Genomic DNA, 91,371 nt, shown 5'->3' on the forward strand with positions numbered 1-91,371 from the left:
CACCGCCGCCGGCACGACCCTCGGCGCCGCCACCGCGGCGGGAGCCGCAGCGGGCGCGGCCGCCGGATCCCGCGGGGGCCCCGGCATGATGAGCGGCCCCGCCGGCGCCCCGGGGCGCGGCGCGCCCATGGACGACAAGGAACGCGAACCCGACGTCGACCTGGTCGAGGACGCGAACATGTGGGGCTACGTCGACGAAGACGACGACCCCTACGCTTAGACAAGGAGCCCCCCGCATGGCCATGCGCGCCTTCGACCCCGCCGCGCTCGAGCGCTACCGGCAGTTCCTCGGCGACCTCATCGACGAGCTCGAGAACGAGATCATCCCGTCGCTGCGCGAAGGCGCCCTGAAGAAGGCCCCCGCCTTCGGCTCTGCGCCCGGCGCCGCCGAGCACGCCGCCGTCGAGTACGCCGACTTCCACGCCACCACCTGGCGCAACCTCCAGTACCTCCGCGGCACCCTCCACGGCCTCCGCGCGGGGCTCCAATCCGCGATCGACAACGGCGGCGTCGTCGACCAGCAGACCGCCACCGACCTCCTCCGACTAACCGGCGGAGACGACCTCTACGCGTGATCCGCGGGCATCGTGAACTGCGGTCACACTCCGTGAGGGGCAGGTTGTTCGAAGGCGCACGGTTTGCACACCCCTGCTAACCTGAACCGTGAACTTACCGCCGAGACCCGCGTAATCCCCCCGAAGGACGCAAGGCAGCGCGCAGACTCCGCACCGGCCCGTTCGCGTCCTCGCGCGATGGAGTCTGACCGCACGTCGGGGGACCGTACCGCAGGTACTGAACTCACAGACAGGAAATGCGATGCCGAAGGTCGACCCAGAAGCGCTGCGTACGTACCAGCGGACGGTGCAGGCGCAGCTCGACAAACTCGAGGACGAGATCATCTCGCAACTGCGCAACGGCCAGCCCCTCGGGAAGCTGCCCGCCTTCGGGCTGCTGCAGGGCTCGGATGCGGCGCGGCAGACGTACACGCAGTTCCACGAGACGACGTGGAACAACTTCCAGGCGCTGCGCGAATCCCTCGACGGCATCATCACCACCCTCGAAGACTCCGCCAAGAACCACGAGGACTCCGACGAGGTCAGCGGCCAGAACTTCGACAACCAGCTGTGACAGTGGTCAGCCGGCAACCGGGCGACCGACAGAGAGGATCTACCCACGTGACCCGAAACCTGACCCTGATCAAGGGCCTCGCCGCGGCGGGGGCGGCCGGTCTGCTGCTGACCGGCTGCGGCGGCAACGACCCCACCATGCCCCCCGACGGCGGCGCGACCGGCGACTCCGACGGCGGCGGCTCCGGTTCCAGCTCGTACAGCGTGATGGCCGAGTGGGAAGGCTGCGAAGCGCTCGACGACATCCAGCCCATCCAGGAGTTCATGGGAATCCAGGACTGGGGCACGAACGGGCTCAAGTCCAGTGACATCCCCAGCGGTCTGGACGGCGAGGCGTTCAACTGCGGTGCCGACATGGCCACCGTCGCGGTGTACACCTCCGAAAGCGAAGTCACCGGCAATAGGGACTACCCCGGAACTTCGACCATCGACATCGGTGTGGCTCCGTGGGAATCCGATGCGGAGGCCACCGAGAATTTCCAGAGCCGTGTCGATCAGCTGACCGAAGCTCTCGAGACCGGTGGCACCGAGTACTCGAATGTGCAGGAAGGCGAGATCGAAGGCGACTGGGACGAGAGCTTCTACTTTGCGGGCAACTCGGCGACCGGCTACAGCTTGAGCGCCATCGTCCGCAAGGCGGACATCGTCTTCTACGCCTTCATCGACTACACGACCGACCCTGCAGTCGAACACGATTCGGAACCGATCTACCCCTTCACCGATGAGGAGTTCCGGACCTGGGTCATCGGCGAATACATGCCGACGACATACGCGGACCTACTCGCCAAGAAAGAGAGCGGCCTGTAACCATGGCTGAAGAATTCGAAAAGGAAGAGTACGGCGACGCAGCCGAGGGGATGTCCAATTCGGCGATCCAGGCCCGGATCAACGAGTTGATGACGACTCCGTACTGCGAACTGGGCGAATGCACCGCGAAGACGGTGGACCCGGCAGAAGAGGCATGGCTCAAGCTGATGTCGGCGGTCCCGAAGGGCGATCGGGCGACGGCGAACATCCGTCCTTCACGGGAAATCCAGGGCTACGCGCTGCCCAGCGGCCAATCGGTGCAGTCGCTGGTCGCATCGCTGCGCCCAAGCAACCCGGACGATTACGCGATCCTCACGATCAGCGAGCTCTGGTCGAACCTCGCCACCACCTTCGAGGCCATTCCCCAGGACCTCGACGCGGGTCTGACCGCTCTTGCCGCTGAGTGGGAGGGCGCTGACTACGACGCCTTCGAGGAGCAGGTCCAGACGGTCATCAAGAACTGCACCAAGGTGCTCGACGACATCATCGGCGCGGACGGCAACGGCGGTGCGGTCAAGAACCTCACCGACAAGGCCAACGAGATCCTCAACCAGCAGGGCGGCGACGAGTGCCCCTACCCGTCGCCGAAGTTCCACCTCGAGGACGCCGCCGCCTGCTCGCACAAGATCCACATCCGGCCGCCGTACTTCCCGTCGTGCGAGGTCTTCCCCGACGACGAGACCAAGACCGCGTTCGAGTGGGCCGGGTTCGACACGAGCATCATCGACGAGGTCGAGAGCGAGCGCCAGCGCGTCTACGACAGCTGGATCGAGTACACGAACGCGTACCCCGACTACGAGGTCGACGGCATGCGCGGCGCTGAACTCGCGAAGCACTACTCCGACGAGTACGCCAAGACGGCGACGGACAACCTCGGCACCGACGGTCAGGACCAGCTTCAGGAGCAGGCCGCGATCGTCAACGAGGACATCACGGACCGCAGCAGCAACACGAACATGGCGGTCTCCGAGATCAGGCCCGAAGCGGTGCAGTCGGAACCGACGACGTTCAACAACGGGAACACCGAACCTCCCGGCGGGCTCGACGGCGGGTCCCCGCCCGGCGGCGGCGCGCCTCCGGGGCTCGGCGACATGACCCCTCCCGGGGGCGCCAAGCCGGTGAGCCCGCCGAAACCGGACCTTCCGGATGGACCGGGCAACCCCGATTATCCCGGCGGCAACGACCTGCCGGGCGGCAACGACCTGCCCGGGGACCCGGGTGGTCTCGACGACAGCCCGTGGAAGCCCACAACTCCTGACCCGGACGACCTGCCTTCGGGTGGTCTGGCCGGCGGCGGTGGTGGCGGCGGTCTGGGGGGCGGCGTCGGCGGTCTTCCGGGCGGCGGTGCCGGTGGCGGCATGGGCGGTGGCGCAGGCGGTATCGGCGCCGGCGCCGGCAGCCTGCCTCCGGGCATGGGCGGCGCCATGGGCGGCATGATGGGCGCCGGCGGCGGTGCGGGCCGTGGTGCCGGTGCCGGTGGTGCCGGCGGCGGGCGCGGCGCCGGCCGTGGACCCGGTGGCATGGGCCGTGGCGCCGGTGCCATGGGCGGCATGATGGGCGCCGGTGGCGCACGCCCGGGCGGCCCGGGTGAGGACGGTGGCGAGACCGGCACCTGGCTCACCGAGGACGACGACGTGTGGGGCATCGGCAACGAGAACGAGGACCCGTACGCGTAGGCGAACCTGAACCTGAATCGGGCCCGCGGCTTCGGCCGCGGGCCCGGTCGTTCGTATCGCGACCTGGTGTCTCGGTTCGCGACCTGGTTCGCCGATACGCGGCCCGGTCGTTCAGCTCTCGGTGAACGATCCCTGGTATCGGGCGAGTTCCCATCCTTCGGCGTCCGGTGTCATCTCGATCGAGGCCAGGGCTTCGATTGCGGCCGTGCCGTTCTCGTCGAGCCGGAGCGTCCGCTCGAAGCGGGCGTCCTCGCCGAGTCGGATCTCGGTCTTGTCTCCCGCAAGGACCTCCGGAGGCGGCGGGACTTCGACCATCACCTGGTGCCCGCCGGGCGGGAGCCGGTATTCGTTGACGCCCCAGATCGCCGGGACCGGTTCGCCGTCGATGCGGACGACCGGTGGCGCCGCCCAGGGGCGGGCCTCGGGCGGGTACGACTCGCCGAACCGGTTGCGGCGCTTGCCCGCCGCCTTCGCCTCCCCGGCTTCGTCGACCGGACGCCTCGGGTCGTAGCGGTGCGGGCCGACGATCCGGTGCGGCGGGTCCTCGCCGAGGCGCCAGCGGCGGCGAAGCGGGGGACGTGAGCCGCGGCCGGGGTCGTCGGTGTGCGGTGCCTGGACGTAGGCGAGGGTGAGCCGCAGGGCGGCCATGCCGTCGCCGGTCAGCGGGGACGCGGTGTCGCGCGGGTCGACCGGCCGCCATGAGCCGCCGGGGAACGCGGTCGGGCGGTGAACGGCGGACCGCACGCCTCCTGCCAGGCGCTGCTCGGCGAGGGCGAGGACGATCCGCTCGATCCCCCTTGCGGCCCAGTAGCCTCCGGTCGCGCCCGCGATCGCGGCTCCCGCGGCGAGCAGCAGTCCCGGTGTCCGGTCGATCGGCAGGCCGGCGAGTGGCAGTGCCGGCGCCGCGAATCCGAGGACGGCGCCGATCAGCGAGAGGTACATGGGGAACCGCCGCCCGAGGCGGGGCGGGGCCGACGCGGTCGGGATGAGGAACTGTTCTCGCAGCTGGTCCGCAGCGGTGCCGACGGCGAGGCGCTGGCGCGTGAATCCGGTCAGGCGCACTGTCCCGCCCGGGCGCATCTCGATCGGCCAGTAGCCCGCCGAGCCGCCGGACCGGAGTTCGACGAGGTGCGGACCGGGTTCGAGCATGATGTCGGCGCGGCCGAAGCCGGTGGCCGCGGGTTCACCGTTGACCAGGAGGACCGGGGTGAACGGACGCGTTCGGGCCGCTTCGGTGATCGGGCCGAGGAGGTCCGATTCGAAGACCAGGAAGCCGCTCCCGGTCTCGGCCGGGCCGGAGGCGAACAGGGCCGGCGCGTCGCGCAGGCGCAGGCGCGTGCGGCGGAGGTTGCGGCCCGCCGCGTAGTACTCGTGCGGGTGGACTGTGCGCTCGCCCAGTGGATGCCGCGCGATCTCGTACGGCGCCGCATGGGCGGTGCCGAGCGCGCGGAGCCAGGCCCAGTTCATTGCAGTGCCTGCTGCGCCGTTCTGGTGGTGTTGACGATGGTGTTCTTGTGGTTCTTGAGGAAGTCGAGGACCGGGCGGATCAGTTGGAGGACTTCGGCGACGGCCGCGACGACCTTCGCTGCGGCGGTGGAGATGCGCAGGACCTGCGCGATGGACCGCAAGGCGCTCATGATCATCGAGGCGACCTTGGCGACGCCGGTGGCGACCGCCGTGGCGAGCGACGCGCCGAAGGTGGCGATGCTGGCCGCGACCTGGGGGAGCAGCGTCGAGAGCATCCAGGAGACGCCCTTCGCCATGAGGTCGACGATGTCCTGCCGGAGCATCTTCGCGAGGTCGCCCATCTTGGTGAGGAGCGCGTTCATGCCGATTGCGACGAAGCCCATAGTGGACACGGCGCGGCCCGTCTCGGCGACGCTGCCGCGGGCGGCGTCCCCGTCGGTGCCGGTCCAGTCGGCGAGCGCCGCTTCGCCCGTCTGCGTGATGTAGTCGCCGACCTGCTGGCAGCCTTCGGCGACCTTCACCCACATCTCGGCTGACTTGCGCATCCGGCCCTCGTTGCCGGAGACGAGGCCGACGAGGTCCTCCAGGGGCTGGAAGAGCTGGATGAGGAAGTCGAGGAGCGTCCCGGCGAGCCACTGGACGGGGTCGAACTTCGGGTCGGTGATGCACTCGACGAACGCCTCGTACTGCGCCGCCATGTCCATCACCGAGGTGATGTCGCCGGCGAGGCCGGTGACGGCGTTGGCGATGCCGTCCCAGTCGTTGAGGCCCTCGATCTTCGAGAAGTTGCCGTACGTGTTCAGTCCGGCCGAGATCGGGGCGGTCGCGCTGTGGAGCATGTTCATACCCGAGTTCGAGTGCTGCGACCGGGCGTTGTACAGCAGGTTCCCGTCGGTGTCGCGGCCGCTGACGCGCGTGTCGGTGCCGACGGCGTCGCCGGCCCGGTTGCGGTAGGTGTCGTTCCCGCTGCCCGAGAGCATCGAGTTCGCCCACTGGTGGAGCCCGGTGTGCGCGTCGTCGGAGGTGACGGACCGGGAGCCCTTGCCGGACACGGCGTCGTAGACGTCCTTGCCGCCGGGCGTCCAGTCGTTCGTCGCAGCCTGCTCGGGCAGCGCCCCGTCGTTCCAGGTGGGTTCGGAGACGTCGGTCATTTCCCGCGTCCCATCTCCGAGGCGATCCGCTGCAGTTCGGCGGCGATGCCGGCGTCGTTGTCCTGGTGGGCGTCGGCGCATTCCTCGAGCCGGGAGCACAGGCCCTCGATCGCCGCCTTGGCGTCCTCAAGGGACGGATGGAAGACCGTCTCCGAGACGCCGAAGTACAGTCCCGCGAACGGGATCCCGCCCAGGCCCCACGTCCACCAGTCGGGGTCGGACTCGCGGGCGTAATCGGCGACGGCCTCCACCTCGCCCGCGCTCTGCTTGATCTGGGAGGCCGCATCGCGCAGCTTCTGCGGGTCGACGTCGATCCATGGCATGAGGCATCACTCCGAGGGGCCGGAACTGATCGGGCACGGAGACGGCACCCCGGACCGGGCGCGGGTCCGAACCGTCCGATTCCCGATCATAGTGACTCCCCGCAACCCCGTGTGCGCGTCCGGTCCGGTGAACCTGCGATAGCGTGGAGCGACGGACGCCGCACGCCCCGGTCGGCGCCACGCTCGAAGGAACGCACCATGTCGGTCACTGAACGGTCCGGTCCGGGCATCGCGGTCAGCGGGAGGCGGCCGCCGAAACTCGACCTGAAACGCGACGCCAAACGCGTCCTCGAAGCGAACTGGCTCCGCCCGGACGAGCGCCTCATCGAAGCCACCCCCGTGTGGGGGCTCCCCGCACTGGACGGGATCCCGAAACCGCCCTGGAGAGCCGGCCAGTTCGCGAAGGCGGCCTTGAGGATCACCGGATCGACGCTGATGTGGATCGCAGGTTCGGTGATCGTGCTGGTCGCGCTCGCGGCCGTCGCCGACGGGCTCGGCAGCGGCGGCGGAGGCGGAAACGGCAAGCGCCTCAAGGGACCCGCGATGATCCTGCACGGCGACGGCCGCGACTCGCTCGCCGGGCGGCTCGTCACCCCGGACCTGCGGCGCCGGGGCTGGTGGGTGTTCACGAACCGGCGGGTCGCGTTCGTCGCGCCGAGGCGGAGTCACGCGAAGATCTGGAGCGGGGCCGGGCCCGAGACGAAGATCAGCGGCCCGGTGCCGCTCGAGACGGTCGTCGAGGTCCCCGAGGACCGGTACACGTACGAAGGCGACCTCCACCGGATGCGCCGCACCAGGATCCTGCGGCGCGTCAAACCCGCCGGCCTCTACAAGCGGGTGCGGCTGGCCGACGGCTCCGGGATCGACTTCCGCCGCCGCCACCAGTGACCGCGGGCCGCGGTCGGAACGGGCCGCCGCGGGCCCCGGCGGATCCGTTGACGGCCCGCAACTCGCAGTAGCGGCGTGCCGTTAGCATCGGGTGATGTCGCGGTCGACGACCGGCCGCGCGTGCCCGGGAGGAGAGCGGTATGCCGGAGGATCCGGCCGAGGACATGCGGCGGAAGGCGAAGGAGATCGAGCGTCTCGCCGTCGAACTCGAAGGCGAGGCCGTCAGCGAGGACGGCGCGGTGCGCGTCGTGACCGGCGCTGCCGGCAACATCAAAGAGCTCGACCTGCGCATGAGCGCGTACCAGATGTCCGGCGTCGAGCTCGGCGAGCTTATCGTCGAGACCATCCGCGCCGCCGACCGCAGGACGCAGGCCGACCTCGCGCAGCGCGTCGGCGCCATCATGGGCGTCGCCGTGGCCCCCGACGACCTCCGCGGCACCGTGCCGGCCCCCGCACAGGCGGAGGAGTCCCGATGAGCGATCGCCGATCGATGGACCCCGCGGCGATGATGCGCCGCCTCGAGCAGATGCAGGCCGAGGCCGAGGCGATGCTCGCCAAGTACAGCGAGCTCAGGGCGGAGTTCGGCGCCGACACCGTCGAAGTCGTCTCCGAGGACGGCCGCATCCGCGTCAAGCTCGACGCCGACGGCAAGGTCGCCGAGATCGGCATCGACGAGCACGCGATGCGGCTGCGCCAGTCCTTGGCGCCCACCATCATCGCGCTCATCGAGGAGGCCACCGCCACCCACGCCGTGAAGACGGCGCAGATGGCGCAGGCCCTCATCGGCGACAAGATCGACGTCATGGCACTGGTCGATCGGGACATGCCCGAGCACCTGCGCGACCGCGCCCGCGACAACCTGGACCGCTAGCGGCCCTGCGGCACCGCTGCCCTCGGGCCGCTGCCGCAGGGTCACCGCCCGGTTGCCCGCAGCCGGTATCTTGCTCGCATGGGAATGAAAGACCGCCTCGAGCACCTCAAGCAGCGAGCGCAGGACGCCGGCAAGATGGTCGTCGACGTCGGCGTCGAGAGCGCCCGCGAGAAGCGCGACGCCGCGACCGGATTCGCCAAGAGCAAAGTGGACGCCGCGACCGGCTTCGCCGTCGACAAGCGCGACGCCGCCAAGGACCTCGCTGTCAACACGAAGACCGCCTTCAAGGAGGGCGACTTCGAGGAGCTGCTCGCCCGCCTCCCCCTGCCCGCCCAGCCCGTCCAGGACGAATGGCAGTGGAGCCTCGGGAAGCTCATCACCGCCGGCAACAAGCCCCCGCTCGGCACCGGGATGCTCCTGGGCCTCCTCGACAACTTCGGGACCATCGACATCGGCCCCAAGGAGGTCGGCTTCGACGGCGGCACCGCCAAGTGGCACAAGGTGAAGGCCGTCCGGACCCGGTCCCTCGACGGGATCCTCCAGAAGCTCTCCACCGACACGTTCACCGAGACCATCGAGAACCTGCTGCCGCCCGTCCCCGGCCGCGGCTGGGTCTCCGAGAAGGCCACCTCCGCGATCTTCACCCTGTGGGCGATGGTCGCCGACCTCGCCATCCGCGACCCCGAGGCCGGACGCCGCCAGGTCGTCTGCGAGATCGAGTACAAGGGCTGGATCTTCACGAAGGAGGCCGCGACCGGCTTCTTCACCGGCCCGGCCATGGCGCTCCTGCCGAACCTCGACCGGATCTTCCGCGACGAGGCCGCGAGCCGCGGCATCCCCGTGGAGCAGGCCGAGGACACCGCGATCGAGAACGCCGAAGCGCGCGTCGCGTGGCTGCGCGAGAAGCACGCCGCGATCGTCGCCAAGCGCGAAGCCGCGCAGAAGGCGATCGAGTACTAGGACTGCTGCGGGTGGGTCTCGCCGGGGTAGCGGAGCCCGATCTGGGACCGCACCTCGTCGAGGATCGCCATCACCTCGAGCGTGCTCTGCGGCGGCACCAGGGTCGACTCCAGCCGGCCCTGGCGCAGCGCGCGGTGCACCTCGAGCGCCTCGTGCACGTAGCCGTGGCCGACGTAGGGCGCCTCGACCTCGCGGGGCGCCTCGTTGTACCGCACCAGCGTGTACCCGCTCGGCCGGTACGCGTACTCCTTCAGCTCGATCCGGCCCTCGGTGCCCGCGATGGTGACCTCGTTGCCGGGCCCGCCGCGGTAGGAGCACGAGAGCTGCGCGATCGCGTTCGGGTACGTGAGGGTGATCGCCGTCTGCGCGTCGACGCCGGTCACCGGGTCCATGACGGCCACGGCCGACACCGATTCGGGCGCGCCGAGCGCCAGATGCGCCAGCGTCACCGGGTACACGCCGAGGTCGAGCAGCGCGCCTCCGGCGAGTTCGGGGTTCCGGAGCCGGTGCGAGGGCGGCATGTCGCCGGCGATCGAGAAGTTCCCGTTGACGGACACGACCTCGCCGATCATGCCCTCCTTGATGGCCCGCCGCATCTCCCGGATCGCCGGGTTGCAGCGGGTCCACATGGCCTCCATGAGGAACCGCTGGTGCTCGCGGGCGACGTCGAACATCGTCCGGGCCTGCGCCGCGTTGTACGCGAACGCCTTCTCGCACAGGACGTGCTTGCCGGCCTCCAGCAGCCGGAGGGTCGGCAGGTAGTGATGGGAATGCGGGGTCGCGACGTAGACGATGTCCACTTCGTCGTCGGCCGCAAGCGCCTGGACGGAGTCCCAGGCGTGAGGGATGTCGTACTTCTTGGCGAACGCGGCGGCGCGCTCCGCCGATCGAGAGGCCACAGCGGTGACGCGGCAATCGTCGAGGAGGGCAAGATCTTCCACAAAGGTCGATGCGATTCCGCCGGTCGCCAGGATTCCCCATCGGATCGGTTCAACCATGGACGTAAGCACACCACAACTTCCGGCGATCGTCAACACGAGGGTCAGCGGTACTATCTCCGCTAACCGGGCCATACTCGCGCCCGTCGGTGACCGTGCGTGATCGCTCCTGCTCTCCCTGGTGGGCGGTGTGACGATTCCCCCACTGGGGAACCGAGCGGGCCGTGGCAATATGGCGAAATGCAGACGACCCGAATCAAACGCGCCGTCGCGTCCGCGCTGGCCGCCGCGGCCGGCCTCGGCTGCGTCCTGGCGACCGCCGCCCCCGCTTCGGCGCACGCCGCGCTCACCGGCACCGACCCCGAGGACGGCGCGGTCCTCGCGGAGGCCCCGGCCGAGGTGTCGGCGACGTTCTCGGAGATCCTGGACGGGCCCTCGACCGAGATCGCGGTGACCGACCCGTCCGGCGCGCTCGTCGACGTGGCCGACCCGGTGTTCGACGGCGACACGTTCACCCAGCCGATGCTGTACACCGAGCCCGGCGAGTACACGGTCGCGTTCCGGGTGATCTCCGAGGACGGCCACCGCGTCGACGATTCGCTCGAGTTCACCGTCGAGTCGATCCCCGAGGGCCTGTACGCGCCCGGTGCGGCGCCGCAGGAGACCGCCGGCGCGGCAACGGAGTCGCAGTCGGAGTCGTCCCCGGCCGCCGAGACGTCCGAAGAGGCCGCTGCGGCCGCGGAAGAAGAGGACTCGAACGCCGGCGCGGCGCTCGCCGCGATCCTGCTGGGCCTGCTCGTCATCGTCGGCATCGGCGTGGTCCTCGTGAAGACCTTGGGCCGCAAGAAGCACGACGCCGGCGGCGAGGCCTGACGCAAGATTTTGTCCATTGAGGGCAGTCGCACTCGGCGGCGCCGATCTTCCACGCGGGCGGTGGGCCCGAACGCCGGCGAGCAGTCCACAAGGGCCTATACGGGCGTCAGGGGCAGTTGACCCATTCGTCGGTGCCGTCGTCGAAGTGCTGGTGCTTCCAGATCGGCAGGCGCGCCTTCACTTCGTCGACCAGGTCGGCGCAGGCGTCGAACGCCTCCTTGCGGTGCTCGGCGGCGACCGCCGCGACCAGCGCCGGGTCGCCGATCGCCAGATCGCCGACCCGGTGCGAGACGACGATGCCGCGCACGCCGGGCCTGGCGGCGATCTCCTCGGCGATCCGCCGCAGCTCCTCGCCCGCCGACGGGTGGCCCTCGTAGGAGAGCGAGAGGACACCGCGGCCGTGGTCGTGGTTGCGGACCACGCCGGCGAACGAGACGACCGCGCCGGCCTCGGCGACGGCGACCGCCCGCTCGTGCTCGGCGACGTCGAGCGGCGCGTCCAGGACGCGGGCGCGGATCATTGCTGCACTGCTCATTGGGAAACCCCCGGGACGGTGGCGAGGTCGACGACGCTTCCGGCGGCCGCGCCGTCGGGAGCGCCGGGCGGGATCACGGCGAACCCGGCGGCGCCCGCGAGACCGCGGAGCATCGCCGAACCGTGGTGGGCGAGCCGGCGCCCGGCCGGGTCGACCAGCGCGAGGTGCGTGAACGAGCCGCGGCCCGGCACGTCCTCGGCCAGTTCGACCGTGCGCAGCGGCGGCAGCGGCAGGCCGCGCAGGCCCGCGAGCAGCGGCGCGACGACGGTGACGGCCGCGATCACGGCCGACTGCGGATTGCCGGGGAGCCCGGCGACGAACTTCCCGTCCCCGGTGCGCGCCAAGAGCATCGGAAACCCCGGCCGCACGGCGACGGTGTTGAGCACGTATTCGGCGCCGATCTCGGCGAGCGCGGCGTGCAGGTGGTCGACCGGGCCGACCATGGTGCCGCCGGTGGTGCACACCAGGTCGGCTTCGGCGAGGGCGTCGCGCAGGGCCGCGACGTGCGCTTCGAGGGTGTCCTCGACCGGTCCGATGCTCGGCCCGGCGTCGGCGCCCGCGGCGGCGAGGAGGTGGGGGACCATCGGGCCGAGCGCGTCGCGGATCCGGCCCTTCCCGGAGACGCCGCTGGTGAGCAGTTCGTCGCCGAAGACGACGACGCGGGTCCTCGGCTTCCCGTGCGCGGGCAGCGTGAGGTGGCCGGCGGCCGCGGCGAGGCCGATCACGGGCGGGGTGACGGGGGTCCCGGCGGGCAGCAGCTCCTCGCCGTGGCGGGCCTCTTCGCCGGCTTCGCGCCATTCGCGGGCGCTCGGGCCGTCGACGAACCCGTCCTCGACCGCGGCGTGCTCGAGCCGGATGATGCCTTCGCAGCCGCCCGGGACCTGCGCGCCGGTCGCGATCTTCACGGCCGCGCCCGCGGCGAGGGCCTCGGGGACCTGCCCGGCGAGGACGTCGCCGCCGATGCGCCAGGGGCCCGGGCCGGCGACGGCCCAGCCGTCGACCGCGGAGGTCGGGAACGCCGGGAGGTCCGACACGGCGACCAGGGGCGCGGCCAGCGCCGACCCGGCGGCGTCGTCGAACGGCAGCTCGGCGGGGGCCGGTTTCGCGTCGTAGCCTGCGGCCCAGGCGGTCTCGCGGGCCTCGGTCCAGCTGATCGGGTCGGTCATGGCTTCCTCTCGTGGTCGCCGTCGTGGAGCTGGGAGACCGCGTGCTCCACGAACTTCGCGGTGAGCACACTGAGCCCGTCCTTCGCGGCGCCGCGCGAACCGGCGAGGTTCACGATCAGCGTCCGGCCGGCGACCCCGGCGATGCCGCGGGACAGCGCCGCGTGCGGGGTCTTCGCGAGCCCGGCCGCGCGGATCGCCTCGGCGATCCCCGGGACCTCGAAGTCGACGATCTCGCTGGTCTGATCCGGGGTCAGGTCGCGGGTCGTCAGCCCGGTCCCGCCGGAGGTGACCACCAGGTCGGCCCCGGCGGCGACCGCCGCGCGGAGCGCTTCGCCGACCTCGTCGCCGTCGTGGACGACGACCGGGCCGGACACGTCGAACCCGTGCGAGCGGAATCCCTCGGCGAGGAGGGGCCCCGACTCGTCCTCGTACACCCCGTCGGCCGCCCGGTTCGAGGCGACGACGACGGTGACCTTCACCGGTGCCATTCGCCCGTCTTCCCTCCGAGCTTCTCCTCGACCCTGATGTCGGTGATGACCGCGGCGGGGTCGACGGCCTTGACCATGTCCACCAAGGTGAGGCCGGCGACCGAGACGGCCGTGAGCGCCTCCATCTCGACGCCGGTGCGGTCGGCGGTCCTGACGCGCGCGGCGATGTCCACGCCGTCGTCGGTCACCGCCAGGTCCACCGCGACGCCGCTGATGGCGATCGGGTGGCACAGGGGCACCAGGTCCGGGGTGCGCTTCGCGGCCATGATGCCCGCGATCCGCGCGGTCGCGAGCGCGTCGCCCTTCGCGAGAGAGTTCTCGCGCAGCGCCGCGACCACCTCGGGCGTGGTGACCAGGCGCCCGGTGGCGAGCGCCGAGCGCTGGGACACGTCCTTGCCGGACACGTCCACCATGCGCGCGCTGCCGTGGGAGTCGACGTGGGTGAGCTCAGCCATGGAGCGAAGTCTAGTCGCGGCGGCCGACGCCGCCGAGCCGTCAGTCGCGGTCGCCCCACCAGAACCCGATGTTGATGAAGAACGAGGCGAGCAGCGGCGGGAACACCAGGATGAGCGGCAGGACCGCTTCGAAGCGGGAGAGCAGGCCGAGCCCCGGGAGCGGGCCGATGAGCATCGACGGCCGGTCCCCGGGCTCCCAGTCGCCGAGGACGGTGATCTCCTCGGTCCCCGACCCGGTCTCGAGGAGCGCGGGGGACCGCATCCAGGACCCGTCGGTGCACCAGGTGCCGACGCAGTTGGGATCCTCGCCGTCGTCGACGACGGTCACGGTCTGGTACTCGCCCCAGAACAGGTACGAGACGCACCAGACGGCGACGGCCGCGCACAGGCAGAACCAGAGGGCGAGGAGCAGACCGGTGAGGGCGCGCTTGACGGACACGGGGGACTCCAGGGGTCTCGGGCGACGGGAGGGCACTGCGGGGGCGAAGTCGAGAATACGCGGCGGCCACTTCGCGGTCCGGTCCCGGAAGCGGCTCCGCGGGCCTGTATTAGCGTCGGGTGCGTGATCGAATGGCTCTACCTCGCCGCCCAGGGCGTCGCGCTGGCGATGAGCGCCTGGTTCTTCGTCGACACCGCCCGCTCGCGGCAGGTGGGGCGCCGCCACTTCGTCGGCGTCGCCGTGCTCGTGGCCTTCCTGCTCGCGCAGCTCGTCGCCGGGATCGCGATCGTCCCCGGCGAGCCCGGCACCGGCAAGGGGCTGTTCTTCTCGTACCTGGTGACGGCCGTGCTCGTGCCGGTCGCGGCGAGCTTCTGGGGCTCGATCGACCGCAGCCGGTGGGGCATCGGCACCGTCGCGGCCTCGGGTGTCGTGGTGGCGGCGCTGATGCTGCGCATCCACCAGATCTGGGAGTTCCAGATCCATGTCGGCTGAGGTTCGGGCGCCGCGCTCGCTCGCGGACGGCTTCGGCCGGCTCATCGTGCTCGTGTACGTCGTCTTCGCGGTCTCGGCGGGCGCCCGCGCGGGCTACCAGGTCGCGACCAAGTTCGCCGAGGCCCCGCTGAGTTTCACGCTCAGCGCCGTCGCGGCCGCGATCTACCTGGTGGCGGCGGTTGCGATCATCCGCGGCGCACCGCGCACCGCCCTCGCGGCGGTCGGCGTGGAGCTCGTCGGCGTGCTCGCCGTCGGCGCGCTGAGCGTCGCGAACCCGGACTGGTTCCCCGAGCCGTCGGTCTGGTCCCACTTCGGGTCCGGCTACGGGTACGTCCCGCTGGTCCTCCCGGTCGCGGGCGTGGTCTATCTGCTGCGCCGCCGGGCCGCCTAGGGTTCCTGCGGATCAGGGCGGAGCCGGATCCGGGTCCGCGGGCTGGACGAGGACCGTTCCGGCGTCAGCGGCGGGCGGCCTCGACCGCTTCGGCGGCGGTCTCGAGGAACCGCAGCAGGCCGCCGTCCTCGGCCGGCTTGAGGTGCCCGCGGTGCCATGCGACGACCCAGTTCGACCGGACCATCCAGGACTGCGCGAGCGGTTCGGGGAGGACGTCGAGGAGGGCGCTCGCCGCGGCGGGGTCGGCCGCGGCCGCCGTCCGGGCCGCCCCGGCAGGGACCGGCACCGGCAGGCAGCGCGCGTCGGGCTGGAACCACTGCTTCGTGAGCCGCTCCGTGCCGGGCTCGGCGACCAGGAGGTCCGGCGCGGGCCGGGCGGTCGCGACCGCCGTGAACCAGTGCGCCACGTGCTTCCTGCGGTCCCAGACGCCGGGGTTGGCGAACGCGGCCACCCGTCGTCCGGCGCGGACGCCGACGGCCACGCGGGCGGGGTTCAGGTTCAGGCGCAGTCCCAGCGCCTCCAGTTCCGCGAGCGCGCCGGCGGCCTCCGGGTCTGCCGGCCCCGTGGACCGCAGCCCGAACGCCGCGGCGAACCGCTGTTCCCGGCGCCGCCGTGCTCCGCCGGTCGCCGAGCCGAGGACGGTCTCGAGGAAGAAGTGCGCGATCAGCTCGGACATGGCGGCTCAGACCTGGTTGTACAGGGCTTCGAACGCGGCCGCCGCGATCTCGTCGGCGCTGCAGTAGCCGTCCTTGGTGTCGCGCAGGCGCTGCGCGTGGCCGGTGCAGGCGCCGGAGATCTGCCCGGTGGTGCTGATCGCCTCCTGGCAGGAGCCGTTGTAGGAGTTCGCGAAGAAGACGCCGGTGAGTCCCCAGGTCATCTCCTCCGAGGCGGCCGCGGTCGCCACCGAGTTGATCGCGTCGCCGTTGCCGGAGAGCCGGTCGAGTTCGGCGGCGAGCGCGTCGAGTTCGTCGAGTTGGACGGTGAGGCCCTCGGCGCTGGCGGCGGAGGCCGGAGCGGACGGCGCGTCCCCGGCCGTGAGCTGCTGGTAGCCGGCCGAGGCCGTGCCGAGCCCGGCGGTGATGCCGCCGGTGACGAGCCCGCGCATGAGGACCGCCTTCCACAGCGGCTTGCCCGCGGGCAGGAAGAACTTCTCGAGCAGCGGGGCGATCTTCGCGAAGATCTTCCCGGCCGCCGCGAACTTGCTGAGCGCCCGCTGGATCGCCGTCATCGCCTTGACCATGCCGCTGAGGATGAACTCGGCGATGGCCGCGCCGAACGTGAACGAGCTGGCGGCGAGGGCGACGAGCCCGCGCATGATCAGCCACGACACCAGTTCGGACAGGATCGACTTGATGACGTCGTAGATGGTCTGGGCGACCACTTCGGCCCACGCCAGGAGCTGCTTGATGCCGCCGGCCTCGTGCCCCATCGCGCCGATCGCGGCCGACAGCCCGTAGAGCTGGTTGTAGGCGGCGTCGGCCGCCGAGCCCGACCAGTTCGGGATGCAGGTCCCGACGGCGGTGCCGACCTCCTCGCCGAGCGCGCCGAGCGCCTCCTGGACCTGGGCCCAGACCTCCTGCTGCTGCGCCATCTGCCCGGGGTCGCCAGAGACCATCTCGAGCAGGTCGTTGAGCGGGGTGACCAGTTCGAGGACGATGGTGAGGCCCGCGTTCGCGAGCGCGAACACGGGGTCCTTGATGGCCATGAGGCCGCCCGCCGCGAGCATGCCGAGGTCGGCGGTGATGCCGCCGGCGGCGTCGGCGAGGGAGCTGTCGCCGTTGACGGCGTCGTTGATCTCCTGGGCGATCCCGTAGACGGGCTTGGCCAGGGGGATGTCGTTCGCGATGCGTTCGCCCGCGCCGGGGCTCTCGACGGGGGCGTACTGGGTGATGTCGGACCCGTACCGGTCCGCGTTGCTCGGCTCTGCCATGGATTCGCCTCAAGGGGTGCGGTAGTGCTTCGGTCACCCGACTATAAGGGGCGGGTGCCGCTCAACTGAAGAACCCGAAGCACGCCACGAGCAGCGTCGACCCGCAGAGGACGAGGCCGAGCCGGAAGTTCCGCTCCAGCTTCGCGTGCTCGTCGCCGATGCGCGGCCGCGCGGCGACGCCGATCGTCAACCAGCCCAGGCAGAACGCCGCGAGCGGGGCGGCGATGAGGATCGCGGCCAGCAGGACCGCGCCGGTGAGGTCGTCGGCCCGGACGGTGCGCAGGACGACGAGCTGCACGATCAGGCACGCGAGCGCGAACGCCCCGTAGACGAGCCCGTTGCGCTCGTCGGCGCGCCACCGCGGCAGCCACGGCGCCCGGTGCGCGAGGAACCGGGCTTCTTCGAGTTCGGTCGCGGCCGTGTGGAGGTCGGATTCGGCGGCGGCGAGTTCGGCGTTCGGGTCGCCGAGGGGCGCGGGCGGGGCGGTGCGCGGCGGGGGCGCGGTGCGGGCGGCGCGGGCGAGTTCGTCGACGGCGGCGCGATGGGCGGCGGCCTCGTCGGCGAGCCGCCGGGTGCGCTGGCCGAGGGTCTCGGCGGCGGTGGCGGTGCGGGCGGCGGCTTCGTCGGCGGTGCGGCGGGCCTCGTCGAGGCGGCGCAGCTGGGCGAGGTAGTCGTCGAAGGCGCTCACTGGCGGGTCCTCTCGATCGCGGTGCCGTCGCCGCTGCGCTGCGGGCCGGGCGCGTGGGCTTCGGGGCGGGTGAACGGGACGACGAGCCGTCCGCCCGCGGTGTCGGCGTGCCGGTCGACCAGGAGCGCGCGGCCCGGCCGGGGGTTCCAGTGCTGGAACTGGGGTCCGAAGTGGCCCATGAGTTCGCTGCCGGGGAGGTTGAGGACGAGTGCGCAGGCGACGTCTTCGCGTCCGGCGCTGCCGCCGATGTCGTCGGTGAAGCGGCGGAGGCTGCGCCACCAGCCGAGGACGTGGACGCCGCGGGCGGGCCCGGTGCGCAGGAGGTCGCGGAGGGCCTTCTGGCCCTTGGCGTCGAGGGCGGCGGCGTCGAGGCCCCACGCGGCGAGGACGGTGTCGTCGGGGACCTCCGCGAGTGCGGCGCCGAACCCGTCGGGGGTGACCTGGGCGGCGGTGTGCCGCAGGTCGGCGTTGCCGGTGAAGTCGGCGCCCCAGAGGCGGGTGCCGTTGCCGGCCAGGGCTTCGACGGCCGCTTCGAGGGCTTCGCCGCCGGCCGGGTCGGAGCCGAGGACGGCGAGGTTGCGGCCGGGCCGGCGGTCGAGGTCGACGCCGGCGGCCGCGAGGTGGAGCGAGACCTCGCGGCCGAGGAGCGCCCGGCCCGGCCGCCGCTCCCCGGGCAGGGTCTCGGCGAGGTGGACGGGCCGGTAGCCGTAGAAGACGCGGGGCGCGCCGACGCCGCTGTGGGCCCGCCCGAGCTGCTCGCGCAGCCGCAGCATGACCTCGGCGTCGGTGTCGGGGAAGCGGGCGATCCGGTCGGCGCCGGCGGTGCCGCCCTCGGGGTTGACGACGACCTGCCCGAGCGAGATCCGCGCGGCCGCATCGTTGTTCGGTTCCAGGACGGTGCGGGCGCCGGGGAGGGCGATGCGCATCGGGAACTGCCCGAAGATCGAGTCCTTCTTGGCCCACAGCGCCTCGATGCCGGAGATCGTCTGCGACGCGAGCACGAGGTGGACGCCGTACGAGCGGCCCTTGCGGGCCAGGTTCTCCAGGAGCGCGACCGCTTCCGAGGCGACCCGGTCGTTCCCGGCGAGGAGCACCTGGAACTCGTCGGCGACGCAGACGATCCGCGGGTACGCCTCGTGCTGCCGCAGCCCCGAGAACGACGCGCTGCCGTAGCGCTTCATGACGGTGGAGCGGCGCGTCATCTCCTCGTTGAGCGTCTTGAGGACCGCGAGCCCGTACTCGCGGTCGGACTCGACGCCGACGGCGCGCGCGTGCGGGATGAAGCTCGGGTCGCGCTCGGTCGGGATGAACTCGGTGAACGACACGCCCTCTTTGAAGTCGAGGAGGAACAGCGCCAGATCCGAAGGGGCGTACCGGGACGCGAGCCCGTAGAGCACGTCGAGGAGGAACACGGTCTTGCCGCCGCCGGTGCGTCCGCCGACGAGCCAGTGCGGGGTCGCGTCGTCGAACCGCAGCCGCACCTCCCCGGCCGCGTCGCGTCCGATGAGGACTTCGAGGCCGCGGGCCGGGTCGCCCGATTCGGGGGCGGCGGGGATGAGGTCGCTGAACGAGAGGGTCGCGGCGGCCTTGGCGCGCTCGGCGAGCCGGACCGCCTCGCCGGCCACGAAGGACGGATCGGGCGCGTCGGGCCAGGCGACGGGCGCGGCCAGGCGGTCGCCGCGGCCGAACGGCGCCGCGGGCGGGTTCGCGATCTCGACGTGCTCGCCGACCGCGTGCATGACGGCGGCCCGCGGCAGCTCCGGCAGGCCGCAGCCGAGGACCGTGACGCCGTGCGCGAGACCGGATCTCGCGAGGGCGTCGATCCGCTCGACGAGGGTCCGCGGGGCGTCGCCGAGCGATGCGACGACGAGGAGCATCCGGTCGGTGCGCCGACCCGCGATGTGCTCGGCCACTTGGGATTCGGCGAGGGCGACCGCGTCGGCGGCGGCGCGCGCGTCCGTCGCGACCGCCTCGATCACGCCCGCGTCGGCGAGCGGCCGCAGCGGCGCGAACGAGGCGCCGAGCGTCGCCGTGTCGATCCCGACGACGCGCAGCCCGCCGGGTTCGCGGGTCGCGACCGCGTGCAGGACCGCGGTCCGCACCAGCGCCGCGACGCCGTCGACGCGCGCGTCGACCGAGGTCGCGAGGTGCCCGCGGGCGCCGAAGGGCACCAGCAGCGGCACCGACCGGCCCTCGTGCAGGACGACGCGGCCCGCTTGGAGCAGTTCGGGATCGGTGCGCAGCTGCTGTGCGGAAGCGGCGGCCGCGTCGGCGATCTGGCGTTCGGCGGCCAGGAGCGCGGGGTCCACAGGGGTCTGGAAGGCGGCGTCGCCGAGGCGCTGGGCCGCGAGCCCGGCCCGGGCGGCGGCCGCGTCGCAGGCCGCGGCCGCGTTCGCCAGTGCAGTCTGGAAACCGGGCACCGGGCCTCCCCTTCAAGCGGGATCGGGACCGCACCGGGCGCGCCCGGACGGCGACTGTACAACCGGTCACACCTTATCGCGGACCGGCTCGGCGCGGCCGCTCGCGCGGCGCGGCCGGCGGCCCCCTGCGTCTGAGTGCGGCGGCGCCGACGCCCGCTTCGCGCAGCCTTCCCCCGATGGGGCGCGTGCACTACCCTAGAGGCAAGGCCCTAGAAGCAAGCCCGAACTCGCTGACCCGAGTGCCCTGACCCGACATCCCGCGTGCGAGGACCGCCCAGCGCGCGACACACAGAACCGAGACGCGACCGCGCGCCGCCCCGGCGAGCGGACCCTCGGATTCGCCAAGAAGGACCCGTGCCCCATGAGTGAGTTCCTGGATATCGCCCTATCCTTCCCTCCGGTCGTCTTCTCCTTCGGCCTCATCGTCGTGGTCCTGTACTGGCTCTCGGTCATCGTCGGCGCCCTCGACGTGGACGTCGTCGACGTCGGGGCCGACCCCGAGATCGAGGCCGGCGGGTTCTGGGGCGCGTTCGGGTTCGGCGCCGTCCCGGTCACCGTCGTCCTGTCCCTGTGGATCACCCTGGGCTGGATCGTCACCGTCCTCGGCGCCACCTGGGTGCGCAGCGCCGACGTGTTCATCCCGGCCGCAGCCTCCGGCGCGGCCGTGCTCGTCGCCGGCCTCGGCGTCGGCATGCTCGGCGCGAAGCTCCTCACCCGGCCGCTGTCGCGGCTCTTCGACGACGCGCCCGCCACCAAGCACGCCGACCTCGTCGGCAAGGTCGGCGTCGTCCGCACCGGCACCGTCACCCTCGACTCCGGGCAGGCCGAGATCGTCGACGAGGAGGGCGCGGTGATCCTCATCAACGTCCGCCGCTCCCCGCACGAGCCCGAAGGACTCGACGACAGCCTCTTCTCGCGCCATTCGAAAGTGGTCGTATTCGACTACGACGAGCTCGACCGCGTATTCCTCGTCGTCCCCGTCGCACTGCCTCCGGACATCGCCGTCCTGGACGCATAGCCCCCGAATTCGTGCCGGGGCCGCATTCGCGGACCCCGGAAGCGGCACGCCTTGGATATCGTGGCGTCACGCCCGCGACCATGCGCCCGCAACCGCGCACTCGCGACCGTGCGCCCGCAACACCACGCCCATGACTCCCGAACCCCCATTGAAGTCTCGTTAGGAACCACCGAATGGACGCCTCCAACTCGGCAACGCTGATCACGCTCGTGGTCGCCGCGCTCATCTTCCTGGGCCTGCTGCTCATGATCATCCGGCTCTACCGGAAGGTCGCCCCGGGCCAGGCGCTCGTCGTCACCAAGCTCCGCACCCGGAAGGTCTCGTTCACGTCCGCGCTGGTCCTGCCGATCATCCACCGCGCCGAGTACATGGACATCTCGGTCAAGACGATCGAGATCAACCGCGCCGGCAAGGACGGGCTGATCTGCCAGGACAACATCCGCGCCGACATCTCCATCACGTTCTTCGTGCGGGTGAACGCGACCGCCGACGACGTCATCAACGTCGCCGGCGCCATCGGCACCAAGCGCGCCTCCGACCAGGACACGCTGCAGGAGCTGTTCAACGCCAAGTTCTCCGAGGCCGTCAAGACCGTCGGCAAGCAGCTCGACTTCACCGACCTCTACACGAACCGCGACGAGTTCCGCGACCGCATCCTCAACGTCATCGGCACCGACCTCAACGGCTACTCGCTCGAGGACGCCGCGATCGACTACCTCGAGCAGACCCCGCTCGAGCACCTCGACCCGCAGAACATCCTCGACGCCCAGGGCATTCGCAAGATCACCGAGCTGACGGCGATCGAAGCGGTGACCACGAACGAGCACCGCCGCCACGAGGAGAAGGAGATCAAGCGCCAGAACGTCGAGGCCCGCGAGGCCGTGCTCGAACTCGAGCGCCGCCAGACCGAGGCCGAGATCCGCCAGCAGCGCGAGATCGACACCCTCCGCGCCCGCGAGGCCGCCGAGGTCGCGAAGGTCCAAGCCGAGGAGCGCCTCAAGTCCGAGACCGCCCGGATCAGGACCGAGGAGGCCACGGGCATCCAGCACGAGAACCGCCTCCGCGAGATCGCCGTCGCCGAGAAGAACCGTGAGCGCGTCATCGCCGTCGAGACCGAGCGCATCGAGAAGGACCGCATCCTCGAGGTCGTCGCCCGCGAACGCGAGGAAGAACTCGCCCGCATCGCCGCCAACAAGGAGCTCGAGGCGCAGAAGCGCGACATCGCCGACGTCATCCGCGAGCGCATCGCCGTCGAGAAGACCGTCGCCGAGCAGGAAGAGGGCATCAAGCGCCTGCGCGCCACCGAGGAGGCCGAGCGCGAGCGCCAGCGCGTCATCATCCTCGCCGAGGCCGAAGCCCAGGAGAGCCTGGTCAAGGACATCAAGCGCGCCGAAGCCGCCGAGGTCGCCTCCAAGCACCTCGCGCGCCAGCGCCTCACCGAGGCCGAGGCCGCCCAGCAGGCCGCCGAGCTGGAGGCCCGCGCGAAGATCCGCCAGGCCGAAGGGGACCAGGCCATCGCGGCCGCCCCGGGCCTCGCCGAGGTCCAGGTCCGCGAGGCCGAGGCCGACGCGATCGAGAAGGGCGGGCTCGCCGAGGCGAAGGCCGCCGAGGCGAAGGGCCTGGCCGAAGCCGAGGCCCAGGCCGCCATCGGCAAGGCCGAGGCGACCGCGACCGCCGCGAAGGGCACCGCCGAGGCGAACGCCCTGCGCGAGAAGCTCGTCGCCGAGTCCGCCGGCCTCACCGAGAAGGCCGCCGCCATGGACGCGCTGTCCGAGGCGTCCCGCGGCCACGAGGAGTACCGCCTGCGCCTGGAGATGGAGAAGGAGCTGCGTGCCGCCGAGATCGAGGCCCGCCGGTCCATCGCCGAACAGCAGGCGAACGTCATCGCCACCGGCCTGTCGAAGGCCGACATCTCCCTGGTCGGCGGCGACGCCCAGTTCTTCGACCGGGTCGTCGGCGCGATCGGCTACGGCAAGGCCGTCGACGGGTTCGTCGCCCACTCCGAGGTCGCGCAGACCGCGGTCGCGGCCTGGGGCAACGGGTCCACGTCGTTCGCCGAGGACCTCAAGGGCGTCCTCGCCGGCATCGGCACCGAGGACGTCAAGAACCTCACCGTCTCCGCCGCGCTCCTGAAGCTCATCCAGGGCGGCGGCGACGAGGGCTCCTTGAACGGCCTGCTCGCCAAGGCCCGCGAGCTCGGCGTCGCCGAGAAGCCGGCGCTCGAGATCGCCACCGCCAGATAGCGGACCGCCCGCAGGCGGAGCCGGACCGGCTCCGCCTGCGGACACGGCCCTGTGCGAACAGGGCCCTGCGGACACGGCACCGCGGAACCGGACCCCTCAGGGGCCCTTCGGATTCCGCAACCGGTCCGCCCGGCGGCCCGCGTCCGGACCGCCACCGCCCCGACCTCGCTTCCGGTCGCGGGCCGCCCGCCGCTTCGACCGAACCCAGGGGAGCCCATGGCCGAGAACGCCGCCACCTCCGCGACCGCCGCCGCTGCGCCCGCCGCCGCCGCTGACGCCCCGTCCCCCGACGCCTCCCTGGACGGCGGTACCTACGAGGTCCTCTCGGGGCGCCTCGCCGGGTACGCCGCCGAGCTCGCCGAGCGGGCCGAGGCCCTCAACGCCGCCCGCACCGAGGCGTTCGGGTCCACCGAGCTCACCCTCCTCGGCACCACCCGCATCCGGACCGCGAACAACTGCGTCCCCCGCGACATCGCCCGCGTCGGCAACCGCCTCCTCTTCGGCTACAACGTCCACATGGGACTCAAGTCGCAGACCGGGGTCGCCGACGTCTTCGCCCTCCACGATTTCGCACGCGAGAACGGGAACTTCGCGTTCACCGAGGTCACCGAGCCCGGCCACCTCCTCGACGAGCCCCGCTTCACCACCGACTTCACCGAGATCTACCGGTACTACCGCTCCGCCGAACTCCTCCAGGTCCGCGAGGTCGACACCCGCCTCCTCGCCGTCTTCAAGATCGGCGAGCAGCTCACCGACCAGCGCGTCCTGCGCTGGCAGCTCCAGAGCGACGGCACCGCCGCGTACATCGACGCGCGCGGCGACGCCGACGCGGTCTGGCCCGAGCCGTACGACTTCGAGTGGACCCAGACCACGCGCGAGCACCACGTCACCGGCCGCCACCCGCACGTGTCTATCGAGGACGAGATCTTCGTCGAATGCCTGAACGGCGACCTCACCGTCAAGATCGAGGACAACACCGAGACCGGCGAGGGCGTCTACTCCGAGCCCGTCGCCGAGCCCCTCCAGTCCCTCGCCGACGCCGAGATCGCCTACGCCCGCGTCGGGCCCCTCATCCTGTTGCGGATCCTCCCGTACAAGGAGACCATCGCCCGCCACCTGATCTACAACACCCGCACCGCCACCGTGGTCCGCGCCGACGCGATCGGCGCCGCCTGCCGGCGCCTCCCCGAGGACCACGGCATCATCTTCCCCGGCGGGTACTACCTCAACGAGGGCCGGCTCAAGACCTTCGACCACGACAGCGCCGGGCTGCGGTTCAAGAAGGTCGTCCGCTCGCCCAACGGCGAGGACGTCCTCTACGTCTTCTACGAAGAGGCCGAGGGCCGCTCGCTCCTGCTGCCGTACAACGTGATCCGCAAGGAGGTCGCGGCGCCGATGAGCGTCCACGGCCACGCGGTCTTCGACGACGGCACCCTCGTCGCGTTCCGCGCCACCGGCGACGAGGCCACCCGCGTCCACCCGATGCAGGTGTGGGCCACCCCGTTCTGCTCCGAGGCGTACGCCGCCGCGGCCGAGACCGGCGACACGCCCGTCCACCGCATCGGCAACGCCGAAGCCGTCCGCGCCGTCTCGGACGCGCTCTCGGTGGCCCGCATGGTCCGCGAGATGCAGCCGGCCCAGGCGGTCTTCGAGGCGCTCATCGCCGCCGCCGTCCGCTGCCTCGACGACTACCCGTGGCTCGGCGACGAGGGCCTCCACGGCCTCGACGAGACCCTCCGGCACGTCCGCGACACCGCCGAGGCCGTCCTCGACGAGTACGCCACCGTCGCCGAACTCACCGCCGAGGCCGAGAAGGCCCTCGAAGAGGCCCAGACCGGCACCGTCAAGCTCCTGCGCCGCGCCCGCGGCGAGACGCCCAAGACCGCCGAGGAATGGGTCGGGCTCCTCACCGAGCTGCGCGGCGCCTCCGGGCACCTCGTGACCCTCCGCGAGACCCGCTACATCGACCTCGCCGGGATCGACGCGCTCGCCGCCGAGGTCGCCGAGTCCCTCGCGACGACCGGCCGCCGCGCCGTCGCGTTCCTCGAACGGGACGACGCGTTCACCGCCTACCACGAGCAGATCGCCGAACTCGAACGCAAAGCCGAGGCCATCGAGACCGTCGCCGAGGCGAACCCGGTCCTCGAGGACCTCGACGCCCGCCAGCAGGGTCTCGAGACGCTCACCGAGGTCGTCGCCAACCTCGACATCGGCGACGCCGTCGTGCGCACCGCGATCCTCGGCCGCGTCTCCGAAGTGCTCGCCGCCGTCAACCGCGCCCGCGCCGCGCTCGCCGCGCGCCGCCGCGAACTCGCCGTCGGCGAGGGCCGCGCCGAGTTCGCCGCCGAGTTCGCGCTCCTCGGCCAGTCCGTGACCGCCGCGATCAGCGCCGCCGGCACGCCCGCCGCATGCGACGACCAGCTCGGCCGGCTCCTGCTCACCATCGAGAACCTCGAGACCCGCTTCGCCGACTTCGACGAGTTCCTAGCGCAGCTCGCCGACAAGCGCACCGACGTCTACGAGGCGTTCTCCTCCCGCAAGCAGCACCTCCTCGACGAGGCCGCCCGCCGCGCCGAGCAGCTCGCCCAGTCCGCCGACCGCATCCTCGATGCCGTCGCCCGCCGCACCGTGACACTGTCCTCGCTGGACGAGGTCAACACGTACTTCGCGACCGACCCGATGGTCGAGCGCCTCCGCAAGGTCGTCGGCGAACTCCGCGGCCTCGACGACACCGTCCGCGCCGAGGAGATCGAGGGCCGCATCGCCGCCGCCCGCGCCGAGGCCGGCCGCGCCCTCACCGACCGCATCGACCTGTTCGACGGCGACGCCGTCAAGTTCGGCGAGCACCGCATCCCCGTCAACACCCAGCCGCTCGACCTCACCCTCGTGCCCACCGGCGACGGGCTCGCGTTCTCGCTCACCGGCACCGACTACCGGCACGTCGTCGACGACCCCGGCTTCGCGGACACGAGACCGTACTGGAGCCAGTTCCTGCCCTCGGAGAACGCCGAGGTCTACCGGTCCGAGCACCTCGCCTCCGCGCTCCTCGAGGAACGGGGCGCGGCCGCGCTCGCACTCGAGGCCGACCTGCCGAGGCTCGTCGCCGCCGCGGCCGCCGAACGCTACGACGAGGGCTACGAGCGCGGCGTCCACGACGCCGACGCCGCCGCGATCCTCGCCGAGGTCCTCCGCCTCCACGGCCCCGCCGGGACGCTCCGCTACCCCGGCGCCGAACGCGCCCTCGCCCAGCTGTTCTGGAGCGAGGCCGCCGTCGACGGCAAGGCGCAGCAGGAGACCTGGACCGCCCAGGCCCGGTCCCTCGCCCGAGTCCGGGAGACCTTCGGCAGGACCGACGTCATGGCCGGCCTCATCGACGACATCCGCGTGCGGCTCGCCCGGTTCACCGGCGACGCGCTCCTGCACGCCCACTTCCAGTTCCCGCTCCGGGCCGACGAGCGCCTCGCCGTCGAGTACCTCGTCGAAGAGCTCGCCGCGACCGGCGCGTTCGCGGCCTCCGCGCGCGCCCGCGCGCTCCTGGCGGCGTTCGCGAACCACATCGGACCGGCCGCGAAGTCCGGCCTCGACGAGGACCTCCGCGGCCTCGAACCCGACGACCCCGCCGACCGGCCGCGCGCCCTGTCCCGCAGATGGGGCCTGGCGTGGACGTGGCTCGACGCGTTCCTCGCCCAGGACGAGAGCGACCGGTACGACCGCACCGACCTCCCCGAGGCGATCGCGCTCCTCATCGGCGGCGCCGACACGTACGACGCCGACGCCGAGCTCACCGCGCAGGCCACCGGCCTGCTCGGGACCCACCCGCGCGTCGAGAACCGCGTCCTCGCATTCCGCCTCGACGAGTTCCTCGCCCGCACCGGCCGCTTCCGCCGCGAAGTCCTCCCCGGCTACCGCGCCTACCAGCGCCGCCGCGCCGAGATCATCGAGGAGCACCGCCGCACCCTCCGCATCGAGGAGTTCAAGCCCAAGACGATGGCCGGGTTCGTCCGCAACCAGCTGATCGACGACGTGTACCTGCCGCTCATCGGCGCGAACCTCGCCAAGCAGATCGGCGCCGGCGGCGGCGAGGGCCGCCGCACCGACCAGTCCGGGATGCTCATGCTCATCTCGCCGCCCGGCTACGGCAAGACGACCCTCATGGAGTACGTCGCCGACCGGCTCGGGATGCTCCTGGTCAAGGTCAACGGGCCCGCGCTCGGGCACGACACCGTCTCGGTCGACCCGGCCGACGCGCCGAACGCGACCGCCCGCGCCGAGGTCCAGAAGATCAACTTCGCGCTCGAATGCGGCTCGAACGTCCTGCTCTACCTCGACGACATCCAGCACACCAACCCCGAGCTGCTCCAGAAGTTCATCTCGCTGTGCGACGCCCAGCGGAAGATGGAGGGCGTCTGGAACGGCCGCACCCGCACCTACGACCTGCGCGGGAAGCGGTTCGCGGTGTGCATGGCCGGCAACCCGTACACTGAGGCCGGCCAGAAGTTCCGCATCCCCGACATGCTCGCCAACCGCGCCGACGTGTGGAACCTCGGCGACGTCCTGTCCGGGCGCGACCGGGTCTTCGCCCAGTCGTACATCGAGAACGCGCTCACCTCGAACCAGGTGACCGCGCCGCTCGCCGCCCGCGGCCGCGCCGACGTGCAGCTCCTCATCCGGCTCGCCGCCGGCGACCCGACCGCCGCCCCGGAGGGCCTCGCCCACCCGTACTCGGCGGGCGAGCTCGACCAGGTCCTGTCGGTCCTGCGCAAGCTCCTGCGGATCCAGGAGACCGTGCTGCGCAACAACCTCGCGTACATCGCCTCGGCCGCCCAGGACGACGCCTCGCGCACCGAGCCGCCGTTCCTGCTCCAGGGCTCGTACCGGAACATGAACCGGCTCGCCGAGCGGGTCGTCCCGGTCATGAACGACGAGGAGCTCGAAGCGGTCATCGACGACCACTATGCGGGCGAGGCGCAGACGCTCGCGTCCGGCGCGGAGGCCAACCTGCTCAAACTCGCCGAGCTCCGGGGGCGCCTGACGCCCGAGCGCGAGACCCGCTGGGAGGCGGTCAAGGACGCGTTCCGCCGGGAGCAGACCCTCGGCGGCGCGAGCGACGATCCAATGTCGAGGGCCGTCGGCGCGATCACCCTGCTGTCCGACCGCGTCGCCGGAATCGAGACCGCCCTGAAGGAAAGAAGCAGCGTCCGCGGGGAATAAAGGCTCGGCGCTGGGCCGCACCGCACCGGACACCCGGTACGCTTTCGAACAAGAGCCTGGCGCCTGGCTCGCCGTGCCCCTGAAGCCGCTGATTATCAATAAAGGGAGGTCCCCGTGCCGACAAAGACGGGAGAAAAGGTCCGGATCATTGTCTTGGGCACCGGCCCCGACGCCGACACCGCCCGCGCGATCGCCGAGTCCGACGCCGACGTCGCACTCGCCAAACAGTTCACCAAGACCGTGACCCACCTGGTCGCCGACGACACCGTCAAGCCCACCGAAGCGCGCCTGAAGAAGGCCGAGGAGGCCGGCGTCCCCGTCCTCACCGTCGCCGAGTTCCGCGCGCTGCTGGTCGCCGGGGCCGAGGACGAGGAGGAGACCGAAGCGGTCGAGACCCCCGCGGCCGAGACCGAGGAGGCACCCGCCGCCGAGGTCGAGGAGGCGCCCGCCGCCGGGGGGACCGCCGACGTCGCCGAAGCCGAGACCGCCGCCGCGACCGCGGACGTCGAGCCCGAGCCGGTCGCCGAAGCCCCTGAGCCCGAGCCCGTCACCGCCCCCGCCGCCGAGCCCGTCGAGGAGCTCGAGCCGGTCGACGAGTCCGAGAAGCCCTCGGAGGCGGCGCCGACCGAGACCGCGGCCGCGACCACGTCGTCCACCGAGCCCGAGCCGGTCGCCGAGGCGATCGACGAGCCGGAGGAGGCCAAGGCCGACCCGGAGCAGGCCGTCCCCGCCCAGACCAAGGCGCCCGCGATCGAGACCACCGACGCCGGATCCGAGAAGGCCAAGCCCGGCCTCCTCGCCAAGATCAAGTCGATCTTCGGCCTCACCGGCGCCCGCAAGTAGCGCACCGAAAGCCCCGAGCCCACCGGGCTCGGGGCTTTAGGCTGCCCGGGAGGGGCCGCGTCCGGGGCGACGCGGACCGGGTTCGCTGAGGGCGAACGCGCGAGCGATCGCCGTTAAAACTTGAGTCGTCTAGACTCAACTTGGCACCCGACGAGAGGAAGGCAGAACCGCAGTGGACGTCAACCGCCTGACCACCAAGAGCCGCGAAGTCATCTCCCAGGCCGCGCGCACCGCCGCCGCGAACGGGAACCCCGCCGTCGAGCCCTGGCATCTGCTCGACGCGCTGCTCACCGTCGACGGATCCACCGCGCCCGGCCTCCTCCAGCTCGTCGGCGTCACCCCCGGCGCCGTCTCCGCCGAGACCGAGCGGCGCATCGACGAGCTCCCGTCGGCCTCCGGGCCGTCGGTCTCCGAGCCGTCCATGGCCCGCGACTCCCTGCGCGCCATCAACGCCGCCGACAAGATCGCCTCCGACTACGGCGACGAGTACGTCTCCACCGAGCACCTCCTCGCCGGCCTCGCCCAGGCCGGCGGCGGCGTCGGCACCCTCCTCGACGAGCAGGGCGCCACCGAGAAGAAGCTCATCAGCGCCTTCCCGACCCTGCGCGGCGGCGACCGCAAGATCTCCTCCGCCGACCCCGAGCAGGGCTACAAGGCCCTCGAGAAGTACGCCGTCGACCTTACCGAGACGGCCCGCTCGGGCAAAGTGGACCCCGTCATCGGCCGCGACACCGAGATCCGCCGCGTCGTCCAGGTCCTGTCGCGCCGCACCAAGAACAACCCGGTCCTCATCGGCGAGCCCGGCGTCGGCAAGACCGCCATCGTCGAGGGCCTCGCCCAGCGCATCGTCGCCGGCGACGTCCCCGAGTCGCTGCGCGACCGCCGCGTCATGCTCCTCGACCTCGCCAGCATGATCGCCGGCGCCCAGTACCGCGGTCAGTTCGAGGAGCGCTTCAAGTCCGTCCTGGAGGAGATCAAGTCCTCCGACGGCGAGATCATCCCGTTCATCGACGAGCTCCACACCATGGTCGGCGCCGGCAAGTCCGAGGGCTCCCTCGACGCCGGCAACATGCTCAAGCCCGCCCTCGCCCGCGGCGAGCTCCACATGATCGGCGCCACCACCCTCAACGAGTACCGCGAGCACATCGAGAAGGACGCCGCCCTGGAGCGCCGCTTCCAGCAGGTGTACGTCGGCGAGCCGTCCATCGAGGACACCGTTGCGATCCTGCGCGGCCTCAAGGAGCGGTACGAGGTCCACCACGGCGTGCGCATCACCGACTCCGCGCTGGTCGCCGCCGCGCAGCTCTCGGCCCGGTACATCCCCGACCGCCAGCTCCCCGACAAGGCCATCGACCTCGTCGACGAGGCCGCCTCGCGCCTGCGCATCGAGATCGACTCCCGCCCGGAGGAGATCGACCAAGTCGAGCGCGCCGTCCGCCGACTCGAGATCGAGGAGACCGCCCTCCAGAACGAGACCGACGACCCGGCCTCGGCCGAGCGCCTCGCGCACCTCCAGCGCGAACTCGCCGACCAGCGCGAGCGCCTCGCCGCCCTCTCCCGCCAGTGGGAGTCCGAGAAGGGCCGCATCTCCAAGGTCTCCGACATCAAGGAAGAGCTCGACGACCTCAAGACCCAGGCCGAGCGCGCCGAACGCGAGTACGACCTCGAGAAGGCCGCGCAGCTGCGCTACGGCCGCATCCCCGAACTCGAGCAGCAGCTCCGGGACGCCGAGGCCGAGCTCGCCTCCGCCGACACCGACCCGGCCCACCAGCCGATGCTCAAAGAGGAGATCGACGCCGAGGAGATCGCCGACGTCGTCTCGGCCTGGACCGGCATCCCCGCCGGACGCCTCCAGGAGTCCGAGACCCACAAGCTCCTCCACGCCGAGGAGGCCCTCGGCGAGCGCGTCGTCGGCCAGCTCGAGGCGGTCACCGTCGTGTCGGACGCGCTCCGCCGCGCCCGCGCCGGCCTCTCGGACCCGAACCGCCCGACCGGGTCCTTCATCTTCGCCGGCCCGACCGGCGTCGGCAAGACCGAGCTGGCGAAGGCCCTGGCCGAGTTCATGTTCGACGACGACCGCGCGATGATCCGCATCGACATGGGCGAGTACACCGAGCAGCACTCCGTGGCCCGCCTCATCGGCGCCCCGCCCGGCTACGTCGGCTACGAGGAGGGCGGCCAGCTCACCGAGCCGGTCCGCCGCCGCCCGTACTCGGTCGTGCTCCTCGACGAGGTCGAGAAGGCCCACCCGCGGGTCTTCGACACGCTGCTCCAGGTCCTCGACGACGGCCGCCTGACCGACGGCCAGGGACGCACCGTGGACTTCCGCAACGTCATCCTCATCATGACCTCGAACCTCGGCTCGTCGGCCCTGATGGACCCGATCCTGGAGGAGACGGCCAAGCGCGACCAGGTCCTCGCGGCGATCCGGAGCCACTTCAAGCCCGAGTTCCTCAACCGCCTCGACGAGATCGTCATCTTCCACGCGCTCGAGCACGAGCACCTGAAGGCGATCGTCTCGGTGCAGCTCCGCCACCTGGAGCGCCGCATGGAGACCCGGCGCCTGCGCCTCGACGTCAACGACGCCGCCAAGTCCTGGCTCGCCGACCGCGGCTTCGACCCGGTCTACGGCGCCCGGCCGCTGCGCCGCCTCATCCAGTCCTCCATCGGCGACCCGCTCTCCCGGGACCTCCTGGAAGGCAAGATCACCGACGGCGACACGGTCAAGGTCGGCACCTCCGACCAGGGCGACAAGCTCACGGTCACCAAGGGCTGATCCGGGGCCGCCCGACGGGCGACCCACCCGAGAGGAGCCCCGGCCGAGCCGCCCCGGGGCTCCCTCGCGAACCGCGTGCCGTCAGGTCCGCTCCCTGCGCGGTACCACCCCGCACCACCGGCGTGCGTCGCCGGTGAGGAGCAGTCCGAACATCACCCAGAACAGCGGGATCGAGAGCAGATAGGCGACGCTGGTGGCCATGAGCGAGAACGAGCAGAGCCCGCCGGTGACTCCGAGAGCGATCCCGGTGATCCGCGCCCCGTTCCGCCCGCTGCGGAACCGCGTCGCCACCAGGGCGACCCCGGCGGCGAGGAGCGGCCCGGAGAGCATCTGCACCGGGTAGTGGTAGAGGAAGTCGCCCAGCCTGCCGGCGTTGTCGAGGATGATCCACTCCCCGGCGGTTCCCAGCGCGACGATCGTCACGGTGCACCACATGACGATGATGGCGGCGGTGACCTTCCTCGGCATCGTTCCGGGCCCGGACGGCTCTTCGATCTCCATGTGCGGAGGCTAAAGCCCGCGGCGCGGGAGGGGTCCCGGCGAGCAGCCCGCGGAACGCGGCGGTGGCGCAGTGCGGGTGAGAAGTCCGGGCGTGCCGGCCCGCAGCGGTCCCACTATGGAATGAAACTTCGTTGTTCACCCGAATAGCTGAGCATCATTGGCCATAGTGCACCCATGGCCATCACTGGTAGCTCAGGCGCCACACCACGCCTGTCCCGCCGCACCGTCCTCACCGGCGCAGCAGCCCTCATCGCCGGAGCCGCGGGCGTTCCGGCCCGCCCCGCCCGCGCGGCGCAGGCGCCGCGGATCCGGGCGGCGGCCGCCGGGTGGAGCGGGCGCGACGGCGAACTCCTCGTCCTCACCGAGGAATCCGAACCCACCGGAGCCGCCGACTACGCGCTCCGCGTCCTCGAACCCGCAGGGGCCGCCGAGCCCGGCGCGGCCGTGACCGGCGCCCTCGGCCCGCCGCTCCCGCTGCCCCTGCCCGGCGACTTCGCGCCCCACTCGATGGCCGCGACCGGCCCGGTCCTGTGGGTCACCGGCGCCCGGGAACTCGCGCCCGACCGGGTCCGGCCCGCCCTCGTCCGCATCGAGAACGGCGTCGGCGGCTACGTCGACCTGCCCGTCCCCGAGGACGTCCGCTCCGGCGTCGCCACCGCCGCGAGCCCCCTCGGAAGCGGCCTCGCCGTCGCCATCGAAGGCGGCCCCGGCGAGCACCTGGCCGCACTTTCGCGCAGCCACCTCGCCGTCACCGCCGACGGTGCGCGCACCTGGACCGGCCGGCGCCTCGCCGACGACCTCGGCGAAGGCTACGGCACCGTCCTCACCGAGACCGACCGCGGCCTCTTCGCCGCCGTCGCCGACGGCGCCGGCACCCAGTTCGCCTTCACCGGCCGCCTCACCGAGGCCACGGCCCTGGTCCTCGCCCCGGCCGGGACCCTCCCCGGTGCGGGCCGGCCGATGGCCGCCGTCGCCGCCGCCGCCCACGTCAGCCTCTTCTCCGACCGGGACGGCGCGATCACCGAGACCCGCTTCGCCCCCGGGCGCACCGAATCGGGCACCGGCGGCACCGCCCGCGACTGCGCCTGCCTCGGCGAGGTCCTCGCCGTCCCCGGCCGGCGCGGCCTCCGGCTCGAGACCGACGGCACCACCATCCACATCAGGGGACTCGACTAGACGAGGAGGAACGATGCCATTCCCCAGCAGCGGCAAGGCGTTCGCGAGCTCGTCCTGCGAACTCCCCGACATCACCCGCGACTGGCTCCACGACACCGTCTGGAAGACCCGCTACCGCACCGCGTTCGGCGGTGACGGCCTCGGCGTCCACCCCTCCGTCACCTCCTTCACGATGCACGAGGAGGCGCACGTCCAGGCCGGGAAGCTCGTCCGCGACCTCCACGACCTCGGCCAGGCGTACGGCTACGCCGGCGTCCCGCGCGCGTACCAGTGGACCGGGCTCGCCGGCGCCAAGGTCTGCAAGCCCGGCTACCACCGCTACGGCGCCGCCCTCGACTTCACCCGCTTCGACTGGGGGCCGGACTGCTTCGTCGACACCGCCGTCCACGGCAGGGCGCGCCGCTACCTCCGCCGCCGCTACCTCGCGGTGATCGCCATGTGCCGCAAGCACTTCGGGACGGTCCTGCACCTCCACCACGATCCGGACGGCTCCCACTGGAACCACATCCACGTCGACCGGGGCCGCAAGGCCGTCGCCGCCGACTGGGACTACCAGACCGACACCACGATCATCCAGTGGGCCGCAAGGGATCTCGCGGGCATCACCGACATGGCCATCGACGGCGACTTCGGCCCGCAGACCGAGGAGGGCTTCAAAGCCCTCCGCGACGCCTTCCGGACGGGGGACGTCGACCCGGCCGCGTCATCGGCGAACTTCCGGATCTGGCTCGACCTCATCGGCCGCCACGGCATGGCCGACAAGGACGCGGGCGAGTACCGGGCCGACACGCGGGCGAAGGCCGCCGGCCGCGACGAGTAGCGATCGAACCGGGCGGCCGCCGCCCCGAAGGAGGACCACCGTATGACCCGAACCCGCCTCATGATCATCGCCGCCGCCCTCGCCCTCCTCGCCTCCTGCGACTCGGCCGCCACGCGGAACGAGGCCGCCGACGCCGGCGTCTTCTACGGCCTCGGCGACGACCACCGCCTCTACCGCTGGGACCCGGCCGAGACGACAGCGGAACCCGTCCTCGACCTCGGCGGCGCCTGGGACGCCGAGGGCGACGTCGGCACCGTCCTCCGCTCCTCCCTCAGCATCGACCCCCGCCAGCAGAGCGCCGCCTGGATCGAAGGCGCCTCACCGTCCGCGGCGCTGAAGTTCGGCGACCTCGAGACCGGCGAGATCACCACCGCCGCCGTGTACCCCGTCGACCACGCCTGCATCGACCCGACGTGGCTCGCCGACGGCTCCGCGCTCCTCGTCCACCGCGCCGCCGTCTGGGGCGCCGAATCCAGTACGGCCCTGGACGACACGACTCCGCTCCCGGTCCAGTCCTGGGGCGACACCGAGTGGCATTCACCGGAGTCGGGCGAGCTCCCCGCCACCGTCGACCTCGAGACCCGCGGCTGCCGCCTGCGCTGGTACACCGCCGAGGACGGCTCCGCCCAGGCGATCTACCACAACACCGACGTCACCGAGCTGTACCGTGTCGACACCGTAGGGAACGTCCTCGAGATCATCGAGATCCCCGAACTCGACGGCGTCGAGCCGCTCACGATCGGCCTCGTCGGCGTCGACCCCACCGGCCGATACGCGTGCATTGTGGATGGATACGGCCCATACGGGGCGTTCAAGGGCGGCTTCACGACCCGCGCCCAGTCGGGCACCCGCGTCATCGACCTCCAGACCGGCGAGGCCGCCGGCCACGACGGCCCGTGCACGTCCCTCCACGCCGACGGCTACATCGCTAGGGACGACGACGCGGCGGCCTTCGTCGACTACGACGGCCGCACCGAGTGGACCGTCGAACTCCCCGCCGCGATCAAGGAGTCGCCGGTCCTGTTCTACTACCCCGACGAGCGCGGATGACCGCCGCGACCGCGGCATAGAATGCGGCCGTGAACCGCGTCGCAGGCATCCGCCGGTACCCGCTCAAGTCCGCCGCCGCCGAACACCTCGATGAAGCCGAGATCGGCAAGCACGGCCTCGACGGCGACCGCACCTGGGCGTGCCTCGACGCCGACGACACGATCGGCAGCGCCAAGCAGCCGCGCCTGTGGGCCGGGCTCCTCGACATCGCCGCCGCATACGAACCGGCCCGAGGCGACGCGTCTGAACGCGTCGTCGTCACCGCCCCGAACGGCGCGGGCGGCGACGCCGGCGAGCCCGAGGCCGACGCCGCCGTCTCCGACTGGCTCGGCCGCCCGGTCCGCCTCACCCGCACCGCCCCGCAGCAGCTCAGACGCCACCACTGGTGGCCCGACGAGCCCGGCATGATCCCCGAATGGGCCGCCGACGCCGAACCCGGCGGCGACGCGCTCGTCGCGGCAGGGCACGACGCCGCCGGCGGCCGCTTCTTCGACTTCGGCGCCCTCCACCTCGTCACCACCGGCGCGATCCGGCGGCTCAGCGCCGAGCACGGCACCGACGTCGACCCGATCCGGTTCCGCCCCAACCTGGTCCTCGACCTCCCCGACGACCCCGAACCGGGCCGGCGCATCGCGATCGGCGACGCGGTCGTCCTCGAGGTCCTCGTCCCCACGCCCCGCTGCGTGATCCCCTCGATCGCCCACGGCCCCAACCCGAAAGACCCCGGACTGCTCAAGACCCTCGCCCGGCACCACCGGGTGGACGTCCCGGGCTTCGGCCGCGCCACCTGCTTCGGCTTCTACGCCGACGTCGTCTCCGGCGGCACCGTCCGGACCGGCGACCCGGTCGCGACCGGCTGACGCACAGAGGCCGGGCGCCGCAGCACCCGGCCTCCGGATCGGGCGCCTAGTTGTAGGCGGTGGTGTAGTAACGGGCCTTGTAGAACTCGGCCCCGGTCCGGGTCCGGTCGGTGGACTGCGAGAACACCACGGTCGGGCTGCCCCAGTCGCGCGAGCCGGCGTTGTCGCCGCGCACGTAGAAGTACTCGCCGGTCGCCATCTTCACGTACGCCTTGATCCGCGTCGTGGTGTGCAGCGTCGTCTTCGCGAGCGTCGACTTGTTGATCGAGTAGACCCCGTAGGAGTCCGAGACCTGCAGGAGCGACGAGTTCGAGAAGTCGGCCTGGAGATCGTGTCCCAGCCCCGACAGCGCGACCTTCTTGCTGTGGGTCTTCAGCCGGGTGTTCCGGTAGGTGCCGGTCACCGAGTACGCCTGGACGACCTTGTTCCCGCACGCCCACAGGAGGCTGTTGTTCGGGTCCCAGACGACGCCGTGCGCGCCGGCCAGCGAGACCGTCTGCACCTTCGCGAGCGTCGACGGGTCCGAGACCTTCGTGGGCGCGTAGACGGTGAGGAACCCCTCGGACGAGGCCGACACGAACGCGCCGATGTTCGGGATCCGCTCCAGCGCATGCGGGTTCCCGCCCGGCGTGGCGCTCCACAGGAGGTCGTTGAGCTCCTGGTCCTTCTCGTCGGTGATGTTCCAGATCCCGACCTTGCCACCCGAGGCGGCCGCGAGCCCGATCGCCCCGAACTGGGCGGTGTCCCGGATGCGGCAGTCGGAGAGGTTCGTCCAGCCGCCGGTGCCGGGGCTCCACGACTTGTAGCGGTTGGCGTCGCTGAAAGCCTTGTTCTTGTCGAACACGAACACCTTGTTGGTGACCTGCTCGGTCACCATGACCTTGAAGTTGGCGGTGTCCGCCGAGGCGACGCCGGCCCCGACGGCTCCGGCGGCCGCAAGCGGCGCGCCGACCGCGACCGCGCGAAGCAGGTTGCGTCTCTTCACGAATGGCTCCTCTAGGGGGTAGGAAGAGTCCCGACCCGATCCGGGCCGCGAACCGGTCCCAGTGTGCGCCATGCCGACCAACCGCCCGCGATCACCACTCACCGGCCCGCGCAGCGCGACCGTATCGCGACTCACCGCTCGCGTACGCACTGTCCAGCGTCGGCCCCGGCCGCCTCAAGTGCGATAGGGGTTGAAGCCCTCCGGCAGCTCGATCACGGGGATCTCCGGGGCTCCTTTGATCTCAGTGAGCCCACCGGTAATGGCGAACACGCCGTCGTCCAGGTCATCGACGTCGACGAGCACCTCACCGGAGGACCCGTCCTCCGCCACCAGGATCCACAGTGCGGCGGAAGCCGCATTCGGCGCCGCCAGTACGGCACGGGCCCGGAGCGCCGCGCACAACCGCGAAGCCACCGTTACCTCGGGGAGCCCGCCGACCGCTGACGCGAACTCCTCACCCGCATCGAAAGCGACATAGTCTCCATGCCGGTCAGGATCGCGTTGGATGAGGACCGCAGGCATTCCCTCGACTCTCGACCCGACCACGTGGGCCTTCCCCTGCCGCCATTCGAGCACTTCGATCGAACTCGCCGGCACGCCGAACACCGTACTCGTCGCGCTCGCAACCTCTTCGGGTCGCACTCCATTCACGAGCTGGAAGCTGTAACCGTTCATTCCTGCTCATCCTTCGCATCGGTTGCCGTGCCGTACACGTGGAGAGTGGCATGCCGACTCCCGGCCGGATCGGACAGGAATTCTCTGCGAGTCCTTCCCAATAGCAGCCGGCGCGGCGGAAGTCGCCGGCTGCCTCAGAACTGCTCGATCGGCGCGACCGGGAACCGCTGGAGCGCTGAGCGGAACACGTGCTGATCGTCCAGGTCGTCCGGGTCCACCAGCCGAGGGTCTACGACAATGCCTGATCCTTTGCGCTTCTCCAGCACGATGATCTCGTCGTAGAACTCAAGGAACCCCGATGTGTCAGGAGAGGCCGACAGCAAGCCGACCGCGGTTTCGATGATCCGCAGGAGTCCCGCGGTCTCCTGCTCCCAGGCGAGCGTCTTGCGCGGCTCGAAGGTGATCGAGGTGTAGGCGTCCGAAGCGCCGAGCCGGGCTCCTTCATCCTTGAACTCGTTGGAGTTCATTCTGGCCACCGACGCCCACCAGCTCGCGCTCGAGATCGGTGAGGGCGCCAGCGGCTTCGCCCGTTCCAGTCCGAGCGCCGCACAGAAGCGATCCGACACGTCTTCAACTGAATACGACGCCGTATTGAACTCGTAATTGGTAGCCAATGCATGCTCCTAGAACGGATAGAAATTCACGACTTGGCCGTTTTGGACAATCTTGATCTCTTGAAGATTGCCGATCGGCCTGCGTTCCAGTGTCGCTCTCAAGTCGGCGAGGTTGACTCCGGAGTCGTCGAGGTTGAGAACGATTCGATCCGCCTGGTCCTTCTTGACCTTGTTGGAGATGTCATCGCGAATTCGGCCTGGATCGTCCTTTTTCGGAGAGTAGCAGTCGAAGTACTCTCCCTCGATCTTGTAATCGGGGTTCTTCCCGTTCTCCTTGCCCGGCGGGTTCTGCTCGACGTCGTAGCCCTGCTCAGCGAGCGTCTTCGCCGCTTCGTTCTCGCGCCGCAGCGACCGCTTCGTCTCCGCGTTCCCCTTCACCTCGGTCGGTTCCCCACGCGGGGTGTTGTTGGGGTCGGCGGGCCGGGACGGGTTGATGCGGTTGTCGTCCGTCGTCTGGAGATCCGGCTGACCGTCCCCGTCCGAGTCACTTGGCCGACCTTGCTCCGCCTCCGCCTTCGCGGTGTCGTGGACTTCCGCCATCTCGGTGGAGGCGTTCTTGCCCTGGAAGTTCAGGCGCTCCTGGCGTTCTTCGGAGTCCTTGGGGCGGCCGGTGAGCGGGTCGACCTCGCCGCCGTCGCCGTCGGGTCCGTCCGGGCCGTCGCCGCCCTTGGGTTTGGCCATGAGCAGGCCCACGCCAAGGAGCATCAGCAGCTTCAAAGCTCGGCGCATCGCCTCACACCCCCAGGAGGGTCTTGAGGTTCGTGAACGACTGGACCAGCGCCATGCCGTACCCCATGATGATGCCCGCCCACTTGACCACCGCCGCGACGATCTGCGCGGCGATGACCGGGATCGTGACCACGAAGATCGCCTCGATCGCCCACACGATCACGTGCCCGACCAGCTCGGCGATCAGGTCGCGGACGATTTCGTGCGTGATCTGGACCAGCGCCCCGGCGCCCTCCGTCGCGGCCGCCATCGCTTCGGCGGTCGCCGCCAATGCCGAGGCCGAGGTGACGTTGTGGGCCATGAGCGACTTGTACGCGTCGGCCGCGTCCCCGGTCCAGCTCGGCATGTCCGCGTCGAGGTGCGCGGTCAGCTCCTCGACGATCGCCAGCAGCTCACCGGACATGTTGCTCCAGGTCTGCGCGTGCGCCATCACGACGTCCGCTTTCCCGGTGACCTCCTGGAGCATCTCCCGCAGCGGCTCGAAGTACTCCAGGGCCCATCCGATGCCCGCCGACAGCAGCGCGCTGAACGGGTCGAGCACCGAGCCGACCACTTCGAGGGCGAGTCCGCCCCCGGCGAGCAGGTCGTCGACCCAGCCTTCGGACTTGAACGCGTCGATCATGCCGTGGTACGAGTCCAGCGGCCCGGCCCCGGTGTACCACTGATTGGTCGACTGGACCGGCGCGACGAGCGAGTTGTCGGACATCTACATCCCCATCCGGTCGCGCAGCTCCGAGAACGCGGTCTGCGACTCCGAGTCGCTGGTCTCGTAACCGTCGGCCACCGCGCGAAGGGCGTTCGCGGCGATGGTGAAGTTCTCGGCCAGATATGACGTGATCTCGTCCTGGGTCCGGTGACGCTCCTCCAGACAACCGGAGATCCATCCGCAGAGCGTCCCGTACGCCTCGTCGTCCTGCTCGATGTACGCGCTCGCGTTCATGACCGCGTCGAACCGCTCCTTGAGCGTGTCCAGGAACCGGGCGTGCTCGCGCAGCTCTTCGGGTTCGACGGTGTATCCGCTTCCCATGGCGCTCAGTCCTCCTCGTCGGTCTTCGGCATGAGCTTCGAGCGGACCCGGTTCGCGATCGCCTGGCCTGCAGCGGAATCCGCGCCGAGGGTCTCGGAGATGATCTCCGCGGACCGGTCCGCGATCTTCGCCTTCGCGAGCTGAATCGCGCCGAGGACCGCCTGCGCGGTCTCCTCGGTCCCGATCCGCCGCGTCCGCTCGCTCAACACCAGGTCGACAAGGTTCCCGCTCGAGTCGACGGTGACCTGCACGAGCCCGTACGGATCGGCGGCCGTGACCTTCAACCCCTCGAACTGCTCGCTCATCGCCTGCGTGTCGGCCGCGAGCCGGTCGATTCGGCCCTTCCACGCCTCGAGATGCTGCCTGGACGCCTCCGGGTCGGGGATTCCCATGATGGTCGCGCTCCTCATTCACCGAGCGGCACAAGGGGTCATGTGCCGAACACGAAATGAGATCGTATCGGATCGCTGCCATTGAGGAGGGCCGGCGAATCCGCCGCTGCTCGCGCCCCGCGGTGGTCGTCGCGCCGATCCAAGCAGGCAGAGTCGGACTCCACCTCCCGGTGAACCGAGGCTATTCCGGTTGCCCACCTGCCCTTCGCCCGCGAGCATTCACCTATGCAGACACTCCGAGCCCCGACGCGGCAGATCCGAGCCGCGTACGACGCTGAAACGATCACCGTCTCCCAGGCGTACGACCCGCACATCGCCGAACCCGCGGTTGCCGCCCAGACCTTCGTCCCGCCTTTCAAACGCGGGCGCATGACCTGGATCAAGCCCTCGTTCCTCTGGATGATGTACCGATGCGGCTGGGCCGCCAAGCCGGGCCAGACCCGCGTTCTCGCCGTCGCCATCACCCGAGCCGGCTTCGAATGGGCTCTGGCGCACTCCTGCGGCAGCACTCCGGCCGCCGGCGAGGACTACAGCGCCTGGCAGCGCCGCATGGCCGCCTCGCCGGTCCGCATCCAATGGGACCCCGAACGCGACCTCCGCCTGAACCGCCTCGACCACCGATCGATCCAGATCGGCCTCGGCCCCGAAGCCGTGGACCGCTACGTGAACGACTGGATCACCGCGATCACCGACGTCACCGAGACGGCTCGGTCCATCGCGAAGCACCTGGCCCAAGGCGACATCGACGCAGCCCGAACGCTGCTTCCGGCAGAACGCCCGTATCCCCTGGAAGCAGCCGCGGCGGCCAACATCGGCGCCACAGCGCCGATGCCGTAGACGACACGCCAAGGCGAAATTCCTGAAGTTTGTAGGGTTCGGCGCGACAGGCTGTTAACGCATATGCGCGTGTCTCCTTACGAATCCGTCCTGTCCAACCGCCGCCAGTCGGGAGTCCACAATCGCCTCCGACCGGACCGGCTCATATCACTGTGCGTGCATTTGACTTGACCGCGCGTGCCCCATAAATTCCTCCCAAACCGGTATCCCACCGACTTATCGGAGGAAACATGCACTGCCGCAACGACATTCCGCCGCGCATATCCCCGCGTCAGGCCGTCTCCTACTCCTGCTTCTTCCTGCACGTCCTCACCGGCCGCAAGCCCGCCGCCGACGCCCGCCTCCTGGCCACCGACGCGGGCTGGGCCGCCTTCACCCGGCTCCGCCGCACCGTCCCCACCCGCTTCAGGCAAGTCCGAGTCCTCCGTACCGTATGCCCCACGCCCGACACCGCCGAAGTGGTCGCCATGGTCGAGAACGGCACCGCCCACCAGGCCATGACCCTGACATTCCGAGCCACTCCCCACGGCTGGCGCCTCGACCACTGCGCCCTGCTCCACGCCAACACCCGCCCACGACACCGCCGTTAAGAACCCGAGGGCCGCCGAGCCGAACGACTCGGCGGCCTCCGGTGTCCTCGAACCTGCCGGATTCCCGCCGGTCCACCGCCTTGGCATCACTGCCGATCCCGGTTGTAATGGCGGCGGACGGCCGGATCCCAGGCATGCCGGATCGCGGCACGCCGGCCGACGCCGGTGCAGCGCGCCGGCATCCGCGGTCTGCACCGGAACCGCCGACCCGCACCACGCCGATCCCCGGACTGTGCACACCCCACAGCTTCCAAGAAAGGTGTCGATCCCATGGTTGACAACAGGAACACCACCGCCCGCAACTCCTCCGGCGGCCTCGGCCGCCGCCGATTCTTCGCGCTCGCCGCAGGCGGCGCCGCTGCCGCCGCGGGGACGCTGATCCCGGCGTCCGCAGCCCAGGCGCACGGCGACCTCACCTCGTACCCCGGCATCTGGGGACAGCGGACCACCGACTGGAACACCAGCCAGCTCAAGTCGTACAAGTACCGGCCGGCGTTCCACGACCAGCTGAACGGCTGGCTGCGATTCTGGTTCGAGACCACGGAGTACTTCGAGAAGCCGATTCGAGTGGGACTCACCGCGGCCCACGACGACAACATGGGCACGGCGCACGAGCAGGGCAGGGCCATCGACCTGGCCGGCCTCACGGTCACGCAGAGCAGCGGCGGCACCGTGAGCGTCTTCCAGGCGAACTACTCGGTCTGGAAGGACCTGACCGGCTCGGTCCTCGCCCAGTTCCGCCGCAACTACTGGGCGACCTCGGCCTCCCTCCACTACCACTTCCGCTCGGTGCGCACCTACCCCATGGGCGGCCGCTACCGGGACAGCCTTCACGTCGACAATCTGCTGTCCGGCTCCAACACCCCGGCATTCAACTCCAGCGACAAGTCGCAGATCTTCCACGTCCAGGCCAGCTGCCGCTACATCTGGGGCAAGGGGACGACCATCGACGGCATGTGGAACACCGAGTCCCGCCGGCACGCGCACGAGGTCCTCGAGCGGATCGGCAAGGGCGGCTACATCGGCGACTCCAAGTCGCACTGGCAGGCGTTCAACCGCGCCACCCTCCGCAAGGGGTACTCCACCGAGGAGTACTGACACCGGACGAGCCGCCTCCGGTACGAATCCGGGCCGGGACCGCGGGCGCACTCCCGCAGTCCCGGCCCGGGCCATATCGGCCGCAGCCGCCGTGATCCGGGACGGTCATCGACACCGCGATGAGCGGCAGCACGAACGCGGCCACGTGAACCAGGCGATCATCGGGGATCTCCCGCGAAGGCGGCCAGCCGCCGTCCCCGCGGCGGGCACGGCCGCAGGGCCGCCGCGGCTCATAGAATGGGGTTGCCTCCCGACCCCAGGAGTCCCCATGACCGGCACCCGACTCGACCAGCGGCAGCTCCGCCGGCACGCGCGCTCGCAGGTCGCCCGCGCCCGTGACACCTTGCGGCAGTGGGAGCACCTCGCCTCCACCCCGGCGCGGCTGCGGAACGCGGTGCGCGGGCATGTCGCCGCGATCGCGCAGGAGGAGGTCGAGGGGCGGCTCGCGACCATGCGGGTCACGGAGTTGAAGAAGGTGGCCAAGGGGCTGCGGCTGGCGAAGCTCGAGGAGGCCGGAATCGCCACGGTCGCCGACGTGCTCGCGAACCCCCGGGAGCGGCTGCTGGAGATCCCCGGAGTCGGCGCCCAGACCGTCGACGAGGTGAAGGCCGCCGCCGAGCATTTCGCCGAGCGCTCCCGCGCCGACACCAGGCCCCGGTTCGACCCGCAACGGCGCGACCCGCGGCACACCCGCATCCTCGCGCACCTGCGGGCCGAGCAGACCGCTTCGGCCGCCGTCGATTCACTTCGGGAGACCGTGCACGGCTTCCGGGAACGCGCCCTGCCGTACTTCGCCGCGGCCGACCGGGTCGGCAGCAGGCTGGCGATGCTGTTCTCGACGCGCAAGCGCAGAGCAGAGGCGGTCGCCCGGCTCGAAGTCCTCACCGCGGTCAACGCCGATCCCGAAACGCGAGCGCTGGAACGGGAACTCGCCACCGCGCTCGACCGCGCCCGGCCGGAGCGGTACACATCGGACGAGCTGTGGCGCGACTACGAGCGCCGGGCGGCGAGCGTCAACACGCAGCTCGCCAAGCTCACCGGCTCTGACGTCGAGGACGCCGAGCGCGCCGAGGACTTCGTCGGCGCCGAACTGCGGCAGGAGATCGAGACGCTGCCGCTCGACCGGTCGCTCCTGCGCACCGATCTGCGCTTCTACCAGTTGTTCGGCGCGAAGTACGCCGTGCATCAGCGGAAAGTGGTCATCGGCGACGAGATGGGCCTCGGCAAGACCATCCAGGCCCTCGCCGTCGCCGCGCACCTGGCGGCGAAGGGGCAGCGGCGCTGCCTCGTCGTCTGCCCGGCCAGCGTGGTTCCCAACTGGCTCATGGAGATCCGCAAGCACACGCACCTTGACGCGTACAGTCTCCACGGCCCCGACCGGGAGGACGAGACCCGCCGGTGGCTGCGCCGCGGCGGCGTCGCGGTGACCACCTTCAACACCGTCGACCGGCTCGACGCGCTGCCGCAGCGGGCGAGGTTCGCGCTGGTGATCGTCGACGAGGCGCACTACATCAAGAACCCGAACGCGAAGCGCAGCAGGGCGGTCGGGGCCGTGATCGGCCGTTCGAAGCGGGCGGTGCTGCTGTCCGGCACGCCGATGGAGAATCGCGTCCAGGAGTTCAAGTCGCTCGTCGGGCACCTCCGCCCCGACATCGCGCAGCGGGTCGGCGAGGGCGACGACGTGGTCGGGGCCGCGGCGTTCCGGCAGGCGGTCGCGCCGGTCTACTTGCGGCGCAACCAGGAGGACGTGCTCAGCGAGCTCCCCGAGAAGATCGAGGTCGAGGAGTGGGTGCAGTTCAACGCGGACGACGAGGAGGAGTACCGCGAGCAGGTCCGGCGCCGCAACCTCATGGGCATGCGCCGCGCCTCCTCGGCCATGGCCGGTTCGGCGAAGCTGGAGCGGCTGGCCGAACTCGTCGACGACGCCGGCGCCGAGGGCCAGAAGGTCATCGTGTTCTCATACTTCCTCGACGTGCTCAAGGCGGTCGGCGAGCGGATCGGGGACCGTGCGATCGGTCCGATCACCGGGAAGGTCGCCGCGGCGAAGCGCCAGGCGATGGTCGACGAGTTCGCCCGGCGCGACGGCCCCGCGGTGATCCTCGCGCAGATCGAGGCGGGCGGCGTCGGCCTCAACATCCAGTCAGCGTCAGTCGTGGTCCTCGCCGAGCCGCAGTGGAAGCCGAGCATCGAGCAGCAGGCTGTCGCGCGGGCCCACCGCATGGGCCAGACCCGGCGCGTCCAGGTCCACCGCCTCCTCGCCAAGGACGGCGTCGACGACCGGATCAGGGAGGTCCAGGAGCACAAGGAGCTCCTGTTCGAGCACTACGCACGCCACAGCGACGCGAAGAACACCGGCGCCATGGCGACCGCGAACGCAGTGGCCACACTCGACGACGACTCGATCCCGCTGGAGCAGCGCATCATCACGGCCGAGCGGGCTCGGCTCGGTATCGGTTGAACCGGGCGCGGTGCGATCACGGTGCCCTCCTGCCGTTGGAAACGCGAGCACTCACCCGTGCAGGCGCCCCGGACGCCACATCCCCCGCGTCAGCGCGCGGGAACGGTGTCCCACACGGGATCTTGTCCATTGGCATACTGTCTGAGTGACCTTCCATCACGAACTCTCCTCCCGGGCTGAAGATTCCGAAGACCTGATATATCGAGAGGATCCGGCTGCGCCTGCTCTCACCCCCGCACGCCGGTTCACCTAGGGCGATGAACCGAAGAGACGCACGCTTCACCGCCGGTCCGTACGACGGCAAGTTCCTCGTTGCCGAGGAGGACGCGAGCGGGTCGATCGCCGCATTGGTCTGCGACGGCCGGCCCGGTGCGCTGGAGACAATCGCGGACTTCTGGTTCGCCGACCTGCGCGAGCTGGAAATCGGCGTGACCGAGGATGGCTGGAACGTCGAGTGGCTGCCGTCGGGAAGTCTTGGGACGCCGCGTTGACAAGGGCCGCTCGGCCGAACTCGCCGCCTTCGTCCGCGGACAGTGGGGATAGAAAACTCCTCCCACCACATCAGGGACGTCACGTTCCGAGAGGACGCCGCGACCGTTCACACCGGGACCGCGCCCCGCACCATGGCCGCCTTCCGCCGAGGCGCCCGCAAAACCCTCGGCGCCACCAATATCGCCAAGACCACCAAGGCAATCGGGGACGATCCAGCACGAGCCCTCCCGATCCCGGGCATCAACTTTCAACCGAACCCCAGGAACTTGATCAAGCCCTCGCGCCGCCGGTCCCGGTGTGCGTTCGCGGCGGCGCAGCGGTCGGTCCTACAGGTACCCCCAGCAGATCGTGAAGGAGAGTTCGGGGAAGTCGGGGACCTCTTCGTATGACCAGCCCCAGCCGTTGCACCAGCTTTCGCCGTCCACGAGCTCGTTCGTGCGGCCGGTGAGGTACACGTTGCCGTCGTCGCAGTCGGACACGAACTCGAAGTACGTGTAGTCGGAGTTCATCGACATGCAGTCGTCGACTTCCGCGTACCCGGCGTCGCCGCTGGCGTACAGCATCTGGAGGCACAGCACGGTATCCAAATAGGTCTGGCCGGTGGAGTAGCCGACGCCGTAGATGAAGTAGGTCGAGTCGGTGCAGGCGTCGTAGCTGGACTGCCCGTCGACCCGTTCGATCACCTTGAACGCGCCGTCCTGGCATTCGACGATGTTCCACGCGCTGCCGGCGGTAGAAGTGCCGTAGACGCATTCGCCGACCTGGGCGTGGTACGCGTCGTCGCCGCTGATCGCGGTGTAGCTCAAGCACAGCACGCGGGAGGCGCTGGTCGAGGAGACCGCGAGGTTCACGGTGGGCATCGCGTCGCACGCGGTGAGATCGGTGGTGCCCTCGACGATGTCGACCGTCGTGAAGGCCCCCGCTCCACAGACCGCCGTCTCAAGGTCAGGGGTGGTATCGGTGCCGTAGTTGTAGAAGCAGTCGCCGACCACGGCATCCGCGACCGGGTCCGCGACGGCGGTGTCGGTGGCGGCGTCGGTCGGGTCGGAGCCGGAGGCGCCCGAGTCGCCGCCGGAGTCGGCGGCCGTGACACCCGGCGGGTCAGCGGGGTCGAGAGCGATCACGAGGCCGGTGATGCCGAGGCCGACGAGCAGCACCACGCCGAGGGCGATGCCGATCCAGCCGGCGACCGGGATCCCCGAGGACGGCGGTGGCACGGGCGCGTACTGCGGCGGCATCCCGGGGTAGGCGGGCGGGTACGAAGGAGTCGCATAGGGGTTCGCGGTGGCGTAGGGCGCCGGACCGGGCGGGATCTGGGCTCCCGGCTGCGGGTACCCGATGCTGCGGCTCGTCTCCGGGCCGGGCGTGTAGCCCTGGCCGGGGCCGCTGGGTGCGCCGTAAGGACCCTGGTTCGCGGGCGGGCCGGCATTGGGGTCGTAGGAGGAGGGGTCCATGAAGCGATTCTGTCAGGCCGTCGCAACCCTTCCAGCGGGCGCAGCGGGCACTTTGCGACCGCTCACTCGGCGGTGCGGTGGGACTTCCGCCAAGCCGTCCAGGCGACCTGGAGCGTTATGGCGACGGCTGGTACGAGGATGAACACGACGAGTGCTCACTGGGAAGGCGAGGGCTAGTGCAGTGTACCGATCGAAGTTACCTAGGAGTAACGCCGATCGAGCGCGCCAAGCAATTATGACCACTTGGCTACTGGCCGGACCCCGACCGAACCACTCGGGCGCGGCAGGGATGGTGTCCCCTGCCGCGCCCGAGTCTCGCCCGAACGGGCGATGGACCTGCACTGCCGTGACGGCAGCGCGCCGATCGACGTCGGCCTACGCGACGAGTGACGGACTGTAGTTGTGCCACTTGGTGGAACCGCTGCGCGATGCCCAGACATGGACGCGGAATGTCTTGCCTTCGGCGATGTTGCGCTCGCAGGAGGTGCGGCCGCCGCCGTTGTTGCCGGTGCTGGTGTCGTCGAAGCAGACGCCTCCGGCAGCCGTCCAGTACCGGTACCCCTCGGGCGCAGTCTCGAGGGTCTGGAGCTGGGCGCGGATCCCCCAGCCGTCGGCGTGGAAGTCCTCTGCGACGATGTTCTCGCCGTAGCTCCAGGTCTCGGCGACACCGGCGTTGTACGTGCCTTCGGGGTTCTGGGCGAAGGCCCAGACATGGGTGGCGGCGTGCGCCGAGGCCGGGGACAAGGCGACGCCGACGAGGATCGCGGCGAGGACGATCAGGCCCTGCACCAGTGTCTTCAAGCGTTGTGCGCTCATGCGGTCTTCCTAACTCTGTTGAGTCGCTTACGCAACTTCGTTGCGGCGGAGGGGATCAGAGTTCGTCAGCGGTCTCAGCATAGCGGCGGACGGTCGACTTCGGCGAAATCCACATAGGCTTTCTTCGCCGCCGTCTCTCGGAGGCGAACCGGCGGCGGCATGGACGCGGATGTACGGCCGCAGACCTCGACGTGCCCCTACTGCTCTCCAACGGAGCGGGCTGGCCCCGGCGAGCTCGGCCGTGAGATCGAGTCCGCCGCTGGACCGCCTCGCGATCGAATCGGCCGAGAGAAGCAGAAAAGCCGGGTCACCGACCCGGCTCTTCTTGATGGCGCGCCCCGAGGGATTCGAACCCCCAACCTTCTGATCCGTAGTCAGATGCTCTATCCGTTGAGCTAGGGGCGCATGCCTGGCTTGATCTGTTCGATCAGGCCGGGCATAACCTTACCCGGCTCTGGATCGCGGCTGCAACCGGGTTCGATGGTGTGTTGTGGGTCATCAGGCCCGGTTTGCGGCGGTGGGATTTGAACCCACGACCCCCGGATTCGGCGTCAGCAGTTGTCCAGGACCACCTTCGCCAGGTTGCGCCAGGCTTCGGGGAGTTCCTCGGTGCGGTTCTCTGAGCGGGCGGCGGTCCAGACGGCGGCCTCGGCTTCGGGGACCTCGTCGCCGAGGAGGTAGCGGGCGACGAAGTCGGCGCGGTGGTCGCGGCCTGGGAAGAAGTAGCCGCCGGCGGCGAAGAGCGCGACGTAGGCCCGGTGGAGGCCGTTGGTGAGGGTCTCGGCCAGCTCCCACGGGTCGGTTGCGTCGCCGAGGCGCTTGGCGAGGGTCTCGGTCTCGGCGGCGACGGTCTCGCGAGAGGCGTCGGCGAGGGCCTGCGGGAACTCGGTCACCTCGGCGCGGGCCTTGGAGCCGAGCTCGGAGTCGTCGGCGAGGAGGGTGCCTTCGGAGAACGCGCCGATGACGCGGAGCGCCTCGTCGGCGGGCGTGCGCCAGCCCTCGCCGCGGCCGAGCTGGTCGAGGAGGTCCTGGAACCGCGCGACGGTGAGATGCGTCGCTTCGGCGCTGGCGTCGGCCGGGGCCTCGGCGGTCTCCCAGACGCACACGAGCTCGGCCTCCTCCCCGAACCCGGACAGGGCCGGCCCGTGCGCGTACGCGAACGCCAGGCGCTCGTCGTCGTTGATGTCGGCGAGGACGTCGGTGGAGAGCCTGAGGACCGCGTTCGGAAGGGACATGCCGCAATTGTGGCTGTTCCTCGCAAGCTCGTCCAGCGGTCTGCGCAGAGACACCCCTCCCGTTTCCGACACGAGTGGCGTGCGGTTCGGGGGAGCACTCATGTCGCCCCCTGGCGCTAGCATGAGCGCATGTCAACTCCTACCGGGGAACTCACGCCTGCGGCGATCGCGGCGTGGCGCGCCCGCTCCCAGCGGCTCTGGGGCGATCGCCTCGCGACGCCGCTCGACGCGTTCCGGCACTTGGGCGCGGTCCAGTCGCAGGAGTACCACCCTTCGAAGCTCACGCCCGCGATGCGGTCCGTCCCCGACGAGGAGGGGCTCGCGTTCGCCGGGCCGGCCGCCGTCGACGCGCTCCTGGAGAAGGGCGCGGTCGTGCGCACCCACGTGCTGCGCACCACCTGGCACACGGTCCCGGTGGAGGACCTGCGGATGATGCTGACCGCCACCACCCACCGCGTCCAGCAGGTCGCGGGCACCCAGTACCGCGCCCTCGGGCTCGACCAGGCGGTCCTCGACCGCGGGGACGACCTGCTCGAGGCGGCCACCGCCGGCGGGCGGCACCTGACGCGCGAGGAGGCCTCGGAGGCGCTCGCGGCCGGAGGGATCGCGGACCCGACCGGGCAGCGCCTGATCCACCTGCTGTTCCACGCCGAGCTCGAGGCGCGGATCTGCTCGGGGACGCCGAGCGACGGAAAGCAGACGTACGCGAACTTCGAGGAGCGGATCCCGGCAGGGGAGATCGGGCGGGACGAGGCGGTCCTCCAGCTCGCGCGCCGGTTCTTCACCTCGCGCGGACCCGCGACCGTGAAGGACTTCACCCGCTGGGGGACGCTGAAGGTGGCCGACGCGAAGGCCGCCGTCGACGAGCTCAAGACCGACGGAACGGGCCTGCGGGAGCTGCGGGTGGACGGCCGCGTCCTCTACTACACCGGTGAGCGGCCCGAACCGCAGGAGAGCGGGCCCGTGGTCGACTTCGTGCAGGGCTTCGACGAGATGCTGTGCTCCTACACCGACACTAAGGACTGGGTCCTGCACCACTCGGTGCCGCGGACCCTGTTCCCCGACCGGCCGCGGTTCAACTCGGCGATCCTGCTGGACGGCCAGGTCATCGGCAACTGGAAGGCGACCGTGAAGCGCGACAGGGTGGTCATCGAGACCTGGCGCGTCCGGGGCTTCACCGCCGCCGAGATCGCGGCCCTGCGCCGCGGCGCCGACCGCCTCCGCGCCTGGTACGGGAAGCCGGAGATGGAACTCGGCCTCGACCACGCCTGAAACGCCGAGCGGGTGCGGCACCGCCGAGCGGCACCGCACCCGCGATCATGCGGAGATCTAGAGGCGCCCGAGCGCCTCGCTGAACGGGGCGAGGCCCATCGAGCCGAGGTTCAGGGCGTCGGTGTGGAACTGCTTCAGGCTGAACTCGGTGCCCTTGCGGGCCCTGTAGTCCTCGCGGGCCTGCATCCACAGGCGTTCGCCGACCTTGTACGACGGGGCCTGGCCGGCCCAGCCGAGGTAGCGGTTGCGCTCGAAGGACAGCATGTCGTCCTCGATGGTCCGGGTGTGGGCCTTCATGAACTCGAACATCTTCTCGCCGTCCCACTCCTCGCCCGGCCGCCAGCCGAACGGGTTGTCCTCGGGGATGGCGAACTCGCAGTGGAGGCCGATGTCGACGATGACGCGGGCGGCGCGGAACGCCTGCGCGTCGAGCATGCCGAGGCGCCCGGCCGGGTCGTCGTCGTAGTAGCCGAGCTCGTCCATGAGCCGCTCCGAGTACAGCGCCCAGCCCTCGCCGTGGCCCGAGCACCACATCATCTGGCGCTGGAAGCGGTTGAGCAGCTCGGTGCGGGCCATGGTCTGGCCGACCTGGAGGTGGTGGCCGGGGACGCCCTCGTGGTACACGGTGGACTTCTCGCGCCACTTGCCGAACAGCTTCTGGCCCTCCGGCACGGACCACCACATCGCACCCGGACGCGAGAAGTCCTCGCTCGGGCCGGTGTAGTAGATCGCCCCGTCCTCGGTCGGCGCGATCTTGCAGTCGATCCTCCGGATCTGCTCGGGGATGTCGAAGTGCGTGCCCGCGAGGTCGGCGATCGTCGAGTCGGCGAGCTCCTGCATCCAGTCGCGGAAGACGTTCTTGTCGGTCAGGTTCTGCTCGGGGTCCTGGTCGAGGAACGCCACGGTCTCCTCGATCGTCGCACCCGGCTTGATCCGCTCGCAGGTCGCGCGCATGTCCGCCTCGATGCGGGCCAGCTCCTGCCAGCCCCACGCGTACGTCTCCTCGAGGTCGATCTCGGCGCCGATGAAGTAGCGAGACGCCCGCGAGTAGCGGTCGCGGCCGACCGCGTCCTTCTCGGGCGCCTGCGGGGCCAGCTCCTCGCGCAGGAACGTCGCGAACCGCATCGCGGCCGCCCGCGCCCACGCCGCGCCGTCGCTCAACGCGATGCGCAGCGGCCCGGTCTTGATCGGCTCCCCGTCGAGGGTCACGCCGTTCGCCAGGGCCGCCCAGAAGTCGGTGTCCTTGCCCTTGGCGCCGTTCCAGTTGTCGCAATGGGTGGCGACCTCGAGGACCTGCCGCCGCGCGGCGACCCGGCCCGCGGCGGCCTCGGCCCGCAGCGTCTCGGTGTACTGCTTGAACGCGTCCGGGACGGCGGCCAGGCGGGCCGCGATGTTCTCGGCCGCGGCCTTCCCGTCCTTCGGCATCAGGTCGAAGATCTGGCGGACGCTGTGGACCGGCGACGCGAGGACGTTCAGACCCAGGTAGGTGTCGTCGGCCTCGTACCGCTCGAGGCTCAGCTTCAGGCGCTCGAGGATGGCCTCCTTGGCGACGCGCTCGCGCTCGTCGACCGGCTCTGCGGCCTCCAGCGCGGCGATGGTGCGCCGCTCCAGGTCGGCGGCCTCGGCCAGCCCGGCGGGTGAGAGGTCATCGAGTTCGTGATCGTGCCCGGGCACGCCCATCGCGGTGGCGTTCATGGGGCTGAGGGCGATGGCGTCCTCGACGTACTGATCGGCAATCTGATCGATTTTTCTCATGGAGTGGACTTTACGCGAGGTCGGCGTCCGATCGCGACCTCCGTTTCGACCGCTTCGATCCACCCTCCGGCGGCGCCGAACCCGAGCAGCGCCTCCCGCGTGAGCTCGACCCGTTCGGGCTCGCCGGGCGCCGGCGGCCAGGCCGCGCGCTTGGCGCGGGCATGGTCGAACCAGTCGGCGAGCGCCCGGTCGTCGCCGTTCGACAGGTGCGCGTGCGCGGTGCCGAGCTCCTCGCCGAGGTCGTCCAGCGACGCGAGGAGCGCCGGCCCGTTGCCCTCGGCCATCCCGGCGAACAGCGCGGTCGGGCTGGCCGCGACCCGCGTGCCGTCCCGGTAGGACCCGGCCGCGAGGCTGCGCGACAGCGGGTCGTCGGCGACGAGGACCAGTGCGGCCGCGACCAGGTGCTCGAGGTGGGAGATCCGGGCGGCGGCGCGGTCGTGGTCGTCCGCGGTCGCCGGCACGACGCGCGCGCCGATCGACGTCCACAGGCGCGCCAGCAGCAGCCAGTCCTCCAGACCGGTATCGGCCTCGAGGCACAGCACCCAGACGCGGCCCTGGAAGAGCCCCGGTTCGGCGCTGGCGAACCCGGCGGTCTCCTTGCCGGCCATGGGGTGTCCGCCGACGAAGCGGGGGAGCGCGGCGAACGCGCGTGCGGCCGCGGTCTTGACGGAGGCGACGTCCGTGACCAGGCCGCGGTAGCCGCCGAGCGTCGCGGCGGCCGCGCCGAGGTGGCGGTAGGGGGCGGCGACGACGGCGACGTCGGTGTCGAGCAGCGCGGCCGGGTCGGCGGCGACGGGGAAGTGCGCGGCGGCGGCCTCGCGGGTCGCGGCGTCGGGGTCGTGGCCGACCACGTCGTGGCCGGCGCCGGCGAGCGCCAGGGCGGCGGACCCGCCGATGAGGCCGAGCCCGGTGACCGCGACGCGCATCAGAGGTAGAGCCCCGTGCCGTCGTTGTCGACGCGCTTGGCGGCGACGGCGTGGATGTCGCGCTCGCGCAGGAGGATGTAGGTGCGGCCCTGGATCTCGACCTCGGCCTTGTCCTCGGGGTCGAAGAGGACGCGGTCGCCGTTCTCGACAGAGCGGACGAGGGGCCCGACGCCGACGGCCTCGGCCCAGTGCAGTCGCCGTCCCATCTGGGCGGTCGCGGGGATCACGATCCCGGCGGCGGAGCGGCGCTCGGCGTCGGCGTCCTCGCGCACGAGGAGGCGGTCGTGCAGCAGCCGCACGGGGAGGCCGCTCGATTCCAACGGTGTCTCGGTCACAGCGGTCAACTCTATCGCCCGATCAGGCCCGTCCCGCATGGCGAGCGGCGGGGCTCACGTCCGGAACGTCCGGCCCCCGCGGGTTCGCGCGCCGCGCCGGCATCCGGTTCGAAGCCGTCCGATGCCGCCGGTGATTCCAAGACGAAGCTGCGCCCCGGCGGTGGGTGTGTCCGGACGCGGCGCCGCCCGGCGCAAGCGTGCCCTCGGCGGCCGGCTTCCGCGACCGCTCCGCATCCCGAGGGCTCGTGCGTCGCGCCGACGGCCCCCGGCACAAGGGTGCCGGAGGGGTGTGACAGGGCGCGCCGGTAGCGCCTGCGGGACCGGTCTCGGTGGTGCTGGCTGGATGTGGGACTTCGCACCGAACCGGTACCGTACGTGTTGACGTTGCACCCACCTCCGCTCTGCGGAGGAACCGTCCTTGGAGACACCGTGAGCCGATTCCGCCGCACCACCGCCCGAGCAAGACAGCTGTGGGTCGGCATGCGCCTCAACCCGGTCGCGGACCGGCACGGTCCGGGCGAGGACGTGCCCGAGGTCGACGCGGACGACGACCTCGCCGCCGAGGACGGCGCGGCGGCCGACCCCGAGCACCCCGAGCGCCGCTACGTCCCGACCGGACTGATCGTGGGCGCCGCCTGGTCGTGGCGGCTGCTCATCGTCGGCGCGCTCCTGGCCGTGGTCCTGTACCTGCTCAGCCAGGTCACCATGGTCGTCATCCCGGTCCTCATCTCGTTCCTGCTCGCCGCGATGCTCCAACCGCTCGCAGCCTGGCTGATCCGAGGCGGCTGGAACAAGTCCCTCGCCTCGATCGTCGTGCTCATCGCCGGCCTCGCCGCCGTCGCCGCGGTCCTCACCTTCGTCGTGCAGCAGTTCATCGCCGGCATCCCCGACTTCTACGACTCGATCGTCACGGGCCTGCGCGACGCCCAGACCTGGCTCGAGTCCGGCCCGTGGGGCCTCGACGGCGCGCAGGTCGCCGTGTTCCTCGCCGACATCCAGGACAACGTCACCAACTGGTACGGCGAGAACCAGCAGACGATCGTCCAGACCGGCCTCGACGTCGCCGGGTCCACCGCCTCCGGGCTCGGGAACTTCGTCACCGGCCTGTTCCTGGTCCTGTTCACCACCTACTTCTTCATCCGCGACGGCCGCCGCATCTGGACCTTCCTCACCGGCTGGCTCCCGCGCCCGGCCACCGAGTCGATGCGGTACGCCGGCGGCGCCGGCTGGGCGACGCTCGTCCAGTACATGCGGACCCTCGTCGTCGTCGCCGCGGTCGACGCGATCTTCATCGGCCTGGGCCTGTGGCTGCTCGACGTCCCGCTGTGGCTGCCCCTGACCGCGCTCGTGTTCCTCGGCGCGTTCATCCCGATCATCGGCGCCACCATCTCGGGCGCGGTCGCCGTCGTCGTCGCGCTCGTCGGCACCGAGAACGGGCTCATCAACGCGCTCATCGTCCTCGGCATCGTCCTCGCCGTGCAGCAGCTCGAGTCGAACCTGCTCCAGCCGTTCCTCATGAGCCGCGCCGTCAAGCTCCACCCGCTGGCGATCGTCCTGGCGGTCACCGCGGGCGGCTTCGTGTGGGGCATCATCGGCGCGCTCGTCGCCGTCCCGATCCTGGCGATCGTCAACGGCACCGTCCGGGCCCTCAACCGCTTCAAGATCGCCCGCCGCGAAGCGCAGGCGCGCGGCCTCGACGCGGGGGAGGCGACCATCGCGGCCGCCCGCGCCGCCGGCGACCCCATGGACACCGGCCGTCAGGCGGCCCAGGAGGCATGAGCGCCGACACCGAAGCCCTGAAGATCCTCGACGCCGCCGTCGCCGCCACGCCCGGCGGCGCCACCCGCGACGGGCAGCGCGAGATGTGCGCGGCCGTCGCGAACGCCGTCGACTCCGGCAAGCACCTGCTCGTGCAGGCCGGCACCGGCACCGGCAAGTCCCTCGCGTACCTGTGCGCGGCGCTCGCCACCGGCAAGACCGTCGTCGTCTCGACCGCGACGCTCGCGCTCCAGCACCAGCTCGTCGCCGTCGACCTGCCGCGCCTGGTCGAAGCGGTCGCGCCCGTCCTGGGCCGCAAGCCGTCCTTCGCGCTCCTCAAAGGACGGCACAACTACCTGTGCAAGCGCAAGATCGCCGGCGAGGAGGAAGACGACGACGGCATGCTCGAGGGCACCGAGGAGCTCCGCTGGGCCGGGCAGCAGGCGTCCTTCGCGAAGCAGGTGCAGCGCCTGTTCGACTGGGCGAACGACACCGAGACCGGCGACCGGGACGACCTCGACCCCGGCGTGAGCGACCGCGCCTGGAAGCAGGGCTCGACCACCTCCAGCGAATGCCCCGGCGCGAAGGACTGCGCGCAGGGCCCCGACTGCTTCGCCGAGCTCGCACGGGCGCGCGCCCACGAGGCCGACATCGTCGTCACCAACCACGCGCTCCTGTCGATCGACATGATGAACGAGCGGTCGGTCCTGCCCGAGCACCAGGTCCTCATCGTCGACGAGGCGCACGAACTGGTCGACCGGGTCACGAACGCGGCTCGCGCCGAACTGCACCCGGCGCGGCTGCGCTGGCTCGCGCAGCGCGGGCGCCGGCTCATCGACACCGATGTGTCCGACCAGATCCGCGAGGCCGCGGACGCGCTCGAGACCGCGCTCAACCTCACGGGGGAGCAGCGCTTCAGCGGCGACCTGCCCGCGGCGCTCACCGAGGCGCTCAACCTCGTCAACGGCGCGTGCGTGAAGGCGACGACCCACCTGGCCGCCCTCGACGCCGAGACGAAGAAGCAGCTCAGCGCCCAGCAGCTCAAGGCCGGCCTCGTGGAGGCCATCGAGACGGCCGGCCGGTGCGTCGGCCCCGCCGGCGACGACGTGATCTGGTCCGAGCCCAACGGCCCCACGCTGGTCGCCGCGCCCCTGTCGGTCGGCGGGCTCCTCTCCGCGATGCTCTACGAGGACCGGACCGTGATCGCGGCGTCGGCGACGCTGACGCTCGGCGGGAAGTTCGACACGGTCGCGCGCAGCATCGGCCTGCCCGCGGACGGGCACGGCTGGACCTCGCTCGACGTCGGCTCCCCGTTCGACTACCGCAAGCAGGGCATCCTCTACGTCGCGGCCGCGCTGCCGCGCCCGACCGCGTCGGGGCTCTCCGACGACGCCGGGAAGGAGCTGCTGCGCCTGGTCGAGGCCAGCCGCGGCGCGACCCTCGGCCTGTTCTCCTCGAAGAAGGCCGCCGAGGCCGCCGCCGAGCTGCTCCGCGCCAAGACCGACTTCAGCATCCTGCTCCAAGGCGAGGAGACCCTCGGGAGCCTCGTGAAGCGGTTCAAGGAGGAGGACTCGACCTGCCTCCTCGGGGTCATGAGCCTGTGGCAGGGCGTCGACGTGCCGGGCATGACGTGCCGGCTGGTCGTGGTGGACCGGATCCCGTTCCCGCGCCCCACCGAGCCGCTCACGGCGGCGCGGTCGGAGGCCGCCGACGCGGCGGGCCGCTCGGGGTTCGCCGAGGTCTCGGTGCCGGCCGCGGCGATCCGGCTCGCCCAGGGCGCCGGGCGGCTCATCCGCCGCACCACCGACCGCGGCGTCGTCGCGATCCTCGATTCGCGGCTCCAGACGAACCGCTCGTACGGGAAGTTCATGCGCGACTCGCTGCCGCCGTTCTGGTACACGACGAAGTCCGACGCGGCCGTCGGCGCGCTCGGGCGGCTCGCCGAAGCCGCCGCGGCCCCGGCGGAGTAGCGCCCGGGGGGCGGGAAACGGTTCCCCCGCGTCCGGGCCGTCCAGGTGGCGTGCGGTTGAACGCCTCGCGCGCATATCTCCCGCGTTTCTGGGAACCCGCACGATCCTGCCCGGAACCGGCGACGGTGTCCGCTTCCGGGATCGCCGAAGACATTGAAGGTGAACAGTAGATGAATTACAGTGAAACGTTTATGTAACCGCAGCTTAGAGCGGTTTCGTGGAGTCACACACAGCCGTCATCGCTAACTTGTCTCGCGTTCACCTGGATGTTAACTTCGGCGAGACGATTTCCAGCCGTCCCCTGGCCTGATCGGTACAGTGAGGACAGTCAAAGCGACCGAAAGCAGGGGTGCCCGGTGCGGTTCTCGCTGAAGCCTCAGGACGATACGTTCTACGCGTTCTTCAATGACGCCGCGGAGAACATCCGCCGCGGGGTCGGGATCCTCGCCGAGCTGGGCGACGACGCCCCCGACTTCCAGAAGATCTCCGAGCGCCTCGTCGACGTCGAGCACGACAACGACCAGCTCACCCACCGGCTGTTCAACAAGGTGAACTCCACGTTCGTGACCCCGATGGACCGCACGGACATGTACCACCTGGCCGGGAAGCTCGACGACATCCTCGACCACATCGAGGCCGCCGCGAACCTCGTCTACCTCTACGGCCTCTCCGACCTCCCGGCCCTGCCGCGCGAGATGATCGAGCAGATCACCGTCCTCACCCAGCAGGCCGAGCTGCTCGTCGAGTTCATGCCGAAGCTCAAGGGCCTCAACGCGTCCATGCAGGACTTCTGGGTCGAGTGCAACCGCCTCGAGAACGACGGCGACCGCGCCTACCGCATGCTCCTCGTCCGCCTCTACTCCGGCGAGTACCCGGCCCTCACGGTCATGAAGCTCAAAGAGGTCGGCGACGAGCTCGAGGCCGCCTGCGACTCCTTCGAGTCCGTCTCCAACGTGGTCGAGTCCGTCTACGTCAAGGAATCCTGAGCGTGGACAGCGTCCTCATCGCGGTGTTCGCCTGCATCGCCGCGGCACTGCTCTTCGGCTACACCAACGGCTTCCACGACTCCGCGAACGCCATCGCGACCTCCATCTCGACCCGGGCCCTCAAACCCCGGGTCGCGCTCGGCATGGCCGCGATCGGCAACTTCGTCGGCGCGCACCTCGGCGCGAAGGTCGCCAAGACCGTCGCCGAGGGCCTCGTGGTCCTCCCCACCGGCATCGACGGCCTCCTCATCGTCCTCGCCGGCCTCCTCGGCGCCATCACCTGGAACTTCATCACCTGGTACTACGGGCTGCCGACCTCGTCCTCGCACTCGCTGTTCGGCGGCATCGTCGGCGCGACCATGGCCGGCGGGCTGCTCATCGCCGGCAGCGCGAACGACTGGGTCCTGTGGAACGGCATCGTCGACAAGATCGTCCTGCCCACGGTCATCTCCCCGCTCGTCGGCTTCGCGCTCGGCTTCCTGGTCATGATCGCCGTGTACTGGATCTTCCGCAACGGCCGCCCCGACAAGCTCAACCGCGGCTTCCGCCACGCCCAGACCGTCTCGGCCGCGGCGATGGCCCTCGGCCACGGCATGCAGGACGCCGCCAAGATCATCGGCGTCATCGTCCTCGCCCTCTACGTCGGCGGCATCCAGGACGACGCCACCCACATCCCCCAGTGGGTCTACTGGATCTCCGCCGCCGTCATGGCCGCGGGCACCTACGCGGGCGGCTGGCGCATCATCAAGACCATGGGCCGGCGCATCATCGACCTCGGCCCGCCCCAGGGCTTCGCGGCCGAGACCGTCGCCTCCTCCGTGCTGTACGCGAACACGTGGCTGCTCGGCGCCCCGATCTCCACCACGCACACCATCACCTCCGCGATCATGGGCGTCGGCTCGACCGGCGGCAAGCGCGCGGTCCGCTGGGGCGTGGCCCGGTCGATCGTCATCGCCTGGCTCATCACGTTCCCCATCGCGGCGCTGGTGGGCGCCCTGTTCTACCTGCCCATCCAGTTCCTCGGGTAGCGACCCGCGACGCGGCCCGGCCCCTGCGGCCGGGCCGCCGCCGTTTCCGCGGTTGCGCACTGGCGCGGGCCGCGATTGGGCTAGCGTGAAATGCATGTCCATCCAGCGCTTCGGGAAATGGGACTTCAGAGCGGTCGATTCGGCGTCGGCCGCCCGCGCCCTCGACCGCCTCAAGGCGCAGGGCGCCCCCGCCGAACCGGAGCGCGCCGCCGTCGTCGTCCTCCTGCGCGAGGCCCCGCTGCGGGTGTTCCTGCTGCGGCACGCCGCGAAGGAGCCGTTCGGGCTCCCCGCGATCGGCCGCGCCGACCTGCCGGGCACCACCGCGCGGGAGCGCTGGGCGCACCTCGACGTCGACGGCTCCTACGAGCGGTCCGGGCACGGCCCCAAGGGCTCCCTGTACGGCTTCCCGGGCGGCCGCCACAAGCCCGACGACCCCGACGTCGCGATGACCGGCGTACGGGCCGTCGAGGAGGAGACCGGCGCGATGGTCGCCCTCCAGCGCGCCTGGGCCCGCTGGGTCACGCCCGAGTACGAGCCGGTCCGCTTCGACACCTGGATATACGTCGCCACCCTCGCCGAGGGCTTCCAGCCGCGCATCCGCGTGCGCGAACCCGAGTACGCGACCTGGATCGGCCCGGAGCAGGCCGTCTGCCAGTACGGCGGCGAGATGTCGATGCCCGAGGCCACGACGCTCGCCGAGCTCTCGCGCTACTCCACGGTCGGGGAGGTCTTCGCCGCCGCCGAGCAGCGCGAGATGTCGCCGATCCTGCCGCGCGTCACCCTCCGCGAAGGCGAGGCCCGCCTGGTCCTGCCCGGCGAGGAGCACTACCCGGCCGGGGCGCTCGCGCGGGCGTGAGCCGCTTCGCCGCGGGGATCCGTCCGGCCGCCGACGTCGGCGCTCACGCGGTCGCGGGCCGCTTCGCCGCGGGGATCCGTCCGGCCGCCGACGTCGGCGCTCACGCGGTCGTGAGCCGCTTCGCCCACTGCACGTCCGTGCGCACCACCGCGAACCCCTGCCGGCGGTACAGGTTGACCGCCTTCGTGTTCGACTCGTCCGCGTACAGGTCGACCTGCTGGATGCCATGGGCCGCAAGGTGGGCGAGCCCGGCCAGTGTCAGGGTCCGGCCGAGGCCGGTGCCCTGGGCGCGCGGGTCGACGCCGAGCACGTAGACCTCGCCGACCCCGCCCTCCACTTTGGTCCAGTGGAAGCCGAGCATCCCCTCGGCGTCCTCGGCCACCAGGAGCCCGTCCGGGTCGAACCAGGACTCCTCCTCGCGCGCCCGCAGGTCCGCGGCCGTCCACCGGCCCTGCTCGGGGTGGTCGGCGAAGGCCGCCGCGTTCACCCGCAGCCACTCGTCCTCGTCCCGCCCGGTCCTGAAGGGCCGCAACCGGACGCCGTCCGGGAGGACCGCCGCCGGGGCGTCCCCGCACGGCCAGTTCCGGCCCGCGCCCTCGGGCCACGCCTCGGGCCACGGGAACCCCTGGAGGTCCCGCGAGAACTGGAACAGCACCCGCGCCCGCTCGAACCCGTGCGCCGCCGCGAACGCCGCCGACTCGGGCCGGTCGCCGTGCGCCCACACCCGCAGCGACGTGACATCCGTCTCCAACCACGCCTGGACCTCGGCCAGCAGCGCACTGCCGACACCGCGGCCCCGGTGGGCCGGATCGACCGCGAGCTCGGCCTCCGCACTGTCCCCGACGGCCTCCGCGCCGGCGTACGCGATCACCGCATCGCCTTCGCGCACAACGAAATGCATGCGCTCGGGGGCGGGCCCCCGGGACATCGCGAGGGTGGTCTGCTCGTTGAAGGGGGCGATGCCGTCCGCCTCCTCGCAGCGGCGGGCCATGGTAACGATTCTGTGAATATCCCGACCCGGAAGTGAAGCATGTTGCGCCATGGGGTTACCCTATTCCTGGACTCAGCACCGTGCCGGGGTGCTGAGTCCTTTTATGTGTCCAGGGCACGGCGGAGCCCCGGGGATGCGGTGCGGTGGACGCGCGGCGGCGCGGAACGGCTGGTGGCGGAGAGGGTGGGATTCGAACCCACGGTGGGCTTTGACACCCACGGCGGTTTTCAAGACCGCTGCACTAGTCCACTATGCGACCCCTCCAGGGCCCGCGAAGGCAAGCGCCAATCTATCAAACGCCAGCTAGCACCGATCGGTCTGGACGCAGCAGGTCGAGCAGGTGCGCCCGCCCTCGATGGTGAGCGCCAGGCAGCAGGTCCGGCGCCGGTAGAGCAGGCGCCCGGTCTCGTCGGTCGAGATGTCGACCAGGTGCGCCACGTCGAACGCGTCGAGCAGGGTCTTCGCGACGACCTCGTCGGGGTCCGGCACGACCGGCGCCATCGATGCGACCGCGTAGGACAGGCCGGAGGCGATCGAGCCCATGAGCGTGCGGCGCCCGACCCGGACCCGCGCCAGGAACGCGTCCAGGACCGGCGCCAGGTGGTCCTCGAAGACGCCGGCGCGCAGGCGGTCCAGCAGCACGCCCTCGTTCGCGACGACCTCCACGTCGGGGTGTCCGGCGCACGGGTCGTGCGGGAGCGCCAGGAACCGCGGCCGGACCTGCCGGACCGAGAACATCGGGGCGTCCGCGCTCACCGAGAACACCGCGTTCGCCGCGTCCATCACCGGGATGCGGCGGGCCGCGACGAAGCCGAGCACCGCGGGGGCGAGCGTCCAGTAGCAGTAGGTCTTCCACGCCAGCGCCGCGTTGGCGTGCGCCGAGCCGCCCCACAGGGCCGCGGCGGTCGACATGAGTTCCTCGATGCGCTCGCCGGCGGCGAGCTCGGCGGCGGGGAACTCGACTGCGCCGGGGGCGGGGTCGCCGTAGAGCCAGGTGCGGAGTCCGGCGACGGGGTGGGGGCTCACTTCGCGCTCGACGCGGCCCGCGACGGCGCGCAGGGCGAGCATCGGGTGCGGGGGCGCCGGACGGCCGGCGAGTGCGGGCGCGCCCGGGAGGGCTTCCGCAGTCGCGAGCCGCATAGGGTACCCCTCTCAGGTAAGGACTGGCTAACCTTACCTGACGCTGCAAGCGGAGTGTCAATAAACCGACAGGCGCGGCGCGGCGACCGGGCGTAGGAAGGCGAGGTGCCGCGAGCGTGAGCGTCGCCGAGTGGGATGAGCCTCACAGCACCTCGCCTGACGCTTCGATCATCCGCTCGATGTGCGGCCGCTCGTCGCACACCCAGTGCGTCCTGGCCCGCGGCGATCCGGATCTGGCACGCTGGGCGCATGACGAACCGCTCCGAGACCGCGCCGCTCCTCGCGGCGGCCCCGCCGCCGCTCTCCCCCCGGGTGATCCGCCGCGAGGTCGTCATCGTGCTCCTGGTCTCCTTGGGCGCCTCGGCGATCTGGTCGATCGTCGACATCATCGGCACCCTCACCGAGCCCGGCGGCCTCGCCGACTCGGTCCAGTCGATGAACACGGCGCAGGCCGAGGCCGAGCGGCCCTGGTACGACCTCACGCGGCAGCTCGTCCGCCTCGCGCTCGCCATGGCCCCGGTCGCCCTCGCGCTCCACTTCCTCAGCCTCGACCGCGGGAACCCGTTCCGGCTCATCGGCCTGGACACCCGCCGGCCCGGCTTCGACCTGCTCGGCGGGACCGCGCTCGCGGCGTGCATCGGCATCCCGGGCCTCGGCCTCTACTTCACCGCCCGCGCGCTGGGCCTCAACGCGGAGATCGCGGCCGCGAACCTGCACGACGTCTGGTGGGCCATACCGATCCTGGTCCTCGCCGCGCTCAAGAACGCGGTCATCGAGGAGGTGATCGGCGTCGGCTACCTCGTCACCCGCCTCCGACAGCTCGCCTGGAGCCCGCTCGCCGTCATCGCCGCGCACGCGCTCCTGCGCGGCTCGTACCACTTCTACCAGGGTTTCGGGGGCTTCATCGGCAACGTGGTCATGGGCGCGGTCTTCGCGGCGTGCTTCCTCAAGTGGAAGCGCACCGGGCCCCTGGTCGTCGCGCACACCCTCCTCGACATCGCCGCCTTCGTCGGATACCTCCTGGTGGCGCCCCACGTGAGCTGGCTCTGACCGATCGAACCCGCTTGGCCCCCCTCGCCGCGTACCGGTATGCTCGATGCTCGTACGTCTGACGTGCGGCTCCTGGAGGATTCGCATAGTGGCCTAGTGCGCCCGCCTGCTAAGCGGGTTTCGGGTGATACCCGATCGCGGGTTCAAATCCCGCATCCTCCGCCGACGGCCCCGCCGACCTGGGTGAGACCCGGGTTCGGCGGGGCCTTTCGCATCCCCGTCGCCGACCGTGCCGTCCACGGGGCCGGACCACGACCAGTTGAGCCGGGACGTCGAACGCGGACGCCCGTACCGTCGCGGTTCGCGATGTCGTCCACGCCGGCGCGCTCGCGCGACGGCGCTCGCCGGTGACCCGGTTCTGTTCACCGGGCGGTGAACGCGGGCAGGGCCGGCGGGGTCCAGGTGTAGATGTCGGCGATGGTCTTCATCGCCACCGACGCGGGCAGGAGCGTCGCCGAGGCGTCGCGGATTCCGGCGGCGATCCGGTTGGGGTTCATGAGCATCCGTCCGATGGCGCCGGATTGGCGGGCCAGCTCTTGCGTGCGCGGCCGGCGGGCCGCGTCGTAGGCGCGCAGCGCCTCGGGCACCGGTGACGCGGCGAGTTCGGCGGCGAGCACGACCGCGTCCTCCACGGCCAGGCACGCGCCTTGGCCGATGTCGGGCGTGACCGCGTGGGCGGCGTCGCCGAGGAGCGCGACGCGTCCCGCGGCGAACGACTCGAGCGGCTCGGACAGGTAGAAGACGTCGCCGCGCAGCAGCGCCTCGTCCGGTGTGGCCGCGAGCAGGGCCGGGATCGGATGGTGCCAGTCCGCGAACCGCGAGACGAGCGCGGCAGCCCGGTGCTCGTGCGCCGCACCGGCTTCGGCGTTCTCGAAGGCGTACCAGTAGGCGCGTCCGTCGCCGATCGGCGCGTGCCCGAACCGGGCGCCGCGGCCCCACGTCTCGGAGAGGCGCGCCGGGACGCCGATGCGCGCGGCGGCGTCGGCGGGGACCAGTCCGCGCCAGACGGTGTACCCGGCGTAGGCGGGACCGGGGTAGGTGCCGAACAGGTCGGCGCGCAGTCGGCTGCGGACGCCGTCGGCGGCCACGACCAGGTCGGCGTCGACGGCGATCCGGCCGTCGGGTCCGTCGAGGACCACCGTGGCGTGGTCCTCGTCCGACTCGGCCTCGATCGCGGTGCAGCCGGTCCGGACCGGGACGCCGCCGAGCGCTTCGAGCAGGATCGCGTGGAGCGCCGCGCGGTGGACGTTGTAGAGGCCGGCGCCGTACCGGTCCCGCAGCACTGCGGCGTCGACGCCGGTGATGCGCCGCCCGCTCCTGCTGCGGGATTCGAGGCCGTCGAGTTCGCTCGCGGCCGAACGCAGGGCCGGTTCGAGGCCGAGCTCGCGCAGGGCCTTGACGGCGTTCGGCGCGATGCTCACCGCCGCGCCGACCTCGCCGATCTCGGCGGCGCGCTCGAAGACCTCGACGTGCCATCCGATGCGGCGCAATGCGGCCGCGGCGGCGAGACCGCCGATGCCCGCGCCGACGACGACCGCCCGGTTCGATGTGGAACTGACCATGACGACTCCCTCGGTTACAGGTTCTAACTTTCGTTAGAGACTGTAACTCACCTTAGATGGTCTATCATTGCGCGGTCAAGGGAGGCGGCACATGGAGCGGACGGGTACCGACCGGCGGCAGCGCCAGCGCGAGGCGACCCGGGCGGAGATCCGGCACACGGCCCGGCGACTGCTCGTCGAGTCCGGTCCGGAAGCGGTGAGCGTCAGCGCGATCGCCCGAGCCATGGGCCTGAGCGGGCCCGCGATCTATCGCTACTACGGCAGCGTCGACGACCTCATGGGCGCCGTCGTCGCCGAGCTGTTCGGCGAATTGACCGCCGCGGTCGAGCAGGCCCGCGACGCCCTCGACCCGGCCGCGCCCGGCGACCGGCTCCTGGCCATGTCCAGGGCCCTGCGCTCCTGGGCGAGCACCCGGAGAGCCGAGTTCCGGCTCCTGTTCGCCGCACCCGTCCCGGAGGCCAACCGGCGCCCCGACTCCGAGCGCCGGCAGGCGGGCGAGCACTTCGACCGGGTCTTCCTGCGCGAGGTCGAGGCGCTCTGGGCCGAGCGGCCCTTCCCGGTTCCGGATCTGGACGCGCTCCCGGCCGGCCTGCGGGCCCAGGTGCTCGCCTACACCGAACGCAAGCGCACCGCGCTGCCGCCCGCCGCGGTGCACGTGTTCCTGACGTGCTGGACCCGGCTCTACGGCCTCCTGGTCATGGAGGCCCTCGACCAGCTCGCGTTCGCCTACACCGATCCCGAGCCCGTGTTCGAGGCCGGCCTGGCCGAGGTCGGCGCCATGCTCGGCGTCAGCGAGCGCCCGTGACCGCGGGCCGCCTGAGTCGATCGCCCTGCACTTGCGGCGGCTCGCCGTCCTCGACTCGCGGGACCTCGACTTCGCGATCGTGACGTCCTGACCTGCGCATGTACCGGCCGCCGCCTTCCCTGGGCGGCTGCCGCGCTCCCTGCGCCTTGACATATTCCGTTATGGGTATATGATCGAGGCATGGCACGAGCCGCGACCACCTCCGACGCGTTCAACGCGATCGCCGAGCCCCAGCGCCGGCGCATCCTCGACCTGCTGCGGGGCCGGGAGCTGGCCGTGTCCGAGCTCGCCACCGAGCTCGGTCTCCCGCAGCCCGGGGTCTCCAAGCACCTGCGGGTCCTGCGCGAGGTCGAGCTGGTGCGCGTGCGCAGCGACGGCAAGCAGCGCCTGTACTGCCTGAACGCCCGCGCCCTGCGACCGGTCCAGGAGTGGGTCGGCGGGTTCGAGCAGTTCTGGGAGGCGAGCTTCGACCGGCTGGACGAGTACGTGCAGGAACTGAAGGAGGCGCAGGATGACGACTGAGCAGGGGACGGCCGACCGGGAGATCGTGATCTCCCGGCTCGTCAACGGCCCGCGGGAGCTGGTGTTCAAGGCGTTCACCGAGGTCCGGCACGTGTCGCGCTGGTGGGGCCCGGACGGGTTCACCACCACGACCCGGACCTTCGACTTCCGGGAGGGCGGCGAGTGGGTCTTCACGATGCACGGCCCCGACGGGACCGACTACCCGGAGTGGATCACCTGGCGCGAGATCGCGCCGCCGGAGCGGATCGGCCTGGTCCACGGGGCGTTCCGGGACGACCCGGACGCGTTCGAGCAGGTCATCACGTTCACCGAGCGCGACGGCGCGACCGAGCTCGAGATGCGGACCCTGTTCCCGACCAAGCGGCTGCGCGACGTCGCCGTGGAGCGCTACGGCGCGGTCGAGGGCGGCAGGCAGACCCTGGGCCGGCTGGCGGAGTACGTCACCGGCATGACCGAGAAGGAAGGCGAGAACTGATGGCCGGCAAGGTGTTCTTCAGTGTGGCGATGTCCCTCGACGGGTACATCGCGCCTGTCGACGGCGGTGCGTTCGCGGCGCTCAAGGAGGGCCGCGGCGACGACCCCGGGCTCAAGCGGTGGATGTCGCAGTGGGGCGAGCTCCAGGGCTGGGCGCTCCGCCAGCGGTTCATGCGCGAGAACCTGAAGATCGGCGAGGGCGGCGAGACCGGCCCGGACGACGACTTCCTGAGGCGCACGTTCGAGCGCACCGGCTCCACGGTCCTCGGCAAGCGGATGTTCGAGGGCGGCGAGCTGGGCTGGGCGGAGGACGCGCCCTTCCACACGCCGGTCTTCGTGCTCACCCACGAGGTCCGCGAGCCGTGGAAGCGCTTGGGCGGCACCGTGTTCCACTTCGTCAACGACGGGATCGAGAGCGCCCTCGCGCAGGCCCGCGACGCCGCCGGCGACCGCGACGTGCGCATCGGCGGCGGCGCCGAGACGATCCTCCAGTACCTCAACGCGGGGCTCGTCGACGAGTTCACGATCTCGCTGCGCCCGGTCCTGTTCGGCGCGGGCGTCAGCCTCTTCGACGGCGTCGACCCGGCCCGCGTCGCGCTCGACCTGACCGGGACCGAGGCCTCGCCGTCGGTGACCCACCTGTCCTACGCGGTGCGCCGGCTCAGCGCCGATCGAGGTTGATCGCCTCGGCCGCCTTCGCGAGCTTCGAGTCGAAGCGGCTGAGGAAGCGCAGGATCGGGCCGGACTTGAGCAGGGCGTTGCGGGCCTTGATGGCGAACGCGCTCTTGGGCGCGATGAAGTCGAGCCCCGGGGCCGCGATCGCCTGGTTCGCGGCCGCGTAAGGGCGCATGCGCCGCTCGTATGCGGCCAGCGCGGGGCGGACGTCGCTCTGCAGCGCGAGCTCTGCGGCGAGGACGTACGCGCCGACGATTGCGAGGCTGCTGCCCTGGCCCGACATCGGCGAGGGGCAGTAGCCGGCGTCGCCGAGGAGGGTGATGCGCCCTTTCGACCAGGCGCCCATGCTGATCTGGGTCACCGAGTCGAAGTAGAAGTCGGACGCGCCGTCGAGGTCGGCGAGGATGCGGTCGGTCTCCCAGCCCATCCCGGTGAACACCTCGCGCAGGTGCTCGCGCTGCTCCTCCGGCGAGCGCTGGTCCACATCAGACTCGGCGGCGGCGCGGTGGAGCAGGAGTGCTTTCGCGCCTTCGGCTCTGGGGGTGTTGTAGAGGGCGGCGACGCGGCCGGGCGTGTTGAACAGCCTCGCCTCGCCGTCCAGGCCGAGGCGGTTCGGGACCGACGCGATGCTCACATAGGACTGCAGGAACCGCCGGTACGGCCGCTCGGGCCCGAACGCGAGGGCCCGTGTGTTCGAGTGGAGCCCGTCCGCGCCGACGACCAGGTCGAACCGCTCCGCCGGTGCGCCGGTGCCGAACGAGGCGAGGACGTGGTCGCCGCGGTCGTCGATCGCCGCGATCGAGGTCCCGTAGCGGTATTCGGCGTCGGGCGCCGCCTCGTGGAGGAGCTGCACGAGGTCGCCGCGGAGGATCTCGATGGAGCGGTCCTCGGCGGCCACGAGGTCGGCGCCGAAGCCGGCGAGGACGCGGCCGTCGGCGTCCACCATGGCGCCGCCCTCGATCCCGGTCTTCATGGCGCGCACGCGCTCGAGCACGCCCATGCGCTCGGCGACGTCGACGGCCGCGCCGCGCAGGTCGATCGCGTAGCCGCCGGTGCGCCGGGAGGGCGCCTTCTCGACGAGGACGGCGCGGATGCCGCGGCGCCCGAGCCAGTGGGCGAGCGCGGGTCCCGCGATGCTCGCGCCGGAGATGAGGACGTTCTTGACTGCGGTCATGACGGGTTCCTTCGGTCGGGGTCGGTGAAGCCGCGCTCGAGGAGGGTCAGGGCCCGGTCGACGAACGTGAACGGGGGAGTGGCGAAGCCGGAGCGCCACCAGTGCCGCATGGCGCCGAGGACGCCGCCGACGAAGGCGTGCACGAAGACCTGCACCTCGAGGGTGTCGCCGTCGGGTGCGGCGGCGGCCGCGATCGCCCGGGACTTCTCGTAGCCGTTGAGGACGAGCGCGGCCTCGATGGACGGATGGCTGTAGATGAGGGCGACCCGGCGGCGGATCAGCCGCAGCTCGTCCTCGCCCATGGCCGCGAAGCCCGCCCGGGTCGCCTCGCGCAGGGCGCCGATCGGGTCGTCGCCGGTGAACTGCGCCGCGAGCGGGCTCGGCGTGAGCTCGTCCTCCTCGTCCCAGATGACAAGCATCTCCTTGGTGCCGAAGTACCGGTAGACGGTTCTCGGGGAGACCTCCGCGGCGGCGGCGACCGCCTCGATGGCGACCTCGTCGAAGCCCTGCTCTTCGAAGAGGTCCAGGGCCGCTTCCTGGATGCGGCGCATGGCGGCGAGCTTCTTGCGGTGCTGCAGACCCGTGTCCATGAGCCCAGTATAGGCAGTCACTGCCAGAAGGCAGTGACTGCCTCCTAATTTTTCCTCTGGATGATTCAATCAACCAGTTGGATGATTGTGTGGTACGGTGGTGCCGTGGAACCGAAGACGAGCCGGCAGCGCGCCCCCGAGCCCTCCGAGCGCGTGCGCGACGCCGAGCGCACCAAGCGGCGACTCCTCGAAGCGGCCCTCACCGAGTTCGCCGCCAACGGCTACGCCGGCGCCCGCGTCAGCGCGATCGCCGAGCGGGCCGGCGTCAACAAGCAGCTCGTCAGCTACTACTTCGGCGGCAAGGAGGGCCTGTACCGCGCGATCCAGCGCGAGTGGCTCGACCGCGAGCGGGACCAGGCGGACCGCGACCTGCCGCCCGACGAGCTCATGCGCTGGTACCTCGGCCAGAACCTCGCCGACCCGCGGATCGTGCGGCTGGTGCTGTGGCAGGCCCTCGCCGGCGACGGCCCCGACGAGGAGACCCAGGAGGAGATCGAGGCCGAGCAGGAGCGGATGCGCGGGCGGCAGGCGCACGGCGAGATCGACACCGACCTCGACCCCGCCGCCGTGCAGCTCGCGATGATGGGCATGGTCTTCGCGCCCGTCGTCTTCAGCCGCACCGCCCGCCGGCTCTTCGGCGTCGGCATCGACGCCCCTGAATTCGAAACCCGCTACGGCGACACCCTGTCGCGCATCCTCGCGCGGCTGGCCGCAGCACCCGAACACCACCCGGAAGGAGACCACCCATGACCGTACTGGTCACCGGCGCGCGAGGATCCATCGCGCGCAACGTCATCGCGCAGCTCATCCTCGCGGGCGTCACCGTCCGCGCCGCCAGCCGCAACCCCGCGGCGGTCGAACTGCCGGGCGGGGCGCTCCCCGCCCACGTCGACTTCACCGCCCCCGAGACCCTCGCCCCCGCCCTGGAAGGCGTGGAGAAGGTCTTCCTGTACGCCGCCCACGAAGGCATCGAGCACTTCGTCGCCGCGGCGGAGGCGAGCGGCGTCAAGCACGTCGTCCTGCTGTCCTCGGCGTCCACCGCCGACCCGCGCGCGGACGAGAACCCGATCGGCCGCATGCACCTCGCGGTCGAGCGCCCGCTCGAGGCGTCGGACCTGCCGTGGACGTTCGTGCGCCCGGCCATGTTCGCCACCAACACGCTGTGGTGGGCCGACTCGGTCAAGCAGGAGGGCGTCGTGCGCGTCCCCTACCCTGACGCGCCGGTGAACCCGATCCACGAGCGCGACATCGCGGACGTGGCGGTCACTGCCCTCCTCGGGAGCGGCCACGAAGGGCGGAAGTACCTCGTGGACGGCCCCGGGCACCTGACGCAGCGCCGCCAGGTCGAGCTCATCGGCGCGGCGATCGGCCGCGACATCGCGGTCGAGGAGCTGCCGCGCGAGGTCGCCGAGCGGTTCCTGCCCGCGTCCCTGCTCGACATGCTCGCCACCGGAGAGGCGATCACCTGGGGCCCCACCGCCGAGGCCGTCACCGGCCGGCCCGCCCGCACGTTCGAGCAGTGGGCCGCCGACCACGCCGGCGACTTCCGCTAACCCGCCGGAGCGCGCCCGGTTCAGCCGGGCCGCCTGCTTGAGCAGGTGGCTCATCTCGGCCGAGCTGGGCGCGCTCCGCGCCGCCGCCGCGTAGAGGCGCGCGGCCTCCCCGGTGTTCCCGGCCCGCTCGTGCAGGTACGCGGCCACCGCGTCGCGCCGCGGCAGCCCCGGGTCGAGCGCCTCGACCAGGCGCAGCCCCGCGAGCGGCCCGTCGACGTGGCCGACCGCCACCGCCCGGTTCAGCGCCACCACCGGGTTGCCGGGGCTGAGCCTGACGAGTTCGTCGTACCACTCGAGGATCTGCGGCCAGTCGGTCTCGCCGGCCGACGCCGCGTCGTCGTGGAGCGCGGCGATCGCGGCCTGCGCCTGGTACTCCCCGAGCCGGTCGCGCACGAGCGCGCCCTGGAGCAGCTCGACGCCCTCGGCGATCATCGCGGTGTCCCATTGCGACCGGTCCTGGAGCGCGAGCGGCACCAGGTCCCCGGACGCGTCGGTGCGGGCGCCGCGGCGGGCGTGGTGCAGGAGCATCAGCGCGAGCAGGCCCGCCGCCTCCGGATCGCCGGGCACCGAGGCCGCGAGCTGGCGGGTGAGGCGGATGGCCTCCGCGGCCAGATCCGCGTCGCCCGGCCCGCGCTCGCCCGCGAATCCCTGGTCGAACATGAGATAGAGCACGCGCAGGACGGCGCGCACGTCGCCGGGCTGCTCGAACCGCTCGCCCGCGAGGGTCTTCTTGGCGCGGGAGATCCGCTGCGCCATCGTCGACTCGGGCACGAGGAACGCCCGCGCGATCTGCGCGGTCGTCAGGCCCCCGACCGCGCGGAGCGTCAGCGCGATCGCCGAGGCGGGCGTGAGCGACGGGTGGCAGCAGCGGCTCAGCAGGAGCAGCGTGTCGTCGGCCTGCTCCGCCGGGCCCGGCGCGGGCTCACGCACCGCGTTCTCCTCGCGCGCCGCCCGGGCCGACGCCGAGCGCCGCGCGTCCAGGAACCTCCGCCACGCCACGGTGACGAGCCAGCCCTTGGGGTCGGCGGGGGCGTCGCCGTCCCAGCGGCGCACGGTCTCCACGAGCGCGTCCTGGACGGCGTCCTCGGCCGCCGCGAAGTCGGCCCCGCGGCGGATGAGGATGCCCAGGACCTGCGGGGTCAGGTCGCGCAGCAGGTGTTCGTCGAACATCCGGCTACTCGAACACCGGCGGGGCGCTCAGGAACGGCCGGACCTCGATCCACTCGTGCAGGGGCCTGCCGTCCTTGCCGGGCGCGGCGGAGAGGCGCGCGGCGGTCTCGTAGGCGCGCGCCTTCGAGTCGACGTCGATGATCATCCAGCCGGCGATGACGTCCTTGGTCTCCGCGAAGGGGCCGTCCGTGACCGGGGCCCTGCCCTCGCCGCCGTACCGGACGAACTCGCCTTCGTACGCGAGCGCCCGCTCCTCCACGAACTCGCCGCGCTCGCGCAGGTCGTCCATCACCCCGCGCATGAACGCGAGGTGCGCGGCGATCTCCTCCGGCGTCCACTCGTCCATCCCCGCGACCGCGTTCGGATGCGGATTCGGGCCGCCGCGGTAGTGCTTGAGCAACAGGTACTTGGCCATGACCGCAATCCTCCCCGGCATTCCTCCGCGCCGCACCCCGGGTTCGGGGCGGCAGCGGAATTCGCCGGGAGTTCGCCTTCTCGCCATCGCGCCGCGGGCATGGAAAAGGCCCGCCTTCCGCGACGAGCGCGGCGGGCGGGCCTTTTGAAGTGCGGGGTCGGGACGGCGGCGCGCTAGGGCGCCGCCGTCCCGGTTCGCTTAGAGCACGCGGATGTTCGCGGCCTGCGGGCCCTTCTGGCCCTGCTCGACGTCGAACTCGACGTGCTGGTTTTCTTCAAGGTCACGGCGACCAGTTCCCTGGATGGCGGAGAAGTGCGCGAACACGTCCGCAGAGCCGTCGTCGGGAGCGATGAAGCCGAAGCCCTTGTCGCCGTTGAACCATTTCACAGTGCCAGTGGCCATGTGTTCCTCCTGTTGTTCGTCGGTCCGCCGAAGCGGTGACCGACTTGTTCGCTCGGGCCGCCGAGGCGGCCCGAATCCCGCGCCGAAGATGCCGGCGCGGAAGTCCATCGGTGGGGTGTCGGGGGCAACCGGCGACCGGCCGCGGATGCGTGACCGCGTGCCATTTGGAGATCCGAGTAGTCGGACGTCGGACCGCAAAATCGAGAAGATGATCGCCTGATTCGTTGAAGTAATGAAACGCTCTGCCATCGCACGGCGGCGTTGAGAAGAAGCTTGCCCGACCCTACACCAACTCAGCGGCGCGTGACGCGGTGCAGCACCTCTCGTCCTCGCTCCGGCAGTTCGGCGGCCGCCGAGAGCAGCGCGTCCCGGGCGTCCTCGAGCTGGTCGAGGGCCTTCCGGTACCCGTGCGCCCTGCTGCGGCGGTCGTACGCGATCTTCACCGCCACGACCGCGACCGCGGCGATGCCCGCCGCCGCGACGGCCACCACGATCGGCCGGATCCCGCGCTTCGGCTCGGGCTGCCACACGTCCTCGTCGAACGCCTCGTTCTCTTGCAGCTCACCGATGTCGGCACCTTCACCTCCGGCGATGTCGGACATCCGGATCGCATCGGACTCGACCGCCGGCTCCGCGTTCGCGTCCGTCTTTCCCTGCTGTTCGGCCATGTTCGCACTCCTCCTTCGCGGCCCAGGATTCCCCGGGCTCCTACCTGGGAAACCTCCGTTTCGATGCCCTCGGATGATCTTGTCATCCCGATGATGTCGTATTCTCAAGGCGAGACACGAGGGAGCGATTATGGTCAGACTCACACGAATCCAACAGCAGGCGAGGACGCGAGCGGCCGTCCTGTCCGCCGCCCGCGACGAGTTCACCGAGCACGGGTACGCGCTCGCGAAGGTCGACCGGATCGCCGAGCGGGCCGAGCTCACCCGCGGCGCGGTCTACTCGAACTTCCCGAGCAAGCGCGCCCTCTACCTGGCCGTCCTCGTCGCGATGGTCGAGCGCGCGTCCACCGTCGAGGCCGCGGCCCGGCCCGCGTCCGCCCAGGACGCGCTCGAGGGGTTCGCCCGCGCCTGGCTCGAGCGGCTCCCGCTCGCCGGCGACACCGCCGCGGGCGGGCGCCTGCGGCTCCGATCGCTCGCCGGAGTCGTCGACGACGACCGCGGGCGGGCCGCGCTGGCGCAGATCGCCCGCCTGGAGTCGCTCCTGCTCGCCGTGGGCCTGGAGTCCTGCGAACCCGCCGCCGGACGGCGGGTGCGGCTCGCCGAGCTGGCGCTGACGCTGCTGGCGGGCTCGAGCCTCGTCGCGGAGCTGGCCCCCGGGTTCGGCGACCCGTTCGACCGGACCCGCGCCTGCGGGCACCTCGCCCGCCTCGACCTGGACGACGCCTGGGCGCCGCCGCATCTGCCGTTCGCCGGGCCGGCGGAGGCGGTCGACGAGCCCTACGTCGCACCCGACGGCCTCGTGGACCTCATCGGCGGCGAGCCCGCCGACCTGGGCGCAGACGGCGTCGTCGCGGTCCTGGGGCTCGAGCGGCTCGCCGCCGCCGAGGACGCGGTCCGCGCCGCGGCACCCGGCGAGCAGGTGACGCTCGCGATCGTCACGGACGATCCGGCCGAGACCGGCAGCCTCGTGCGACTCCGGGTGAGCGACCTCGCCAAATGCCTGCGGGCGGTGTTCCCTGCGGATGCGTGGCGGCGCCTGCGGGTCGTCGTCGGCGACGCGGCACTGGCCGACGCGCTCGGGATCGCGAGCCCCGGCGACGCCACCGAGGCGGCCCTGCTCGTCCGCGGAGGCGCCGTCGCGGCCCGCGGCACCGGCGTCGGCGCCGCCCACGCCGTCGTCGCGACCGAACAGCGCGCCGAGAGGGGCGCCGGCGCATGACCGTCCTCCACGCCTTGCGGTGCGGCGGCTACTCCGGGGTCGCGCGCATCGCCGCGGCGACGGGGCTCGACGCGGCGGCCGTCGAGTCCGACCTCATCGACCTCGGCATCGCGGGCCTGGTCACGCGGATCGAAGGCGGCGTCTGGGGGCTGACCGAGGCGGGGCGCGCCGCCGACGCCGAGCGGACCGCCGCCGAACTGGCCGCGACCGGGGCCCGGCCGGCGGTCGCGGCCGCGTACGAGCGGTTCATGGTCCTCAACCCCGAACTCCTCGACCTGTGCACCGCCTGGCAGCTCCGGCCCGTCGACGGGGTGATGACGGTCAACGACCACGACGACCTCGCCTATGACACCCGCGTCCTCGACCGCTTCGCCGACCTCGACACGCGCGCCGCCGGGGTCTGCGCGGCGCTGACCGCGGCCCTGCCCCGGTTCGGCCGGTACCCGGTGCGGTTGCGGGGCGCCCTCGAACGCGTCGCCGCCGGCGACCTGGAGTACCTGACCGACAGCACCGGCTCGTACCACGCGATCTGGGCCGAACTCCACGAAGACCAGCTCGCGACCCTCGGCATCCCGCGATGAAGTGGATCCGGACGATCGACGCCGCGACCGCGGAGGGCCCGGAGACATTGGGCGCCAAGGCTCACGGCCTCGTGGCCCTGCACCGCCTGGGCCTGCCGGTCCCGGCCGGGTTCGTCGTGGTCGCGGAGGCGTGCCGCGAATACCTGCGGGACGGGCGGTTCCCGGACGGGCTCCGCGAGGAGCTGGCGGCCGGTGTGGCGGCGCTCGAGCAGGCGACCGGGAGGCGCTTCGGCGGCGCGCGCCGGCCGCTCGCCGTCGCGGTCCGCTCGGGCTCGGCCGTCTCGATGCCCGGGATGATGGACACGATCCTCGACCTCGGCCTGACCTCGCAGGCCGAGGCGGGGCTCGCGGCCGAGACCGGGAACGGCGCGTTCGCGGCCTCCGCGCGCCGGCGCCTCCTCGACGGCTTCGCCGCCTTCGGCGCGAGCGCTCCCGACGACGCCGCGCTCCAACTCGAAGCGGCCGTCGCGGCCGTGTTCGACTCCTGGAACGCGCCCCGCGCCCGCACCTACCGCGACCTCAACGCCGTCCCGCACGACCTCGGCACCGCCGTGATCGTGCAGGCCATGGTGTTCGGCGACCGGGACGACCGCAGCGGGACCGGCATCGCCTTCAGCCGCGACCCGAACACCGGTGCGCCCGAACCGTACGGCGACGTCCTGTTCGGACACCAGGGCGAGGACGCCGTCTCGGGGCGCACCCGGACGCTGCCGCTGGACGCCCTCGCCGACCGCGAGCCCGCCGTCTGGGACCGCCTCGCCGACGCGCTGCACCGGATCGAGGCGCGTCTCCGGGACGCCTGCTACGTCGAGTTCACGTTCGAGAGCGGCGAACTGTGGCTGCTCCAGACCCGACCGGGCCGGTTCACCGGCGCGGCCGCCGTCCGCGCCGCGGTCGACCTCGCCGACGAAGGCAGGATCACGCGGTCCGAAGCGCTGCTTCGGGTCTCGCCGGGGCACTTGACGCATGCGCGAACCCCGCGCATCGCCGACGACCGGAACGCCATCGCGCGCGGGATCGGCGCCTGCCCCGGAGTCGCGACCGGCCGCATCGCGACCACAGTGGAGGCCGCGACCCGGATGGCCGCCGACGGGCCGGTGATCCTGGTGCGCCCCGAGACCTCACCGCACGATATGAGCGGCCTCGCGGTCGCCGCGGGCGTCGTCACCGAACGCGGCGGCCCCGCCAGCCACGCCGCCGTGGTCGCCCGGGCGATGAACAGGCCCGCGGTCGTCGGCGCCACCGGTCTGGTTGCGGCCGAAGGCGACCTGGTCACCATCGACGGCACGAGCGGCGCCGTCGTCCGAGGCAGGGCCCCGGTCGCGGCCGGTGCCGCTGACGACCGCCTCCGACGCCTCCTCGACTGGGCCGACGACGCGTCGGGCCGCCGCGCCCGGCCCGACGGCACTCCCCGCGGCGAGGCCGAACGGCTCCGCGCGGCCCACGACGCACTGCGCCGCTAGGGCCCGCCCTGTGCATCCGGGCGAGGCGGTATCCGAGTCGGTTCTGTTCGCTCACAAGGGGGAGGGGTCTTCAGATGCCGGGGGAGGCATCTGGAGGCCCCGACGCCGCAGCGAGCGGGCGAACGGGCCGGATGCGTCGGCCGCCTCAGGGCTTCACGCCGCCGCCGAAGCCGGTCCAGCGCAGCTCGTTCGGGAGGTGGCCCATGTCGTTGAACAGGATCACCCGCGGGACGCCGACCGAAGGGAAGTCGATCGCGGTGAGCGCGGTGTTGCCGCTGTTGAGGCCCAGCCACCGGTCGGGCGGGGCGTCGAGGGCGTGGCACACCATCCACGCCACCTGGTACGCGTGGGTGACCAGGACCTCGTGGACCTCCGTCTCCGCGGGCCGTGCGAAGCGCGCGGTGAGGGCGTCGGCGAGGCGCGCGCCGGCCTCGGCCTCCGCGGCGTCGAAGCCGTCGAAGAACCCGGCCCATTCCGGGCGCATCGGGTCCGGGACGTGCGGCACGTGGTCGATCAGCTCCGCCGCCTCCTCCGCGGGGACGCCGAGCCGCTCGCCGAGGATCGCCGCCGACGCCGCCGCGCGCGGCAGCGGCGAGTGCCGGACGGCGTCAATCGGCAAGGCCGCCAACCGATCCGCGAGCAGCGACACCTGGCGCCGCCCCGTGTCGGTCAGCTCCCCGAACGCGTCCGCCTCCCCGTGCCGCACCAAGTACACATGCCTGGTCGCCATGCCACCGCCCTCTCCAAATTCAGATGGTCGATCCATTCCGATGTTCACATCATCCTAGATTCCCCGAAGGCGACGATCGAGGCGGTGCCGTTCCGAACCGCTGTCCTTGGCCGCGAACGGATTGCGGGCGTGGTTGGCCGTAGGTACTCTTGACGCATCTTGACGTTTTCTTGACGGGAACCGACAAGACTGCGTTAACTCGAACGTAACTTTGACGGAAATTGTGAACCGGACCACCGCGGGGCAATCCGATCGGACCCCGTTGACGTACCTAGGTGCCCGGGCCGGTCCACGCGGATCCCCCGTCCCCAGTGAAAGGCAGTCGAACATTGCCCTCCGTGTTCGAAGACCCTGAAGGCTATATGCGCGACTTCCAGACGCGCATGTCCACAATGGTAGAACGCGCCTCGTCGCTGAGCGAGGCCATGGCGGGCGCCTCCGCCACGGCCGCCTCGCCCGACGGCGAGGTCGAGGTCACCGTCGGTGTCGGCGGCGCCCTCCAGGAACTCCGCCTCGGACCCGGCATCAGGCAGATGTCCGCGCAGTCCCTCGCCGAGATGATCAAGGCCGTCTACCGCGCGGCCGCCGACGACGCCGGCCGCAACGCCACCGGGGCGCTCGCCGAGGTGTTCGGCGAGGACAACGACCTCGTGCGCCAGGCCCGCGCCCGCGTCGAAGGAGAGGAGTGAGCATGGGCGACGGCTTCAACGTCCCCGACCCCGCCGCATTCGAGACCCATGTGGACAACCTCGACTCCAAGGTGATCGGCCCCGTCACGCAGGCCTACGCCGCCGCCGAGGCCAAGGGCTCGGGCTCCATGCTCGACTTCGGCATCATCAACGCCCCGTTCGCGCTCGGCGCCATGGCGCTCGCCGCGGTCGCCGCGAACCTCATCGAGACCGCCCGCGAGGCCGCCAAGGAGGCGTCGGTGCGCGTCAAGTCCACCTGCGACGCCTACCAGGAGTGCGACTCCTCGGTCGCCGAGACCTTCAACGTCTACATCCGGGGGAACTAGTGAACGACCTGATCGTCAACGACACCGCCGACGCCCCGCCGATGAGCGAGCTCGACGGCGCCCGAGCCCTCGCGAGCGCCCAAGACCTCATGAACTCCGACAGCGGGCTCGAGTACGCGATGAACGGGACGGTCGCCGCGCTCGACCTCCTCGCGTTCGTCGCGAACCCGTTCAAGGAGTTCCTGATGGCCGGCGTCGGGTTCCTCATCGAGCACGTCGACTTCCTCAGAGAGCCGCTGGAGTGGGTGGCCGGGGACCCCGGCGCCATCAACGCCACCAAGGACACCTGGAACAACATCGCCGGCGTCCTCGACCAGGCCGGCGCGGACCTCCAGACCGAGGTCGCGTCCCTCTCCGACTGGCAGGGCGAGGCCGCCGACGCGTACCGGCAGATGGCGGCCGACTTCGGCTGCGCCATCCAGGGCGCGGGCACCGCCTCGAGCATCATGGGCAACTACATGATGGTCATGGGCATCTGGACCGCCGTCACCCGCGGCCTGATCCTGGAGCTCATCTGCGACTTCGTCTCGCGCGCGATCATGTACGCCCTGGCCGCGCTGGCCTCGTCGTGGATCACGCTCGGCGGGTCGTTCGCGGCGATGATCGGCGGGATCGTCGTCGACGCGATGAACGTCGGCGCGAAGATCATGAAGCACCTCACCAAGCTCGGCGACGCCATGCAGATGCTCGGCACCAGGTTCGCCAAGCTGAACGAGATCGTCGCCGACCTCGGCCGGGTCCTCTCGAAGTTCAGCGCCCACAAGCAGATCGACCTCGGCTTCGGCGCGCTCGGCAAGGGCACCGGCCTGAAGTTCGACCAGCTCTCCAGCGCCATCAAGAACGACCTGCCGTTCCCCGGCAACGGCTTCCGCTCGAACTACCAGGGCGACAACGCGAAGGACATCTTCGACGCCATGGGGAACCTGTGGGGCTCGGGCAAGCTGCCGACCTCGGGGATGACGAACGCCTACAACTTCGACGTGTTCGGCAAGGGGGCGCTCGGCGACATGCTCACGGGCTACCCGATGACCGGGTTCAAGAGCCTGCTGGGCGGCGTGCCGGGTGCGGTGCAGGACGGCGGGTGAGCGCACTCGAGGCCGGCGCGGTCGAGTTCGCGGTCGTGATCGGCGGGATCGTGCTGTGGCTGGCGGGGGTTGTGGCGGTGTTCTTCCGCGGGTTCGCGATTCCGGGCGTGAAGCTCGACGAGCTCAAGTTCGAGGTCGCCGAGCGGCGGGGGCTGTTCTCACAGCTCCCGCCCGACGACCTGCCGCGGACCCAGGCCGAGCTCCGGGAGCGAGTAGTGCGCAATGAAGTCGGTGCTCTCGCCTCGTCGATGGGGGAGGAGCGCCGCTTCATCGTCTGGAACGCGTGGCGGAGCGACCCGGAGTTCAAGGGCGAGGTCCGGCGCCGCCTGCGCGAGTACTACCCGCCGCGTCACACGTACGTCGCGCTGCTGCTCGGCGGGGTGTGGGCGGCGGTGTTCCTGATCGTCGAGCCGTTGCGGGACGCCCTCGTCCCCGACCAGGTCGCGGCGCTCACCGCGGTCTGGGTCCTGGTCGCGCCGTTGTGGATCGCGTTCGGGGCGCTGCTCGCGCTCGAAGGCGTCGCGGCCGCGGGCCGGCGGGCGCGCCGCAAGACGATGTGAAACCGGTACGGAGCATAGGGAAGACCGTCATGCGGATTACCACTCTTGTTAACCCACAACGCAATAGCATTGTCCAACCACTTCGCGGGGAAGCGGGCTCCGCTTCCGCAGGGCCGCGCGAGCACGAGGAGAGCAAGTGAGCGAGACCCCCGGACAGCCTGAACCGGCCGAGGAGTTCGATCTCGCGGCCTTCATGCGGGACTTCGAGAAGCGCATGACCTCGCTTCGGGGCGAGGCGCTTCCGGTCCGGAACCTGGTCGACGCGACCAGCGTCCGGATGGTCTCGGAGGGCGGGGAGGTGGCGGTGACGGCGAACATCGCGGGCGCCCTCGTGGACGTCGAGTTCCTGCCGCCGTCGGCGTCGCTGTCGGCCGTGGAGCAGGCCGCCCTGGTCGTCCAGACGTACGAGGAGGCCGCCGACGCCGCGCGCGAGCGCACCCACGACATCGTCGCCGGCTTCGTGGACCAGTCGGCCCGGACGCGTGAACTCGCCCGCCGGATGGTGGAAGAGGCCAAGGAGCGCCGGACCGACACCGAGCGATAGCGGCGGAATCCGCAGGCCCGCCAGGCGCATCGGCGCCCGGCGGCCCCGCGTCAGTCCCGCAGGAGCGGCAGCAGCCGCTCGCCCTGGCGCTTGATCTCCCGCAGGTACGGCGTGTCCGAGAGGACGAAGTGCGTGATGCCGAGCTCCTGGTAGCGCCGCAAGGACTTCGCCACGTCGTCGGCCGAGCCGACGAGCCAGGTGGTGCCCGCGCCGCCGCCGCCGAACCTGCCGGGAGCCGTGTAGAGGTTGTCGTCGAGGACCTCGCCGCGCGCGGCGAGGTCGAGCAGCCGCTGCTGTCCGACGGCGGTGCGGCGGTGGGCGTCGCGCAGGTACTCCTGGTTCCCTGCGGCCATCGTGGCGACCTTCGCCTCCGCCTCGGCCCACGCCTCCTCGGCCGTGTCGCGGACGAACGTGGTGATGCGCAGGCCGAACTCGAGCGGCGCGTGCTCGCGGCCGACCTCCTCGCTGAGCCGCTTCAGCCGCTCGATGCGCTCGCGCACGCCGTCGAGGGGCTCGCCCCAGAAGAGCTGGACGTCGGCTTCGGCGGCCGCGACCCGTTCGGCGGCTTCGGAGGCGCCGCCGAAGTACAGGGTCGGATGCCGGCGCGTGCCGCGCGCGACGGGCTTGAGCTCCAGGGACGAGTCGGCCACCGAGAAGTGCTCGCCGTCGTACGTGACGGCCTCCTCGGTCCACAGCCGCCGCACGATCTGCATGAACTCCCTGGTGCGGGCGTAGCGGTGCGCCTGGTCGCCTTCGCTGTCGCCGTACGCGGCGAGGTGGTCCTGGCCGGAGACGATGTTCACCAGGACCCGGCCGCCGGTGAGGTGGTCGAGGGTGGCCGCGGCGGACGCGAAGTTCGCCGGCCGCCAGTAGCCGGGCCGGATCGCGATGAGCGGTTTGAACCTGGTCGTCCGGGCCGCGAGGGCGGTGGCGACCGTGAACGTGTCGGGCCGCCCCCAGCTCGTGCCGATGAGCGCGCCGCCCCAGCCGTGGTCTTCCAAAGCCTTCGCATGGCCAGTGAGGGTCTCCAGGCTGTTGTGGCCCTCGACGGCGTCGTCGCCGCGGTGACCGGGGCGGGCCTGGTTGGGGATGTACCAGAGGTACTCGGCGCTCATGTGCGGTCTCCTTGCGTAGCGCTCAGGTATTCCATTCAAGTATTCTATTTATCCTATCGATTTAGTATAGATTCGGCTCCGGCTACCATCCACCCCATCGGCGGACCCCGTCCGCGAACGACGACCGAGAGGCGCGACCCCATGTCACACGGCGCATTCGAGCGAACCCACGCCGCCGCCGAGGACCGCTACGAGCACGTGCCCTACCGGCGCGCCGGACGCTCCGGCCTCGACCTGCCGGCGTTCGCCTTCGGGCTGTGGCAGAAGTTCGGCACCGACCACCCGTACGAGACGCAGCGCGCGATCGTCCTGCGCGCCTTCGACCTCGGCATCACCCACTTCGACAACGCCGACCGCTACGGGCCGCCGCACCGCGCCGCCCAGCAGGTCTTCGGCCGGATCCTCGCCACGGACCTCGCGCCGTACCGCGACGAACTCGTCCTCTCCACCAAGGCCGGCAACCCGATCGGCCCCAGCCCCTACCTCAAGGGCGGCTCGCGCAAGTCCCTGCTGAACTCGCTCGAGCACAGCCTCCGCGACCTCGGCACCGACTACGTCGATGTGTTCTACCACCACCGGCCCGACCCGGACACGCCCCTCGAGGAGACCACCGGGGCCCTCGCCGACGCCGTCCGCCAAGGCAAGGCCCTGTACGCCGGCGTCTCCAACTACAGCCCCGAGCAGGCGCACGAGGCCGCCGGACTGCTTCGCGCCCAAGGGGTCCCGCTCCTGGTCCACCAGCCGCGCTACTCGCTCTTCGACCGCGGCCCCGAACTGAACGGCCTCCTCGACACCGCGAAGGCCGACGGGTTCGGGCTCGTCGTCTACTCGCCGCTCGCCCAGGGGCTCCTGACCGACAAGTACCTCCAGGACATCCCGGCCGGTGCGCGCGCCGCGAACAGCGCGTTCCTCAAACCGGACGTCATCGACGCGACCTACCGCGAGCGCGCCGCCGCCCTGAACGGCATCGCGAAGGAGCGCGGCCAGTCGCTCGCGCAGCTCGCCCTCCAGTGGGTCCTGCGCCGGCCCGAGGTCACCTCCGCGCTCATCGGCGCCAGCTCCGTGTGGCAGCTCGACCACAACGTCAGGGCCCTCGACTTCCCGCCGCTCACCGACGAGGAGCTCGAGCGCATCGACGAGCACGGCGTCCACGGCACCGGCCTGCGCCTCTAGGCCGCGTTCGAGAGGCCTCCGGTTGAGTCTGTTGTGCTGCAACAAGGTTCATCGGAGGCTTCAATCGTCGAGCGTGACAGCACGCAGGGACTTGACCGATCGCGGAGTGTCTCGCTTTCCGGCGGCTTTCGTCGGCTATGGCCTCGCCCTCCGCTCCCCGCCCCGGCCGGGACGATGGAGTCCGGTGTCGGCTCGGTTGCGCGTCGCCGCTCCGCGCAGGTTGCGGTCAGGGTGGCAGCGACGAAGGGGGTGGGAGTCGGTGGTGGCCTTGATGGCGTGTTGAGGGTGCGTGCGGGTGCGGGTCAGGGCGGCGGCGACGAAGGGTGGGGGTCAGTGCAGGCTCGGTTGCGTGTTGCTGGTTCGCGCGGGTTGAGGTCAGAGCGGCAGCGACGAGGAGGCGGCAGTCGGTGCGGGCTCGGTGGCGCGTTCGCGGTTCGTGCAGGTCGGGGTCAGAGCGGGCGACGAGGGGGTGTCGGCTGGGCGAGTGTTCGAGGCTCGGGCCGGGGCCGGTTGCGCTCGCCCCGGGTTCGGGGTCGGCCATATCGGTTGGGCCGCTTGGCGACTGGTGTTCGAATGTGAGTGTTCTGTGCGCGTGTGGGTGATGACGGTGTCGCACAGGGGTGCGAGAATGGGGGTACGCACAGGGACAGGGAGTTCGGTGCAGGTGCAGGGCGGTGCAAGCAGACTGAGACAAGCCTCTGGCCGGCCGGTAGACCACACTGACTTCGAGGCAGGGCCCCCGACGCAAGCGGTCGGAACCGGGTCGATCTCATCCCTCACTGCGATCGGGACCCGCAGCAGTCAACCGGCCCCACCCCATGGAGGGGGTGGGGAGGTGATCGGGCGGGGGATCGACCGGTCGGGATCACCCCGCCGGCGGCAGTGCTCCAACGAGGCACAAGACCGGACCACCACGGGAGACGACAACACTTGCAAGCACACGACAGGATGACTCGGTGCTGCGGCCTGCGCGATAGCGCCCGGCCGGGGCATGAGCGAGTACCAGCCGATGTCGCTGCTGCACACCACAACTCAACAGAGGATACGCCAAGGAGCGCCGCAGGAGTGCGCACCGATCTGGCGAGAAGCCAAGGGAAGCGTCGCGCGAGCGTGCGCTCGGACGCAGCCGGACCGCCACAGGAGTGCGCACCGATCTGGCGAGAGGCGGGGAAGCGACGCGCGAGTGTGCGCGCAGGCCGCACCGGTCCACCACCGGTGCTGAAGGGACCGGGGCCCGGAGCGATCGGAGCCGATGGTGCCGCAGTGCGTTGCGGCTGGCGAATCGGCGTCCGCCGGGGCCGGCTCGGTGTGCAGCGGAGCTGGATGGGTGGCGGATCCGAGGCGGGGCCGAAGTGGGCCTGGGTCCGTGCGGAAGCTGGTGCGCGAGCGCGCTTCGAAGCGCTGAGGCCGAACCGCCTCACTTGCCGAAGCGGCAGGGGCCGAGCAGGATCGGGTCCCGAGCTTCCCGGGGGAGCTGGGGGCCGGGGCGGCCGTGGTTGACCTGGGCCGGTTCGGTGGCGGTGGATCGGCTGCACCAACGCGGACGGACCGGGCGGCGGAGCGCAGCGTCGGAGTTGCAGGATGGCGCATGCGCGGTCCTGGCGTTGCGGTGCTGGAAGTGCCTCTGGCCTGGTGTGAAGCGGTGCCGGGCGGCCGGGCGGCCGGGGCCGGGCATGCATCGCCGAGCCGGGTCACTCCCGGCCACATCGGGCCCGAGCTGATCGGACGGGCGTGAGGGAGCCATCGGCGCGTGTTCGGACCTCGACCGGATCGCGACCCGGCCACCGGAGTGCACGCTCACCGCGCACTCGTCCGCTTGTCGCTGCCGGGTTGAACACCGACCACGACGAGGCCAGGGCGTGACCAGGTACCGGTTCGCAGGCCATTGATAAGGTTCGACGCCAGCTGAAGCGGACCCGGCCAGGGCAACACGCCTCGGTGCGCGCGGCTCGCCCCGCCCTCGGTGCCTTTTATGGACCCGGTGCTGATCGCGACCCGAACCCTGAACGCACCCGCACCACGCACCCACCGCTCGTCGCCGCCTGATCGAACACCGGACCCGACCAGACCCGGACGTGACCAGGTACCGGTCCGCAGGCCACCGATGAGGTTCGACTCGGGCCGAAGCGGACCGGGCCACGGCAACACGCCTTCGGTGCGTGCCGCTCATCCCGTCATCGGCGCCTTTGCGGACCTGGTACGGATCGCGACCCGAGGCCCGGATCGCACCGAAACCGCGCACGCATCCGGTCGTCGCTGCCTGAACGAACACCGGACCCGACGCGACCAGATACGACGAACTCGTCGTCGGCTACCTCGCCACCGTCCACGTCGCCACCATCAGCAACTGACTCCACGACATCTCAAACGCGGCCCTAGCCGCATCCGCTCGGATCCGGTTCGCGCTGAAGGACGAAGCCCACCCCGGGCCGGGGTGAGAACGGCCTCAATGGAGTCGCGCCCTTGATCGACTTCGGCGGGCGTGCGAGGATGCGCATGCGAGAACCCCCAACTCCCTCCCCTGGAAGGACTCGTCCCGTGCGACGCGTATCCCGTCTGGTCGTCCCCGTCAACGCCGCCATGCAGTCCTCGATGCGGCGCCAGACCGCCGATGTCGACTCGTACTTCGACAAGCTGGTCCGCCAGGCCGAGCGCGACTCCGGGGGCAGCGCCGTCGGCGACGAGCAGTTCCTCGAGGAGTACCGGTTCCTGCTGCGGCAGGTCGCGAAGGTCCGCACGATCTCGCCGCTGGGCTGGGCCGGGTTCTCCTCCGACCTCAAGGGGCGCATGACGAACCGCTTCCGGGTGCGGCGCCTCGTCGCCGAGCACCCGGAGATCCTCGACGAGCCGATCGAGCGGCCGATCGTCGTCACCGGCATGCCCCGCACGGCGACGACCCTGGCGCACAAGATCTTCGCCTACCACGAGGGCAACCGGGCCCCGCTGATGTGGGAGCTCCAGGCCACCGACCGGGCCGACGTCGACCCGAAGATCCGCAAGCGCCGCATCAACGTCGCCCGCCAGTCGGCCCGCTTCGGGCACTTCTTCTCGCCGGTGCTCCCGGAGATCCACGCGATGGAGCCCGAGTCCCCCGAGGAGTGCGTGTTCGCTCTCCCGCACGGCCGCAACCACCTCGTCACCTTCCGGATGCCGGCCTACCGGGCCTGGCTCGACGAGCACGACTTCGAGGCGGACTACCGGTACTACCGCCAGGTGCTCCAGGTCCTGCAGTTCGGCGCCGCGCGCCGCCGCTGGGTTCTCAAGTCCCCGTACCACATCGAGAACCTCGGCGTCCTGATGAAGGTCTTCCCGGACGCCCAGATCGTGTGGACGCACCGCGACCCGAACACCGTCATGGGCTCCTGGTGCTCGCTCATGGAGACCGGCGTGGCCATCTGCAACCGCGAGTACGACCCGCACCAGATCGGTCGGGACTGGCTCGAGATGCTCTCGCGCATGGTCGAACGCGGCCGCGACGTCCGCACCGCCCTCGCCCGGGACCGGGTCGTCGACGTCTCGTACCACCAGCTCACCGCCAACCCGTACGACGAGCTGCCGGGCATCTTCCGCCGCCTCGGCATGGACTTCACCCCGCGCGACGAGCAGAACCTCGCCGACGTCCTCGCCCGCCCCGGCATGAAGCGCGGCCACGAGTACAGCCTCGGCCACTACGGCCTCGACCCGGACATGATCGACAAGGCGTTCGGCGACTACGTCCGCATGGTCCACGCCATGCGCTGACCGGTCCGGAGGCCCCCGCCGCTGCTGCGGCCTACGATTGCAGCCTGAGGCGGCACGGGGAGGCGGCATGAGCGCACTGACACCAGGGTTCCGAGGGCGGCGGCGCGCGGTCGACGACCGGGTCCCGCCCGGCCAGTACACGACCGAGGACTTCCCGGTGCTCAGCGCCGGGCCGACGCCGAGCGTGAAGACCGATACGTGGACGTTCACGGTCGCGAACGAGCGCGGCGAGCGCCGGGTCTGGACCTGGAGCGAGTTCGCGGCCCTGCCGCACGAGACCCCGACGGTCGACATCCACTGCGTCACCCGCTGGTCCAAACTGGACACCACATGGCGCGGCGTCCCGGTCGACGTCCTCCTCGACGGGATCGCCGCCGACGCCGCCTACGCCGTCGCCCACTCCTTCGACGGCTACACCACCAACATGCCGCTCCAGGACCTCACGGGCGGCAGGGCCTGGGTGGTGACCGAGTACGGCGGGGAGCCGCTCCACGCCGAGCACGGCGGTCCCGCGCGGCTCCTCGTACCGCACCTGTACTTCTGGAAGTCCGCCAAGTGGGTCTCGGGGATCACCCTCCACGCCGAGGACCGGCCCGGCTTCTGGGAGCGGGCCGGCTACCACGACTACGGGGACCCGTGGCTCGAGCAGCGCTACCAGGCGGGATTCTGATGCCGGGCGGGATGCCGCCCGGCGGGTGGCAGAAGGCCCGCCTGGTCGAGCGCCGAGCCGAGACCGCCACGGCGGTCACGCTCGTCTTCGAGCCCGACGACTGGCCCGGGCACCTCGCCGGGCAGCACGCCGACATCCGCCTGACCGCCGACGACGGCTACACGGCGGTCCGCTCGTACTCGATGGCCGCGCCCGCACGGGACGGCCTGGTGGAGTTCACGATCCAGCGCGTCGCCGACGGCGAGGTCTCGACCTACCTCTGCGACGACCTCCCGGTCGGCGCGTACGCGGAGGTGCGCGGCCCGATCGGCGGCTGGTTCGTCTGGCGCGAGACCGACGCCCGCCCGGTGCTGCTGCTCGCGGGCGGCTCCGGGATCGTGCCGCTCCAGGCGATGGTCCGCCACCGCCGCGCCGCCGGCTCCCGCACGCCGTTCCGCCTGCTCTACTCGGTGCGGACTCCGGCCGACGTCATCTACGCCGACGAACTGGCCCGCCCGCGGCCGGGCGACGGCGGCCTCGAGACCGCGATCCTCTACACCCGCACCGCCCCGGACGGCTGGTCCCGTCCGCCGGCCCGCATCGGCCTCGCCGACCTCACCGTCCACGGCTGGCCCCCGGACTTCGATCCGACCTGCTTCGTCTGCGGCCCCAACGGGTTCGTCGAGACCGCCGCGAAGGCCCTCATCGCCCTCGGGCACGACTCGCACCGGATCAAAACCGAACGCTTCGGCTGACCGGGGCGAGCGCCGTCCGGGGGATCGCGGACCCGCAGCCGCGCCTGGGCGTCGGCGCGCTCGGGCCCGGATCGCGGTAGAAGACCTCGACGCCGTCGACTTCGATGCGGCGGTGGTGGACTCGGGCGGGAGTGTTCATGGTGTCACATGCTTCCCGTCTTTGACGAGGCATCAGTCCTCGCACGGTCTTCTAACGCGTACAAAAAGCGGGGTAGCATTACTCCCATGAGTGAGGCCGCACCGCTGACCGGCGAACCGCTGGCGATCGACCTGGTCAACACCCGCACGGCCGGGCCCGACCTGCTCGCCACCACCGAACAGCTCCGGCTGTGGCTCGGCCTGGAAGCCGACCGCCTGCCAGACGACCTCCATTCGGCCGCGAGCGGCTCCGCGCTCGCCGCCGTCCGGCGCATCCGCGACCACACCGCGGCCGCCCTCGAGGCGCTGCTGCGCGGTGCCCGCCCGCCCGCGTCCGCGCTCCGGGGACTCGAGGCCGCGCTCGCCGCCGCGCCGGCGCGAACGCGTCTGGACTGGGACGGTTCGGCGGTCACGGCGACCACCGGTCGCGAAGGCGGCCGCGCCGAACGGCTCGCCGCCGTCCTCGCGGAGGCCGCCGTCGCGCTCCTCACCGATCCGTCGATCGGCAGGCTGCGCCGGTGCGAGGCCGAGGACTGCGTCCTGCTCTTCCTCCCGGCGCACCCGCGCCGGCGCTGGTGCTCCCCTGAGCGCTGCGGGAACCGGGTCCGCGTCGCCCGCTATTACGAGCGCCGCAAGCGCACGGCCGGGGACTGACCGGCAGGGGACCGCGCGGGCGGCGCGACACGCCGCGCGGGTCAGGCCGGGGCGAGAGATTTGCCCGTATCGTTCCTGTTCGTGACTGGTTCCATCAATCGCCTGGTCGAGCGGGCACTCCGCACGGCAGGATCCTCAAGCGTCGCGGACATGCACGAGTGGGGGCAGTACCACAACTCCCGCCTGGCGCCGCACGTGCTCGCGAGGCTCGCGTACCCGGACGACCCCGATGCGCTGCTTCACTTCTGCGACAACGAGGCGCGGATCGCCAAGGCCGCCTTGAACCTCGAGGCGGTCTGCGCGCTCGGCGCCACCCTCGGACTGAACGCCCGCACCCGCGACGAGCGCGCGGCCGCCCTCGGCCTGCTCGACCTCGCCCAGCGCCGGCTCAGCGGCCGGATGCCCAAGGCGTACCGCGAACTCCACGTCATGACCGCGTACCTCAACGGCGAGCACGGCCGCGTCAAGGAGCTCCTCCGCTCGTACCGGGGCCTGCCGGACGTGCTCGGCGCCGCGTTCCGGTGCCAGGACGCGCACCCCCGCAGCGGCGGGTCCGAACGTGAGTACCTGCGGCGGCTCCGGGAGTTCGCCAAGTGGCCGGAACTCCTCGACCCCGAAGGGGGGCTCGGCATCGACCGGCTCCGCACCGCGCCCGTGGCGCCGGTCGAGGACGGGCCGCTCATCTCGGTCGTCATGACCTGCTTCGAACCCGACGAGCGGCTGCTGACCGCGGTGCGGTCGGTGGCCGCCCAGTCCTGGCAGCAGTGGGAGCTGCTCCTCGTCGACGACGGCTCCGGCCCCGAGTACGCGGACGTCCTGCTCGAGGCCGCCGCGGTCGACCCGCGCGTCAAGCTCATGATCCAGCCCGAGAACGCCGGGACGTACCAGGCCCGCAACCGCGCCATGGCGCTCGCCAAGGGCCGCTTCATCACCGGGCTCGACTCCGACGACTGGGCCCACCCCCGCCGCCTCGAACTCCAGGTGCGGCCGCTGATCAGCCGGCCCGACCTGGTCATGGTCGAATCGTTCAGCATCGCCGTCCGCGAGGACCTGTCGCTGATGATCGACCCCCAGATCGCGGTCGTCGCCGCGCGCTCGACGCCGATCATGATCCGGGCCCGCAAGGTCCTCGACCGCGTCGGCTTCTACGACGAGGTCCGGCGCACCGCCGACTCCGAGTACCGGTTCCGCATCAAGGCCGCGTTCGGCCGGCAGGCGGCCCTGCGCCTGAAGGAGCGCCCCCTCACCCTGGTCCGCCACTGCGAGGGCACCCTCTCGGCCGGCGAGGTCTCCCGGCACTGGATGTCCGCCAGCCGCTTCGCCTACCACTCCGGCTTCACCCGCTGGCACCGCCGGATCGCCGACGGCGACGCGTCCCCGTTCCTCGCGTCGTTCGCCCGGCCCCGCCCGTTCCCCATCACCCGCGACATCACCCGCGCCAAGGCCGAGAGCCTCGCGATCACATACGACCGCATCTACGGCGCCGACTGGAGCCTCCTCGACAAGCGGCGCCGCGCCATGCTCGACGACGCCGCCCGGCGGGCCGCCCTCGGCGAGGCCGTCGGCCTCGTCCACTGCCCCGACTGGACCGGCGTCGACGGCGACCGGTCGCTCGTCCATGAGACCGTCCTCGCCGCGGCCGCCGAGCACGGGCTCGACTTCATCGACCTCGACGAGCGGCACACCGCCTCGGTGACGGTCCCGACCGCGGCCTACGCCGAGCTCTTCCGGTTCGAGCACCCGCACCTGGACGGCGACCGGATCCGCGTCCACTCGCCCGAACCCGCCGACCCGCCCGCCGCGGCAGGCGAAGCCGGCGAGCGCCCGACCGGCCCCCGGAGGCACGCCGGCCGCGCCCGCCGCCCGCTCGGCCGCGCACTCGCCGAG

The 91,371-nt window shown here is 71.5% G+C and carries 90 protein-coding genes, 3 tRNA genes and 1 pseudogene; 54 read left to right on the forward strand and 40 right to left on the reverse strand.

Annotated elements, in window-relative coordinates; all coding sequences use genetic code 11:
* The 5 genes from GFD30_RS26360 to GFD30_RS17810 form a co-directional block, all read left to right on the forward strand.
* Positions 1–220, forward strand: a 220-nt coding sequence (locus GFD30_RS26360) for a hypothetical protein (protein WP_194202008.1), incomplete at its 5' end; no start/stop codon positions are given.
* A 16-nt stretch (positions 221–236) separates the two neighbouring features.
* Positions 237–575: a hypothetical protein gene (locus GFD30_RS17795; protein WP_153026543.1), complete on the forward strand. Its 339-nt coding sequence runs from the start codon at positions 237–239 to the stop codon at positions 573–575.
* A gap of 241 nt (positions 576–816) precedes the next feature.
* A complete protein-coding gene (locus tag GFD30_RS17800; RefSeq protein ID WP_153026544.1) occupies positions 817–1,128 on the forward strand; it encodes a WXG100 family type VII secretion target in 312 nt (103 codons plus the stop codon).
* Between the two features lie 47 nt (positions 1,129–1,175).
* The gene (locus GFD30_RS17805) at positions 1,176–1,934 is read left to right on the forward strand and encodes a hypothetical protein (protein WP_153026545.1); all 759 of its coding nucleotides are present in this window, start codon (positions 1,176–1,178) and stop codon (positions 1,932–1,934) included.
* Positions 1,935–1,936: 2 nt separating this feature from the next.
* Complete coding sequence (locus GFD30_RS17810) at positions 1,937–3,610, forward strand: WXG100 family type VII secretion target (RefSeq protein ID WP_153026546.1); 1,674 nt, start codon at positions 1,937–1,939, stop codon at positions 3,608–3,610.
* Between the two features lie 111 nt (positions 3,611–3,721).
* Here GFD30_RS17810 and GFD30_RS17815 read toward each other — a convergent pair whose 3' ends face one another.
* The 3 genes from GFD30_RS17815 to GFD30_RS17825 are packed head-to-tail and all read right to left on the reverse strand — an operon-like array spanning position 3,722 to position 6,551.
* Entirely contained in the window at positions 3,722–5,077 is a 1,356-nt protein-coding gene (locus tag GFD30_RS17815) for a hypothetical protein (RefSeq protein ID WP_153026547.1), read from the reverse strand.
* Positions 5,074–6,228: a WXG100-like domain-containing protein gene (locus GFD30_RS17820; RefSeq protein ID WP_153026548.1), complete on the reverse strand. Its 1,155-nt coding sequence runs from the start codon at positions 6,226–6,228 to the stop codon at positions 5,074–5,076. Before GFD30_RS17820 ends, GFD30_RS17815 begins: the two co-directional genes overlap by 4 nt.
* Positions 6,225–6,551: a type VII secretion target gene (locus GFD30_RS17825; RefSeq protein WP_153026549.1), complete on the reverse strand. Its 327-nt coding sequence runs from the start codon at positions 6,549–6,551 to the stop codon at positions 6,225–6,227. Before GFD30_RS17825 ends, GFD30_RS17820 begins: the two co-directional genes overlap by 4 nt.
* Before the next feature lie 198 nt (positions 6,552–6,749).
* Between GFD30_RS17825 and GFD30_RS17830 the strand changes: the two genes are divergently transcribed.
* The 4 genes from GFD30_RS17830 to GFD30_RS17845 all read left to right on the forward strand — a co-directional run bounded on the left by GFD30_RS17830 (position 6,750) and on the right by GFD30_RS17845 (position 9,270).
* Positions 6,750–7,439, forward strand: a complete 690-nt coding sequence (locus GFD30_RS17830) for a hypothetical protein (RefSeq protein WP_153026550.1) — start codon at positions 6,750–6,752, stop codon at positions 7,437–7,439.
* Positions 7,440–7,579: 140 nt separating this feature from the next.
* Positions 7,580–7,915 (forward strand): YbaB/EbfC family nucleoid-associated protein, encoded by a 336-nt coding sequence (locus GFD30_RS17835; RefSeq protein WP_153026551.1) that lies wholly within the window; start codon positions 7,580–7,582, stop codon positions 7,913–7,915.
* Positions 7,912–8,310 carry a YbaB/EbfC family nucleoid-associated protein gene (locus tag GFD30_RS17840; protein WP_153026552.1) on the forward strand — a complete coding sequence of 133 codons (399 nt, stop codon included), beginning with the start codon at positions 7,912–7,914 and terminating at the stop codon, positions 8,308–8,310. The genes GFD30_RS17835 and GFD30_RS17840 overlap by 4 nt, the downstream gene beginning before the upstream one ends.
* 78 nt (positions 8,311–8,388) lie before the next feature.
* Positions 8,389–9,270 carry a hypothetical protein gene (locus GFD30_RS17845; RefSeq protein WP_153026553.1) on the forward strand — a complete coding sequence of 294 codons (882 nt, stop codon included), beginning with the start codon at positions 8,389–8,391 and terminating at the stop codon, positions 9,268–9,270.
* On the opposite strand, the gene GFD30_RS17850 is transcribed toward GFD30_RS17845, so the two are convergent.
* Positions 9,267–10,268 (reverse strand): Gfo/Idh/MocA family protein, encoded by a 1,002-nt coding sequence (locus tag GFD30_RS17850; protein WP_153026554.1) that lies wholly within the window; start codon positions 10,266–10,268, stop codon positions 9,267–9,269. The genes GFD30_RS17845 and GFD30_RS17850 overlap by 4 nt on opposite strands.
* Positions 10,269–10,448: 180 nt before the next feature.
* Between GFD30_RS17850 and GFD30_RS17855 the strand changes: the two genes are divergently transcribed.
* Entirely contained in the window at positions 10,449–11,081 is a 633-nt protein-coding gene (locus GFD30_RS17855; protein ID WP_153026555.1) for a copper resistance CopC family protein, read from the forward strand.
* A gap of 106 nt (positions 11,082–11,187) precedes the next feature.
* Here the strand turns inward: GFD30_RS17855 and GFD30_RS17860 are convergent, their stop codons facing one another.
* From GFD30_RS17860 to GFD30_RS17880, 5 genes are read right to left on the reverse strand one after another with little or no spacing between them, the layout of a single operon-like run.
* On the reverse strand, positions 11,188–11,616 hold the full coding sequence (locus GFD30_RS17860; protein WP_227996574.1) for a molybdenum cofactor biosynthesis protein MoaE: 429 nt from the start codon (positions 11,614–11,616) through the stop codon (positions 11,188–11,190).
* Positions 11,613–12,782: a molybdopterin molybdotransferase MoeA gene (locus GFD30_RS17865; protein WP_153026556.1), complete on the reverse strand. Its 1,170-nt coding sequence runs from the start codon at positions 12,780–12,782 to the stop codon at positions 11,613–11,615. Before GFD30_RS17865 ends, GFD30_RS17860 begins: the two co-directional genes overlap by 4 nt.
* Complete coding sequence (locus GFD30_RS17870) at positions 12,779–13,270, reverse strand: MogA/MoaB family molybdenum cofactor biosynthesis protein (protein ID WP_153026557.1); 492 nt, start codon at positions 13,268–13,270, stop codon at positions 12,779–12,781. Before GFD30_RS17870 ends, GFD30_RS17865 begins: the two co-directional genes overlap by 4 nt.
* Entirely contained in the window at positions 13,258–13,725 is a 468-nt protein-coding gene (moaC, locus tag GFD30_RS17875) for a cyclic pyranopterin monophosphate synthase MoaC (protein ID WP_153026558.1), read from the reverse strand. Before moaC ends, GFD30_RS17870 begins: the two co-directional genes overlap by 13 nt.
* Positions 13,726–13,765: 40 nt before the next feature.
* Positions 13,766–14,164 carry a hypothetical protein gene (locus GFD30_RS17880; RefSeq protein WP_153026559.1) on the reverse strand — a complete coding sequence of 133 codons (399 nt, stop codon included), beginning with the start codon at positions 14,162–14,164 and terminating at the stop codon, positions 13,766–13,768.
* Between the two features lie 123 nt (positions 14,165–14,287).
* Between GFD30_RS17880 and GFD30_RS17885 the strand changes: the two genes are divergently transcribed.
* Positions 14,288–14,656, forward strand: coding sequence for a hypothetical protein (locus GFD30_RS17885; protein ID WP_153026560.1), 369 nt, complete (start codon positions 14,288–14,290; stop codon positions 14,654–14,656).
* Positions 14,646–15,047 (forward strand): hypothetical protein, encoded by a 402-nt coding sequence (locus GFD30_RS17890; RefSeq protein ID WP_153026561.1) that lies wholly within the window; start codon positions 14,646–14,648, stop codon positions 15,045–15,047. The genes GFD30_RS17885 and GFD30_RS17890 overlap by 11 nt, the downstream gene beginning before the upstream one ends.
* Before the next feature lie 64 nt (positions 15,048–15,111).
* Here the strand turns inward: GFD30_RS17890 and GFD30_RS17895 are convergent, their stop codons facing one another.
* The 4 genes from GFD30_RS17895 to GFD30_RS17910 form a co-directional block, all read right to left on the reverse strand.
* Positions 15,112–15,723 carry a hypothetical protein gene (locus GFD30_RS17895; protein WP_153026562.1) on the reverse strand — a complete coding sequence of 204 codons (612 nt, stop codon included), beginning with the start codon at positions 15,721–15,723 and terminating at the stop codon, positions 15,112–15,114.
* 6 nt (positions 15,724–15,729) lie between these two features.
* Positions 15,730–16,977, reverse strand: a complete 1,248-nt coding sequence (locus GFD30_RS17900; RefSeq protein WP_153026563.1) for a type VII secretion target — start codon at positions 16,975–16,977, stop codon at positions 15,730–15,732.
* Positions 16,978–17,038: 61 nt separating this feature from the next.
* On the reverse strand, positions 17,039–17,665 hold the full coding sequence (locus tag GFD30_RS17905) for a hypothetical protein (protein WP_153026564.1): 627 nt from the start codon (positions 17,663–17,665) through the stop codon (positions 17,039–17,041).
* The gene (locus GFD30_RS17910; RefSeq protein ID WP_153026565.1) at positions 17,662–20,085 is read right to left on the reverse strand and encodes an FtsK/SpoIIIE domain-containing protein; all 2,424 of its coding nucleotides are present in this window, start codon (positions 20,083–20,085) and stop codon (positions 17,662–17,664) included. Before GFD30_RS17910 ends, GFD30_RS17905 begins: the two co-directional genes overlap by 4 nt.
* A 361-nt stretch (positions 20,086–20,446) precedes the next feature.
* Here GFD30_RS17910 and GFD30_RS17915 point away from each other — a divergent pair, with 361 nt between their 5' ends.
* The 5 genes from GFD30_RS17915 (at position 20,447) to clpB (ending at position 32,176) form a co-directional block, all read left to right on the forward strand.
* The gene (locus tag GFD30_RS17915) at positions 20,447–21,103 is read left to right on the forward strand and encodes an OB-fold-containig protein (protein WP_153026566.1); all 657 of its coding nucleotides are present in this window, start codon (positions 20,447–20,449) and stop codon (positions 21,101–21,103) included.
* A gap of 173 nt (positions 21,104–21,276) precedes the next feature.
* Complete coding sequence (locus GFD30_RS17920) at positions 21,277–23,346, forward strand: SPFH domain-containing protein (RefSeq protein ID WP_153026567.1); 2,070 nt, start codon at positions 21,277–21,279, stop codon at positions 23,344–23,346.
* 216 nt (positions 23,347–23,562) lie between these two features.
* Positions 23,563–28,557 (forward strand): DNA repair ATPase, encoded by a 4,995-nt coding sequence (locus GFD30_RS17925; protein ID WP_153026568.1) that lies wholly within the window; start codon positions 23,563–23,565, stop codon positions 28,555–28,557.
* A 114-nt stretch (positions 28,558–28,671) separates the two neighbouring features.
* Complete coding sequence (locus GFD30_RS17930; protein ID WP_153026569.1) at positions 28,672–29,400, forward strand: hypothetical protein; 729 nt, start codon at positions 28,672–28,674, stop codon at positions 29,398–29,400.
* A 172-nt stretch (positions 29,401–29,572) separates the two neighbouring features.
* Entirely contained in the window at positions 29,573–32,176 is a 2,604-nt protein-coding gene (clpB, locus tag GFD30_RS17935; RefSeq protein WP_322633373.1) for an ATP-dependent chaperone ClpB, read from the forward strand.
* Positions 32,177–32,257: 81 nt separating this feature from the next.
* On the opposite strand, the gene GFD30_RS17940 is transcribed toward clpB, so the two are convergent.
* The gene (locus tag GFD30_RS17940) at positions 32,258–32,677 is read right to left on the reverse strand and encodes a hypothetical protein (protein WP_153026570.1); all 420 of its coding nucleotides are present in this window, start codon (positions 32,675–32,677) and stop codon (positions 32,258–32,260) included.
* Between the two features lie 174 nt (positions 32,678–32,851).
* Here GFD30_RS17940 and GFD30_RS17945 point away from each other — a divergent pair, with 174 nt between their 5' ends.
* The 4 genes from GFD30_RS17945 to GFD30_RS28020 are packed head-to-tail and all read left to right on the forward strand — an operon-like array spanning position 32,852 to position 36,583.
* On the forward strand, positions 32,852–33,853 hold the full coding sequence (locus tag GFD30_RS17945; protein ID WP_153026571.1) for a hypothetical protein: 1,002 nt from the start codon (positions 32,852–32,854) through the stop codon (positions 33,851–33,853).
* Positions 33,854–33,866: 13 nt separating this feature from the next.
* Positions 33,867–34,673: a hypothetical protein gene (locus GFD30_RS17950; protein WP_153026572.1), complete on the forward strand. Its 807-nt coding sequence runs from the start codon at positions 33,867–33,869 to the stop codon at positions 34,671–34,673.
* Positions 34,674–34,715: 42 nt separating this feature from the next.
* On the forward strand, positions 34,716–35,723 hold the full coding sequence (locus GFD30_RS17955; protein ID WP_153026573.1) for a hypothetical protein: 1,008 nt from the start codon (positions 34,716–34,718) through the stop codon (positions 35,721–35,723).
* A 29-nt stretch (positions 35,724–35,752) separates the two neighbouring features.
* The gene (locus GFD30_RS28020; RefSeq protein ID WP_322633374.1) at positions 35,753–36,583 is read left to right on the forward strand and encodes an MOSC domain-containing protein; all 831 of its coding nucleotides are present in this window, start codon (positions 35,753–35,755) and stop codon (positions 36,581–36,583) included.
* Between the two features lie 46 nt (positions 36,584–36,629).
* On the opposite strand, the gene GFD30_RS17965 is transcribed toward GFD30_RS28020, so the two are convergent.
* The 7 genes from GFD30_RS17965 to GFD30_RS17995 all read right to left on the reverse strand — a co-directional run bounded on the left by GFD30_RS17965 (position 36,630) and on the right by GFD30_RS17995 (position 41,005).
* Positions 36,630–37,568: a DUF6528 family protein gene (locus tag GFD30_RS17965; protein ID WP_153026574.1), complete on the reverse strand. Its 939-nt coding sequence runs from the start codon at positions 37,566–37,568 to the stop codon at positions 36,630–36,632.
* 174 nt (positions 37,569–37,742) lie between these two features.
* Positions 37,743–38,243: a hypothetical protein gene (locus GFD30_RS17970; RefSeq protein WP_153026575.1), complete on the reverse strand. Its 501-nt coding sequence runs from the start codon at positions 38,241–38,243 to the stop codon at positions 37,743–37,745.
* Between the two features lie 134 nt (positions 38,244–38,377).
* The gene (locus tag GFD30_RS17975) at positions 38,378–38,857 is read right to left on the reverse strand and encodes a hypothetical protein (protein ID WP_153026576.1); all 480 of its coding nucleotides are present in this window, start codon (positions 38,855–38,857) and stop codon (positions 38,378–38,380) included.
* Between the two features lie 9 nt (positions 38,858–38,866).
* Positions 38,867–39,574 (reverse strand): CdiA C-terminal domain-containing protein, encoded by a 708-nt coding sequence (locus tag GFD30_RS17980; protein ID WP_153026577.1) that lies wholly within the window; start codon positions 39,572–39,574, stop codon positions 38,867–38,869.
* A 16-nt stretch (positions 39,575–39,590) separates the two neighbouring features.
* Positions 39,591–40,292 carry a WXG100 family type VII secretion target gene (locus tag GFD30_RS17985; protein WP_153026578.1) on the reverse strand — a complete coding sequence of 234 codons (702 nt, stop codon included), beginning with the start codon at positions 40,290–40,292 and terminating at the stop codon, positions 39,591–39,593.
* Positions 40,293–40,613: a type VII secretion target gene (locus GFD30_RS17990; RefSeq protein ID WP_153026579.1), complete on the reverse strand. Its 321-nt coding sequence runs from the start codon at positions 40,611–40,613 to the stop codon at positions 40,293–40,295.
* Between the two features lie 5 nt (positions 40,614–40,618).
* Positions 40,619–41,005, reverse strand: a complete 387-nt coding sequence (locus GFD30_RS17995) for a YbaB/EbfC family nucleoid-associated protein (protein ID WP_194202009.1) — start codon at positions 41,003–41,005, stop codon at positions 40,619–40,621.
* A 225-nt stretch (positions 41,006–41,230) separates the two neighbouring features.
* Here GFD30_RS17995 and GFD30_RS18000 point away from each other — a divergent pair, with 225 nt between their 5' ends.
* The 5 genes from GFD30_RS18000 (at position 41,231) to GFD30_RS18020 (ending at position 46,479) form a co-directional block, all read left to right on the forward strand.
* Positions 41,231–41,842 (forward strand): DUF4291 domain-containing protein, encoded by a 612-nt coding sequence (locus GFD30_RS18000; RefSeq protein ID WP_153026581.1) that lies wholly within the window; start codon positions 41,231–41,233, stop codon positions 41,840–41,842.
* 230 nt (positions 41,843–42,072) lie between these two features.
* Complete coding sequence (locus GFD30_RS18005) at positions 42,073–42,432, forward strand: Rv3235 family protein (protein ID WP_153026582.1); 360 nt, start codon at positions 42,073–42,075, stop codon at positions 42,430–42,432.
* Positions 42,433–42,702: 270 nt separating this feature from the next.
* Complete coding sequence (locus GFD30_RS18010) at positions 42,703–43,530, forward strand: hypothetical protein (RefSeq protein WP_153026583.1); 828 nt, start codon at positions 42,703–42,705, stop codon at positions 43,528–43,530.
* A 268-nt stretch (positions 43,531–43,798) separates the two neighbouring features.
* Positions 43,799–45,988, forward strand: a complete 2,190-nt coding sequence (locus tag GFD30_RS18015) for a DEAD/DEAH box helicase (RefSeq protein WP_153026584.1) — start codon at positions 43,799–43,801, stop codon at positions 45,986–45,988.
* A 257-nt stretch (positions 45,989–46,245) separates the two neighbouring features.
* On the forward strand, positions 46,246–46,479 hold the full coding sequence (locus tag GFD30_RS18020; protein WP_153026585.1) for a hypothetical protein: 234 nt from the start codon (positions 46,246–46,248) through the stop codon (positions 46,477–46,479).
* 327 nt (positions 46,480–46,806) lie between these two features.
* Here the strand turns inward: GFD30_RS18020 and GFD30_RS18025 are convergent, their stop codons facing one another.
* The 4 genes from GFD30_RS18025 to GFD30_RS18040 all read right to left on the reverse strand — a co-directional run bounded on the left by GFD30_RS18025 (position 46,807) and on the right by GFD30_RS18040 (position 49,985).
* Complete coding sequence (locus tag GFD30_RS18025; protein WP_153026586.1) at positions 46,807–47,934, reverse strand: LppU/SCO3897 family protein; 1,128 nt, start codon at positions 47,932–47,934, stop codon at positions 46,807–46,809.
* A gap of 375 nt (positions 47,935–48,309) precedes the next feature.
* Positions 48,310–48,750 carry a hypothetical protein gene (locus GFD30_RS18030; RefSeq protein ID WP_153026587.1) on the reverse strand — a complete coding sequence of 147 codons (441 nt, stop codon included), beginning with the start codon at positions 48,748–48,750 and terminating at the stop codon, positions 48,310–48,312.
* Positions 48,751–49,079: 329 nt separating this feature from the next.
* A tRNA-Arg gene (locus GFD30_RS18035) sits at positions 49,080–49,155 on the reverse strand.
* 146 nt (positions 49,156–49,301) lie between these two features.
* Positions 49,302–49,985, reverse strand: coding sequence for a hypothetical protein (locus GFD30_RS18040; RefSeq protein ID WP_153026588.1), 684 nt, complete (start codon positions 49,983–49,985; stop codon positions 49,302–49,304).
* Positions 49,986–50,114: 129 nt separating this feature from the next.
* Between GFD30_RS18040 and GFD30_RS18045 the strand changes: the two genes are divergently transcribed.
* The gene (locus GFD30_RS18045; protein ID WP_153026589.1) at positions 50,115–51,257 is read left to right on the forward strand and encodes a winged helix DNA-binding domain-containing protein; all 1,143 of its coding nucleotides are present in this window, start codon (positions 50,115–50,117) and stop codon (positions 51,255–51,257) included.
* 57 nt (positions 51,258–51,314) lie between these two features.
* Here GFD30_RS18045 and GFD30_RS18050 read toward each other — a convergent pair whose 3' ends face one another.
* The 3 genes from GFD30_RS18050 to GFD30_RS18060 are packed head-to-tail and all read right to left on the reverse strand — an operon-like array spanning position 51,315 to position 54,282.
* The gene (locus tag GFD30_RS18050) at positions 51,315–53,012 is read right to left on the reverse strand and encodes a DUF885 domain-containing protein (RefSeq protein ID WP_153026590.1); all 1,698 of its coding nucleotides are present in this window, start codon (positions 53,010–53,012) and stop codon (positions 51,315–51,317) included.
* On the reverse strand, positions 53,009–53,938 hold the full coding sequence (locus tag GFD30_RS18055) for a prephenate dehydrogenase (protein ID WP_153026591.1): 930 nt from the start codon (positions 53,936–53,938) through the stop codon (positions 53,009–53,011). Before GFD30_RS18055 ends, GFD30_RS18050 begins: the two co-directional genes overlap by 4 nt.
* Positions 53,938–54,282 carry a GroES family chaperonin gene (locus tag GFD30_RS18060; RefSeq protein WP_407649089.1) on the reverse strand — a complete coding sequence of 115 codons (345 nt, stop codon included), beginning with the start codon at positions 54,280–54,282 and terminating at the stop codon, positions 53,938–53,940. Before GFD30_RS18060 ends, GFD30_RS18055 begins: the two co-directional genes overlap by 1 nt.
* A gap of 420 nt (positions 54,283–54,702) precedes the next feature.
* Between GFD30_RS18060 and GFD30_RS18065 the strand changes: the two genes are divergently transcribed.
* From GFD30_RS18065 to GFD30_RS18085, 5 genes are all read left to right on the forward strand, one after another.
* Complete coding sequence (locus GFD30_RS18065; RefSeq protein WP_322633376.1) at positions 54,703–56,052, forward strand: AI-2E family transporter; 1,350 nt, start codon at positions 54,703–54,705, stop codon at positions 56,050–56,052.
* The gene (locus GFD30_RS18070; RefSeq protein ID WP_153026593.1) at positions 56,049–58,001 is read left to right on the forward strand and encodes an ATP-dependent DNA helicase; all 1,953 of its coding nucleotides are present in this window, start codon (positions 56,049–56,051) and stop codon (positions 57,999–58,001) included. Before GFD30_RS18065 ends, GFD30_RS18070 begins: the two co-directional genes overlap by 4 nt.
* A 356-nt stretch (positions 58,002–58,357) precedes the next feature.
* Positions 58,358–58,987 carry a DUF47 domain-containing protein gene (locus tag GFD30_RS18075; RefSeq protein WP_322633377.1) on the forward strand — a complete coding sequence of 210 codons (630 nt, stop codon included), beginning with the start codon at positions 58,358–58,360 and terminating at the stop codon, positions 58,985–58,987.
* Between the two features lie 2 nt (positions 58,988–58,989).
* The gene (locus GFD30_RS18080) at positions 58,990–60,015 is read left to right on the forward strand and encodes an inorganic phosphate transporter (protein WP_322633378.1); all 1,026 of its coding nucleotides are present in this window, start codon (positions 58,990–58,992) and stop codon (positions 60,013–60,015) included.
* Positions 60,016–60,109: 94 nt separating this feature from the next.
* Positions 60,110–60,871, forward strand: a complete 762-nt coding sequence (locus GFD30_RS18085; protein ID WP_153026595.1) for an NUDIX hydrolase — start codon at positions 60,110–60,112, stop codon at positions 60,869–60,871.
* 100 nt (positions 60,872–60,971) lie between these two features.
* On the opposite strand, the gene mshD is transcribed toward GFD30_RS18085, so the two are convergent.
* The 3 genes from mshD to GFD30_RS18100 all read right to left on the reverse strand — a co-directional run bounded on the left by mshD (position 60,972) and on the right by GFD30_RS18100 (position 63,002).
* The gene (mshD, locus tag GFD30_RS18090; protein ID WP_153026596.1) at positions 60,972–61,913 is read right to left on the reverse strand and encodes a mycothiol synthase; all 942 of its coding nucleotides are present in this window, start codon (positions 61,911–61,913) and stop codon (positions 60,972–60,974) included.
* A gap of 121 nt (positions 61,914–62,034) precedes the next feature.
* Positions 62,035–62,126, reverse strand: a tRNA-Ser gene (locus tag GFD30_RS18095).
* Positions 62,127–62,165: 39 nt separating this feature from the next.
* Entirely contained in the window at positions 62,166–63,002 is an 837-nt protein-coding gene (locus GFD30_RS18100) for a hypothetical protein (protein ID WP_153026597.1), read from the reverse strand.
* 249 nt (positions 63,003–63,251) lie between these two features.
* Between GFD30_RS18100 and GFD30_RS18105 the strand changes: the two genes are divergently transcribed.
* Both GFD30_RS18105 and GFD30_RS18110 read left to right on the forward strand, forming a co-directional pair.
* On the forward strand, positions 63,252–64,052 hold the full coding sequence (locus GFD30_RS18105; RefSeq protein WP_153026598.1) for a CPBP family intramembrane glutamic endopeptidase: 801 nt from the start codon (positions 63,252–63,254) through the stop codon (positions 64,050–64,052).
* Positions 64,053–64,126: 74 nt separating this feature from the next.
* Positions 64,127–64,214, forward strand: a tRNA-Ser gene (locus GFD30_RS18110).
* 200 nt (positions 64,215–64,414) lie between these two features.
* Here the strand turns inward: GFD30_RS18110 and GFD30_RS18115 are convergent.
* Complete coding sequence (locus GFD30_RS18115; RefSeq protein WP_153026599.1) at positions 64,415–65,614, reverse strand: FAD-dependent monooxygenase; 1,200 nt, start codon at positions 65,612–65,614, stop codon at positions 64,415–64,417.
* Between the two features lie 91 nt (positions 65,615–65,705).
* Here GFD30_RS18115 and GFD30_RS18120 point away from each other — a divergent pair, with 91 nt between their 5' ends.
* The 4 genes from GFD30_RS18120 (at position 65,706) to GFD30_RS18135 (ending at position 68,096) form a co-directional block, all read left to right on the forward strand.
* Entirely contained in the window at positions 65,706–66,419 is a 714-nt protein-coding gene (locus tag GFD30_RS18120; RefSeq protein WP_153026600.1) for a TetR/AcrR family transcriptional regulator, read from the forward strand.
* Between the two features lie 180 nt (positions 66,420–66,599).
* Entirely contained in the window at positions 66,600–66,941 is a 342-nt protein-coding gene (locus GFD30_RS18125) for an ArsR/SmtB family transcription factor (RefSeq protein ID WP_153026601.1), read from the forward strand.
* Entirely contained in the window at positions 66,931–67,416 is a 486-nt protein-coding gene (locus GFD30_RS18130) for an SRPBCC domain-containing protein (RefSeq protein ID WP_153026602.1), read from the forward strand. Before GFD30_RS18125 ends, GFD30_RS18130 begins: the two co-directional genes overlap by 11 nt.
* Positions 67,416–68,096 (forward strand): dihydrofolate reductase family protein, encoded by a 681-nt coding sequence (locus tag GFD30_RS18135; RefSeq protein ID WP_153026603.1) that lies wholly within the window; start codon positions 67,416–67,418, stop codon positions 68,094–68,096. The genes GFD30_RS18130 and GFD30_RS18135 overlap by 1 nt, the downstream gene beginning before the upstream one ends.
* Here the strand turns inward: GFD30_RS18135 and GFD30_RS18140 are convergent.
* Both GFD30_RS18140 and GFD30_RS18145 read right to left on the reverse strand, forming a co-directional pair.
* Positions 68,077–69,264 (reverse strand): FAD-dependent monooxygenase, encoded by a 1,188-nt coding sequence (locus GFD30_RS18140; protein WP_153026604.1) that lies wholly within the window; start codon positions 69,262–69,264, stop codon positions 68,077–68,079. The two genes, GFD30_RS18135 and GFD30_RS18140, sit on opposite strands and share 20 nt — an antisense overlap.
* A complete protein-coding gene (locus GFD30_RS18145; RefSeq protein WP_153026605.1) occupies positions 69,261–69,854 on the reverse strand; it encodes an acyl-CoA-like ligand-binding transcription factor in 594 nt (197 codons plus the stop codon). The genes GFD30_RS18140 and GFD30_RS18145 overlap by 4 nt, the downstream gene beginning before the upstream one ends.
* Positions 69,855–69,959: 105 nt before the next feature.
* On the opposite strand from GFD30_RS18145, the gene GFD30_RS18150 reads away from it, so the two are divergent.
* Together GFD30_RS18150 and GFD30_RS28280 are read left to right on the forward strand one after the other, a co-directional pair.
* A complete protein-coding gene (locus GFD30_RS18150; RefSeq protein ID WP_322633379.1) occupies positions 69,960–70,604 on the forward strand; it encodes a TetR/AcrR family transcriptional regulator in 645 nt (214 codons plus the stop codon).
* The gene (locus GFD30_RS28280; protein WP_153026629.1) at positions 70,601–71,407 is read left to right on the forward strand and encodes an SDR family oxidoreductase; all 807 of its coding nucleotides are present in this window, start codon (positions 70,601–70,603) and stop codon (positions 71,405–71,407) included. The genes GFD30_RS18150 and GFD30_RS28280 overlap by 4 nt, the downstream gene beginning before the upstream one ends.
* 9 nt (positions 71,408–71,416) lie before the next feature.
* Here GFD30_RS28280 and GFD30_RS28285 read toward each other — a convergent pair.
* The 4 genes and pseudogenes from GFD30_RS28285 to GFD30_RS18175 all read right to left on the reverse strand — a co-directional run.
* Positions 71,417–72,577 (reverse strand): annotated as a pseudogene (locus GFD30_RS28285) (RNA polymerase sigma factor); the annotation flags it as partial.
* Positions 72,578–72,581: 4 nt separating this feature from the next.
* The gene (locus tag GFD30_RS18165; RefSeq protein WP_153026607.1) at positions 72,582–72,992 is read right to left on the reverse strand and encodes a YciI family protein; all 411 of its coding nucleotides are present in this window, start codon (positions 72,990–72,992) and stop codon (positions 72,582–72,584) included.
* A gap of 198 nt (positions 72,993–73,190) precedes the next feature.
* On the reverse strand, positions 73,191–73,394 hold the full coding sequence (locus GFD30_RS18170; protein WP_091051883.1) for a cold-shock protein: 204 nt from the start codon (positions 73,392–73,394) through the stop codon (positions 73,191–73,193).
* A gap of 293 nt (positions 73,395–73,687) precedes the next feature.
* Positions 73,688–74,062: a hypothetical protein gene (locus GFD30_RS18175; protein ID WP_153026608.1), complete on the reverse strand. Its 375-nt coding sequence runs from the start codon at positions 74,060–74,062 to the stop codon at positions 73,688–73,690.
* 130 nt (positions 74,063–74,192) lie between these two features.
* Between GFD30_RS18175 and GFD30_RS18180 the strand changes: the two genes are divergently transcribed.
* The 3 genes from GFD30_RS18180 to GFD30_RS18190 are packed head-to-tail and all read left to right on the forward strand — an operon-like array spanning position 74,193 to position 77,325.
* Complete coding sequence (locus GFD30_RS18180; RefSeq protein ID WP_153026609.1) at positions 74,193–75,281, forward strand: TetR/AcrR family transcriptional regulator; 1,089 nt, start codon at positions 74,193–74,195, stop codon at positions 75,279–75,281.
* Complete coding sequence (locus GFD30_RS18185; RefSeq protein ID WP_153026610.1) at positions 75,278–75,862, forward strand: transcriptional regulator; 585 nt, start codon at positions 75,278–75,280, stop codon at positions 75,860–75,862. Before GFD30_RS18180 ends, GFD30_RS18185 begins: the two co-directional genes overlap by 4 nt.
* A complete protein-coding gene (locus GFD30_RS18190) occupies positions 75,859–77,325 on the forward strand; it encodes a pyruvate, phosphate dikinase (protein WP_153026611.1) in 1,467 nt (488 codons plus the stop codon). Before GFD30_RS18185 ends, GFD30_RS18190 begins: the two co-directional genes overlap by 4 nt.
* 145 nt (positions 77,326–77,470) lie before the next feature.
* Here the strand turns inward: GFD30_RS18190 and GFD30_RS18195 are convergent, their stop codons facing one another.
* Positions 77,471–78,055, reverse strand: coding sequence for a histidine phosphatase family protein (locus GFD30_RS18195; protein WP_153026612.1), 585 nt, complete (start codon positions 78,053–78,055; stop codon positions 77,471–77,473).
* A gap of 338 nt (positions 78,056–78,393) precedes the next feature.
* On the opposite strand from GFD30_RS18195, the gene GFD30_RS18200 reads away from it, so the two are divergent.
* The 5 genes from GFD30_RS18200 (at position 78,394) to GFD30_RS18220 (ending at position 81,259) form a co-directional block, all read left to right on the forward strand.
* Positions 78,394–78,744, forward strand: coding sequence for a YbaB/EbfC family nucleoid-associated protein (locus GFD30_RS18200; RefSeq protein WP_153026613.1), 351 nt, complete (start codon positions 78,394–78,396; stop codon positions 78,742–78,744).
* A gap of 2 nt (positions 78,745–78,746) precedes the next feature.
* The gene (locus GFD30_RS18205; protein WP_153026614.1) at positions 78,747–79,070 is read left to right on the forward strand and encodes a hypothetical protein; all 324 of its coding nucleotides are present in this window, start codon (positions 78,747–78,749) and stop codon (positions 79,068–79,070) included.
* A complete protein-coding gene (locus GFD30_RS18210) occupies positions 79,070–80,155 on the forward strand; it encodes a WXG100 family type VII secretion target (protein ID WP_153026615.1) in 1,086 nt (361 codons plus the stop codon). The genes GFD30_RS18205 and GFD30_RS18210 overlap by 1 nt, the downstream gene beginning before the upstream one ends.
* Entirely contained in the window at positions 80,152–80,715 is a 564-nt protein-coding gene (locus GFD30_RS18215; protein ID WP_153026616.1) for a hypothetical protein, read from the forward strand. Before GFD30_RS18210 ends, GFD30_RS18215 begins: the two co-directional genes overlap by 4 nt.
* Positions 80,716–80,851: 136 nt before the next feature.
* A complete protein-coding gene (locus GFD30_RS18220) occupies positions 80,852–81,259 on the forward strand; it encodes a hypothetical protein (RefSeq protein ID WP_153026617.1) in 408 nt (135 codons plus the stop codon).
* Positions 81,260–81,309: 50 nt separating this feature from the next.
* On the opposite strand, the gene GFD30_RS18225 is transcribed toward GFD30_RS18220, so the two are convergent.
* On the reverse strand, positions 81,310–82,374 hold the full coding sequence (locus GFD30_RS18225) for an LLM class flavin-dependent oxidoreductase (RefSeq protein ID WP_153026618.1): 1,065 nt from the start codon (positions 82,372–82,374) through the stop codon (positions 81,310–81,312).
* A gap of 141 nt (positions 82,375–82,515) precedes the next feature.
* On the opposite strand from GFD30_RS18225, the gene GFD30_RS18230 reads away from it, so the two are divergent.
* The 6 genes from GFD30_RS18230 to GFD30_RS18255 all read left to right on the forward strand — a co-directional run.
* On the forward strand, positions 82,516–83,547 hold the full coding sequence (locus GFD30_RS18230; RefSeq protein ID WP_153026619.1) for an aldo/keto reductase: 1,032 nt from the start codon (positions 82,516–82,518) through the stop codon (positions 83,545–83,547).
* Positions 83,548–86,085: 2,538 nt separating this feature from the next.
* Positions 86,086–87,288 (forward strand): sulfotransferase family protein, encoded by a 1,203-nt coding sequence (locus tag GFD30_RS18235; RefSeq protein ID WP_194202010.1) that lies wholly within the window; start codon positions 86,086–86,088, stop codon positions 87,286–87,288.
* Positions 87,289–87,355: 67 nt separating this feature from the next.
* Entirely contained in the window at positions 87,356–87,958 is a 603-nt protein-coding gene (locus GFD30_RS18240; RefSeq protein WP_153026621.1) for a molybdopterin-dependent oxidoreductase, read from the forward strand.
* Positions 87,958–88,692, forward strand: coding sequence for a ferredoxin reductase (locus tag GFD30_RS18245; RefSeq protein ID WP_153026622.1), 735 nt, complete (start codon positions 87,958–87,960; stop codon positions 88,690–88,692). Before GFD30_RS18240 ends, GFD30_RS18245 begins: the two co-directional genes overlap by 1 nt.
* A 225-nt stretch (positions 88,693–88,917) precedes the next feature.
* Positions 88,918–89,484 (forward strand): CGNR zinc finger domain-containing protein, encoded by a 567-nt coding sequence (locus GFD30_RS18250; protein WP_153026623.1) that lies wholly within the window; start codon positions 88,918–88,920, stop codon positions 89,482–89,484.
* A 150-nt stretch (positions 89,485–89,634) separates the two neighbouring features.
* Positions 89,635–91,371 (forward strand): glycosyltransferase family 2 protein (locus GFD30_RS18255; RefSeq protein ID WP_153026624.1); only part of this gene is annotated, 1,737 nt, incomplete at its 3' end.

The sequence above is a fragment of the Glycomyces albidus genome, assembly GCF_009451885.1.
GTDB classification, from domain to species: Bacteria; Actinomycetota; Actinomycetes; order Mycobacteriales; family Micromonosporaceae; genus Glycomyces; species Glycomyces albidus.

What these genes read in the sequence shown, in the direction of transcription:
- GFD30_RS17795 (WP_153026543.1), top strand. Translation starts at nt 237, where the DNA reads ATGGCCATGCGCGCCTTCGACCCCGCCGCGCTCGAGCGCTACCGGCAG.
- GFD30_RS17800 (WP_153026544.1), top strand. Translation starts at nt 817, where the DNA reads ATGCCGAAGGTCGACCCAGAAGCGCTGCGTACGTACCAGCGGACGGTG.
- GFD30_RS17810 (WP_153026546.1), top strand. Translation starts at nt 1,937, where the DNA reads ATGGCTGAAGAATTCGAAAAGGAAGAGTACGGCGACGCAGCCGAGGGG.
- GFD30_RS17815 (WP_153026547.1), bottom strand. Translation starts at nt 5,077, where the DNA reads ATGAACTGGGCCTGGCTCCGCGCGCTCGGCACCGCCCATGCGGCGCCG.
- GFD30_RS17820 (WP_153026548.1), bottom strand. Translation starts at nt 6,228, where the DNA reads ATGACCGACGTCTCCGAACCCACCTGGAACGACGGGGCGCTGCCCGAG.
- GFD30_RS17825 (WP_153026549.1), bottom strand. Translation starts at nt 6,551, where the DNA reads ATGCCATGGATCGACGTCGACCCGCAGAAGCTGCGCGATGCGGCCTCC.
- GFD30_RS17830 (WP_153026550.1), top strand. Translation starts at nt 6,750, where the DNA reads ATGTCGGTCACTGAACGGTCCGGTCCGGGCATCGCGGTCAGCGGGAGG.
- GFD30_RS17835 (WP_153026551.1), top strand. Translation starts at nt 7,580, where the DNA reads ATGCCGGAGGATCCGGCCGAGGACATGCGGCGGAAGGCGAAGGAGATC.
- GFD30_RS17840 (WP_153026552.1), top strand. Translation starts at nt 7,912, where the DNA reads ATGAGCGATCGCCGATCGATGGACCCCGCGGCGATGATGCGCCGCCTC.
- GFD30_RS17845 (WP_153026553.1), top strand. Translation starts at nt 8,389, where the DNA reads ATGGGAATGAAAGACCGCCTCGAGCACCTCAAGCAGCGAGCGCAGGAC.
- GFD30_RS17850 (WP_153026554.1), bottom strand. Translation starts at nt 10,268, where the DNA reads ATGGTTGAACCGATCCGATGGGGAATCCTGGCGACCGGCGGAATCGCA.
- GFD30_RS17855 (WP_153026555.1), top strand. Translation starts at nt 10,449, where the DNA reads ATGCAGACGACCCGAATCAAACGCGCCGTCGCGTCCGCGCTGGCCGCC.
- GFD30_RS17860 (WP_227996574.1), bottom strand. Translation starts at nt 11,616, where the DNA reads ATGAGCAGTGCAGCAATGATCCGCGCCCGCGTCCTGGACGCGCCGCTC.
- GFD30_RS17865 (WP_153026556.1), bottom strand. Translation starts at nt 12,782, where the DNA reads ATGACCGACCCGATCAGCTGGACCGAGGCCCGCGAGACCGCCTGGGCC.
- GFD30_RS17870 (WP_153026557.1), bottom strand. Translation starts at nt 13,270, where the DNA reads ATGGCACCGGTGAAGGTCACCGTCGTCGTCGCCTCGAACCGGGCGGCC.
- moaC (WP_153026558.1), bottom strand. Translation starts at nt 13,725, where the DNA reads ATGGCTGAGCTCACCCACGTCGACTCCCACGGCAGCGCGCGCATGGTG.
- GFD30_RS17890 (WP_153026561.1), top strand. Translation starts at nt 14,646, where the DNA reads ATGTCGGCTGAGGTTCGGGCGCCGCGCTCGCTCGCGGACGGCTTCGGC.
- GFD30_RS17895 (WP_153026562.1), bottom strand. Translation starts at nt 15,723, where the DNA reads ATGTCCGAGCTGATCGCGCACTTCTTCCTCGAGACCGTCCTCGGCTCG.
- GFD30_RS17900 (WP_153026563.1), bottom strand. Translation starts at nt 16,977, where the DNA reads ATGGCAGAGCCGAGCAACGCGGACCGGTACGGGTCCGACATCACCCAG.
- GFD30_RS17915 (WP_153026566.1), top strand. Translation starts at nt 20,447, where the DNA reads ATGAGTGAGTTCCTGGATATCGCCCTATCCTTCCCTCCGGTCGTCTTC.
- GFD30_RS17920 (WP_153026567.1), top strand. Translation starts at nt 21,277, where the DNA reads ATGGACGCCTCCAACTCGGCAACGCTGATCACGCTCGTGGTCGCCGCG.
- GFD30_RS17925 (WP_153026568.1), top strand. Translation starts at nt 23,563, where the DNA reads ATGGCCGAGAACGCCGCCACCTCCGCGACCGCCGCCGCTGCGCCCGCC.
- GFD30_RS17940 (WP_153026570.1), bottom strand. Translation starts at nt 32,677, where the DNA reads ATGGAGATCGAAGAGCCGTCCGGGCCCGGAACGATGCCGAGGAAGGTC.
- GFD30_RS17945 (WP_153026571.1), top strand. Translation starts at nt 32,852, where the DNA reads ATGGCCATCACTGGTAGCTCAGGCGCCACACCACGCCTGTCCCGCCGC.
- GFD30_RS17950 (WP_153026572.1), top strand. Translation starts at nt 33,867, where the DNA reads ATGCCATTCCCCAGCAGCGGCAAGGCGTTCGCGAGCTCGTCCTGCGAA.
- GFD30_RS17955 (WP_153026573.1), top strand. Translation starts at nt 34,716, where the DNA reads ATGACCCGAACCCGCCTCATGATCATCGCCGCCGCCCTCGCCCTCCTC.
- GFD30_RS17970 (WP_153026575.1), bottom strand. Translation starts at nt 38,243, where the DNA reads ATGAACGGTTACAGCTTCCAGCTCGTGAATGGAGTGCGACCCGAAGAG.
- GFD30_RS17985 (WP_153026578.1), bottom strand. Translation starts at nt 40,292, where the DNA reads ATGTCCGACAACTCGCTCGTCGCGCCGGTCCAGTCGACCAATCAGTGG.
- GFD30_RS17990 (WP_153026579.1), bottom strand. Translation starts at nt 40,613, where the DNA reads ATGGGAAGCGGATACACCGTCGAACCCGAAGAGCTGCGCGAGCACGCC.
- GFD30_RS17995 (WP_194202009.1), bottom strand. Translation starts at nt 41,005, where the DNA reads ATGGGAATCCCCGACCCGGAGGCGTCCAGGCAGCATCTCGAGGCGTGG.
- GFD30_RS18000 (WP_153026581.1), top strand. Translation starts at nt 41,231, where the DNA reads ATGCAGACACTCCGAGCCCCGACGCGGCAGATCCGAGCCGCGTACGAC.
- GFD30_RS18005 (WP_153026582.1), top strand. Translation starts at nt 42,073, where the DNA reads ATGCACTGCCGCAACGACATTCCGCCGCGCATATCCCCGCGTCAGGCC.
- GFD30_RS18010 (WP_153026583.1), top strand. Translation starts at nt 42,703, where the DNA reads ATGGTTGACAACAGGAACACCACCGCCCGCAACTCCTCCGGCGGCCTC.
- GFD30_RS18015 (WP_153026584.1), top strand. Translation starts at nt 43,799, where the DNA reads ATGACCGGCACCCGACTCGACCAGCGGCAGCTCCGCCGGCACGCGCGC.
- GFD30_RS18020 (WP_153026585.1), top strand. Translation starts at nt 46,246, where the DNA reads ATGAACCGAAGAGACGCACGCTTCACCGCCGGTCCGTACGACGGCAAG.
- GFD30_RS18025 (WP_153026586.1), bottom strand. Translation starts at nt 47,934, where the DNA reads ATGGACCCCTCCTCCTACGACCCCAATGCCGGCCCGCCCGCGAACCAG.
- GFD30_RS18030 (WP_153026587.1), bottom strand. Translation starts at nt 48,750, where the DNA reads ATGAGCGCACAACGCTTGAAGACACTGGTGCAGGGCCTGATCGTCCTC.
- GFD30_RS18040 (WP_153026588.1), bottom strand. Translation starts at nt 49,985, where the DNA reads ATGTCCCTTCCGAACGCGGTCCTCAGGCTCTCCACCGACGTCCTCGCC.
- GFD30_RS18045 (WP_153026589.1), top strand. Translation starts at nt 50,115, where the DNA reads ATGTCAACTCCTACCGGGGAACTCACGCCTGCGGCGATCGCGGCGTGG.
- GFD30_RS18050 (WP_153026590.1), bottom strand. Translation starts at nt 53,012, where the DNA reads ATGAGAAAAATCGATCAGATTGCCGATCAGTACGTCGAGGACGCCATC.
- GFD30_RS18055 (WP_153026591.1), bottom strand. Translation starts at nt 53,938, where the DNA reads ATGCGCGTCGCGGTCACCGGGCTCGGCCTCATCGGCGGGTCCGCCGCC.
- GFD30_RS18070 (WP_153026593.1), top strand. Translation starts at nt 56,049, where the DNA reads ATGAGCGCCGACACCGAAGCCCTGAAGATCCTCGACGCCGCCGTCGCC.
- GFD30_RS18085 (WP_153026595.1), top strand. Translation starts at nt 60,110, where the DNA reads ATGTCCATCCAGCGCTTCGGGAAATGGGACTTCAGAGCGGTCGATTCG.
- mshD (WP_153026596.1), bottom strand. Translation starts at nt 61,913, where the DNA reads ATGGCGCAACATGCTTCACTTCCGGGTCGGGATATTCACAGAATCGTT.
- GFD30_RS18100 (WP_153026597.1), bottom strand. Translation starts at nt 63,002, where the DNA reads ATGCGGCTCGCGACTGCGGAAGCCCTCCCGGGCGCGCCCGCACTCGCC.
- GFD30_RS18105 (WP_153026598.1), top strand. Translation starts at nt 63,252, where the DNA reads ATGACGAACCGCTCCGAGACCGCGCCGCTCCTCGCGGCGGCCCCGCCG.
- GFD30_RS18115 (WP_153026599.1), bottom strand. Translation starts at nt 65,614, where the DNA reads ATGGTCAGTTCCACATCGAACCGGGCGGTCGTCGTCGGCGCGGGCATC.
- GFD30_RS18120 (WP_153026600.1), top strand. Translation starts at nt 65,706, where the DNA reads ATGGAGCGGACGGGTACCGACCGGCGGCAGCGCCAGCGCGAGGCGACC.
- GFD30_RS18125 (WP_153026601.1), top strand. Translation starts at nt 66,600, where the DNA reads ATGGCACGAGCCGCGACCACCTCCGACGCGTTCAACGCGATCGCCGAG.
- GFD30_RS18130 (WP_153026602.1), top strand. Translation starts at nt 66,931, where the DNA reads ATGACGACTGAGCAGGGGACGGCCGACCGGGAGATCGTGATCTCCCGG.
- GFD30_RS18135 (WP_153026603.1), top strand. Translation starts at nt 67,416, where the DNA reads ATGGCCGGCAAGGTGTTCTTCAGTGTGGCGATGTCCCTCGACGGGTAC.
- GFD30_RS18140 (WP_153026604.1), bottom strand. Translation starts at nt 69,264, where the DNA reads ATGACCGCAGTCAAGAACGTCCTCATCTCCGGCGCGAGCATCGCGGGA.
- GFD30_RS18145 (WP_153026605.1), bottom strand. Translation starts at nt 69,854, where the DNA reads ATGGACACGGGTCTGCAGCACCGCAAGAAGCTCGCCGCCATGCGCCGC.
- GFD30_RS28280 (WP_153026629.1), top strand. Translation starts at nt 70,601, where the DNA reads ATGACCGTACTGGTCACCGGCGCGCGAGGATCCATCGCGCGCAACGTC.
- GFD30_RS18165 (WP_153026607.1), bottom strand. Translation starts at nt 72,992, where the DNA reads ATGGCCAAGTACCTGTTGCTCAAGCACTACCGCGGCGGCCCGAATCCG.
- GFD30_RS18170 (WP_091051883.1), bottom strand. Translation starts at nt 73,394, where the DNA reads ATGGCCACTGGCACTGTGAAATGGTTCAACGGCGACAAGGGCTTCGGC.
- GFD30_RS18175 (WP_153026608.1), bottom strand. Translation starts at nt 74,062, where the DNA reads ATGGCCGAACAGCAGGGAAAGACGGACGCGAACGCGGAGCCGGCGGTC.
- GFD30_RS18180 (WP_153026609.1), top strand. Translation starts at nt 74,193, where the DNA reads ATGGTCAGACTCACACGAATCCAACAGCAGGCGAGGACGCGAGCGGCC.
- GFD30_RS18185 (WP_153026610.1), top strand. Translation starts at nt 75,278, where the DNA reads ATGACCGTCCTCCACGCCTTGCGGTGCGGCGGCTACTCCGGGGTCGCG.
- GFD30_RS18190 (WP_153026611.1), top strand. Translation starts at nt 75,859, where the DNA reads ATGAAGTGGATCCGGACGATCGACGCCGCGACCGCGGAGGGCCCGGAG.
- GFD30_RS18195 (WP_153026612.1), bottom strand. Translation starts at nt 78,055, where the DNA reads ATGGCGACCAGGCATGTGTACTTGGTGCGGCACGGGGAGGCGGACGCG.
- GFD30_RS18205 (WP_153026614.1), top strand. Translation starts at nt 78,747, where the DNA reads ATGGGCGACGGCTTCAACGTCCCCGACCCCGCCGCATTCGAGACCCAT.
- GFD30_RS18225 (WP_153026618.1), bottom strand. Translation starts at nt 82,374, where the DNA reads ATGAGCGCCGAGTACCTCTGGTACATCCCCAACCAGGCCCGCCCCGGT.
- GFD30_RS18230 (WP_153026619.1), top strand. Translation starts at nt 82,516, where the DNA reads ATGTCACACGGCGCATTCGAGCGAACCCACGCCGCCGCCGAGGACCGC.
- GFD30_RS18240 (WP_153026621.1), top strand. Translation starts at nt 87,356, where the DNA reads ATGAGCGCACTGACACCAGGGTTCCGAGGGCGGCGGCGCGCGGTCGAC.
- GFD30_RS18245 (WP_153026622.1), top strand. Translation starts at nt 87,958, where the DNA reads ATGCCGGGCGGGATGCCGCCCGGCGGGTGGCAGAAGGCCCGCCTGGTC.
- GFD30_RS18250 (WP_153026623.1), top strand. Translation starts at nt 88,918, where the DNA reads ATGAGTGAGGCCGCACCGCTGACCGGCGAACCGCTGGCGATCGACCTG.